This is a genomic window from Caulobacter sp. GW821-FHT10A10, from assembly GCF_059415745.1.
Genome location: NZ_JBWKNV010000010.1, coordinates 1 through 108,311, shown reverse-complemented (window position 1 = coordinate 108,311; position 108,311 = coordinate 1). Strand labels below are relative to the sequence as shown.

Genomic DNA, 108,311 nt, shown 5'->3' with positions numbered 1-108,311 from the left:
CTGTCCTATCCGGTGTTCGTCCTGATCAGCACCGTGGTGGCGATGCTGGTCATCCTGCTCTTCGTGGTGCCGACCCTGACGCCGCTGGTCGAAACCTCCAACGGACCGCCGCCCGTGGTGCTCGGGGCGCTGATCTGGGCCAGTGCGGGGTTGCAGGCGGCCGGGCCGTTCCTGGCGGCCGGGCTGGGCGTCGCGGCCGTGGTCCTGCTGGCGCTCGTTCGCGCGGGCCTGCTGGCCGGACCCTTTGACCGCCTGCTGATGAACGGACCGACCCGCCTGCTGGCGCGACCGCTGGTCTACGGACGCTTCGCGATCGGTCTGGGCGGCATGCTGGCGGCTGGCGCGCCGATGTCGGATGCTTTGCGGCTGGCGGTGCGCGGCGTGGGCTCGGCCGCGGCGCGGGAACGCCTGGCCGGGGTGGCGCCGCTTGTGCGCCAGGGCGTGGCCTTGTCGTCGGCCCTGGAGCGTACGTCGGGTTTTCCCGCCGCCGTCGCCCGCCTGGCCGCCGTGGGTGAAGCCTCGGGCGCACTTGGGGCGATGCTGGCTCGTGGCGGACGCCTCGAGGAAGAGGCGGCCATGCGACGCATCGAAGCGATCGGACGCATTGCTGGGCCGGTGCTGATCGTCCTGCTGGGCGGGATGGTTGGTCTGCTGATGGCGGGCCTACTGTCGGGTGTGACCGAACTTGGTGAGGCGGCCTTGCGGTAGGGTCGTTCCCTGGAACCCTTCGTGCTCACGATGGACCCCTTGCGGCTACGCCGCAGGCGGTGAGCGACAATGCAGGCGGCTCGTCGACATCCGAAATGACCCGCTGGCCGTGCATTTCAAAACATATCAATCGCCATCAAGCTTTGCTGTATTGACGCTATCTCGCCTAATTCATTATCCCCAGTTGTGTGTGGCGCTCATGCGCGCTGGGGGCGGCTATGTATTGCAGTTTGGGGCGCGCGGTCAGCGCGGCCGTATTGGCGTCCGTGGTGGTGGCTGGCCAAGCCGCCGCTCAGCAATCGGTCTCATATCAGTATGACGAGCTTGGCCGCGTTATCGCGGTCACCTACAGCGGCGGCTCCAACGTCGCCTATGCTTATGACGCCGCCGGCAACCGCACCCAGCAGACCTCGGTTTCCAGCAGCCCGGCCCCGACGGTCGCAGCCGTCTCGGCCTCGGTCGCCTACAACACCACCACCCAAGTCGCCCTGGCGCCGTCGGGCAACTACACCGGCCTCGCGGTCGTCACCAGTCCCAGCCACGGCGCCGCGACGATCTCCGGAACCACGGCGACCTACACGCCCACCAGCGGCTACACCGGCGCTGATAGCTTCACCTATACGGCCACCGGCGCGGGCGGCACGAGCGCGCCGGCGACAGTCAGTCTGACCGTTTCGGCGCCGGCCGCGCCGACGGCAGCGGCGGTGTCGGTCACGATCGCCTACAACACGGCCAAATCGTTCAGCTTGTCGCCGGGCGGGACCTATACCAGCCTGGCCAAAGCGACGAACCCCAGCCATGGGACGGCGACGATCAGCGGCGCGACGGCGACCTATACACCCACGAGCGGCTATTCGGGCGCCGACAGCTTCACCTACACGGCCACCGGTCCTGGCGGCACTAGCGCGGCGGCGACCGTGTCGATCACCGTCGAGCCGTCCGGCGACGACGACGGCTGCACCACCAATCCGACGACTGGCGTGACGACATGCGCCTAGCGCCGCCGTCCCGCGCTGATGTCCGTCCCGTGTCTTTGCTCCCGCATCCCATGAAGCCCATGCCCTTCGCTCGTCTGCGTGCCCGCCTTGCTCAAACCTTGGCGCTTGGCGTCGCAATTGCCGGCCTAGCGGCGGGAACCGCTGTCGCCCGCCAGGAGTCGATCCCCTCGATCAGCATCGACAGCGCCCCGATGCTGTCGCCGCAGGACGCCCTGGCCTCGAGCGCCTACGCCACGTTCACGGCCGGCGCGGCCGCGCCGCGCTCTGAACGGGTCAAGGTGCTGGCCAAGTCGTTCGCCGGCAGTGCGGCGCCGCTGGTCGAGATCGACAACTACCTGCGCACAAGTATCGAGGTGGTCCCGCAATTTGGCCTCAAGCAAGGGGCGTCAGGCGCGGCGCTCAATCGCAAGGGCACGCCCTTCGACATCGCCATGCTGATGGTGGAGTTGGTGCGCGAGAACGGCTGGGAGGCGCGCTATCGGCTGGGGACGGTTGATCTGTCGCCGGTCCAGGCGGCCGGCTGGTTCGGGGCGGGCGACGCCAAGACCACCTGCCGAGCCCTGCGCGAGGGCGGGTTCTCAGGGCTCGTCAACGGCAGTCGCGACTGCGAAGCGTTGAGCGGCGCGGTTGCCAGCGTGCAGGTGCTGCAGGCCTGGGTCGAGGCGCGTGTCTCGCCGAGCGCGGCCTGGCAGGCCTTCGATCCGGCGTTGCGGACCGCTTCGCTCGCGCCGGCCAGCATGCCGGCGCTGTCGGCCCTGGCGCCGGTCAATGTCGCCACCCTGCTGGCGGCCGGCGGCTCCACCGGAACCGACGCGGCCACTGATCCCAGTGAGGCGCCGATCAGCAGCGCCTTGCAGACCGCGGCGATGGCGGCCTCGGCCAGCCTGCGCGCCGAAGCGTTGGCGCAGGTCAGCTCGCGCGCCCTACTGGGCCTGCCCGAGCCGGACATCGCCTATGACCGAACCTCCGGCGCGGGCTTGACAGGCCATACGGCGCTTTCCCAGCGAACTTCCGAATGGGCCGAGATCCCGCTTGAACTGCGCACCCGCTTGCGGGTGGAGGTACGCGCGTCCGGTGCGGCTGACACCGCTGCGGCCATCCTCGACTGGAGTGGCGACGCCACGGGGATCGGTGAGACCGGCCTGCTGGTCCTGGACCTGCAGTCGTCGGGCTCGAACGCGACGAGCGGGACCTCTGTGTCGCCTGAGGAGCTGCGCACCGCCGAAGGGCGGCTGTTGCTGGCCAATGCGAGCAACACGGACGGCCAAGCGCAGGTTGTCCGCCTGAGCGTCAACCACCCCTATGCCGCGCTTAGCGGCGCGCTGCACGACCAGACGACCTCGCACGCGGTGTCGCTCTACACGCCGATCGGCGTCAGTTTTGGGCTCGGCGCCGGCGGGTTCGATGCCGTATCGGCACAAGAGGCGCGGTTTTCGACGGACATCCACCGTCAAAAGCAGATTTACAATTTCGCGAACGGCACGTTGCAGACGCCCGCCTATCAAGAGCAGTGGCTAAGTTGCCTTGCTAAATACATTCAAGATATAGGCGCAAGCCAAGCTATTTATAGGATGGAGGAGGACGACGAAATTCTTGGATACATGCTGATCAGCGATGGTGGGCGTGTTAACATGGAGTTTGATTGGTGCCTGAATTCATTATTTAATCAAAATGCGGACGCCGATCTTCAGAATGCCACCGTTTCGGCGCAACTCCCCACCATGCAGCGCTTCACTGCCCGTTGGCATGCGGGGCTGAACGCGATCGCGGCGACCTATGGCAAGGCGGCCGGCGGGCAGGCCCTGGTCCACCACTCGGTCGGGGTGCTGCGGGTCAATCGCCGCTTCAGCCAATCGTCCTCGCCGTTCGATGACACCTTCGTGGCCGATATGCAGGTCGAGGCTTCGCTTGCCGGCGGGACCAGCACCGCGTCACGGCAAGCCTTCGCGATGGGCTTTGGCCTGGCGGCGACGACCTTGGAAGGGGCGATCACCCAGCAGATCGGCGATGCGCCGGTGGCGACCTCGCCAGGCGCCGTCTATGCCGGGTACGTCCGCTCCAGCGACAGCAGCAAGCAGCTCCTGCGCCTGACCCCGACCAACGTTGCTCAGCAGGCGGCGCTGCTGCAGGACACCCCGGCCCTGGTGGGCGAGATTGCGGAGGTCTGGACGACGTTCGCGCCCAAGCGCAATGCAACTGGTCTTTCCGAGTTCAACGTCCAAGCCAAGCCTGGGACGAGCAACTCCATCGCGCTCAACAGCCCCAAGGGGCGGGCGGCGTTCATGCTCGCCTATGCGATCGATGGGGATCGGATTTCGGTCGCGCCGCTGATCACCATGGGTGATGGCTTGATCAAGGGCTCGTCGCTGAAGCTGCCGACCATCGCAGCCTATACGCCCTCGACCGAGGAAGCGCTCGGCGCCAAGTACGATCCGGCACGTTCGTTCGGTTCGGTCGATCCGGTCAGCGGCGAATTCTCCGCCGAGGTCACGGACCTTGCCATCGGTCGCGGCGAGGAGCCGTTCGGTTTGTCCCTCAAGCGTAGCTACACCTCGTCTGACACCAGCGGGGCACAGCCGCTGGGCTGGGGCTGGACGCATAGCCACGAAATCCAGGCCAGGATCACCTCGGACCTGACCGGGGCCCTAGGCGAGAAATCGCCGCGCGCCGCGCCGGCGACCTTGGCGGCCGCTAGCGCCACCATCGCGCTGCTGGAAGCCGAGGTCTCGCCGCGATCGATCTCGGCGGCGCTGCTGGTGCAGAACTGGTGGGGCGAGCAGCTCTACGACAACGCCGTCAATGTCACGCGCGGCAGCGGCTCGGCGAGTTTTTCGCGTCTTCCGGACGGGAGCTATCTGGCGCCCTGGGGCTCGCCGCTGGAACTGACCGTGACGGGGGCGGCGGCCCTCTGCCGCCAGGTCGACACTCCGATGCTGCTGCCCGGCGGTTATTCCGACAACGCGGGCTTTGAGTATCGCGACACCTTCCTGGCCTATGACGGGACCTGCCCGACCGGCGCGACCACGCTGCGCGCGGGCGCAGGGGCTGTGGCGATGAGCCTGAAGCATCGCGACGACGGCTCGCTTGAGCAGTTCAATCTGGGCCGGGCCTCTTACGCCTATGGTTCGCCCGACGTCAGCAATGCGCCGACCCTGTTCCCCGACGGCATCGCCACCGCCGAACAGGGCGTGCGGCGCGGCAAGAGCGTGGTTTCCTGGCCGCTGGCCGGTCAGGCCTGGCCCGACGGCCGCAGTCTGACCTACGCCTATGACGCCAGCTACGGCACGCTGACCAGTGTCAGCGCCTCGACGGGCTATCGCCTCGACTTCACCTACGGCGCGCCTGATGCGCTGTTCTCCTGCGCGGCGACCTCGGCGCCCACCATCGCCGACAAGCACTCGAGGCTGACGCGGGTGGCCGACAATACCGGCCGGGGCGTGGACTATTACTACCCCCTGTCGTCCTGCGGGGCCTTTGGCCTGGGCTCGGTGTCCGACGTCGAGCAGAAGGTGACGACCTATCGCCTGGGCGCGAGCGTCAACGTCGCCGCCGCCGACTTCTGGGGGGCGGTCTCGACCAGCGGCCTGCAGTTGCAGGGCGTGACCCTGCCGGGCCAATCGAGCGAATTCACCTCCATCGGCTATCGAGGCATCGGCGGGGTGGCGCAACTGTCCAAGGCCAGTGGCGGCGTGTTCGACTACGCGGTGGCGGGCGGGGTCAGCGCCACGCGCCGCCCTGACGGTGGACGCTCGCTGCAGGCCCAGGCGCCGTTCGGCGGCGGCTGGGCCCTGGATCCGGCGGCCGGCGCGGTTTCGACCTCACGGGCTAACGCCCTGGGCGCGACCTTGGAAAGCGCCCTGACCGACGTGGCGTCGGGCTACGTGCTCTCCCGCTCGGCCTCGACCTATGATCGCCTGGGTCGCCAGACCCGATCCGAGGAGATCGCCGCCCAGCACAGCATCGTCGGCACGACCTTCTCGGAGGCCTCGCTGGTCACCCAGACGGCCTATGGCGATGCAGCCTGGCCGTTCTCTGCGACCAGCGTCACCGATCCGCGCGGCGCGGTCGAGACCACGGCCTATCATGCGACCTTCGGCAAGCCGGTCAGCGTCGCCGGGCCACTCGGGGCCCTGCAGACCATCACCTATGGAACCTCTGGGGCCAGCGCTGGCCTGCCGACCGAGGCACGCCAAAAGATCTCCAGCACTCAGGACCAGGTGACCACCTTCGCCTGGACGGCGACGGGCGCGCTGGGGAGCCTGACGCTGGATCCGCAAGGCGTGAACGCCACGACGACGCTCGCCTATAACACCCTGGGCGACGTCACCTCGATCGCCGGCCCGCTGGGTAACGGCGATGTCAGCTACTATACCTGGACGCCGTCACGGAAGCTGAGCCGGCAGGTCTCGCCGCCGGCCAACACCGGCAAGTTCCCGACCCTGCAGGTCGCCTATACCGACGATGGCGAGGTTAGCTCGGTCCGCAAGGGCGTGGCCACCGACACCCAGGGCGGCGGCTTCGCGCTTTCGGCCGAGACCGCCTATGTCTACGACGCGGGCCGCCGGCGCATCCGCACGACCAGTCCCGCCGGCGTGACCGAGGCCAGCTACGATGGCTTGGACCGGGTGGTCTGCGCGGCGGTTCGGATGAACCCGGCGACCTATGCTGGTCTCACCGGCCAGGCTTGCAGCCTGACGACGGCCGGGAGCTATGGCGCGGACCGCGTCACCCAGACCCTCTACGACCTGGCCGGCCGCAAGACGTCGGTTATCGAAGCCTTGGGCACGGCGCGCCAGCGCACTTTCGAGACCTACGGCTACGAGGCCGACGGCAAGCCGCGCTGGGTGGAGGACGCCAACGGCAACCGCACCACCTACACCTACGGCGCCTTCCGTCGCCTGGTGCAGCAGAACTACCCGTCGACCACTCGCGGGGCTCACGCCTCCAGCACGACGGATCTCGAGCAATACAGCTACGATCCGAATGGCAACCGCATCGGCTGGCGCCTGCGCGACGGGTCGATCATCGACTATGCCTATGACGCCTTCAACCGGATGACCGGCAAGAGCGGGGCCAAGGTTCCCGGCGTCACCTACGCCTACGACCTGGCCGGCCGCCCGACGGCGACGTTGTTCTCGGCCAGCGGATCCGGGGTGACCTACGGCTACGACACCGCCGGACGGCAGGTGACCGAGACGACCTTTGGCCGCACGGTGACCTACGGCTATGACAAGACGGGCAACCAGACGCGGCTGACTTGGCCGGACGGCCAATACATCGTCAACACGGTCGATGCGGCTAGCCGGCTGAAATCGGTGGCGCTGACCACCAACAGTCCGTTCCTGACCTACGGCTTCGACGATTTGGGGCGGCGAACCTCGGGCGTGTTCTGGAACGGTGCGTCGACGAGTTGGGGCTTTGATACGGCCGACCGTTTGACCAGTCTGGCCCACGACCTGCCCGGAACCGGTCAGGACGTGACGTTCGGCTTTGGTTACAATCCGGCCGGCCAGACGGTGAGCCAGACGGTTTCCAACAGCGCTTATGTCTGGGCCGCGCCCAGCACGAGCCTGGCGGCCACGGCCGATGGCCTCAACCGCGACGCGGCGATCGTGGCGATCGGCGGCGGCGACTGCGGGGTTTCGAGCAAGGGCTATGACTGCAACGGCAACATCACCAACGATGGGGCTGGCCGCACGTTCGGGTACGATGGTGAGAACCGGCTGACCAAAATGACCGGGCCGGCCAGCGCCAGCCTGGAATACGACCCCCTGGGACGACTGTCCAAGAGCACGATCAACGGGACCGTCACCCAGTTTCTCTATGCCGGTGACAAACTGGTGGCCGAGTACGACGGTTCAGGGGCGATGCTACGGCGCTACGCGCCTAGCTATAGCGTCGACGAGGCGGTCCTTTGGTGGGAGGGGGCGGGAAACAACGACCCGCGCACACTGCACGCCGACCGCCAGGGCTCGGTGATCGCCGCGGCGACCCCGAGTTCGGCCACGGTCTATACCTACGGTCCATACGGCGAGCCGGGCGACAACTGGGGGACGGGCAGCCGCTTCCGCTACACGGGCCAGATCGCTCTGCCGGAGCTGAAGCTCTATCACTACAAGGCCCGGGCCTATGATCCGGCGCGGGGCTGGTTCCTACAAACTGACCCCATCGGCTATGAGGACGACCTCAACCTCTATGCCTATGTAGGCGGGGATCCGCTGAACAACAGCGATCCGAGTGGTGAGTGTAAAAAGTCAAGCCGCATTTGTGAATACATTGTGCGAGCGGCGCACGTGCCTGCCAATATGATTATGCATGCTGCGTATGAGGTTCGGGATACTGCGATTTCTTTCAGTCGTCTCGTGTCCGGTAGGGGCACGATGGATGATTTCAACACGGTTTCGCGCAATGCCGCCCTCACCTACGGAGGGATCGCGGCCGAAGCAGCAATAGCGGAGGCAACCACCGTAGATGCCTTGATTGTCTGGGCACCGAAGCGCGGTTGGACGGTTGGCGATGACGTCTATACTCTCACAGCTAGCGGCAGGGTCCCGTCTTGGTCCACGGTGCGCCGTCGCTTTTGGAAAAATGAGGCGGCAAGCGCGACTGCAGTTGAAAGATACGGCGCGGAAAATGTCAGCAGAATGCGTTCCGGCAGAGCTCCGCAACGGTATAATCCAGACAAGCACGATCTGGAATCAATGGAGCTTAGTCACGAGCCCGTGCCGGCCCGGGATGGGGGGCGGGAATTTGTACCTCGATGGCCTCAGGATCATGCCGCTAGAGATCCTTACAGGCGGCCAGGATATTGAAATATGACACTTGCCTTACAGTTCCAAGCAGCGCGAACCAATTGCATTGATATTGGCGGTGTTGAGGTTTTCAGTCTCTACGAGATTGATCTCTATGGAGTTTTGGTGATTCAGGTTAACATAGAATCTTTTGACGAAAATCTGGATCAAGGGATTCGCCTAAAAGCGAGTGCGGGGGAGGTGGAAATTAACGGCGAATCGATGAGGGAGGCTGAAATATGGACAAGTACGGCACCGTCTAAGTTTGAAATAAGAGTAAAATCTTCCGCACAAAAAGGTATTCTCAAAATTTGGAATTGCTGGAAGGTCAATGGTGTAACTCAGGCCTGGGTTGGCAATGCAGGTATGGTGGTTAACGCATCGGGGCGACTAATTTTGTTCAATTGTAGTCCGGGTGTCGGGGAGTTTTTGCCTGCCCGCTTGAGGTTCAGCATGTTACTTGAGCGGGTAGAGTAGTATTGGCTAAAGCTGTTTTGGATGACTGAATTTGATTGGCCGCTCGTGATGTTGACGCGGTTCCTATGTCTCATCCATAATGAGAGCGTTTGATTGTTTTGCGTTGCGGTCTGGTTGAGTTGTGAAGGGGTGCGCGGGGCCATGCTTGCCCTGTGTTCAAGCGTTTTCTGTACCGGCCCGAGGTCATACATTATGCGGTGTGACTCTATTTCCGCTTTACGCTGAGTTTCCGGGATGTCGAGGAGCTGCTGGCCCAGGGGGGGGGGAGCTATGAGGCCGTCCGCTGCTAAACGATCAAGTTCAAGCCTTAGATCGCCAGAAATCTCAAGCGCCAGCTTCCGGTGCCATAATCGCGTTGGCTTCTGAACAAAATGGTCTGTAAGGTCGACAAGGTCTGTAAGGTCGACAAGGTCGACCGCAGGCCTATGTAATTGTGACCTGCCGTCGATAATCAAGGCGAGATTCTGAGCTTAGCCACGCAGCGCCGCCGCGCACGGCCGCCGCATTGAAGCTGCTCAAGCGCGTGCAGCGCAACCAATCCGTCTAGCCGATGTTGATTACCACCGCCGGCCTGGGTTTCTAAACGGCCGCGCTGTGGTAACTCACTTGCTTGACTTCTATCGTCTCGGTCGATTGCGCGAAAAGAACCGCGCCGAAAATTCGCACCGGCCGATCCTAAGGCGTGAGCGTATTCAGTTCCTGAGCTTAAGCTCAGCTCCACATTGCGCGAGTTTCGAAATGAAGCTCTGCAAGTCTGGAGCGCGGCGGTCGCGGCCTGACCGGCGGCCCCATATGCAGGGGCTGCGTTCACCCAGATTAACCTGATGGTCCCGACGGCGCTGCCCCAAGCCCGCTAGAAAGTGGGGCCGTAAATGGGGCCAAGCAAAGTGCGCGTGGAATTTTCAAGAAAATACAAAGACTTTCAGAAGGCAGTGGCGGTGAGAGAGGGATTCGAACCCTCGATAGAGTTTCCCCTATACACGCGTTCCAGGCGTGCGCCTTCAACCACTCGGCCACCTCACCAGCGCACTTCGAGTCGGGGGTGGTTGAGACCCCCGGCGCGGGAAGGGGCGCAATATACTCAGGCAGCGACTCGTAGCAAGCGCCGTTACGGGGTGAAAACAGGCCTGCGACGACTTATATCGGGCCTCGAGAAACTCCCGCCTCCGAAAGGCCCCGTCCCATGCTGTTCAAGAAGCTCCTCGAGATGCCGACCGTCGACACCGCCCTGCCGGGTCGCGAGGCCGCCATCCCGACCGCCGACGTCCATTTCATCAACGGCCACCCGCTGAAGGGCCCCTATCCGGATGGCCTGGAGACGGCGGTGTTCGCCATGGGCTGCTTCTGGGGCGTCGAGCGGGTGTTCTGGCAGGTCCCGGGCGTCTACGTGACCGCCGCCGGCTACGCCGCGGGCATCACCCCGAACCCGACCTATGAGGAGGTCTGCTCGGGCCGCACCGGGCACACGGAAGTCGTGCTGGTGGTGTTCGACCCCAAGGCCGTCACCTACGAGACCCTGCTGAAGACCTTCTGGGAGAACCACGACCCCACCCAGGGCATGCGCCAGGGCGGCGACATCGGCACCCAGTACCGCTCGGGGATCTACCCCACCAACGACGCCCAGGCCGCCGCGGCCGTGGCGTCGAAGGAAGCCTATCAGGAAGCCCTGTCGGCCAAGGGTCTGGGCGCGATCACCACCGAGATCGCCGCCGCCGGTCCGTTCTACTTCGCCGAGGACTATCACCAGCAGTACCTGGCCAAGAACCCGGGCGGCTACTGCGGCATCGGCGGCACCGGCGTGACCTGCCCGATCGGCGTGGGCGTCGAGGCCTGATGAGCCCGGAGGCCTTCCACAAGGCGGCCATGGCGCTGCCCTCGGCGACCATGACCGTCCAGTGGGGCGACGACCAGGTCTACAAGGTCGGCGGCAAGATGTTCGCCGTCATCGGGACCGGCGTCACCCACGGCGGCGGCGCCTCGTTCAAGGTCTCGGACGTCGCCTTCGAGGTGCTGACCGAGACCGGTCGAGCGATCCCCGCGCCTTATCTGGCTCGGGCCAAGTGGGTGAAGCTGGAGGACCTGGGCTCGTTCGACGACGCCGAGGTGGCCGATTGGCTGAAGGCGGCCCACGCGCTGATCGCGGCCAAGCTGACGAAGAAGGCCCGGGCGGAGCTGGGGTTTTAGCTCCTGGAACCTCCCCGTGTGGGGGAGGTGATCGCGAAGCGATCGGTGGGGGGAGTGACAGCGAAATCTGCCAAGCGCGGTTGAAGCTGAAAACGTCCCCCCACCGGCCTTCGGCCGCCTCCCCCAGAGGGGGAGGACCCTTTCCTAAATCCGGTCCTCCGGCGGATCGCCCGCCAGACCCCGCATGTGCGGCCCGTGCACCACCGGCTGGCGCTCGAGGATCTGGCGCACCTTGCGCACCGCCACCGAGGCGCGGCTGCGGCGCTGGCGCCAGACCAGCAGCACCAGGGCCCCGAGGCTTGCGGCCAGGAAGGCGTAGGGACCCAGCAGCCAGGCCGCCGCCGCCAGGGCGAAATAGTAGCCGCGCACACCGGCGTTGAAGGCCGACAGGGCCGGGTTGAGGATGCCGCCGGCGGCCTCGGCGTATTCGGCCAGCACGGACGGCGAGGCCCACATCGGCGTCGCGCCGATCGCGGCCAGGCAGTAGTTCATCTGGCGCAGCGCCCAGATGAAGTCGAGCAGCCCCCGGGCCAGGGTGAACAGCACCAGGCCCAGCTTGACCTGGAACATCCAGGGCGCGGTCTTTTCCAGCACCTGAAGGCCCTCGACGCTCTTCAGCGCCGCGTCGCCGCCGAACAGCACGCCGGCCGCCGCCGCGATCAGGATCAGGTTCGACGAGGCGAAGAAGCTGGCCGAGTTGATGGCGTGGCCCAGCAGCTGGCCGTCCAGCAGGGCGACCTCGCGCACCGCCATCTCGGTCATCCACCGGCGGCGGATCACCGTCATGTCGGTGTTGATCAGGTTCTTGCCCTGTCCCAGGCGCCGCAGCAGCGGCTCGTAGAACAGCCAGGCGAAGACGAAGAGGCTGAGGGCCAGGATGTCGAGAATCGGCATGGGCAACGCTGTTGGGGAAACGGGAGTCGACGACAGGGGATATCGGGGCGAGCGCCGGGGTCAATCCTCGGCGATGAGACTATGTCTTGCGGTGTCACGCAGCAGGATCGAGACCACCAGCCCCACGGTCATGATCGCGGCGACATAGAGGTAGAAGCCGCTCTCGATATGAGCGTGCTTGAAGGCCAGGGCGACCATCTCCGCCGTGCCGCCGAACAGCACGTTGGCCACGGCGTAGGGCAGGGCGACGCCAAGCGCGCGTACATGGGCGGGGAACAGCTCGGCCTTCACCACGGCGCTGATGGCGGTATAGGCCGACTGGAAGGTCATGCCGGCGACGATCAGGCTGAGGGCGACCGGCACGGAGTCGGTGGCGGCGATGCCGCTCATGATCGGCCAGATGGTCAGGGCCCCGCCGGCGAAGGCGGCGATCAGCATCGGCTTGCGGCCCAACCGGTCCGACAGCCAGCCCGACAGCGGCTGCAACAGCATGAAGACGATCATGCTGATGGCGCTGATCTCTGATGCTTGCGCCTTGTCGAACCCGGCCGTGTTGACCAGGAACTTCTGCATGTAGGTGGTGTACACGTAGAAGGTCAGCGAGCCGCCGGCGGTCAGGCCCATGATCATCAGGGTCTCGCGCGGGTGGCGGCGCATCAGCGGCGCGATCAGGGTGGCGAAGAAGCCGACCAGGAAGACGCCCGCCAGCACCTGCGGGACGAGGCCGGGCGCGGCCAGGATCCAGCCGCCGGCCGCCAGGGTCAGGCCGAAGAACAGCAGGGCGATGTTGCGCTGGGCGGCGCCGATGCTTTCCGCCGGCTTGTCGGCGGTCTTGAACGAGACGCTCTCGTCCAGGCCCCGCCGGATCCAGAACACCACGACGGCCAGGGCCGCGCCGATCACGAACGGGATGCGCCAGCCCCAGGCGGCTAGGTCCTCCTTGGCCAGGGTCCGTTGCAGCACGATCAGCACCGCCAGGGCGATCAGCTGGCCGGCGATCAGGGTCACGTAGTGGAAGCTGGACCAGAAGCCGCGATGCCGCTTGCCGGCCATCTCGCTCATATAGGTGGCGCTGGCCCCGTACTCGCCGCCGACCGACAGACCTTGCAGCACGCGGGCGACCAGCAGCACGGCCGGCGCGAACAGACCGATGGTCGCGAAGTCCGGCGTCAGGGCGATGATCAGGGCGCCGGCGCACATCAGCGACACCGACACCGACAGCGCCGCGCGCCGTCCGGCCCGGTCGGCGTAGTGGCCCATCAGCCAGGCGCCGACGGGACGCGCCACGAACCCCAGGAAGAACACCGCCGCCGCTTGCAGCAGCTGAACGGTCTGGTCGCCCTTGGGGAAGAAGTGCGGCGCGAAATAGAGGGTGAAGGCGGCGTAGGCGAACCAGTCGTACCATTCGACCAGATTGCCGGCCGAGCCGCCGAGGATCGCCCGCGCACGGGCCGAGGCGCTCAGCGAGGGCGCAGGCTGTTCCTGCGGCGCGACGGCGTCGGTCATCCTTGGCTTCCCCCAGTCGGCCTCCTTCCCTGGTTGGGGGCCGTTGAGAGGGACCTTAGGCGAAGACGCCGCCGCGCTCCAAGCGGGCTTTGAGAGGCGTCAGATCCTGCCGATGAGCACCAGGATGATGATGATCACCAGCACGAGGCCCAGACCGCCGCTGGGGAAATAGCCCCACGAGCGGCTGTGGCCCCAGGTGGGCAGGGCGCCGATCAGCGCCAGGATCAGGATGATGATGAGGATCGTGCCGAGCATTCGGGTCTCCCAGATGGCCGGGCGATCCGCGTTCGGAACGCCTCGGTTTCGGGGGAGGGAATGCAACCCGTGCGGCGACGGTTCCGCCTTGGGGTTCCGCCCTGGCTTGGGCGGTCAGCCGCCGGCGGCGTCCTCGGGCTTGCGCAGGCCGTTGGCCCACAGGGCCCCGATCACCGCGCCCTTGACGCGCGGCAGCAGCAGCAGGGTCAGGCCGGCCAGCGGCAGGATGGTCAGCGGCGCAACCAGCCACGGCGAGGCCTGCCAGATGAACGGGAACAGCAGCAGCGGGGCTACGAACAGGTGGCCGATGATCAGGATCGTGAAATAGGCCGGGCCGTCGTCGGCCGGATAGGCGGCCAGGTGATGGCCGCAGACCTCGCAATCGAACTCGACCTTCAGATAGCGTGAATAGAGCCGCCCCTCGCCGCAGTTGGGGCAACGGTGGCGGACGCCTCGCTTCATTCCGGTCAGGACGCTGGGGACGGGTCGGTCGGTCATGGCGTCCATATGGCTCCGGCGCCGCTTTGTGCAAATAGCACTTTCGGTCGCATGTGCGCTTTGGAAGCAGATATTGCGCCCTTGAATGGGCGATCTCCGAAAGAGTTCATCCTCCGCGTTCATCGCGCGCGGATGAACTGTTCGGCAGGGTTAATGAAACGCCGCTTCCGGTTAAGCTTGATATGGTGAACGATGTCGCTGGAGTTTACTTGCCGCGACGATGGCAAAACTGGCGCGTCATTGCGGCCAGTATGTGGCGCGCGTCGCCCGAGGCGGCGCGCGCCGGATCTGCTGCTGTGAGCGGAGCCTAGTGCTTGGCGTCGCTGGCGGCGCCGGTGACGGCGCGGCCGGCGGCCGAGACGTCACGGCCCACGCCTTCGACGGTGTTGCAGGCCGAGACCAGCAGGGCGGCCGCGGCGGCGGCCAGGACGACGAACTTGCGCATGGGAAATCTCATGGTGGGAGGGCGCGCGGAGCTTAACCGCCCCGCGCGCGGCTTCAAGGTCGAGTTTCCGACGGAGGGATCAGCGCCGAAAGATCAGCGCCAAACAATCAGCGAATGCGGCGGATCGAGCTGACGCGGTCGTTCATCTCGCCCGAGAACAGGCTGATGTCCGACGAGATCCGCCAGCAGCGGCCGCGATAGTTGATGTCGTCGCACAGCTCCCATTCGCCGCGGCCCACCCGGATGGCGGAGGCGCGGTCGTTGAAGCCGAAGGCGCCCAGGTCGGCGATGTCGCCGTCGACGTTGACGGCGCGACCCCGGTAGCCGGCGTCCTCGAACAGCACGGCCTGGCCGCGTCCGCCGCCCCCGGGACCGCCAGGACCGCCAGGACCACCCGCGCCGCCGAAGCACACCAGGCGGCCGTTCTGGTTGGTCATGTCGCCACGGCATTCGGCGCTGGCGCTGGTCCAGTTCCAGCGGCCGCGATCGTCGCGGCACTGGGCGGTGAGCTCACGGCCGCGAACCGAGGCGTCGCGGCAGCTTTCCAGGTACGAGCCGCGCGGCAGGGTGCCGGGGCGGCCGCTGCCCGACAGGCAGGTCAGGCGGCCGTTCTGGTTGGTCATGTCGCCGCGGCAGTCGGCGCTGGCGGTGCTCCACACCCATTGGCCGCGGTTGTCGCGGCACTGGGCGCTGATCTCGCCGCGGCGCACCTGCACGTCGCGGCAGCTGTCCTGGTAGGAGCCGCGCGGCGTGTCGGGACGGCCGTAGCCGCGGTCCTGGGCGGCGGCCGGGGCGGCCACGGCGGCGAGGGCGCCGGCGGCGGCGATGAGGGCGAGGGCGGCGCGCATGGCGAAGTCTCCCGGTTCTGGCGGCCTTTCGCCGCCCGTTGTTCGTTGAGGCCAAGCTAGCCGCAACCGCCGTGAACGCCACCTGAATGGCGCCCATCCTGGGTTTTCATGTCCGAAAATTCACGTGGCGGGGCTTTTCGCGGCGCCTTGAGAAGGCCGCGCTTGATGGCCATTGTCGAGCTCATGCGCGCGCTCCTTCCCGCCCTTCCGATCCTGGCCCCGATCCTGGCTGTCGTCGCTTCCTCGGGGACCGCTCTCGCCCAGTCGGCCCAGCGGCCCGAGCCGACGCCGGTCTCGCCGGTGACGGTGATGCCGCCGACCCTGCCGCCGAAGGTGACCGCCACCTGGCCGGCGGCCGGCGAGGCCGTGGCCCCGGGCGTCCTGGTGCTGAAGGTCGCCTTCGACCAGAAGATGACGCCGTTGGCCTGGAACTACGGGCCGGGCGCCGGCGGCGAGCGGCCCGAATGCGTGCGCGCCCCGCGCCTGCTCAACGACGGCAAGACCTTCGTGCTGCTGTGCCGCACCAAGCCCGGCAAGAGCTATGCGATCAGCTTCAACGCCGTGCGCGAGGGCGGTTTCGCCAACGAGGCCGAGAACCCGGCCCTGACCGCCCAGCTGGCCTTCACCACCAATACCGCCACCTCGGTCTACACCCTGAAGACGGCGATGAAGGCGGCCGGGCTGAAGGACGACGAGGCCCCGATTCAGGAAGCGCCGCCGGTGACGCCCGCCGCGCCGTAGGCGCGGCTAGCCCTTCCAAAAGTGGCGCGCCTTGAGGCGCGGCCAAGGTTCCCCATGAGGTGCGGCCTAGCTTGCGGCTAGGGTTTTCCCTAGGCGCCGATCACGCGCTGTTTCGGAACCGTTACAAACGAGCTTGCGTTGGTTGATCGGGCAGGGGCCCTCCGACGGAGCGTAAATATGAAGACCAAGTTCGCCTATCTCGCCGCCGCCGCGACCCTTTCGCTGGCCGGCGCCGCTTATGCGCAGAGCACCGCGCAGGACACCAACACCACGGCTCCGGCCGATCCGGCCGCCGCCGCGCAGCCGCCGTCCTCGACGACCAGCACGACCTCGACCACCACCACGACCACGCCTCCGGCTGACACCTCGGCCGCCGCCGGCGCCGACGCGGCCGGCACCCCGTCCTCGGCCACGGTCTCGACCGACGTGAAGGTCGGTTCCGAGATCAAGGATCCGTCCGGCGCGGTGGTCGGCACGGTCAGCGAGCTGGCGACGGGCGCCGACGGTTCGGCCAATGTCGTGGTCAGCAGCGGCGAGAAGAAGTTCGCCCTGCCCAAGGCCAGCCTGAGCGCCGGCGCCGACGGCAGCCTCAGCACCACGGCCACCAAGGCCCAGATCGACGCCGCTCTCGCCGGCGCCGCCGCCCCCAAGTAACGGGGCCGAAGTAACAGCGTCCCTTCTTCCGAACACGCACGAGGCCCGCCCGGCATTGCCGAGCGGGCCTCACGCTGCTAGCGATGCAGCGTAAACTTAGGCGGTCTCCGCCAGTCCGCTGATATGAGGTGCGTCGGATGGCTCCGGCCAGGAAATCCAAGGGGCGCGGTTCGAGCGCGCTGTTCTGGGATCTGTTGACCTTCGACCGACTGGTGACGGGGCCGGTCATCCACCTGATCTACTGGGCGGGCCTGGGCGTCGTGGCGCTGTTCGCCTTTTCCGTCGTCGGCGCCGCCGTTGGCCTGGCGCTGAAGGAACGCGGCGTCGCCTCGCTGCTGCTGGCCTTCCCGGTGCTGATCGCCGGCATGCTGGTCGCCGCCGGTATGGTGCTGCTGTGGCGCGCCTTCTGCGAATTCTACGTCGCCGTCTTCCGCATCAGCGAGGACCTGCGCGCCCTGCGCCAGGCCAACGACGCCGACCACGCGGTGGCTACCAGCGTGCGTGGTCCGGGCGGCTGAGGCGCTGTGGCGGCCCGCTCGAGGTTTCCGCCGCATACCTAAATTTGCTTCCCTCGCCCTCGTGGCGAGGGCCCATGCCGGCAACCGCTCAGACCTATGCCGTCCTGCGAAGATCTGAGCAGCTGAACCCTGGATCCTGGGCACAAGGCCCAGGAAGGCGATCGTGAAGGTGAAGCCTGCGGGCACCTAACCCCTCCTGAACGCCTCCACCAGCGCCGCCGCGCCGGCCTTCGCCCGCCCCGCGTCGTCGAACGGCGCGGGGGCGTCCGAGGCGTTTTCCTTCTTCAGCCATGAGTCGCCGTCGCGCAGGCCCCACAGGGTGAAGGCGAAGCGTTGACGGGCGGGCAGGGCCATGAAGGCCTCGGCGGCCTCGCCGTAGGTGCGGGCCTGCCGTTGCTCCAGCTCGGCGCGGGGCAGGAACTTGTTCTGGGCGCGCACCAGCGAGACGTCCAATTCCGAGAGGTGGATCGGCAGGCCCAGGCTCGCCAGGTCCTTCATCATGGTGGTGATCTCGCCGGGCCGGATGTCGGCGGCGACGTGCATCTGGGTCCCGATGCCGGTCAGCGGCGCGCCCGAGGCCAGCAGGCGCTCGGCCAGCTTCAGGAACGTCGCCCGCTTCCGGGGCATGTATTCGAGATTGTAGTCGTTCAGCAGCAGCGTCGCGCCGGGGTCGGCCTCGCGCGCCGTGCGGAAGGCCAGGGCGATGTGCTCGAAGTCGCCCAGGCGTTTCGACCACAGGCTGGTGCGCCAGCCGTCGCCGTCTTCCGCGACCGCCTCGTTGACCACGTCCCAGCCGACCACCTTGCCGCGATAGCGCCCGGCCACGGCCAGGATGTAGTTGCGATAGGCCTGCTCGAAGCTGACCCGGTTCTCGTCCAGCCGCTCGAAGGCCTCCGGCGCCTGGGCGTACCAGACCAGCACGTGACCCAGCAGGGCCATGCCGCTCTCGGCAGCGAAGGCGGCGATCTTGTCGGGGGCGTCGAAGCGGAATGAGCCGTCCGGCTGGACGATGTATTCCATCTTCATCTGCCACTCGGGCGTCAGCTGGCTGACCTGGCGGCGCAGGAGGCTGGCGAGGGCCGGATCATCGAGGTGCAGGGCCTGCACCGAGGAGCCGATCCGGAACGGCGCGACGCTCTTCAGCGGCGGCAGGTTGGCCGGAACCGGCTGGCCCTGCGCCGTCTGCCCGCAGGCGGCCAGCGCCAAGCTGGAGCCGAGCACGGCGCGGCGTGAGACGTCGGACATGGCGGCGGGCTCCCTGGCGATCGGCGCGAGGAAAGCACGGGGAGGTTTGGGAAGGGTGAAAACAAAATCCCTCTCCCCTTGCGGGAGAGGGTGGCCTCCCGGAGGGAGGTCGGGTGAGGGGTCTCTCAAAACTTCGCGGAGAGGCCTTTCGACCCCTCATCCGTCATCCTTCGGATGACACCTTCTCCCGCAAGGGGAGAAGGAAGCTATCGCCCGCCCATCGCCGCGCGGCGCAGGCCCAGCTCGTCCAGCGCGGCCATTTCCATCTTGCCGACCTTCTTGGCCAGGGCGGCCTTGGCGGCGTCGGCGACGTGCTCGTATTTCTTGAGGTTCTCGAAGGCCACCGACAGCGCGTCGCGGGCGCCGGTTTCCTCGATCTTGATCTGGTCGATTTCCAGCATCGCCTCGGCGCGGCGCACCTGCACGCCCTTGCGGTAGCCGATCATGTACCAGCCGGCCGACGCGTCGCCCTCGGCGCGCTTGATCTCGGCCTCGGCCTCGGCGTCCATCATCACCACCCGCATCTCGGCGGCTTCGCGGCGATCGACCACCTCGGAGAGGCGCTTCTGCAGCGTCTCGACCTCGTGGTTCGAGATGCGGATCAGGGAGGCGGCCCACTTGGTCATGTCGGGTTACTCGGTACGAAGCGTCTAAGCGGCGCTTTGGAGAATCTGGCCGAGGAAGTTGAACGAATCGTCAAGACTCGTAGCTTCGTCGGGGTTCTGGCTGAGAAAAGCCTCGACCGCCGGATTGAGCTGGATGGCGCGGTCGACCGTGGGGTCGGCGCCAGCGCGGTAGGCCCCGATCTTGATCAGCTCTTCCATGTTGGAATAGGCCGACAGCACCTGGCGGGCGGATTTGACGATGTCGCGCTCGTGCGGCAGCTGGCAGCCCGGCATGGTCCGGCTGATCGATTTGAGCACGTTGATGGCCGGGAAGCGGCCGCGCTCGGCGATCGAGCGCTCCATGACGATGTGGCCGTCGAGAATACCGCGCGCGGCGTCGGCGATCGGCTCGTTGTGGTCGTCGCCGTCCACCAGCACGGTGAACAGGGCGGTGATCGGCGCGGCCGTCGTGCCGTCGGCGCGGATCGGCCCCGGGCCCGCCCGCTCGAGCAGCTTGGGCAGTTCGGTGAAGACGGTGGGCGTATAGCCCTTGGTGGTCGGCGGCTCGCCGGCGGCCAGGCCGATCTCGCGCTGGGCCATGGCGAAGCGGGTCACCGAGTCCATCAGGCAGAGGACCTCTTGATCCTGGTCGCGCAGGAACTCGGCGATGGCCAGGGTCATGTAGGCGGCCTGGCGGCGGGTCAGGGCCGGCTCGTCCGAGGTGGCGACCACGACGATGGCGCGGCGCAGGCCTTCCTCGCCGAGGGTCTCCTCGATGAACTCGCGCACCTCGCGGCCCCGTTCGCCGATCAGGCCGACGACGACGGCGTCGCAGGTGGCTTCTTTCGCCAGCATCGACAGCAGCACCGACTTGCCGACGCCCGAACCGGCGAAGATGCCCAGGCGCTGGCCGCGGCAGGTGGTGGTGAAGACGTTCATCGAGCGCACGCCCAGGTCCAGGCGCTCGCCCACCCGGCCGCGGGCGTGGGCCGGCGGCGGCGGGGTCTTCAGCGGATAGGGAACCTCGCCTTGCGGCAGGGGGCCGAGACCGTCGATCGGCTCGCCGAAGGCGTTGATGATGCGGCCCAGCCAGGCCTTGGTCGGGCGCACCACGGCGCCTTCCGGCATGATCTTGATCTCGGCGCCGGGGGCCACGCCCTCGACGGGGCCGAAGGGCATCAGAAGGGCGCGGGTTTCGCGGAAGCCGACGACCTCGGCCGGCAGGGTCGGCAGGTTCAGGCGCTCGATCTCGACGCGCGCGCCGACGGCCAGACGGGTCAGCCCGCCCCGCGCCTCGATCAGCAGACCGTTCACGGCGGCGACCCGCCCGAAGATGGTCAGGGGATCAAGACGTTCGACGGCGGCGATGAGACTGCGCAAGACGGCTCCTGGAAGCGACCCGCGCAGACTCGGCCATCATGGTTAATCGGGCATGAAATTCAGCGTTCTCCGACGCCCAGTTGGGTGGCGAAGAATGTCGCAACCCGGGCGTTGAAATCGGCGTGGAAAGCGGCCCGATCGAAGCCCGGAGCGCTTGTGCACAAGGGGCTGGGCAGGCGTTGGGCCGCCTGCGGACCGCAGGGGACCAGGAAGTCGAAATGTCGCGCCCCTGCGACGACGCGGTAGTCGTGGGCGCGGGGCAGGGCGCGGTGCACGGCCTGCGCATAGTCCGGATCGGGCAGGATCTCGTCGTCGCCGGCCTTCCACAGCTGAACCGGCTGGGTGACGCCCTTCAGGCCCTGGTGGCCGAAGGTGAAGCCCAGCGCCGGGGCGGCCGAGACCACGGCGCGGATGCGGGCGTCGTGGGTCCAGGTCGGCGACAGCGTGCTGGCCGGCAGCGGCTTTCCGGCGCTCAGGCGGCAGTCGTAGTTGGTCGGATGCTTAAGGCAGTGCCCGGGGAAGGTCGCCGCCAGGCGCGGCTCGCCGCCGGCCGCCGCCAGCACCGTGAAGCCGCCCGACGAGAAGCCGAAGGCCCCGACCTTGCTCGCGTCGAGCCTCGCGTGCATCGGCGAGGCGTCCAGCATGTAGCCGATCAGGACGGACAGCTGGCGCGGGCGCTCGGTCATCTCCAGGGCGCGGCTCTGGTCGCGATAGTTGTCGCCGGTGTGGGTCAGGGCGGCGACGACGAAGCCCTTCCTGACCAGGGCGGCGGCGGTGTCGTAGTGGCCGCCGAACCAGCCGCCGTTACCGTGCGACATGACCACCAGCGGCAGGCGCTCGCCGGCCACCGGGGCGCCCTTGGCGACGGGCAGGCTCTCCATGCCGCCGATCGGGCCGGTCTCGGCCGCGTCGGTCGGATACCAGATGCCGACCTCGATCGGCGCACCGGCCGGGTCGGGCGCTTCGACACGCATGAAGCCGACGTGAGGCCCAGTGGGAGGTTCTGCGGCGTGAGCCGCGCCGGCGATGGCCAGGGCGGCGAGCAGGGGGATCAGGCGAAGGGGCGACATGGAAGGCTCCGGTTGACGATGACCCTCCGATGCGGCCGGAACCCTTGTGCCGTCACGCCTCATGCGTGAACGGGCGAACGGGTTCGCGAAGCGGCGAACGGCGCTATAGATCGGGCATGACCGGCCCGCGCCCCCTGCTCGGAACCGCCCGCGAATGGGCGATCGACCTTTCCGTCGCCACGGCGATGGGGGCGTTCCTGGGCATGGTCGGGCCCTTCGGCAGCTACTTCAACGGCCCGTTCCTCGTGCGCGCGATCTATTGGATCGGCTGTTTCTGGGCCGGGACCCTAATCTTCGGCCTGCTGATCCGGCTGGCGGCCGCGGCGGCCCTGCGGGCGAAGGTCCCGGCGCCGATCCTGGTGGGCGCGGCGATCCTGGTCGGCAGCGCCCTGCAGGCGGCGGTGGTCGCCCCGGCGGCGACCGGGCTGTGGCCGTTCCTGAACAAGCTGTCGCCGCTGGACTGGTACGGCCAGTGCCTGGCCTTCTCCGGGCCGCTCGCCGTGGGCTTCACCCTTCTGCGGGCCAGGCTGGCCGCCCAGCGCGCCGCGCCGCTGGTCGTCGACGGACCGACCGCGCCGCCGCCGCCCGCGCCCATCCCCGCCGCCAGCGTCCTCTATCTGAAGATGGAGGATCACTATGTCCGCGTGCGCACCGAGACCGGCTCGCGACTCGAGGCCGGACCCATGGCGCGGGTGCTGGCGAATCTCTCCGGACTCGACGGCCTGCAGGTGCATCGCTCGTGGTGGGTGGCCCGGCGGGCGGTGGTCGGGGTCGAGCGCGACGGCCGCAACCTTCGTTTGAGGCTGGCCGACGGCGAGGCCGCGCCCATCGCGCGGGCCTCGGTGGCCCGTCTGCGCGCCGCCGGCTGGCTGGCCGAGGAAGACGCCGCCGCGACCGGGTGACGCGGATATCTCCTGGCCACGCTTGATTGCGCACGCGAGGGGCGAAAAAACATCCCCGGAATTCTCGCGACAGAACGCCGCAATCTCGCCGCAAGTAAGAACGTGGGCTTGCACGTTATTAACGCGACCGTAGTGCGCGAGCCCCTGTTAACCCTTGGGTTTGCTGCGATTTTAAGGGCTTGCGGCAGCGCTTGAAATGGGGCTGCGACCAATGTGCGCAACGGATTTCCGACCGCTTGCACCCGATTCGCAAATCATATTAACCATTTCGCCAGACGACGCGTTCACCATTAACCAGTCTTAAATTAACTGTCCGCCAGACTGGGGGACGGGTTTCATCGGCGGCTTGCCCGCCACTGTCGAATTAAGCGCCGCCGATTGGCGGGGAGGGTTCCATGCGGGTACTGCTGATTGAGGACGACAGCGCCACCGCGCAGACGATCGAGCTGATGCTGAAGTCGGAAGGCTTCAACGTCTACACGACCGACCTGGGCGAAGAAGGCGTCGATCTGGGCAAGATCTACGACTACGACCTGATCCTGCTCGACCTGAACCTGCCGGACATGAGCGGCATCGACGTGCTGCGCACCCTGCGCGTGGCCAAGGTCAACACGCCGATCATGATCCTGTCGGGCACGGCCGAGATCGACACGAAGGTGAAGACCTTCGCCGGCGGCGCCGACGACTACATGACCAAGCCCTTCCACAAGGACGAGATGATCGCCCGCATCCACGCGGTGGTCCGTCGTTCGAAGGGTCACGCCCAGTCGGTCATCAAGACGGGCGACATCATCGTCAACCTGGACGCCAAGACGGTGGAAGTGAACGGCAACCGCGTTCACCTGACCGGCAAGGAATACCAGATGCTGGAGCTGCTCTCCCTGCGCAAGGGCACGACCCTGACCAAGGAGATGTTCCTGAACCACCTGTACGGCGGCATGGACGAGCCGGAACTGAAGATCATCGACGTCTTCATCTGCAAGCTGCGCAAGAAGCTGGCGGCCTCCGCTCAAGGCAAGCACCACATCGAAACCGTCTGGGGCCGCGGCTACGTGCTGCGCGACCCGAACGAGCAGATCAACGCCGCCTAAATTTCGCCCGCGCGAAACCCAAGATTCGACAGAAGGCGCCCGCTGCTTGCAGCGGGCGTTTTTCTTTGCGTTTCAAGGGATTAACCATGTCCGTGACAAAACGTCCGAACCACCGGATAGTCCTTGCCCGGAAGCGCGCGGGCCGTCATGTTCCGGCGCGACGATTGCTGGGGGGCTTCCCGGCCGTGTCGTTTTCGTACAAACGCGGCATCTGTACCGAACGGGGGACCGATGCAGGAATTTGATCCGCGACGCCCGACCATGCGTCTCGCGCCGCGGCTTTTCACCGCCGTCGCCGGCCTGGCCGCCCTGGCCCTGGGCTGGAAGCTGACGGCGGGGGACCAGCCCTCGACCGTGGTCGCCGCCCATGCGCCGCTCGACGCGGCCGCCATGGTGGCGTTGCAGCATGTCGCCTTCGCCCAGGCCGAGGCCCAGCCCGGCTTCGACCGTCCCGAGACCGTTCCCGTCAAGGTCAAGCCCGGCGAGACCCTGCAGGGCGCCGTCGAGCGCGCCGGCGTCGGCGCCGACGAGGCCCAACAGGTGGTCAGCACGCTGCAAAGCGCCATGGACACCGTCAACATCAAGGCCGGCATGGCCTTCGAGGCGGCCATCGCCCGCCGTCGCGACAACGATCGCGGCCCGGCCCGCCTGGTCGGCCTGTCGATGCGCACCAGCCCGTCCTCGACCGTCACCGTCTCGCGCACCTTCGACGGCGCCCTGAAGCTGCGCGAGATCGAGGAAGAGGTCCGCGACGAGACCAAGGTCTCGTGCGGGGCCATGAACGGCTCGTTCTACGAGAGCGTGGCGGCCGTCGGCGGCAGCCCGGCCGTGGTCAGCCAGGCCGCCAAGCTGTTCTCGCACAAGATCGACTTCTCGCGCGACATCAAGGACGGCGACCCGTTCTGCCTGGTGTTCGACCGCAAGGTCACCGAGAGCGGCCGCACCATCGAGGCCGGCGACCTGGAATACGCCGAGGTCAAGGGCCAGCGCTTCTACGCCTTCGAGCGCGGCGGCAAGACCCAGTTCTTCGACGAGACCGGCAAGAACATCAAAGGCTTCCTGCTGCGCACCCCGGTCGACGGGGCCCGCATCACCTCGACCTTCGGCATGCGCCGCCACCCGGTGCTGGGCTACAACCGCGGCCACAAGGGCATCGACTTCGGCGCCGGCACCGGCACGCCGATCCTGGCGGCCGGCGACGGCGTGGTGCTGGAGGCCCGTCGCTGGTCGGGCTACGGCAACTGGCTGCGCATCCGCCACTCGGGCCAGTGGGACACCGGCTACGGCCACATCTCGCGCTACGCCAAGGGCATCCGTCCGGGCGTCCACGTGCAGCAGGGCCAGGTGGTGGCCTATGTCGGCTCGACGGGCCTGGCGACCGGTCCGCACCTTCACTACGAAGTCTGGCTGAACGGCCAGCGCATCAACCCGATCGGCGCCAAAGTGCCCCAGGGCACGGTGCTGTCGGGCAGCGAGCTGGCGGCCTTCAAGGCCAAGCGCGCCCGCCTCGACACCCTGCTGGCCCAGGCCGGCCGCGCCGACGGCAATTACGCCCAGGCCGTGGTCCCGACCTCAGGCAAGGACAACGGCCGCCTGGCCCTGGCCGAACTGAAGGCCGGCGGCGACGGCCGGCTGCGCTGACAGAAGCCCTCTCTCTGTGAGAGAGGGAGGGGCCCACGCCAAAGGCGTGGGAGGGTGAGAGGTAACAAACTCACCGAATTGAGCGCGGTCTTTGGCCCGTGCTTCGCAGCGACGTCGAACGCCTTTTCTCAAAGTCTGGGGACTATCCGGCCAAGGGTGAAACCTCTCACCCTCCCACCGCTGCGCGGCGGGCCCCTCCCTCTCTCTATGAGAGAGGGATCGTGTGAAGCCGCGCCGCTCCGCCCATCAGCGGGTCGCTGACCGAGTCCTTGCCCGTCTCCACCCGGCCCGCCGCGCGGCGGCGCCAGGATGGGGCGTCGGCGCAGGTCGCGGCGAGGTCGTACCAGCCCCGGTCTATCGGCCATCTCACCGTCTTCGTCGCGCCCGGCGCCAGGCCTACGCGCCAGGGCTTGCCGGGCAGGCCATCGGCGGCCTCGACCAGCACCGTGCGGGGACGATCCCCGGTGTTGCTCGCCGTCACGCTCACCGAGCGTCCGTCGGCCGCTTCCCGGGTCCGCAGCTCCAGCCCGTCGGCCGGATCGCCCGCGAAGCCGCGATGGAAGCCGTTCGGACCCAGCAGCCACAGGTCGTAGGGACCCGCCGGCCAGGCGTCCTCCAGCCGTCCGCCGGCGCCCAGGGTGTAGCGGCGCGAGGGCTGGTCCAGTCGCAGGCGGTCATAAACGTGCAGCACCGCGCCGGCCGCGCCGGGATTGGTCAGCACCAGGCCGGCGGCGCCGTCGCGGATCGCGATCTCGACCTCCAGCCGGTAGGGCAGGGCGCGGGAGGGCCGCAAGCCCGTCTCCTGAATCGGCGTCGAGGGCGTCGCCGGCGTCGGCGGGATGGTCGTCTGCTTCAGGGTGGCGGCCAGCCGGGCCGTCCGCGCCGTCTCCGGCAGCGGCGCCTGCGGTCGCGTGTTGGGGGTCTTGAAGTCGAAGCACGAGGTCAGGTCGCCGCACACCGCCCGCCGCCAGGGCGAGATGTTGGGCTCGGCCACGCCGAACCGCGCCTCCAGGAAGCGGATCACCGAGCCGTGGTCGAAGACCTGGCTGTTGACGAAGCCGCCCCGGCTCCACGGCGAGATCACGTACATCGGCACGCGCGGCCCCAGGCCGTAGGGCCGGCCCATCAGGTGGTCGCGCTCGGCCTTGGCCTCGGTCGGGTTGCGCACCAGGTGGTATTCCCCGGCCGTGTCGATGGTCGAGCCGCCCAGCACGGCGCCGTCGGCGGTCTTCGACGGCGGGGCTGGCGGCGGGACGTGGTCGAAGAAGCCGTCGTTCTCGTCGAACATCACCAGCAGCACGGTCCGCGCCCAGACCTTGGGATCGGCGGTCAGGGCCTCGATCACCCGGGCGGTGTAGTCGGCGCCCTGGGCCGGGCTGGACGGTCCCGGATGCTCGGAATCGGCGGCCGGAGCGATGATCCACGACACCGACGGCAAGCGGCCGCCGACCACGTCGTCGCGCAGCCCGTCCAGATGCCAGGTGGTCAGGGCCAGGTCTTTCAGCCGCGCGTCCGACCCCGGCGCCCCGGCGCGGGCGTCGCGATAGGCCTTGAACCCGGCCAGCGGGTTGTCGGTGAAGTTGTCGGCCATGTCCTGGTAGATGCGCCAGCTGACCCCCGCCTCGAGCAGGCGTTCGGGATAGGTGGTCCAGCGATAGGGATCGGCCGCCCCGCCCTTGTCGGCGAAGTCGTCGTGCGAGTTGGAGATCGACGGCCCACCGGCGCGGCCCAGGCCGTCGTTGGTTCCGGTCCACAGGAACAGGCGGTTGGTGTTGGTGCCGGTCTGGGTCGAGCAGTGATAGGCGTCGCAGAGGGTGAAAGCGTCGGCCAGGGCGTGCTGGAACGGGATGTCGGCGCGTTCGTAGAAGCCCATCGAGTGCGGATGCTTGGCGACCGGCCAGCGGTCCATGCGGCCCTCGTCCCAGGCGTCCTGGGCGTCGGCCCAGCTGTGCGGCGTGCCCTCCACCCGCATGTGGGCGAAGGTCTGGGTGGTGTTCAGCGCGAAGGGGGCGATGACGTCCGGGCCGCCGTCCTGGCCGTAGGCCTGCTGGAAGACCGAGCCGTCCTTGCGCCCCCTGGCGTCGCGCACCGGCACGGGAAAGCGGTCGCCGAAACCGCGAACCCCGCCCATCGTCCCGAAGTAGTGATCGAAGCTGCGGTTCTCCTGCATCAGGATCACCACGTGCCGTACGTCCTGGATCGTGCCCTTGCGGACCTCGGCGTCGATCGCGGCCGCCTTGGCCAAGGTCGAGGCGAGGGCCGAGGGCAGGGCGGCGACGCCGGCCGCGCCCAGCAGCAGGCCGCGACGATCGATGACGGACAAGGGCGGCCCTCCTGATGGAAGCGTCGCGATAGCACGCGCCGCTTGGCGGTCTCGTGACAGTCGGGCGGGCGGTTGAAGCGGCGCGGCGAGAAGCCTAGAAGCTGGGCGCAGTTCGTGATCGCCGCCCCGCTTGCCGTGGGGCGGCGATGCTTTTTTCGACAAGGCCCGTTCCGTGACGTCCCCCCGTACCGACCTCGACCGCACCAGCCTTTATCGGGACAAGCGCTTCGTCATCGGCATGGCGGTGCTGTGCTGCCTGCTGTGGGGCAGCGCCTTTCCGGCGGTGAAGGCCGGCTACGCCCTGCTGCACGTGGCCAAGACCGACACGGCGACCCAGATGCTGTTCGCCGGCTGGCGGTTCGTGGCGGCCGGATCGATCCTGCTGGTGCTGGCCGCCCTGTCGCGGAAATCCCTGGTTCCGCCGCGCGACCAGATCGCCAAGGTCGCCATGCTGGGCGTCGGCCAGACTACCCTGCAGTACGTGTTCTTCTACATCGGCCTGGCCCATGCGACCGGCGTGAAGTCGTCGATCATGAACTCCACCGGCGCCTTCTTTGGCGTGATCCTGGCCCACTTCCTGTTCCGCAACGACCGCCTGACCCCGCGCAAGGCGCTGGGCTGCCTGCTGGGCTTCATGGGCGTGCTGGCGGTGAACCTCGGCGGAAAGGGCTTCGACTTCGAGTTCACCCTGCTGGGCGAGGGCTTCGTGGTCATCGCCGCCTTCGTGCTGGCGGCCGCCTCGATCTGGGGCAAGTCGATCTCGCAGAAGATGGACGCCATGGTCATGACCGGCTGGCAGCTGGCGATCGGCGGCGCGGTGCTGCTGGCCATCGGTTTCGTGTTCGGCGGCCGGCTGGAAGGCTTCGACATCCGCTCCCTGGCCCTGCTGGCCTACATGGCCGGCCTGTCGGCGGCCGCCTTCGCCCTGTGGAGCCTGCTGCTCAAGCACAACCCGGTGGGCATGCTGGCGGTGTTCAACTTCCTGATCCCGGTGTTCGGGGTGCTGCTGTCGGCCCTGTTCCTGCACGAGCCGGTGCTGGCCTGGAAGAACGCCGCCGCCCTGGCCCTGGTGTGTGGCGGGATCTGGCTGGTGACGCGCAAGGGGCGGCGGAAGACGGCCTGAAGACCCCTCTCTCTTTGAGAGAGGGAGGGGCCCGCCGCGAAGCGGTGGGAGGGTGAGAGGTTTCACCGCTGGCCGGGAAACCTCGAAACCCCTATGCCCTAACGCCTCAAGCTGGCCCTGCGGACTGAGAGTCCCGATCGTCGCGCCTAAATCGGACAGGGTGAAACCTCTCACCCTCCCATGGCTGCGCCATGGGCCCCTCTCTCTCTCTCAGAGAGGGATAACTTTAGTCGAACACGATCACCGATCGCGCCAGCTCGCCGCGCTTCAGCTCCTCGAAGGCGTCGTTGACGTCTTCCAGCCTGATGCGGCGGGCGATCAGCTCGTCCAGCTTCAGCTTGCCGTTCATGTAGAAGTCGACGAAGCGCGGCATGTCGACCGGGAAGCGGTTGGAGCCCATGTAGCTGCCCTGGATCTTCTTCTCGCCGAGGAAGTCGGGGCCGTGAAGCTCGATCATGGTGCCGACCGGGATCATGCCGATGATGTTGGCCGTGCCGCCCCGGCGCAGCATCTTGAACGACTGCTCGGCGGTGACCTTCAGGCCGATGGCCTCGAAGCTGTGGTGCACGCCGCCGCTGGTCAGCTCCTGTACCTGCTTGACCACGTCGCCGTCGTTGGCGTCGATCACGTCCGTGGCCCCAAAAGTGCGGGCCAGGGCCAGCTTCGAGGGCTGGCGGTCGATGGCGATGATGCGGCCGGCGCCGGCGATGGCCGCGCCGTTGATCGTCGCCAGGCCCACCCCGCCGCAGCCGATCACGGCCACGGTCTCGCCCGGCTGGACCTTGGACGTATGGATCACGGCGCCGATGCCGGTGGTCACCGAGCAGCCGATCAGGGCGGCGCGGTCGAACGGCATGTCCTTGCGGATGGCGACGCACGCATGCTCGTGCACCAGCATCAGTTCGGCGAAGGACGACAGGTTCAGGAACTGGGCCATCGGCCCGCGGCCCCCGTTCAGGTCTTCCTTGAACAGGCGCGGCTCGCCGCCCTTGGGCCGCTTGGTCTCCGAGCTGGTGCACAGGCTCATGTGGCCGGTGAGGCAGACCTCGCAGTGGCCGCAATAGACCGACAGGCAGGTGATGACGTGGTCGCCGACCTTGACCGTGCGCACCTCGTCGCCGATCGCCTCGACGATCCCGGCGCTCTCGTGGCCCAGCACGGCGGGCAGGGGATGGGGGTAGGAGCCTTCGACGAAGTGCAGGTCGGAGTGGCAGACGCCCGCGGCCTTGGTGCGGATCAGGACCTCGCGCGGGCCCGGCTTGCCGATGGCCACGTCCTCGATGACGAGGGGCTTGCCCACCTCGCGCAGCACCGCCGCCTTCATCCGCTCGTCTCCCGTCTTATGGTTGCGGAGACCCTAGCCCCGGCGGAGGGGCGAGCGGAAGAGGCTATCGAAACATTTGTTTGAAGTTGGTTCTGGAATCCTTCTCCCCTTGCGGGAGAAGGTGTCGACGAAGTCGACGGATGAGGGGTCTCTCAAATCTTGCCGCCTCGCCCAGACGATCCGCTGTCGCGGCGTCGAAGGTCGTGCGACCCCTCACCCGACCTCCCTGCGGGAGGCCACCCTCTCCCGCAGGGGAGAGGGATCAGGAAGAGGCCCTACGCCGCCAGGTCGATCGGGCGCTCGGGCAGGATGGCGTCGACGGTCAGCAGCACCACCATGGTGGTGTCGGTGGTGATCACGGCCGAGACCAGGGCCGAGGCCTCGTCGCCGACCGACGGCGGCGGGCTGATCTGGCTGGCTTCGACGATGAAGCTGTCGCACACCGCGTCGACCAGCAGGCCGGCGACGTCGCGGCCGTTCTCGACGACGATGATCACCTGGCGCGGTCCGTCCTGGGCCGGACCCTTGCCGAGGCGGGCCGACAGGTCGATGACCGGCATCACCTGGCCGCGCAGGTTGATGACGCCGCGCACGTGTGGCGGGGCGTCGGGCAGCGGGGTGGGGGGCGTGACGCCGCGGATCTCGCGAACCGTGCCGACCGGCACGCAGTAGGTCTGGGCGCCCACTTCGAACGACAGAACCTGCAGGGCTTCGCCGGGGGTGTAGGCCGTGTTGTTGTTCGACATCGCTTCGTCCGCCTTCGTCGCGTCGACGGCCTTCTGGCCGCGTTCGGAAGCCATGATCGCGCGGAAAGGTGAACAAAAAAGGCGTTCCGGCGCCGCTGGCCGCGTGGCGGGCCTGCGACGAAATGGCCCACCTCGGCGCCATCCCGTCAGGCGGTCGCTCCCTGACAGCCGCGTTCAGGTGAGGTTCAGGCGCGGGGGATCAGGCTTGGGACAAGCTTTTTCGAAGGAGGCCGACATGGCTTTCAAGCCGCTCAAGACCGTCGGAGGCGTGGCAGCCGGCCTCGCCGCCCTGACCATGATCGCCGCCAGCACCCAGGCCTCGGCCGACGACTGGCGCCGTCACCGCAACCACGGCCGCGACAGCGGCGACGTGGCCGCCGCCGCCGTGATCGGCGGCATCGTGGGCCTGGCGATCGGCTCGTCGATCAACAACGACCGCCCGCGCTATCGCCGCCCGGCCTACGGCTATGGCTACGATTATCCGCCGCCCCCGCCGCCGCGCTATTACGGCTACGGCTATGACGACGGTCCGCGCTATCGCCGAGACGACTGCTGGACCACCCGCGAATACGACCGTCGCAGCGGTTCGGTCTACGAACGCACCGTCTGCCGTTAAGGCCAGATGCGCAGCCCCGGCGCCGTCCCTCGGCGCCGGGGCTTGCCATTGAGAACAAAAAATGAACATTGTGGCCGTCCCCGCTGTCCAGGAGGCCTCCGCCATGTCCGCCGCCGTCACCATTCCCGACCGCCAGGAAGTGGCCTTGAGCGTGCTGCTCGGCGCCTGGCGCACCCTGCGCGCCGCCGGCTTCGAGGAGGCCGAGGTCCAGGCCCTGTTCGACCAGATCGCCGACCGTCCCCAGGACGTCGCCCGCCGCCTGCGCGCGATGGTCAACGGGCTGGGCTAGGTTTCTCGCGCGGCGCGCATCCGGCCCGCGATCGCCTTCGTAACTACGCGCATGGCGACGGTCCGCCCTTCCGGGCCGTCCAGCCGCGCGCCCGCCGGATCCGTCCCCCGCCAGGAGGCGGGCGAGCCGGGGTTCCTTCCGCCTCTTCCCCCCCGTTGGAGGCGGAAGGGCCTTGGGGGGGGGAGCCTACGGCGGGCTTGACCGTTCAGCCCCCATGGACGCCGTCTCCCTGCAATACATCCTGCCCGTTCTGGGCGCCCTGGCGGCTGGCGGCGCGGTGGGGTTCGAGCGCGAGTACCGCTCGCGCCCGGCGGGCCTGCGCACCCACATGCTGGTCTGCCTGGCCTCGGCCCTCCTGATGCTGGCGGCCGTGCATCAGCTGAAATGGATGGGCGATACGCCCCTGGAGACGGTGCGCATCGATCCCGTCCGCATGGCCCACGGCGTGCTGACCGGCGTCGGCTTTCTCTGCGGCGGGGTGATCTTCCAGCAGGGGGTGTCGGTGCACGGCCTGACCACGGCGGCCTCGCTGTGGATCACCGCGGCGCTGGGCATGCTGTTCGGCATGGCGCTCTACGACTTGGCCATCGCCGGGACCGTGCTCAGCGTCGTGGTGCTCAGCGCCGCCCGCTGGCTCGACCGCCGCATGCCGCAGAAGAACTACGCCGAGATCGCCGTGCGCTTCCGCCGCGACGCCCTGGTCGATGAGGGCGAGCTGCGCGGCCTGCTGGCCGGCTACGAGCTGGAAGGGGGCCGCATCAACCAGCGTCTGATCGAGGGCGGGACGCTGTTCGAACTGTCCGGCCCGTTCTCCGGCAAGGGCGCGTTGAGGCTCGGCGAGCTGGCCCGCCACCTGGAGGGCGACGAACGCGTCGTCGAATTCGACATCCTGCCCAGAAAGGACTGAACCGCGCTCGCCGACGACTTCCCGCGTCACGTGCATGCGCTATGATCCCGGCATGGCGCTTCGTCTGCACATCGACACCGACTGCGGCGTGGACGACGCCCTGGCCCTGGCGCTGCTGGCGCGGGCCCGCGACGCCGTCGAGGTGGGCAGCGTCTCGGCCGTGTTCGGCAACACCTATGTCGACCAGGCCGCCGCCAATGCGCGCGGGGTGTTGCGTCTCGCCGGCTGTCCGGCCGAGGTCTATATCGGCGCCGGCGCGGGCCTGGCCCGGCGGCGGGTCGAGCGGATGCGGCCGGCCCACGGCCCCGACGGCCTGAACGGCGCGGGCTTCTCCCAGCGCTGGAAGCTGCCCGAACTTGATCGCGGCCATGGGGTCAGCCTGTTGGCCTTCCTGGCGCGCCGGCGGGTGAAGGGCCTGTTCCTGGGGCCGCTGACCAACCTGGCCCTGGGCCTGCTGGACGATCCGGCCGCCTTCCGGAACTGGTCGCCGACCATCATGGCCGGAGCTTTCTCCGTGCAGGGCAAGGCCGCCGGCGGCGCCGACTTCAACAGCTGGAGCGATCCCGAGGCCCTGGCCCGGATCCTGGAGGCCGGCGTCAAGCCGCGCCTCGTGCCGCTGGACGTCACCAGCCTGGTGACCATAACCGCCGCCGACCTCGACAGCGGCGCGCGCTGCTGCGGCAGTCCGCTGTCGGCGCGCTTGACCCGCGCGGCCGGCCCCTACATCGCCTTCCACCAGAAGGCCTGGGGCGCGGAAGGCTGCCACCCCCACGACGCCGTCGCCGCCGCCAGCCTGGTTTCCCCCGAAGCCTTCGCCTTCGAGCCTGCCCGCCTGCGCGTGATCCTCGACGGCGACCGCCAAGGCCGCATCGAGCGCGTCGACGGCGAGCCCAACGCCGAGGTCTGCGTGTCGGTGGACGCGCCTGCCGTGCGGGCGCTGATCCTCAAGGCCCTGTTCGGCTGGGTGGAGATGGCGGGGGCCTAGCGGGCGCTCGCGATCAGGGCCTTGTCCAGCGGCCGCGCCGGCTCGCTCTTCAACACCACCGAGGTCGTCACCGGCCCGAAGCGGCCGATGGAGTCGACGATCACCGCCAGGTCGCCCGGCGCGGCGACCAGCGCCTTCAGCACGAAGCAGTCGTCGCCGGTGACGCGGTGGACCTCGACGATCTGCGGCAGGCGGGCGAACTGGTCGAGACAGGCGCGGATGTGCTCGTGCGTGGTCTTCAGGCGGATGAAGGCGCTCATCACCAGGCCCAGGGCCTGCGGGTCAATGCGCGCGCCATAGCCGGTGATGACGGCGCGCTCCTCCAGTCGCCGCACCCGCTCCGACATGGCTGGCTGCGACAGCCCGATCCGGCGGCCGAGGTCGGACAGCGAGGCGCGGCCGTCGGCCTGCAGGGCCTCGAGAATGGCCAGGTCCTTGGCGTCCAACGCTGCGCTCATCGGAAAATCGTTCCTCGGCCTTGAAGTCATCGGCAGGATCGCGCCTTTGCCGATGACTTGCCATGCCCTTTCGCGCGTCCATGCGCCAGTCTGCGCCGATCGCCCTTGGAGACCGCCGGATGCGCCTGATCGGAATGCTGGATTCGCCCTATGTGCGGCGGGTGGCCGTGTCTCTGGAGCTGCTGGGCCTGCCCTATGAACACGAGCCCGTGTCGGTGTTCCGCGACTACGACGCCTTCGCGGCCGTCAATCCGGTGGTCAAGGCGCCGACCCTGGTCACCGACGAGGGCGTGGCGCTGATGGACTCGACCCTGATCCTGCAGCACCTGGAGCGCCTGGCGCCGGCCAGGCGCAGCCTGGAGCCCGCCGCCCAGACCGACCAGATCCGCTCGCTGCGCATCGTCGGCCTGGCCCTGGCCGCCTGCGAGAAGACCGTCCAGCTGGTCTACGAGTTCAACTTGCGTCCGGCGGAGAAACAGCACGCCCCGTGGATCAACCGCGTGCGCGGCCAACTGGCTCATGCCTGGCGCTTGGTGGAGGCCGAGATAGCTCCGGAGGGCTGGTGCTTCGGCGAGCGGCCGATGCAGGCCGACGTCACCGCCGCCGTGGCTTGGAGTTTCGCGCGCGACATCCTGTCGGAGACCGCCGACCCGGACGCCTGCCCAAGGCTGGCCGCGCTGTCGGCGCGGGCGGAAGAAACCGAGGCCTTCAGGGCCGCGCCGATGCACTAGGGGGCAAGCCCTCCCCCGTAAAATCCCCGCGAAAGCGGGGACCCAGGTGTTTTATCGTCGAGCGCTGCGGGTTGTAGAGAAAGCCTGGGCCCCCGCTTTCGCGGGGGTTTTACGGATGGAAGAACGAGATCACTTCCCGCCCGCGTAGTCCTTGACCAGCGCGTAGAGGAAGTCCCGGCCGTCATAGAGCGACTTCACGCGCATGCGCTCGTTCAGGCCGTGCACGCCGTCGCCGTCCGAATTGCCGAACAGGCCGCTGACGCCGTAGGTCGGGATGCCGGCGGCGTTGGTGTGCACGCCGTCGGTGGCGCCGGTCAGCAGGATCGGCACGATCGGCACGCCGGGCCACAGCTTGGCGGCTTCCTTCTGGATCGGACCCATGATGGCTGGGGTCAGGGCCGGCGGCGGCGAGGCGGGCTTGGCCTCGTGGGCCAGGGTGACGGCGACGGCCGGATCGGCGGCCAGTTCGGTCAGCTTGGCCTTGACCTCGTCGACTGGCGTGCCGGGCAGGATGCGGCAGTTGACGTTGGCCGTGGCGCGCTGGGGCAGGGCGTTGGGCGCGTGGCCGGCGCTGACCATGGTGGCGACGCAGGTGGTGCGCAGCATCGAGTTCCAGCCGGCGTCCCTGGTGATCACCTTCAGCGCCTCGGGATCGGCGACATCGGCCACCAGGGCCTTCATCGCCGCGGCCTGCTCGGCCGGCACGCGCCCCTGCATCTGGGTGAAGTAGCCGCGCGTGGCGTCGTTGAAGCGGGTCGGGAACTGATAGGCGCCGATGCGGTCCAGCGCCGCCGACAGCTGGTAGATGGCGTTGGCCGGCACAGGCCGGCTGGAGTGGCCGCCGGGGTTGGTCACGGTCAGGGTGAAGTCCTGATAGACCTTCTCGCCGGCCTGCACCTCGAGCACCACGGCCTTGCCGGTCTCGTCCAGCATGCCGTCGGCGCCCTCGTTCAGCGCGAACTCGGCGTCGACGAGGGGGCGGTGGTTCTTCACCAGGTCCTCGATGCCGTTATAGCCCTCGCTCTCCTCGCCGCAGGTCAGGGCCATCTTGATGTCGCGCTTGGGCTTGAAGCCGCTCTGCTTCAGGCGGACCAGGGTGTCGGCCCAGATGGCGGCCTGAGCCTTGTCGTCCGACGTGCCGCGTCCGTAGAAGTAGCCGTTCTCCTCGACCAGGGTGAACGGGTCACGCGTCCAGTCCTCGCGCTTGGCCTCGACCACGTCGATGTGGGCCAGCAGCAGGATCGGCTTGGACTTCGCATCGCTCCCGCGCAGCACGGCGACCAGGCTGCCTTCGCGCGGATGCTTGGGCTCGACCACCACCTGCACGTCCGCGTCGGCGTAGCCGGCCGCCTTCAGGCGCGCGCCCATGGCCTCGGCGGCGGCGGTGCAGCTGCCCTTGGAAAGCGTGGTGTCGATCTCGACCAGCTCCTTGTAGAGCGCCCGGAAGGCGCTCTGGTCGGGGCGGGGCGTGACCTGCGGACCAGGCGTCGGCTGGGCGTTGGCCAGGACGGGCAGGGCGGCGAGGGCCGCGGTGGTGGCGAAAAGGGCCTTCAGGCGCATGGTCCGACCTTCAAGTGTCGCAAAACGTGGCCGGAACAGGAGCGGGCTTCGCGTCCGCGCGCAAGCCACATGCGCGAAAACCGGGGCCTGGCGTTAACCCGTGCTTAAGGATGACGCGGCTTTTCCTGGCGACAGGAACCGGCGACACTGCGAGAACACATGATGAACGCGAATCGCCCTCTGCGCATCCTCGGCCTCGATCCTGGCCTCCGCCGAACCGGCTGGGGCGTGATCGGCGTGGCCGGCTCGCGCATCACCCATATCGCCCACGGCGTCATCGTTCCCGACGAGAAGGCCGCCTTCTCCGACCGCCTGCTGACCCTGTTCGAAGGCGTCTGCGCGGTGATCGACCAGCACGCCCCCGACGAGGCGGCGGTGGAAGAGACCTTCGTCAACACCAACGCCCAGTCGACGCTGAAGCTGGGCCACGCCCGCGCGGCCTCGATGATCGCGCCGGCCCGCGCCGGGCTGCTTGTGGCCGAATATTCCGCGCCCGTGGTCAAGAAGGCGGTGGTGGGCACCGGCGCGGCCGACAAGGCCCAGGTCGCCTTCATGATCGCCCGCCTGCTGCCGACCGCCGGCTCGCCGACGGCCGACGCCGCCGACGCGCTCGCCGTCGCCATCGCCCACGCCCACGCCCGCACCGCCCGGAGGGTTGCATGATTGGTCGCCTGCGCGGCGCCGTCGCCGAGGTCGGCGAGGAAGAGGCCCTGATCGACGTCATGGGCGTCGGCTACATCGTCCGCTGCGGCCAACGCACCCTTCAGCGCCTGCCGGCCCTGGGCGAGGAGACCCTCGTCCATGTCGAGAGCCAGTGGAGCGAGAACCAGGGCCTGCGGCTCTACGGCTTTCTCACCCGCGACGACCGCCGCGCCTTCGTGCTGCTGCAGGCGATCCAGGGCGTCGGCCCCAAGGCCGCCATGGCCGTGCTCGACGTGCTGTCGCCGGCCGAACTGGCTTCCGCGGTCGCGCGCGAGGACAAGGCCGCCGTCGGCCGCGCCAACGGTGTGGGTCCCAAGCTCGCCCTGCGCATCGTCACAGAGCTTAAGGGCAAGCCGATCACCGACGGGCCGGTGTTGGTAGCGGCCCCCGGGATCGAACCGCCGAGCGGTGGCAAATCCCCCGCCAAGCCCGCCGCCACCGGCGACGCCGTCGCCGCCCTGATGGGCCTGGGCGTCGCCGAGGTGAACGCCCGCCGCGTGGTCGAGGCCGCCGCGGCCAAGCTGGGGGATGAGGCCAGCGTGCAGGCGCTGATCAAGGCCGGCTTGCAGGAGCTGGGAAGGTGAGGGCGTCTCAAAGCCCTTCCCCCTTGATGGGGGAAGGGTTGGGATGGGGGTGGTGCGGCGTTGGCCGTCTTCGCCATCTCCAGTCGAACCGCCCTAGTCACCCCCATCCCCGACCCTTCCCCCATCAAGGGGGAAGGGGGAAGATCCAGCCATGACCCGCATCATCTCCGGCGAAGCCCAGCACGGCGAGCAGATCCCCGGCGCGACCGACCGCGCCCTGCGGCCCCAGACCCTGGCCGAGTTCGTCGGCCAGGAGCAGGCCAAGGCCAATCTGCGGATCTTCATCGAGGCGGCCAAGGGCCGGGGCGAGTCGCTCGACCACGTGCTGCTGTTCGGCCCGCCGGGCCTGGGCAAGACCACCCTGGCCCAGATCGTCGCCCGCGAGCTGGGCGTGAACTTCCGCGCCACCTCCGGCCCGGTGCTCAACAAGCCCGGCGACCTGGCGGCGATCCTGACCAATCTCGAGCCTAACGACGTCCTGTTCATTGACGAGATCCACCGGCTGTCGTCCAACGTCGAGGAGATCCTCTATCCGGCGATGGAGGACCATGTGCTCGACCTGGTGATCGGGGAGGGGCCGTCGGCTCGGTCGATCCGCATCGACCTGGCGCCGTTCACGCTGGTCGCCGCGACGACCCGGGCGGGCATGCTGGCCACGCCGCTTCGGGATCGTTTCGGCATTCCGGTGCGACTGGAGTTCTACACCCCGCGCGAGCTGCGCCACGTGCTGCTGCATGCCGCCCGCAAGATGGGCGCGCCGCTGTCGGAGGACGGCGCCGACGAGATCGCCAAGCGCGCCCGCGGCACCCCCCGCGTCGCCGGCCGCCTGCTGCGCCGGGTGCGCGACTTCGCCACCGCCGACGGCGCCGAGGTCATCGACCGCAAGGCCGCGGGAATGGCCCTGGCGAGGCTTGAGGTCGACGAGAGCGGCCTCGACAGCCTCGACCGCCGCTATCTGCGGGCCATGATCGAGCACTATGGCGGCGGTCCGGTGGGCGTGGAGACCATCGCCTACGCCATCGCCGAGGCCCGCGACGCCGTGGAAGACGTGATCGAGCCCTACCTGATGCAGCAGGGCTTCATCCAGCGCACCCCGCGCGGCCGCATGGCCTGCGGCAAGGCCTATCTGCACCTCGGCCTCACCCCGCCCACCGCCCCGCCGTCGGCGGCGCAGGGCGGGCTGTTCGGGGATGAATAGAGCCTAGTCGGGTTGGCGCATTCCATGGCGAATGCGCAGGATGATCACGGCGTCTTCGGTCGTTCGGTAGCGGATCAGATAGGGATGGATCACCGCCAGTTCGCGCAATCCTCTCGCGATCGGCCGGCCGCGTTCGGGATTGGCGTCGAGGCTGCTTGCCGCCGCTTGCAGGCGCTGGGCGAGCCGCGCGGCCGCCGAGGCGTTGAAGGACGCCACATAGGTGAAGATGCTGTCGAGGTTGTCGACGGCTTCAGCCGTCCAGACGACACGCGGCATCAGTCGCCGGGTTTGGGTTTGGGCGTCGGCGCGCCATCCGCCCAGGACGCCAGCCAGCGGCTGACCGCCTCGTGGCTGATCAGCCGTCCGGCGGCGACGTCGGCCTCGGCCCGCGCGTCGGCGGCGGCCTCCGCCTCGTCGTCGATCTCATCGAACAGGGACGGCTCGATTTTCATTCCGCCAGCCTATCACTACAACGGCCTTGGCCCAACCGCGTCGGACGCGCCATGATCAAGCCGTCGCCTGCGCTATCGGCCGAGGCTTACGGCGGGGCGGACCGCAATAGGGTGATGTTCGGGGATGAGTAAGAGTTCTGGCGCGGTCGCTTGGCGCTTCCGCGCGCCGTTCCCGCCGCAGGCTGTGCGTGAGCGTCTGGCGGCCAGCGTCGGGGGGGCGGAAGAGACCCGGATCGGAATGGTGCTTGGTCAAGTCGGCCTGGACTGGGCCAGGATCTATCATTTCCAGGGCCAGGGATACGCGCCGATCCCGCTGCGGATCGATTGGGTCGCCGACGGTGATGGAACGCTGCTGACCTGCCGGATGCGATCGCCAAGCAAGCGTTTCCCTCGGTTGCTGAGCATCGGCCTGGCGCTCATGGCCGCCCTGTCGGCCTGGTTGGTGTTCGGCCCGATGGCGGCGGCGGCCGGCGGCCTGACCGTCGTCCATGTGATCCTGTTCGTTCTGTGGTGCCTGTTCCTGGGCGGCTGGGGGCTCTATGCGGCGGTCTTCTCCAACTACGCCTATCGCGACGAGCGCCTGCTCCTGATCGCCCACGCCCAGCAGGCGCTGAAGGGCGGGGCGGTGGAAGAGGCGGCGGCGTGATCTTCGACGGGCGCTCTCGCACGATCGGCGAGACCCGCTACAAGAGGGGACGATGAGTCAGAAACCCGAACCCACCGCCGGCGTCTTCGTCGGGACCGAGCACCAGCTGCCGGTCCGCATCTATTACGAGGACACCGATTTCTCGGGGATCGTCTATCACGCCAACTACCTGCGCTACTTCGAGCGCGGGCGCAGCGACTTCTTCCGGATGATCGGGGTGTCGCACACCGAGCTGGCGGCCATCGACACGGCCTTCGCCATCACCCGCATGGAGATCGACTTCAAGCGCGCCGCGCGGGTCGACGACGCCCTGGTGGTGCACACGGTGTGGAACCGGATCAAGGGCGTGCGCCTTCTGGCTCGGCAATGGATCACTCGGGGGGAGGACCTGGTCTGCGCCGCCAATGTCGAGGCCGTCTGCATCACGCTGGACGGCCGCCCCCGCAAGCCCTCGGCCGAGATGACCGCCAAGGTGACCCCCTGGCTCGCGCCGGAAGAAGGCTGACGGCGCCCGCTCGGCAAATGCAGATCGCCGATCGTCGAAAAATGGGCCGTCCGTAGCGACGTCATAGTTTCAACATTGCGCCGCTTCATGCAGTAAGGCGCTGACCAATCACTTCTAGACTGACGCAGGATCCCGCATGGACGCCGCCGCCAGCGCGCAAAGCTTCTCCTTCATCACGCTGTTCATGAACGCCGACTGGGTGGTCAAGCTGGTGATGATCGGGCTGATCCTGGCCTCGCTGGGTTCCTGGGCCGTCATTCTCGACAAGCTGTTCCGCTTTTCCGCCCTCAACCGCGCCGCCGACCGCTTCGAGGAGCAGGTCGGTTCGGGCCGCTCGCTGGAGGACGTCGCTGGCGAGGCCGGATCGAACCCGCGCCACGCCCTGCCGCGCATGCTGCAGGCGGCGCTGAAGGAATGGCGCGAGGCCAAAGCCAAGGGCGTGCAGAGCGAGGGCCAGGTGGCCCTGCTGAGCCAGCGCATCGACCGCGTGCTCGACACCCAGATCGCCCGCGAGAGCGCCAAGGCCGAGGAAGGCCTGGGGAGCCTCGCCATCGTCGCCACCGCCTCGCCGTTCGTCGGCCTGTTCGGCACGGTCTGGGGCATCATGCACGCCTTCCAGAGCATCGCCGCGGCCAAGAACACCTCGCTGACCGTGGTCGCCCCGTCGATCGCCGAAGCCCTGTTCGCCACCGCCATCGGCCTGATCGCCGCCATCCCGGCCTACATCGCCTACAACAAGTTCTCGACCGACGCGGGCAAGTACGCCGGCCGCCTGGAGAACTTCGCCGACGACCTGTCCACCGCCATCCAGCGTCGCCTGAGCGAGCGGGTCTGATCCATGGCGATGTCTTCGAACGACGCCTTCGCCACCTCGGGCGGCGGCCGGGGCCGCCGTCGCCGCCGGCGCGGCAAGGGGGCCCTGTCCGAGATCAACGTCACCCCGCTGGTCGACGTGATGCTGGTGCTGCTGATCATCTTCATGATCAGCGCCCCGCTGCTGACCTCGGGCGTCGAGCTCGAACTGCCCAAGACCGAGGCCGGCGCGCTGAAGAACGAGCAGGAGCCGATCACCGTGTCGGTCCGCCACGACGGCGCGGTGTTCATCGGCGAAGACCAGGCCCCGTTCGCCGACTTCGCCAGCGTGGTCACGGCCAAGGCCGGCGACGCCACCGACAAGCCGATCTATGTCCGCGCCGACGGCAAGGCGCCCTACGAGGTGGTCGCCCAGGTGATGGCCGCCCTGTCGAAGGCCGGCTTCACCAAGATCAACCTGCTCACCGACACCGGCGGACCCGACTCGGGCGCCGCGCCGCGGGACGCGCAGCCCTCCGGCGGCGACGACCTGCGTCCGGCGCAATAGGGAACCCCGACGGCTGATGCGCGAGGAACGCAACAACCTGTCGCCGGCGCTGATCGGCTCCGTCGTCCTCCACGGCCTCGTGGTGGCGGCGGTGATGATCGGCTGGCCGTGGAAGACCTCCAAGCCGATCGTCATCGGCGAGAGCGTGCCCGTGACCATCGTCACCGAGGGGCCCACCAACGTGCGCCCGGCCATCGAGGACCCGGTCGAGCAGTTGGCCGAGACCGTCGAGCCGGTTCCCGACGCCACGCCCGAGCCGCCGGCACCGACGCCCGCGCCGACGCCCCAGCCCGCGCCGCCCAAGCCGCAGCCGGCCCCCACGCCCAAGCCGCAGCCGACGCCGCCCAAGCCGGTCCCCAGCCCCGCGCCCAAGCCGCCCCAGCCGCAGCCCAAGCCGACGCCGCAGAAGCCGACCCCGGCCAAGGCCGAGCCCGACTTCTTCTCGTCGCTGGAAAAGTCGCTGTCGAAGACGACCAAGCCGGCCGGCAAGCCGAACTCGTCGGCCCAGCAGGGCCAGACCAACCGTCCCGAGACCGCCGCCCAGGCCCGTCCGGGCGCCGGCGAGATGACCGCCCTGCAGTCGGCGGCCCTCAACGGCATGAAGGACGAGATCCAGCGGCGCTGGAACCCCAACTGCGAGGTCGTGGGCGGCGGAACTATGCAGATCAGGTTGAACTTCAAGCTGCTACCCAACGGCCGAATCGCCGGTTCCGTGACTGCCAGCGGGGCCGAGAACTCGAGCGACGCCATCGTGCGCACCGAGGCCGAACGGGCGATCCGCGCCGTCTACCAGTCGGCGCCGTTCGAGGGATTGGCCCCGCAATACTACAACGGCACGACACTCAACCTGAACTTCAAGGCGCGCGACGCCTGCGCCGCGCGTTAGACGTCGAACGACGCCGAAGAGACGAGATGGAAGGAAGCCCGACGATGACCCAGCGCAAGCATCGCCTCGCCATGCCGCTCCTGGCCATGAGCCTGGCCCTGGCCGGCTTCGCCGCGACCGCCGCCCTGCCGGGCGTCGCCGCCGCCCAGATCGAGATCGACATCGACAAGGGCGCGGTCAAGCCGATGCCGGTGGCCATCCCGGCCTTCGCCGGCGCGGCGCGCGGGGCCGACATCGCCCAGGTCATCAGCGGCAATCTCGAGCGCTCGGGCCTGTTCCAGCCGCTCAACGTGGGCGGCGTGACCGACAAGCTGGCCGACGTGAACGTCCAGCCGCGCTTCCCCGACTGGCAGACCACCGGCGCCCAGGCCCTGATCAACGGCCAGGTGACGGTCGGCGCCGACGGTTCGCTGCGCGTCGACTTCCGCCTGTGGGACACCTTCAGCCAGCAGCAGCTGCTGGGCCTGCAGTTCACCTCGACGGCCGAGAACTGGCGCCGCGTGGCCCACAAGATCAGCGACGCGGTCTATGAGCGCCTGACCGGCGAGAAGGGCTATTTCGACACCCGCGTCGCCTTTGTCGCCGAGAGCGGCCCCAAGCTCGCCCGGGTCAAGCGCCTGGGCATCATGGACCAGGACGGCGCCAACCCGCAGTACATCACCGACGGCTCGTCGATCGTGATGACCCCGCGCTTCTCGGCCACCAGCCAGGAACTGACCTACATGGCCCTGCGGCCGACGGGGTCGAGCATCTACCTGCTGAACCTGCAGACCAACCGCCAGGAAACGGTCGGCCGCTTCCCCGGCATGGTGTTCGCCCCGCGCTTCTCGCCCGACGGCAAGAAGGTGGCCTTCTCGGTCGAGAAGGGCGGCAACAGCGACATCTACGTGCTCGACCTGCGCACCCGCCAGTCGACCCGCATCACCACCGACCCGGCCATCGACACCTCGCCGTCGTTCTCGCCGGACGGCACGAAGATCGTCTTCAACTCCGACCGCGGCGGCCAGGCCCAGCTCTACGTGATGAACGCCGACGGCTCGGGCGTGCGCCGCATCTCCTACGGCGGCGGTCGCTACACCACCCCGGTGTGGAGCCCGCGCGGCGACTACATCGCCTTCACCAAGCAGACCGGCGGCCAGTTCCATATCGGCGTGATGAAGACCGACGGCGGCGACGAGCGCCTGCTGACCACCAGCTATCTGGACGAGGGCCCGACCTGGGCGCCCAACGGCCGGGTGCTGATGTTCTTCCGCGAGGGCAGCGCCGGCAATCCGCGTCTCTGGACCGTCGACATCACCGGCCGAATCCTGCGTCCGGCCGCCTATCCGGGCGCGGCGTCGGACCCCGCCTGGTCGCCGCTTCTGGACTGATTTCGCCCTCTGGCGCTGGAGAAACGCGAAGGTTTCGCAACTTTCCACAGGCCCGGCGCGTTGGAGCGTGGCTGTTCATCCGCCATTCACCCGATAGGTGAAACGAGGTGGAACGGCATCACACTGACGCCATTGTGAGGTCCAGGGAACGTTTTTGCGGGGCGGAGCAAGAGCAGCGCCGGTAAGAGTTTTGAACCCAGGCCGTACCTAGACTTGAGGAGATACTGGATGAGCTTCGACACCAAGGGCGCCGCCCGACTGGCGCTGATCGGCCTGGCCGTGGCCTCGCTGGCCGCCTGTTCGTCGCGCCCGAAGCCGACGGGTCCGGTCGAGCCGACGCCGCCGGCCCAGCCGCAGGCGCCGCAGCAGCCCTACACGCCGCCGGCCCCGGTTCCGGATCCGACCCCGCAGGGTCCGCTGCCGGGCACCATCCAGGACTTCGTCGTCAACGTCGGCGACCGCGTCTATTTCGACACCGACGAATATTCGGTCCGCGCCGACGCCCAGCCGGTCCTGGCCGGTCAGGCCCAGTGGCTGAACCGCTACCAGTCGGTCCGCGTCCGCATCGAAGGCAACGCCGACGAACGCGGCACCCGCGAATACAACCTGGCCCTGGGCGCCCGTCGCGCCAACGCCATCCGCGAGTTCCTGATCGGCCAGGGCGTCGCCGCCTCGCGCATCGAGACGATCTCGTTCGGCAAGGAGCGTCCGCTGGATCCGGGTACGGACGAAAACGCCTGGGCCAAGAACCGTAACGGCCGCACCGCCATCACCGACGGCGCGCGCTAAGCCTCTCGGCTGACCGATCGAAGGCCCTTCTCCGCACGCCGGGGGAGGGCCTTCTTTCCGTCTGGTCCCAACTATTCCGGCCGCACTTTTGTCCGCAACCAGGGCATAATCGTCGACATGAAGCTGAAATCCGCGCTCCTCGCCTCCGTCTTGCCCGTCGCCCTGGCCATCGCCGCCGCCGCGCCGGCCCTGGCCCAGACGCCGATGCCCGATCCGCTGGACGACCGTTCGGCCAAGCGCATCGAGAAGATGGAGAAGGTCGTTCGCGAACTGCGGGCGATCGTCTTCCAGGGGCGCGACACCGGCAAGCCGGTGGTCGTCCAGACCGCCGAGACCGACGCCCAGATCGCCGCGCTCAACGACCGCATCACCGACCTGGAACAGACGATCCAGCGGATGAACGGCCAGAACGAGACCCTGACCCACGACATCGACGTGGCCCGTCGCGCCTCGGATGGCCAGAAGGCCCGCGCCGACCAGCTGGAACAGCGCCTGGCCGCGCTGGAAGGCAAGATCACCACGCTGGAGACCGCCGCCGCCACGGCCGCCGCGGCCCAGATCCCGCCGCCGCCTCCGCCGCCTCCGGCCGATCCGGCGACCGCCTTCAAGCAGGCCCGCCAGCTGCTGCTGGACGGCGACTACACCGGCGCCGAAAACGCCTTCGGCGGCTTCGTGGCCAGCTATCCCGATGACGCCAAGGCCCCCGAAGCCCGCTACTGGCTGGGCGAAACCCAGTTCGTGCGCGAAGCCTATGGCGACGCGGCCGGCTCCTATCTGGGCGCCGTGCGCGGCTGGCCGCAGACCAGCTGGGCGCCCAACGCCGTGCTGAAGCTGTCGCGCTCGCTGATCGCGCTGAAGAAGCCGGCCGACGCCTGCCGCACGCTGGACGAACTGACCAAGCGCTATCCGAAGGCCCCGGCCGACGTGGTCAGCAAGGCCAAGAGCACCCGCGTCCAGGCCAAGTGCGCGGCCTGACCGGCCAGCGCGACCTTTCCAGCGTCTTCGCCGCCGTCCTGGAGCGGCGTCTGCGGCCGGGGGCGACCACGCCCCTGGCCGTCGGCTTTTCAGGCGGCAGCGACAGCCTGGCCCTGCTGCGGCTGACGCTCGACTGGGCCGCCTTGCATGGTCGGCCGGTGCTGGCCCTGACCGTCGATCACGGTCTCAATGCCGCCAGTCAGGCCTGGACCGCCGACGCCCTGGCCAAGGCCAAAGCCCTGGGAGCGGACGCCCGCGCCCTGCACTGGATCGGCGACAAGCCCTCGACGGGCCTGCCCGCCGCCGCCCGCGCCGCCCGCCACGCCCTTCTCGCGAAAGCCGCCCGCGAGGCCGGGGCCAGGGCCCTGCTGCTGGGCCACACCGCCGACGACCGGGCCGAGGCCGCGCGCATGCGGGCCGAGGGCTCGACCACGCCCGATCCGCGCCCCTGGGCGCCGTCGCCGGTCTGGCCGGAGGGGCGGGGCGTCTTCCTGCTGCGGCCGCTGCTCGACCTCCGCCGCCAGGCCCTGCGCGCCTTCCTGGCCGAGCGCGGCGAGACCTGGCTGGAGGATCCCGCCAACGCCGATCCCCGCTTCGCCCGCTCCCGCGCCCGCGCCGCCCTGGCCGGCGAGGCGGGCGCGCCGCCGGCCCCGGCCGAAGACCTTCCCGAACCGATTCAGGTCGAGGGCGAACACGCCCTGCGCCTGCCGCGCGGGGCGTCGGCCGCCCAGGTCGCCGCCGCCTGCCTCTGCGCCGCCGGTTCCACGACGCCGCCGCGTGGCGATCGCCTGGCGCGGCTGGTCGAGCGGCTGGCGCGGGGCGAGACCTTCACGGCCACCCTGGCCGGCGCCCGCATCGTCGCCGACGAGGCCGGCGTTCTCTTCGTCCGCGAGGCCGGCGAGGCCAGGCGAGGGGGGCTGGAGAGCCTTTCTCTGGCCGCCGGCGAGACCGCCGTCTGGGACGGCCGCTACCTCGTCACGGCGCGCGAGCCGGTGACGATCCGCGCGCTGGGCGGTCTTTCGGCCCGTCTGCCGGTCTCCGAACGCCTAGTTCTGAAGAATTTTCCGGCCGCCGTCCGAGCGGTGCTGCCGGCGGCGCTCGACGCCTCGGGACAGGCCTCTAGCCCGATCCTTGCAAGGAATCCCGCGTTCGGTGCGAGCGTGCTGATCCGGGAAAGGTTCGAAGCCGCGTGCGGCTTCATCGATCAAGAACCCGCGACCTGATATCGCGCGCGTGGCGAAACGCCGTCAGTCGTCCTATCTTGGGTCGACGAGCGATAGCTTTGGGAAGACGACGCGTATGAATCTGAGGAACGTGGGCATCTGGCTGGCCATCGTGTTCGTCCTGATCATGGCTTGGACCGTGATGCGACAGGGCAACCCGGTGCATCGCGAAGGCGGCGCCAGCTATTCGCAGCTGCTGAAGAACATCGATAACGGCCAGGTCAAGAAGGCCGAGATCAATGGCCAGCAGGTCAAGGTCACGGCCGCCGACGGCAAGACGGTCTATGTCGTCAACGCGCCGTCGAACAACGAGGACCTGATCAAGCGGCTGGAGGCGCGCAACGCCGACATCCAGATCCAGGACCCGAACAAGTTCAACGTGCTCGGCCTGTTCCTGAACATGCTGCCGATCCTGCTGCTGATCGGCGTGTGGATCTTCTTCATGCGCCAGATGCAGGGCGGCACCAAGGGCGCCATGGGCTTCGGCAAGTCCAAGGCCCGCCTGCTGACCGAGAACAAGAACCGCGTGCTGTTCGACGACGTCGCCGGCGTGGACGAGGCCAAGGAAGAGCTGCAGGAGGTCGTCGACTTCCTGAAGGATCCGGCCAAGTTCCAGCGTCTGGGCGGCAAGATCCCGAAGGGCGCCCTGCTGGTCGGCCCTCCGGGTACGGGTAAAACCCTGATCGCCCGCGCCGTGGCGGGTGAAGCCGGCGTGCCGTTCTTCACCATTTCCGGTTCGGACTTCGTCGAGATGTTCGTCGGCGTCGGCGCCAGCCGCGTGCGCGACATGTTCGAGCAGGCCAAGAAGAACGCGCCCTGCATCATCTTCATCGACGAAATCGACGCTGTCGGTCGCCACCGCGGCGCCGGCCTGGGCGGCGGCAACGACGAGCGCGAGCAGACCCTCAACCAGCTGCTGGTCGAGATGGACGGCTTCGAGGCCAACGAAGGCATCATCCTGATCGCCGCCACCAACCGTCCCGACGTTCTGGACCCGGCCCTGCTGCGTCCGGGCCGCTTCGACCGCCAGGTCGTGGTCCCGAACCCGGACGTCGCCGGTCGCGAGAAGATCCTGCGCGTGCACATGAAGAACGTGCCGCTGGCCGCCGACGTCGACGTCAAGACCCTGGCTCGCGGCACCCCCGGCTTCTCGGGCGCGGACCTGGCCAACCTGGTCAACGAAGGCGCCCTGACCGCCGCGCGCAAGAACCGCCGCATGGTCACCATGCACGACTTCGAGCACGCCAAGGACAAGGTCATGATGGGCGCCGAGCGCCGCTCGATGGCCATGAGCGAGGACGAGAAGAAGCTGACGGCCTATCACGAGGGCGGCCACGCCCTGGTGGCCCTGAACGTCCCGGTCGCCGACCCGGTCCACAAGGCCACCATCGTGCCGCGCGGCCGCGCCCTGGGCATGGTCATGCAGCTGCCGGAAGGCGACCGCTACTCGATGAGCTACGACATGATGACCTCGCGTCTGGCCATCATGATGGCCGGCCGCGTGGCGGAAGAGCTGATCTTCGGCAAGGAGAAGATCACCTCGGGCGCGTCGAGCGACATCAGCGCGGCCACCAACCTGGCCCGCAACATGGTCACCCGCTGGGGCTTCTCCGACGACCTGGGCACCGTGGCCTACGGCGACAACCAGGAAGAGGTGTTCCTGGGTCACTCGGTGGCGCGCACCCAGAACGTCTCGCCCGACACCATGGTCAAGATCGACGCCGAGGTCCGTCGCCTGGTGAAGGGCGGCGAGGACGACGCCCGCCGGATCCTGACCGAGAAGCTGGAAGACCTGCATTCGGTCGCCAAGGCCCTGCTGGAGTTCGAGACCCTGAGCGGCGACGAGATCATCGGCGTCACCAAGGGCGTCGCGCCCGTCCGTGAAGAGGCCGAGGAGAAGAAGCCGACGGGTCCCGTCGCCTCGGTGCCGGTCTCGCCCACGGGCGTCACCGCCTAAGGCGCGAACGAACTTTTTGAGACCGCGAAAGCCGGATCCGCTCGTCGGGTCCGGCTTTTGTTTTGCTCCACCGGTCGTCCACGGCTTCCTTGCGGCCCCGTTCTGGTCTTCCCGGGCGAGGGGGTGGTACAGCTTCCCTTCGGAGTTGAAACGCAAGGGAACGCGCATGAAGACGTCGATGCTGGGCCTGATGGCCGGAGCCCTGGTCGCGACCGCCCCTCTCCTCATCCCTGGAGCGGCTTTCGCGGCGCCCGGCGACATCCATGTCGACGGCATGACCGGCCCCGAGGTCGCCAAGTGGCTGCAGGACGCCGGCTACAAGGCCGAGCTGACCAAGGACGACACCGGCGACCCGATGATCAAGAGCGCCGCCGGCGGCGTGAACTTCACAGTCTATTTCTACGACTGCACCGCCAAGCCGCGCTGCAAGGCCCTGCAGTTCGCCGCCAGCTTCGACCTGAAGCAGCCGATGTCGGCGGCCAAGATCAACGAGTGGAACCGCCAGAACCGCTATCTGAAGGCCTATATCGACGACGAAGGCGACCCCTACGTCCAGTACGACGTCAACATCAACGCCGGCCGCACCACGGCCGTGCTCGACGACGACTTCGGCGTCTGGACCTCGATGATCGACGACTTCACCACCTTTATCGGTTGGTGACGACGACGACCCACGGGTCTAAACCCACGCCCATGATCCATGCCGTCCCGCGCGTCATGGGCGTGGTCAACGTCACGCCCGACAGCTTCTCGGACGGCGGCCGGTTCTTCGATCCCGCCGCCGCCCTGTCCCACGCCCGCCGGCTGATCGACGACGGCGCGACCATCCTCGACATCGGCGGCGAGAGCACCCGTCCGGGCGCGGACCCGGTGTCGGAGGCCGAGGAGATCGCCCGGGTCGTGCCGCTGATCCGCGCCATCCGCGCCGAGAGCGACGCGGCCATCTCGATCGACACCATGAAGCCCGGCGTGGCCCGCGCGGCCGTCGCCGCCGGGGCCGACATCTGGAACGACGTCGCGGCCCTGCGCTTCGCCCCCGACGCCCCCGAGGTCGCCGCCGAGCTGGGCTGCGAGGTGATCCTCATGCACATGCGCGGCGAGCCGGGCACGATGCAGGACGAGCCGCGCTATGACGACGTCGTCGCCGAGGTCGAGGCCTTCCTGCTGGCCCGCGCCCTGACCGCCATGGCCGCCGGCGTCGAGCGCGAGAAGATCTGGCTCGATCCCGGGATCGGCTTTGGCAAGACGCCGGCCCACAATCTGGCTTTGCTGGCCGCCCTGCCGCGCCTGGTGGCCCTGGGCTATCCGGTGCTGCTGGGCGCCAGCCGCAAGCGCTTCATCGCCGCCATCGACCCCTGCGCCCAGGACGCCCGCGACCGCCTGGGCGGCTCGCTCGCCGTCCACCTGCACGGCGCCGACTGCGGGGTCGAGGCCGTCCGCGTCCACGACGTCCGCGAGATGAGCCAGGCCCTGGCGGTGTGGAAGGCGATCGTCGCGGCGGGCTGACCCCCTCCGGCCCTCCGGGCCACCTCCCCCAGAGGGGGAGGATCTACGGCCCAGATGCTCCCCCTCTGGGGGAGCTGTCGCGAAGCGACTGAGGGGGTCCTACGCTCGCGCCAACTCCGGCCGTTCCGGCAAGGTCTCGGGCGTCCGCACGTTCCACGCCAGCCCCAGCCGCTCCAGCAGGCGGATCAGAGCGAAGCCCCAGTCGGCCTGGCCGGGATAGAGGCCGATGCGGGCCGAGCCGGGCCAGGCGTGGTGGTTGTTGTGCCAGGCCTCGCCCATGGTCGGGATCGCCGCCCAGGGCACGTCGTGGGCCTGCACGCCCGAGGTCTCGACCAGCCAGCTCTGCGGCCCGGTGCGATGGGCCAGGCGCCCGACGTACCAGTGGCCGGTCACCGACACGCAGACCCGCGCCGCCACGCCCCACAGCAGCCACGGCCAGCCGCCCAGGGCGAACAGGACAAGCGCGACGGGAACCTGCTGCAGCATCCAGGTGCGCTCCAGGAAGCGGTAGAACCTGTCGCCGGCGATGCGGGGCGGGATCTCCTGGCGCGGCGGCGTGTCCAGCACCAGCAGGCCGTGCAGGTTCCAGGCGTAGTCGGTCCAGAAGCCGGCGCGGTTGGAGAGGTAGGGGTGGCAGACCGCCTGCCGCTGGCCCCAGTCGCGCAGGTCGTGGGCGGCGATCATGCTCAGCGGCCCGCTCATGCCCACCAGGGTTCCCAGCCACATCATCAGGTAGTCGAGCCAGCGCGGGCTCTCGAAGCTGCCGTGGATCAGCCGCCGGTGAAAGCCGACCGAATGGCCGACCAGCAGGGTGGCGCCGGTGGTCAGCACGAAGACGGCCAGGGCGCTCCAACTGAAGAAGAACGGCGCGGCCAGGGTCCCGGCCAGCATCGCGCCCTGCCACAGCGAGGTCGCCGGCGCCCAGACCACGCGACCGGCGGCCGCGTCGCCGCCCGCGTCCGGCGCGATGGAATGGACGGCGTAGGGGTCGTCGTGATGGTCGCTCATCGCGGGGCGTCCTTGCCATAAGCCACGCGCGCCATGATCCAGCCGACGACCGCGCCTATGGCGGCCAGCCAGGTCGCGGCGAACCAGGGCCAGCGTCCGTCCTGCGGCACAAAGGACGTCGACAGGCCGGCCACGACGGCGAAGACCAGGACCGCGCCGAGGATCGCTCCGGCCTGGGGCGAGCGGATCTTGAGAACGTGGAGCAGAGCCCAGAAGGGCGCGCCGACGACCAGTAACCCGCCTAGCCAGACGATCAGGGCGAACGGCGCCGCCATCAGCCCCACGTTCAGGGCCGCACCGAGGCCGGCGAGCTCGCGGGAAAGCAGGGCGGGGATCAAGCCGATCGCGATCAGGGTCGCGCCGGTGAGCGCCGCGCCGGTCAGGCCGCCGATGAACAGGGCGCTGATGAAACGGGCGGGGGCGGGTTCGGAAGGCCGCACGAGGAAGTTCCTTTTTGAATAAGCTATTCCTTAAATACCTTATTGCTAATTTGCAAGCGATTAGCGAAGCGCTTAAATACCCTCCTATGCAGCGTGTTTTCGAAGCCCTGTCGTCGACGGTCCGGCGCAAGATCCTGGCCTATCTGGCCCATGCCGACCTGACGGCGGGCGAGATCGCCTCGCGCTTTTCGATCTCCAAGCCGGCGGTGTCGCAGCACCTGTCGATCCTGGAGGCCGCGGGCCTGGTCAGCAGCGAGAAGCGCGGCCAGTTCGTGCACTACAGCCTGGTGCGCGACAGCCTGGTCAACACGCTGAACGACTTCGTCCAGGAGGTCTGTCCGGTCGCCAAGCCGCTGCGGGCCGAGAGCGCCCGGCTGAAGGCCGACCGCGACGGCGAGTGATCGGCAACGAAGGTCGGCCAGCCGACGTTATAGGGGCGTGGAACCTTCGCTTTCGGGGAGCTTGCCGATGATCCGCCCGCTGTTCGTCGCCGGCCTGGCCGTGCTGGCCCTGGCCGCCTGCGAGAGGAAGACGCAGGCGCCCAAGCCCGCGCCGACGCCCGATGGTCTGGCCCAGAGCCCCGCGCCGGCGACCCCGGCCGCCCCGGCGGTCAAGGAGATCGTCTACGCCTGCGCCGACGGCCAGGCGCTGAAGGCCCGCTATCCCGACGACAAGACCGCCGTCGTCGACTACGGCGGCAAGACCCGCACCCTCACCGTCGCCATGTCGGCCAGCGGCGCCCGCTATGTGGGCGACGGCCTGCAATGGTGGACCAAGGGCATGACCGACGGCCTGGTCTCCGAACTCAAGCCCGGCGAAGACGTCGCCAGCGGCAAGCCGGTCGAGTGCCTTGCGCCGTCCGAGGCGGGGTAGGTCAGGGAAAACCCTCTCTCTTTGAGAGAGGGAGGGGCCCACGCCAAAGGCGTGGGAGGGTGAGAGGTAACAAACTCACTGAATGAAGCGCGGTCGTTCGACCTCGCGGTTTGCACATGTGGCTATTGGACGGCGGCGGGGGGAGGCTTGTCGGAACGCGTTGGGATTCGCCGGCCAGCGGTGAAACCTCTCACCCTCCCACCGCTTCGCGGCGGGCCCCTCCCTCTCTCTAGGAGAGAGGGACTTCAAAGCAGCGTCCCTTGCTTGGGCTCCGCCTCAACCACCTCCACCGCATGCCCCCTCCGGCGAAGCTCCGTCTCGGCGCTGAAGCGCAGATCGCGGTCGCGGTCCTTGGCCAGGACCAGCAGGGCCTCGCCGTCGAGCTGGTCCCAGGCCTTGCCGCGATGGAGGCCGGTCGGCACGCGGGGCAGTAGGCCGGGCTCGGCGCTCCAGGCCAGCAACTGCTCCAGCGAGGCGGCGTTGAGCATGTCGCGCAGGTGATGGGCGGTGACATAGGCGTCGGGTAGGGCGCGGTGCGCGGGCAGGCCCAGCTGGTTGACCAGGCCCTGCGGCATGCGCTGGTAGCGCAGCATCTGGTTGGAGAAGCTCTGAAGGTGCGGCCACAGGCGCAGGGCGCATTTCCAGGTGCAGATCCACGGCGCGGCCCCGGCCAGCTTGGGCGTGCAGTAGCGCTGCTCGAACGAGGCCCGGTGCGCCGCCAGGGCCGCCACGCCGCCGTCGGGCCGCAGCACCTCGGGCGCGGCGTCCTTCCAGAACGGCGCGCCGGCGACCTCGGCGTCGAGGATGTGGTGCACGGCCATGGTCTCGGGCGAGATCGGACGGCCGGGATTGATCAATTGAGAGCCGCGAGCCGCGTCATCGACGCGCCACTGGCCGTCGGCGTCCTGCGCCACGTCCTGCCAGCCGATCTCGCAGACGTCGTGGGGGCCGTTCCCGGCGGTCTCCAGGTCGATGACGCGGACGCGCTGCATGAAGCCAATATGGCCCCCGGTCGCCGCCGCGCCAAACGGCGCGGTCCCAAATCTGTCAGCTGACGCGCAGGAAGGCCCGGCCGGCGGCGAAGTCGCCCACTTCCACATAGGCCCGGCGCACGGTCTCGCCGCCGTCGCGACCCTGGATCACGAACTCGACCGTGATCGCCTCGCGCGGGTCGAGCCGGGCGATGACGTCGCCGGCCTCGCGCGGGAAGCGGAAGCTCATGCCGGTCTTGGCGCCGGTCGGCAGCAGGGTGGGGGCGGGCACGGGATCGCGGGTCTCGGCCCCGAACACCCGGCTGGCGACGCGCGGGGCGGCGTTGTCGGCCAGGCCGCCGCCGTTGCGGGCCTTCAGGTACGGTCCCTGGGTGCGGGTCGGATCGCGCATCACCAGCCGCGCGGCGTAGGGGCGCGCCCCGTCGGCGAAGGTCGCCACGGCCAGCAGTTCGATGTTACGGCCGGCCAGGCCGAACACCAGCCGGTCGCCGCCGAAGCTCGCCGGCTGCGACAGCCGCCAGAACGGAATGGTCGCCGAGCTGGCCCGATCGGCCACCCATGTGGCGCGGTCGCCCGGATAGTTCATCCGCTGCAGCAGGGCGTAGCCCTCGAAGGCCTTGCGCACCCGGCCGGCGGCCGTGCCCAGGTCCTTGGAATTGCAGGGCACGGAGGCGGCCTTGGCGTGGGCGCGCTGCTGCACGCCGTCCAGTTGCTCGCTGCTGGCGCCGGCGCGCAGGGCCGCGCCCCGGGCCTGGGCCTTGCCGGCGTCCAGCGCGCCCGACAGCGACGGGCTGAACAGGCCGCAGCGGGCGCCGGCGGCGCTCATCAGGCTGCGTTCGTAGAAAAGGTCGGAGGGCGTGGCGGCCGCCGTCTGGGCGGCGCACAGGGACGCGAGGGCGAACACGGTCGCCATCGAGCGCCGCTTGCGCGCGCCGGCAGTCTTCTTGGTGGCCATTTTCTCGTATTCTGCGAGAGAGGATGTTCGGGCGGACCTTAACCGCCCCTGGTTGCGGTTCGGTTAGCGATGCTTCTTTCGACGGATCTATGGGTGGGCGCGCTGATCCGCCGCGCCGAGCTGGGCGGCGCCTTCGCCATGGTGGCCCGCAAGGGCGACGTCCGGGCCGGCGCCGTGCTGGTCAAGGTCGTCGACCGCCGGGCCGGAACCGTGCGGCTCTACAGCGAGGCCACCCGCGGCGACGGCGAGCGGGTGTGGATGCAGCCGGTGCGCTCGGACTTCGAACCCGACCTCGACGCCTATGCCGAACGCGCCGCGCGCATCGATCCCGACGTCTGGGTGGTCGAGATCGAGGACCGCGAGGGCCGTCACTTCCTGACCGAGCCGGTCGAGGCCTGAGTCGATAGTCAGGAGCTCGAGGCCCCTAAATCCGTCTCTCCCCGCGAAGGCGGGGATCCAAGCTGACGTTCAGCGAAGGACGCGGCGGTGGATCACCCGCAGACTCGGCTGGATCCCCGCCTTCGCGGGGATGCTCGGTGAAAATGCGCCAGGTGTTCTGAATGTCGGTCCGGCCGGAGCGGTCAGTCGCCGGCGAACGAAGTTCTCTGCAACGATCCACAGCATTAACCTTGCCGCTAAACCAGACCGAAAGTCCGGCGCGGCAGGATGTCGCAGGTCTCTAAGCAGCCCCCGCAAGCCGCCCATGCTCTTTTTGATGAACGACGTCGTGCTCAGCCTGGACGCCGCCGAACTGTCGCCGCCGATGACGCGCGACCGTTTCGCGGCCCTGTCGCTGAACTTCGTCGCCGAGCTGGGCAAGGAGCTCTACGCCCAGGAGCCGCTGCTGCATCACAAGCAGGTGGAGAAGGCCAAGCGCCTGGCCGCCCTGGTGATCGCCAAGGCGCCGGAGATCAACGCGGCCCTGTTCATCGCCCCGGCCCGGGGCTGCCTGATCGAGCAGGTGCAGGTGCGCTACGCCCAGATCGGCATCGAGGTGATGGGCGCGCTTCACCAGCGTCAGAAGGCCGGCCAACTGACCAATCTCGAAGCCGACCGCCAGGTCTGGCGTCGGCTGGCCGCCTGACGGGCGGGTCGGGCTGCTAGATCAGCAGGCCGGCCAGCAGGTTCAGGGCGAGGGCGAGAACCACCAGTCCCGCCAGGACCGTGCCAAGGCAGAGCGTGCTTTGCCCCAGGGAGCGGTGACGGATGTGGCGGCGAGGGTCTTCGGCCAGGGCCATGTCGGTTCCTCCGTCGCCCCGACGGCTCTCGGGGGCCGAACGTCGGCGACGCGAGCAGCATGACTCCAATCCCATAACGTGCACAGGGTTTTTTGCGTCGCCGGCCGTTCGCGCGCTGGAGACGACTTGTCAGGCGCCGGCCTTCTCCGCCATATCCACGTGGGGTTGCGGTTGGGGGACTACAGTGGCTTTCCGTGAGTTCTTGCTCGCCGGCGTGGCGGGCGCGCTGGCTATTGGCCTTTGCGCGGCGCCGGCCGTGGCGCAGGATCAGGCCGCGGCGGCGGCCGCCGCCAAACCGGCGCCGAGCGCCGATGCGCCCGGCCGCTGGCTGCGGGCCGAGAGCGAGCATTTCATCGTCTATTCCGATCGCGGCGAGCCGACGCTGCGCAGCTACGTCACCATGCTGGAGGACTTCGACGGGGTCCTGCGCGTGCTGCAGAACCGCACGACCGCCGAGACCCCGCGCAAGCTGCCGGTCTATCTGGTGAGCAACATCAACCAGCTGCGGCGCGCCTATCCCGACGCCGACGAGCGGTTGGGCGGCGTCTATTTCAACGCGCTGAACGACATCTTCGCCATCGCCATCCGGGCCGATCGTGGAGCCGCCTCGAACGGCAGCGACGACGTGGTGCTGCACGAGTACGTGCACCACTTCATGATGCAGTACTTCCCCAACGGCTATCCCGGCTGGATGATCGAGGGGCTGGCCGAGTACTACATGACCGCCGACCTCCAGCCCAAGAAGGTGCTGGTCGGCAGCGCCAACGCCGGCCGGGGCTATTCGCTCTACAACGAGCGCTGGCTGCCGATGGAGGACATGCTGAGCAAGGAGCCCGGCGAGCTGCGCTCCGACGATATGGCGACCTTCTACGCCCAGGCCTGGCTGCTGACCCACTACGTCTGGACCGACAAGCAGCGGTGGACCAAGCTCCAGGACTACCTGGCCGCCATCCGGGCGGGCGGGGACCCCGTCGCCAGCTGGACCAAGGCCTTTGGCGAGGACCCCAAGACCCTGGAACGTAATCTGCGGACCTATATGCGCCGGCCGCTGATGGGGGTGGCGATCACCCGCACCCCGCCGCCGCCGCCGCAGATCACCTTCAGCCGCATGCCGGCGGGCGCCGACGACCTGATCCTCGAGGCCCAACTGCTCAAGCGCGGGGTCAGCGACGAGCAGGGCGCGGTGCTGCTGAAGAAGGTGCGCGAGCTGGCCGCCAAGCGTCCTGGCGAGTTCTACAGCCGCCTGGTCCTGGCCCGCGCCGAATGCGACCTAGGCGACCGCGCGGCCGGCGAGAAGATCCTCAAGACCCTGCTGGACGAGCGGCCGACCGACCTGGAGGCCCTGCAGGTCGTGGCCTACAGCCGCCTGGCCGCCGCCCGCAACGCCGACTACGACGACGCCAAGGCGATCTACGCCGAGGCGGCCAAGTATCTGGGCCGGGCCCACAAGATCGACGGCGACAACTATCTGACGCTCTACGGCTACGCCGAGGCGCGGTCGTTCGACCGCGATCCGTCGCAGAACACGCTGAACGTCGTCTTCCGCGCCGCCGAGATCGCTCCGCAGAGCCCGACGATCCGGATGAACGCCGCCAGCCTGTTCACGCGCGCGGGCCAGTATGGCGTGGCGCGCGACATGCTGACCCCGATCGCGGCCAACCCGCACGGCGGCGGCGCGGCGAAGATGGCGGCCAACATGCTCAAGGAGCTGGAGGGCAAGGCCGACAGGCCGCCTCCGCCGCCGCCGCCCGCCCAGGCCGCGGCCCCGACGCCCGCGCCGGCCTCGGCCAAGCCGCCGGCCAGGACCTCCGGCGGCGGCGCGTCGAAGGGGCCGGCCAAGAGCGGGGCCAAGCCCGCCGGCTGAGACCGGCGGCTTCCGGTTCCCGACCCGGAAAAGGTGACAAGGACGCGCGGGGGCGGTAGTTCCGCCGGATGAGCACCTCTCCCGCCGCTGAAGCCGCCCGTCGGCGCACCTTCGCCATCATCAGCCACCCCGACGCCGGCAAGACGACGCTGACGGAAAACCTGCTGCTGGCCGGCGGGGCGATCCGCGCGGCCGGCGCGGTGCGGGCGCGCGGCCAGGCGCGGCGCACCCAGTCGGACTGGATGAAGATCGAGCGCGAGCGCGGGATCTCGGTCTCGGCGTCGGTGATGACGTTCGATCACGACGGCCTGATGTTCAACCTGCTGGACACCCCGGGCCACGAGGACTTCTCGGAAGACACCTACCGCACCCTCACCGCCGCCGACGCCGCGGTCATGGTGCTGGACGCCGCCAAGGGCATCGAGCCCCAGACGCTGAAGCTGTTCGAGGTGTGCCGCCTGCGCGACATCCCGATCATCACCTTTATCAACAAGATGGACCGCGAGGCCCAGGACCCGTTCGAGCTGCTCGACGAAGTCTCGTCCAAGCTGGCCCTCGATCCCGCGCCGCTCTACTGGCCGGCCGGTTCGGGCGGTCGCTTCAAGGGCATGCTCGACCTGCGCAGCCAGCAGTTCCTGCCCTACGCCAAGAAGAGCTCGACCGACGAGGAGGGCCACCCCGACGCCGTCGCCTTCAACGGCAACGCCATCGTCCAGTACCTCGAGCCCGACGAGCGCGCCGAGCTGGAGGACAACGCCATGCTGGTCACCGAGGCCGGCAAGCCGTTCGACGTGCAGTCGTTCCTGGAAGGCCACATGACGCCGGTGTTCTTCGGCTCGGCCCTGCGCCACTTCGGCGTCGACCAGCTGCTGGCCGGCATCGGCGCCTACGCCCCCGCGCCCAAGCCGGCCAAGGCCAGCAAGGCCGGGGCCGAGACCCATGTCGCCCCCGGCGATGGCGAGGTCTCGGGCTTCGTCTTCAAGGTCCAGGCCAACATGGACCCCAATCACCGCGACCGGATCGCCTTCCTGCGCCTGACCAGCGGCCGCTTCACCCGCGGCATGAAGCTGAAGGCCCAGAACACCGGCAAGGCCATGAGCGTCAACGCGCCGATCATGTTCTTCGCGTCCGACCGCGAACTGGCCGAAGACGCCTTCGCCGGCGACGTCATCGGCATCCCCAACCACGGCGTCCTGCGCGTCGGCGACAGCCTGTCGGAGACCGGCGCCCTGCGCTTCGCCGGCCTGCCCAACTTCGCCCCGGAAATCCTGCGCCGCGTGCGCGTCAAGGATCCGCTGAAGGCCAAGCACCTGAAGAAGGCGCTGGAAGGCCTGGCCGAGGAAGGCGTCACCCAGCTGTTCCGGCCGATGATCGGGTCCGACTTCATCGTCGGCGCCGTCGGCCAGCTGCAGTTCGAGGTCATGGCCGACCGCCTGGCCAACGAGTACCAGCTGGACGTGATCTTCGAGAACAGCCCCTACGCCGAGGCCCGCTGGCTGGTCGGCGAGCGCGCCGACGTCGAGGACTTCGAGAACAAGCACAAGTCGGCCATGGGCCGCGACATCGACGACCAGCCGGTGTTCCTCGGCAAGAGCGGCTGGGAGATCAACTACGTCGCCGAGCGTTACCCGAAGGTCAGGTTCGAGCGGACGAAGGAACGGGGTTAGTCTCGGCGCTAGCCGTGCTCAGGGCAGCGACCGTTCACCTTCACGCGTCCGCAGACGATGCAGGTGGTCGCGCCCTGCGGGCCGCCAAGGCGCTGCACGAAGAACTGCCGCAGGCGCGCAAGGCCGGTGAGCCGCGGCGCCACGATCTTCGGGGCGTCGACGGGATTTGCCTGCGGTTCCGGCACGGACGCTTGATCCGAAACCGCGTTGCGGGGCGGGGCGTCTTGCGAGGCGAGGGACGGCTTCTGGTCTTGCTGGTCGCTCATGGCGTTGCGTTCCCTGGTTAGTCGTCTACGCGGTAGAAGCCGATCAATGAGGTTTTCGCCGTCGGATAGGCGGCCTCGCTGACCCCGTCGCTCTGGTTGCCGCCCAGCACCATGAACTTGCCGGTCCGAGCGCCGGCGGCGTTGGTCTGCCAGCGCGTGAAGAAACCGACGTGGCCGTCTGCCTCGTTGCGTTTGAAGACGGCGAGGTCGCCAGGGCGCGGATCCGACGTCCGGGCCTGGTTGCGATAGCCGACGTAGTCGCGCGCACGGGCCGTTCTTTCGGTGGGCCGACCGGCGGCGTAGAGGCAGAAGCTGACGAAGGCCGCGCACCAAGGCGTTTCGTCGCCCTTCGCCGGCAGAGTTTGGGTCATCGAAAACAGGCCGGTGATCAGCGGATTTCCCCGCTTGGACCATTCTCGATTGTAGGGCTCGCCCTGGATATTGCGCTCCTTGATGTTCTGGAAGTAGCGGGCGACGTCCAGGTGATGGTCGTATTTTCCCGCGCCCAGCAGCAGGCGGACCGCGACGGCGATCTCGTCATGCAGGGGTGAACCCGTGCCGATCGCGGCATTGCGATGATCGTGCTCCGGATCGAACTGCGGTCCGATGAAATCGGCGAAGATCGAGTCCGCCGGCGGCGTGGACTGCGGCTGCGCGGCGACCGTGGACGCCACGGCGCCGGTCGCGAGGGCTGGAGCGGCGAAGAGGCCGCGGCGGGACAAGGTCATGAACCACTCCTTTGGGGAGACCAGCAGGCGGTGACTTGCACCGGACCCTCATGGCGAACGATCGGCCTGCGGCCGGGGGTTATGCGACAGGAGATTGCGACCCGACCCTCGTCAGTCGTGCAGTCGCCGGGCGCGGCGCCTTCGATCGCGATACGCGGCGCCAGGGCGCCGCGTCGCCGAATGGCGCTGGCCGAAACGATCTCGGGGCCGTCCACCAGACGCACGTCCGGATCTTCCGCGCTCAGCGGGTTGTCGCCGCATACCAGGCCCTCGGCGTCGACGGCCGAAGGGCGCAGTTCGGCGTCCAGCCAGCGGGCGACCTCGGGCCAGGAAAGGTCGGTATAAAGCGTGTAGCGGGCGCCGGCCCGCAGGCAGGCTTCGGGGTCGCTGCCGGAGCCGGCGACCAAGAAGGCCACGGCGGCGACACCGACGACCTGGCCGTTGCGGAAGGCCAGCAGCGGCGCGCCGGAGTCGCCGCCGCAGGCCGTTGTTGAGTGGCCGCGAGGATCAAGTACGGGGAGCGGGCTGTAGGCCGCGCAGACCGCTTCCGGCGGCGCATGTAGGCCGCAATCGGTCTTGCCCGCACGGATGGTCTGCATAGCGGCCTGGCCGATCCCAGGGAGGTATTCCTGATTGCCGCCCGTAGGCTGGTTTTCGAGATCGAGGCTGGTGGGGGGCGTTTCGGCGAGCAGGCCATAGCCGACCTGCACCATGCGCGGGTCGATCCCTGCGCGGGGCAACGGGCGCGCCGAAGGTGTCCGGTCCAGGGTGATGATCGCCAGGTCGAAAACCGAACGGCGACGCAAACCCACGCTGTCGTCGTCGGCCTGGTAGCGGGGATGGACGACGGCGGGGGCCGAAGCCTCGAAGAAGCCCGAACTCGGCAGATAGACGCTGATCCGAAGCTCGGACAGCGTTTTCGAGCAGGCGGCGGCGTCCGGTCCGTAGTCGGCGGTATAGGGCCTGCCGCAGACGCAGTGGGCGGCTGTGAGCACCTGACGCGGGGCGACCAGCGCGCCGCTGCACATCTCGATGTCACCGTTCGGATAGTTGATGGCGATCGAACCCGCGGCGGGGGCCAGGCTGGTGGTCCGGTAAAGGGACAGCGCCTCGCCGGCGAACTCTCTCGCCACCATGCGAGGCTGAGCCAGCCAGTCCGCCTGTACGGTGTCGACCGCGAGCCGATCGGACCCGGCCGCCGATGTCGCCGCGGCGAGGGCGAACACCCCCAACGCAAATCGAGCCAGATGGCTGAGCCTGCGGCGCTTGGCGTTACTCTCCAATGGGAACGCGCGCATCGGGCTGTCCGTCTGGTGAAGCTACAGCTTCACCATTAACCATGACGGACGTGCGGAAAAGAATGTTTCTCCCTTTGCGTGTATTTCCGCGGCGAGTTCTATGATCGAGAGCCTGAAGGCGGATCGTCCGGTCACCCCTTCTTCACCCCATAATCCCGCGCCATCTGCCGATAGAGCTCCATGAAGGCGTTGGCGTCGTAGCGGCCGCCGTGCTCGGTCTTTTCGGGTTCGGGCGGCGGGGCGCCGGCGATGTGGGCGCCGGGGGCCTCGGCGGCGTTGATGCCCTGCGACAGCAGGTTGGGGCGCGGGCCCTCGCCGGCGTTGTGGCCGTCCTGGTCGAAGATCGCCTCCTGGTGCCGGGTCGGCTCCCAGATGAACGTGCCCCAGCCGCGCTGGCCGGGCGCGTCGAACACCAGGTCGTTCACGTAGCGCTTCCGGCTGGAATATTCGGCCACGTAGAAGCCGTGGTCGCGATAGCGCTCGCAAAAGCGCTTGAAGGTGTTGGCCCAGTCTCCCTCGGCCGCCTGCTGGTAGCAGGAGAAGCCGACGGCGTCGAAGCGCACGCCGCGTGAGAGCAGGCTGTCGGTCCAGTGGCTGATGATGGTCCAGTGGCGACCCAGATGGTTGTGCAGGCTGGTCTTGACGCCCGGAACCGTCTCGCGCGAGGCGTCCAGGCCCGCGCTCAGCAGTCTGGCCAGCTTGTCGAAGCCGCCGGCGTCGGGAACGTTCAGGTGCACCGCGTCGGTGGCCGGGTTGCCGGTCGGGACGGGCAGGGGCACGCGGCCGTCGGGCCACAGCATGCCGAAGGTGATCTCGTTGCCGATCACCACCATGTCGGGCCTGGCGCCGGCCTTGGTCAGGGCGCTCAGCACCGTGCGGGTGTGGTCGCCGACGGCCTTGACCAGGGCGTCGAACGGCAGCTCGGTCCAGGCGGCGGGTTTCACCTGCTTCTGCGGATCGGCCCAGTTGTCGCTGTAGTGGAAGCTGATCGTCAGGTGCATGCCTGCGGCCTTGATCCGCTTGGCCATCGCCACGGTCTGGCCAAGGCCGGCCCAGGGATCGGTCTTGCGGGTCTTGGAGTAGCCGTTCTCGGGATTGACGAAGATGCGGATCTTGATGGCGTTGAAGCCGGCGTCGCCCAGGATCGCCAGGATGTCGCGCTTCTGGCCGCCCGCGTAGAACACCGCCCCGTCGGCTTCGTCCTGCGGGATCCAGGTGATGTCGGCGCCCAGCAGGAACGGGCCGGGGCGAGCGCCGGGCTGCGTGGCGGCGAAAGCCCGAGGCGCGGCCGACAGCAGGGGCAGGGCGGTCAGGCCGGCGGCGAAGGCGCGACGGTCGAGGGTCATGGCGTCTGCTCCCTTGGACCGCGCGCTGCACGCGATCTCATTATTTGAGATATCGTTTCAATATGTATCCTAACGGCATTGCGCGTGAAAAGTGAAGTGGCCCGCCGAAGGGAAGGGGTGGCTGGCGGTCGCCGCGACAGCCGCTATAGGAGGGACGCCTTCAACCGGAGCCGTCCCGCATGACACGCCAGCTCGCCATCGGCCTCGTGGCCCACGACGACAAGAAGGCCGAGCTGGTCGACTGGGCCCTGGCCCACGCGGCGTTCCTGGAAAAGCACGTGCTCTACGGCACCGGCACCACCGGCGGCCGCATCCTGCAGGCCCTGCCGCAGCTGCAGCTGACCCGCCTCAAGAGCGGCCCCCTGGGCGGCGACCAGCAACTGGGCGCGATGATCGCCGAGGGCCGGCTCGACATTCTGATCTTCTTCGTCGACCCGCTGTCGCCCCAACCGCACGACGTCGACGTCAAGGCCCTGATCCGCCTGGCGACCCTGGCCGACATCCCGTTCGCGTGTAATGCGGCGACCGCTACGCTGGTGGTGAAGGGGCTCGACGCCTGATCCCTCTCCCCTTGCGGGAGAGGGTGGCCCTGCGGAGCAGGGTCGGGTGAGGGGTCTCTCAGAAATCAAAACCGCATGCAGCCGTCAGGTTGGGTGAGGTGTCTCATGTTTGAGAGACCCCTCATCCGACGGCCTTCGGCCGCCACCTTCTCCCGCAAGGGGAGAAGGGTTTAACCCGGAAACTTCAGCAAGTTCGGCTTCGGGATCGCGGCCTTGAAGCTGCCGCGGCTCTTGCTCGTGTCCAAACCGAACTCGGCCCAGGCGGCCAGGAACCCGCTCGCCGGCGCGCTGGCCGCCAGCGGGACGAGGTTCAGCACCGGGCGGGCGGCGACCAGGGCGCGGGCGGCGGCCCAGGCTTCGGGCTCGGCTGTGGCATAGGCGCCGTCGCTGGCGACCAGTTCACCGGCCAGGGCGGGATCGGCGAAGCGCAGGGTGACGGCCGCATCGGCCGGCAGGTCCGACAGGCTGGTCAGCGCCTCGATCAGCGCCGTGAGACTCATCTTCGCCAGGCTGGTGCGGCGCTCGCCGCCGGCCGCTCCCTTGATCGCCGCCGCGCCCGACTCGCCGTCCTGCCGGCGGACGAACGCCCAGCCGCCATAGCCGGGATCCTGCTTGCAGAGGGCGGCGGTCCAGAGGGTCACGGAAGGGCTGGTCATGGACGCTTCCTAGCGTTTTGCGCCTCGATCCGCCACTCCGCCCGGTAACGACCCTGAACAAAGTGTAAACAAGGCCCTAAATCTTATAGTTAACGTCATTTTTACTTCAGTGAACGAAGTTATAATTCGTGCGACCGCACCGCCTGCTGGTTGTGGATCGATCAAGCAAAAAGCGTGCCAAAATGGGTCAAAAACCCAGATTTCCGGGCCGCGACGGCGATCAAAGTTAATGTGATCTGAATATTCATGGTTAACGGCGGATTCATACCTGTTAACCCCTTGTTAAGAGCGTTGGCTCCGGTTTTGCTGATATCGCGTTAAATCCATCTCGGGCGTGCCGAGGTGGGACGATCCGGCTGCGGAGTGCGCGAGCGATGTTCGAATTCGTTGGACGGGACCTGAAGCGGTTGCTGGGCGTCGACGGCCAGGGCCGCGTGTCCCATGCCGCCGCCCACCGCGAAGGGCTGACCGGCGGCGACACCGCGCTGCTGGAACTGATGGACCTGCGCCTGCTGACCAACGAGGCCCGCGCCGCCGACGTGGCGGCCGGCCGCATCGGCTGCAAGGATCGCGCGGTGCGCCTGCTGGAGGCCGCCGTGGTCTGGCGCGAAGTGGCCCGCCGCACCGGCGACGCGGCGGCTTTACGTAAAGGCGCGGCCCAGGCCGAGGCCGCCGCCCGGCTGGGCGAGACCGAGCGCAAGCCCGAACTGACCGCCGCCGCCCGCTGCGAGCAGGCGGTGCTGGCCATGCTGGGCGCCGAACTGTTCGGCGACGAGGGCCTGCACGCGGCCGCCGGCTCCACGCTTTCCCTGGCCAAGTCGGCCCACGGCCCGCACGCGCCGCTGGCCGCGGCCCTGATGGCCGCCGTCGACGGCCGCATGGCCCTGTCCGAAAACGATATCGACCGCGCCCTGGCGTCGGCCCAGGCCTTCGAGGCCCCGCTGGAAGTGTTGGCGAGCGATCGCGGCGCCAAGGCCGGCGGCGGTCGCCTGCAACTGGCCGACCAGCGCGCCGCCCGCATCGACCTGCTGCTGGCCTGCGCCGTGCGCCTGAAGGACCGCTCGCTGGTCGAGGTGGCCCTGGCCGAGGCCCGCGTCGCTGTCGCCGCCCTCGATCCCGATTTCGAACCCCTGACCTGGTCGCGCCTGGAGCTGCTGCGCGCCGAGGCTCTGACGCGCCTGGGCGATTTCGACGGCGAGCTTTCCCGGATCGCCGACGGCGTCGAGGCCGCCACCCAGGCGCTGGAGCCGCTCGACCCCGGCCATAGCCCGCTGGACTGGGCCCGCGCCCAGGCCGGTCTGGGCGAGGCCCTGCAGATGATGGGCGAGGCCACCACCTCGGACCGCTGCTTCGAGCAGGCCGTCACCTGCTACGACCGCGCCACCCACATCGTGAAGGTCCAGCCGGCCCTGTCCCTGCGCGCCGCCGTCGCCAACAACCGCGCCCTGAGCCTGGCCCGCTGCGCCGAGCTGACGGCGGACCTGGCGGTGCTCGACGCCGCCGAGATGGCCTTCAAGGCCGAGCTTTCCGCCCACCCGGGCGCGCGCGATCCGGCCGGCTGGGCCGTGGCCCAGATGAATCTGGCCCGTCTCTATGAAGCGCGGGTCGAGATCACCGGTCGCGACGACGGCCGTCTCGACCGGGCGGCCACCGCCCTTGCGGTCGCGTTCGACGTCTTCGCCGAGCTTGGCCTGCGGTCGCTGACCGATCTGGCGGCCCAGGGGTTGCAACGGCTCAAGCAGGCGAACGCCGCCTGACCCAAAATGACACCGGAGCCTCCAGGCACCCCCTGGTGATCTCCGCAAGATAATAGGGATGATACAGTGATCGCTTCGTTCGTTCTCGCCGCCGCCGTGACCGCCGCCGCTCCGTCCGCCTCGGCCGAGCCGCAGGCCCGTGTCGTCCAGGTGGCGCAACCGCGCGAAGCGGTGGCCCTGCTTTCCTGCATGGTCAAGAACAACGGCGGCCTGACGGCTTGCAGCGTTCAGGCCGAGAGCCCCAATGATCTCGGTGTTGGCGACGCCGCCCTGCAGATGGCCTCGCAGATCCAGGTCGACCTGCTGGGCCCGGACGGCAAGAGCCGCGCCGGTTCGTTCATCGACGTGCCGATCCGCATCCGCATCCGCTGAATTTAAGCGCGAGTCCGTTTCTGGACTCGCGCGAACGCGTGGCCGGGCCTAAAGCTCGGCCATGGCCTTCAAGCGCGCCTTTCCCTGGATCGTCACGGTCGCCGTCATGGCGGCCACCCTCGCCGTCGCCGGTGGGCTGACGCTCCGCCGCGACCGCGCCGAAGCCGCCCGCTCCGCCGCCGCCTCGCCGGACGTCACGGTGTCTCAAGCCGAAGACGATCGCGCCTACGCCCGGCAGCTGCGCGAGAACCTCGACCAGGGCCGGGACGAGGAGGCTGGGCGCATCAAGGCCAGTCCCGATTTCGCCCGGCGCGAGGGCGACACCCTGTTCCTGCGCATCGGCGGCCGCGACGTCGCCGCCTTCACCGACGCCGGCTATTGCGACGGCTTCGATCAGTGCAGCCGCTGGCGGTTCTCGGGCGTGCTCGACCTGGGCGGCCGGCGCTATCCCTATCTCGGCTTCATGCATGGCGAGGGCGACGAGATGGCCATGCTAGTGGATGCTCGGGGCGAGTTGATCGGCCTGGGCGAGGGGGCGCCCGTCGCCTCGCCCGACGGCCGCTGGCTGGTGGTCGGCGACTATGGCGATTTCGGCGGCGGCCTGTCGGTGTTCAAGGCCGGGGAGGACAGGCTGACCTTCGTGGCCGACAGCGACGCCCGCTGCCGTCCGGACCGCTGGCTGGCGGCCGAGCGGTTCGCGCTGACCTGCGAGTCCGATGACGGCCTGGGAGAACGGTCGGCGGTCCTCGTCGTCGGCGCGCCCGGACGGATCGAGGCGGAGGGCCGCGCGGCCCAGCCTCTCTTCCGCATCACGCCCCAGGGGCTGCGCGAAGGCGAGTCCGCGCCCGAGGCCGAAGAGGACTACTTCCCGACCAAGGGCTATCGCCGCCTGGCCCCCTGAGCCGTCGCTATTTCGCCATCCCGGACTTCTGCAGGGTCTTGTAGGCCTTGATGACCCGCTGGAGCTTGTGCTCGGCGCTGCGGTCGCCGCCGTTCATGTCGGGGTGGCAGCGCTTGAGCAGGTCCTTGTAGCGGGCGCGGATGGCCGCGGCGTCGGCGTCGACGTCCAGGTCCATGTCGGCCAGGGCCTGGCGCTCCAGCTTGCCGACGGCGCGGCCGGCGGCGGCCGATTCGGCCTTGCGTTGCTGGGCGCGGAACAGGCCGAACGGGTCGGCCATGTTGCGGGCGTCGCGAGCGGCGGCCGCGGCGGCCTCGCGCGAGCCGGCGTCGGCCTTCATGCTCCAGGTCGGCCGGCCGCCGGTGACCTTCTCACGCTCCTGCTCGGCGCGGATCTGGCCCTCGTTCATGCCGGCGTAGAAGTTCCAGCTCTTGTTGTACTCGGCCGCGTGCTGCTGGCAGAAATGGTAGTACTGGCCCGGCAGGTCGCGGCTTTTGGGCGCCTTGGCCTCGGCCGCGCGCAGGCAGTCGGCATGCTCGCACCGGCGCTGACCGGGCTTCAGCCGGTTGACGTCGTCGGCGCGCGGACCCTCCTCCTCGCCCGGCTTGGGCGGGCGGACGCGGATGTCGAAGAACTTGGGGCGGTATTCGAACGCACGGCTCATGGCGCTTAGAGTAAGCCCAGGCTATTTCCGTTCAAGGATTGACATGCCGGAGATCACCAATGGGCGCCGTCTCTGACGCCATCGAAGCCAAGTTGACCACCGCTTTTTCGCCCACCCGGCTCGAGGTCGTGGACGACAGCGAGCGCCATCGGGGCCATGGCGGCCACCGCGAGGGCGGCGAGAGCCACTTCAACCTGACGATCGAGGCGCAAGCCTTCGCCGGCAAGGGCCGCGTGGCCCGCCAGCGGCTGATTTTCCAGGCCCTGGCCGAGGAGATGGCCGGTCCCGTGCACGCCCTGTCGATCGTCGCCCTGGCGCCCGGCGAAAGCTGAGCCGGATGTCTCGGTTTGCACTTGCATAAGCGGGCCGCGACTGATTGCCTCGGTTCCCGGCGCGATCCTGCCGGGATCCGAGGGATGGCATGAGCGCCGCTAAATTTTCTTCCGAAATCCAGGCTTCCGACGAAGCGGCCATCGCCGCCGCGCTGCCGGCCTATCTGGCGCGGTCCTACGCCCGCTATTCGAACTTCACCGTCGCCAGCGCCGTCGTCGATGATTTGGGCGGGGTGCATTTCGGCGTCAATGTCGAGAACGCCGCCTATCCGTCGGGCACCTGCGCCGAGCAGACGGCGATCGGGGCCATGGTCACGGCCGGCGGCCGCCGCATCGAGCGCGTCTACATCGCCGCCGGCTCCGACGCCGTCGTCCAACCCTGCGGCGCCTGCCGCCAGCGCATCGGCGAGTTCGCCGTGAAGACCTGCGAGATCGTCTCGGTGCAGGGCGGGGCGGCCACGAAGCGCACGCCGTTCTGGAGTCTGCTGCCCGAGGCGTTCGGGCCGGGGGATCTGGAATAGCCCGTTAGGAACCTCCCCCTTTGGGGGAGGCGGCCGAAGGCCGGCGGGGGGACGTTTTCAGCTGCCGCAGGCCTTGGCGGGCTTCGCAGTCACGCCCCCCACCGATCGCTGCGCGATCGCCTCCCCCAGAGGGGGAGGTTCGCTGATCAGGCGATGATGTCCGGCGTCACCTGGTCTTCCAGGCGCACGATCTCGTCCTTCAGGGCCAGCTTGCGGCGCTTGAGGCGGGCGATCTGCAGCATGTCGGGCTGGGGGCGCTCTTCCAGGGCCGTGACGGCGTCCGACAGGTCCTGGTGCTCCTCGCGCAGGATCGCCAGGCGGCGCTCGATGGCGATGGAGGTTTCTTCCGAAGGATCGTCATCGTTCATGGACGTTCCCCCACTCTGAGCACTGGTCCGAAGGCGGTGATAGATAGCAAAGCCTGACGGGCGGTAAAGGTCGGAGCGCGCCGCGCCCCCATTTCAGGCCAAAGCATCGGCCAGCCGCGCCAAAGCCGCGTCCTGCGGCGGCTCGCCGGTGGCCCGGGCCGCCGCCAACAGGGCGCCGTAGACGTCGGCCGTGGCCCCCACGGGGCCGCAGATCGCCTCCAGGCTTTCCATCAAGAGCTTCTCGCCGGCCAGTTCGGCCGCCTTGACCTGGTCGCGGAAGGTCTCCCGGGCCGGATCGGCCACGTCGGGACGCTCGGGCTTCAACGCCCGGCGCACACCGCGCAGGGGCGCGCCGATCTCGACGTCCCAGGCGCGGACCAGGGCCGCGGCGCGGGCCAGGTCCGCGGGCCGTCCCTCCAGCGCCGTCCAAGCCGCCCACAGCAGGAACGGCACGTTCTGGCCGTGCGCGTCCTGCAGGTGCAGGCAGGCGACTGCGACAGGCTGTCGCGCATAGACGGAAAGCGCCCAGTCCCAGAACCGCATGGCCGTTAATTTTCGTCCGTTTCGTTGACCGAACCGCCGATCGGAGGAAGGTCCTCGCCCCAGCGCTTCACCGGCCCCCAGGTCAGGCCGAAGAGGTCGAGCGCCCGGCCCACCGACTGGTCGACCATCTCCTCGATCGAGATGGGCTTGGCGTAGAACGCCGGCACCGGCGGGGCGATCGCCGCGCCCATTTCGGCAAGGCGCGTCAGGGTGCGCAGGTGGCCCAGGTGCAGCGGGCTCTCGCGCACCATCAGCACCAGCGGCCGGCGCTCCTTCAGGGTCACGTCGGCGGCGCGGGTCAGCAGGGAAGAGGTTACGCCGGTGGAGATCTCGCTCATCGTCCGCACCGAGCAGGGGGCGACGATCATGCCCAGGGTGCGGTAGGAGCCCGAGGCGATCGAGGCCCCGACGTCGCCGATCCGGTGCACGACGTCGGCCGTCTCGGCGGCCTGGGCCACCGAAAGACCGGTCTCCTGGGTCAGGGTCAGGGCCGCCGACTTGCTCATCACCAGATGGCTCTCGACGCCCAGTTCGCGGCAGGCGGCCAGGGCGCGCAGGCCGTAGAGCGCCCCCGAGGCGCCGGAGATTCCGATCACCAGGCGGGGCTTGAAACCACGGGTGGAGGCGGGGGCGGCGGCGTCCGTCATGGTGAATTTTCGTCCGTCACGGGAGGAAGCGTCGCCACGTCAAGCGCCGCCGATTGCAATCATATGTGATCTGACAGTCCGGACCAGCGGGTGTTCACTCCCTCGGTCAACAGCCCAAAAGGAGGCCGAGCCCATGGCCATCGAATCCCGTATCCGCGAGCTGGGGTCCCGTCACGAGAACCTCGACCGCACGATCCAGGAGGAGACCAGTCGACCGGGTAGCGACGCCACCAGGCTTCGAGAGCTGAAGCGGCAGAAGCTCAGGCTCAAGGAGGAGATAGAGGGACTTCGAGCGAGGCTCCACTAGCTTTCCAAGCAAGGAAAAGGCCCATCCGAGCGTCGGATGGGCCTTTTTGCTGTCCGGTTTTCCCGTCCTCGCGGACAGGAGAGGGATCAGTCCTCGTCGTCTTCGTCGTCGACATTGCCCTTGAACGAGCCGAACACGTCCTCGGCCTTCGGCTCGGCGCGGGCGGCGCGGATGTCGCGCTCTTCCTGCTCTTCCTCGGAGATGTAGGCCGTTTCGGTCGCCGGACGCAGGGTCGGGTCCTCGGCGACGATGCCCTTCTTGGCGTCGTCCTTGGCCTTCTTCTCGGCCGCCTTCTTGACGAGGGCGTCGAGTTCCAGCTGGCCGACCAAGCCCAGGGTCACCGGATCGACCGGCTTGATGTTGGCCGCGTTCCAGTGAGTGCGGTTGCGCACCTGCTCGATGGTGGCCTTGGTCGTGCCGAGGATCTTCGAGATCTGGGCGTCGGTCACTTCCGGGTGGTGGCGGATGAACCAGGCGATGGCGTCCGGACGGTCCTGGCGACGCGACACCGGGGTGTAGCGCGGGGCCTTCTTCTGCGGCTTCAGCAGCTCGGCGTGACGGCTCACCTGGGCCTTCATGCGGTACTGCGGGGCGCGCTGGGCCTTGTCCAGCTCCTCGCGGGTCAGCTGGCCGTTGCCGATCGGATCGGCGCCGCGGATGTCGCGCGCCACTTCGCCGTCGGCGATGCCGCGAACTTCCAGCGGGTGCAGGCCGCAGAAGTCGGCGATCTGCTCGAAGCTCAGCGAGGTGTTGTCCACGAGCCAGACGGCGGTCGCCTTGGGCATCAGAATGTCGGACATGCGGTCCTCCAGAAATGACGGCGCCCGACCTTTCGGCCGGGCGGGGTTGTTCAACGAGAGCTATAATCCGGTTCTCCCGGAAAGGGAACGGGGATCGATGCGGCTCGCGACAGGGCTGTTATGCGCCGCATTGATCGCGATGCGTGCATTCTGCTAACCTCGCCGAAAAGGCGAAAGCGGGAGGCGCGCCATGGCCCTGAAGGACAGTGACGCTTTCTACGACTCCATCCGCGGTTCCAAGATGCTGGGGCCGTCCCTGAGCCAGACCGAGGTGGCCGGCTGCGACGCCATCCTCACCGCGCTGGGCGCCCACGGCTGGGGCGCGGCCTGGACCGCCTACGGCCTGGCCACCGCCTATCACGAGACCGCCCAGACCATGCAGCCGATCGACGAGCAGGGCGGCGACGCCTATTTCCGCCGGCTCTACGACGTCGAGGGGATCAATCCCAAGCGCGCCAAGGCCAACGGCAACACCGCGCCCGGCGACGGCGTGCGCTATCACGGCCGGGGCTATGTGCAGCTGACCTGGAAGAACAACTACGTCCGCGCCGCCAAGGAGCTGGACGAGCCGATCGACCAGCAGCCGACCCTGGCCAAGCGTCCGGATCTCGCCGCCGCGATCATGGCGCTGGGCATGGAGGAGGGTTGGTTCACGGCCAAGGGGCTGGGCCGCTACATCGACAAGGCCGCCGGCTCGGCCACCCAGAAGGCCTACGGCCTGGCGCGCTACGTCATCAACGGCAACGACAAGGCCGCCCAGATCGCCGGCTACGCCGCCACCTTCGAAAAGGCCCTGAAGGCCGGCGCCTGGAACTGAGTGGGGAGGGGGCTCACCAGGCTCCGTCGTCGAAGCGCATCACCTTCAGCGTGTCGCCGGCCTTGGTTATGTATATGTATTCACTGGCGAAAGCAGTGGGGTATTCGACTTCGTAGGTGATGGCGCAGGTGGTGCGACCGTTGAGCCTGTAGAGCGAGCTTTTTGTGACTTTCCGTTGAAAATTGCTCTTCAATCTCTCTGCGGTTGATTTTTTATACTTCAACGCGTTTTCGCTGTATTCAACATAGATGGGGTTGCCGCCCACTTTCTTGCGGCGGTCGGAAAAGTATTTTTTGAATTCTGGCAGGTTCCGCATCGGTCGATATTCGGATCGAACGAAGCGGAAGGCGTCATCGAATTTTCCGCGATCGAAATAGTATAGAAACTGGTTCGACGTGTTGAAAAACTCGGCAGTGCAGGATTGAGTGTTGTTCTGCGCTATGGAATTGACCGGGGTGGTCAAAAGGATGGCCGTGGCGCAAAGTGCGATCAGGGATTTGGCTTTGCATCCCATGATTCCATCTCCAGCCCGATCGGAGTGCATGTCGTGGTCGTGATACTCTCGATTGTCGCTCTTTGCATGTGGTTTCTGCTGCCTCTGCTGCCGAGCATTCTGATCTACCGGCTGTTTCCCAAGTCGCCCGTGCGGGCGACGGGGGTCCTGGCGGGCATAACCTTCAACGCCGGCGGGGCCTTCGCCGCCTACCTGATCCTGTTCGCCGTCGCCGCGCCCTTCATCGTCGACCTGAACGACCGCATCGACCGTTCCCGCTCGCAGTTCTGGACGATCAACGCGACGGTGCAGCTGGACGGCGCCAACATCGAGGACTACGGCGGCGACACCTTCGCGGTCCTGCGTCCCGACGTCGTGGACTTCACCGAGGGCAACCTGGAAATCGCGGTGCGCAAGGACGAGCGCGGCATGTTCCCACGCATCACCATCGTCGTCGGCTGCAACGGCGACCGGGCCTGCATCGCCGCGCCGCGCGAAGGCGCCTACTACAAGACCATCAACCTCAACAGCGCCGACCTGAAGATGAAGGAACTGCCGGGCGGGCGCCTCCAGCTGGTCGACACGGTGCGCCTGGTCAAGCGCGTCCCCCGCGCCGCGCCGCCTCCGCCGCCGAACTAGCGGGACGGGGCTCCGCGTATTCCCACTCCCGTAAAATCCCCGCGAAAGCGGGGACCCAGGCTTTTTCTTCTGAAACGTGCCGTCGCAGGTCAAAGCCCTTCCCCCTCGATGGGGGAAGGGTTGGGATGGGGGTGACGCGCTGCGGTTCCGCCTGCACGGCCTCATCAAACCCGACCGCAGCAACCACCCCCAACCCCGGCCCTCCCCCCCCCATCGAGGGGGAAGGGAGAAGAAGGGCTAATGGGGATAGAGCGCGCTGGATCCCCGACGATCTCGCCGCAAATCCCAACCAATCCAACCCCTTGCAACTTTCTCAGCGCCTTGGATCAGACGCGCTCAAACCACCCGCATAATCACTGGGTCTCGCCGCACCGAAGGGGCGCGCGGCCAGCGACCATGCGGCGGCGGGATGCGATCGAGCGGGACTGGGTCGGATTGGGAAGATCCGTCGTGTCCGGGGACCTGGCGCTGGCCAGGCCCGCCCGCCGTCGGCTTGGACGAGGATTACAGAGCGCCCCTCTCCTCGTCGCCGCCCGACAGGGAAACCTCGAAGGCGGTCCTGGTAAGGCGTTAAGAGCGCCGCCGCCCGGGAAGCCGGCAGCCAAACGACCGCGCGGAGCGTCTTGGCTTCGTCGAAACGGTATCTGTCTACACACCTCCGGGCGTCGCCCGGGGCGCTCCGCTCTCCTTCACCAGCTCAGCGCGATCGCGCGTGAGATCGCCAACCCGTTCCCTCTCCCGCAAGGGGACAAGGATCAGGGAACCAGCACCACCTTGCCCACGTGCTCGCCGGCTTCCAGGTGCGCATGGGCCTTGGCCGCCTCGGCCAGGGGGAAGGTGGCGTCGACGATGGGCTTGAGCTTGCCGGCCGCGATCCACGGCCAGACGGTGCGCTCGACCTCGGCGGCCAGGCGGGCCTTCTCGTCGGCGGGGCGGGGGCGCAGGGTCGAGCCGGTGATCACCGCCCGCTTCTGCATCACCTTCATCACCGGGACCTCCAGCGTCCCGCCGGCCAGGGCGGCGATGTAGACGATGCGGCCGCCGGTCTTCAGGGCGTCGAGGTTCTTGTCGAAATAGGCGGCCCCGACCATGTCGAGCACCACATCGACCCCGCCGGCGCTCTTGGCGACTTCGGCGAAGTCCTCGGTCTTGGCGTCGACGGCCAGGTCGGCGCCGAGTTCGAGCGCCTTGGCCTTCTTGTCGGCCCCGCGACCTGTGGCGATGACGATCGCGCCGGCCGCCTTGGCCATGGCGATCGCCGTTGTCCCGATCCCGGACGTCCCACCATGAATCAAAATGGTCTCGCCAGGCTTCAGCGCGCCATGTTCGAACACATTGGCGAAGACGGTGAAGACCGTCTCGGGCAGGGCCGCGGCGTGAATGAAATCAAAGCCTTCCGGTACGGGCAGGGCCTGGCGGGCGTCGACCACGGCGTACTCTGCATACCCCCCGCCGCCCAGCAGGGCGCAGACCTTGTCGCCGACCTTCCAGCGTCCGGCGGCGACTTCGACCTCGCCGGCGACCTCCAGGCCCAGCGTCGTCGGCGCGCCGGGCGGCGGCGGATAGAACCCCAGGCGCTGCAACAGGTCCGGACGATTGACGCCCGCCGCGCGCACCCGGATCAGGATCTCGCCCGGCCCTGGAACGGGACGTTCCGCCTGCGTGGGGCGAAGGGCGTCGGCCGCCCCCTTGCCGCCTTCGATCTCGATCGCGGTCATGGTCTGGGACATGCTGGCGGCTCCGTCGCGCTTGCGTCGCGCCCTAGGTAGGCGTCTGATGGTCGATCGGAAAGGGAGGATGGCCGATGATGGAAGAGCCGGTCGAGCCGCGCGCGTTCCGCGGCGACGCGTTGAACACGGCCGCGCACGAGGATCTGGAGATCTACGGCGTGCGCGAACTGGAGGAGCGGATCGAGGCCCTCGAGGCCGAAATCGCCCGCACCAAAGCCCAGCTCAGCAAGAAGAAAGCCGGACGCGCCGCGGCCGATGCGCTGTTTGGTCGCCTCGACTAACGAATGGTTTACGCTACCCGTGGACCCTGAGGCGCGTCCGTCGGTCACAGTGAGTCGGGGCGGTCGCGAAACGGGACGTTAAGACTTGGCACGGGGGTTGCAGTCGGCCTCCTCAAGCGAGACGTCCTCGCGGCCTTAGAGGCATTGAGTAGACATGACCGATCCGAACGCGTCCACGGCCCCCTGGCGGGCGGGAGTCATCCAGGACTTCGCGCGCTCCGAACTGTTCGACCGCACCTTCGACGAGGGCATGCTGCTGGTCGAGGAGACCGCGGCCTATCTCGACGGGGCCGGCCGTCATGACAGCAAGATCCTGTCGCGCAACGCCGCCCTGGCCTACGCCAGCGAAAGCATGCGCCTGACCACCCGGCTGATGCAGGTGGCCTCGTGGCTGCTGGTGCAGCGCGCGGTCAAGGAAGGCGAGATGGCCCCCGAGGCCGCCTGCGCCGAGAACTACCGCCTCGCCGTCGAGGCCGTCGAGCAGGCCGCCGCGATCGAAGACCTGCCGTTCGGCCTGGTGAACCTGCTGCAGCGCTCCGAGCGCCTGTACGAGCGGGTCCGTCACCTGGACCGCCGCATGTACGTCGAAGCCGCCGCCGTCGATGAGGCCCCGCGCCCCGTCCAGGCCCAGTTCGACCGCCTGACCGCCGCCTTCGGCGTCGCCTGATCCCCGTTCAAACCGACTTCAAAGCGGGGTAGGACAGGCGCGTGACCCAAGCGCCTTCCCCCGATTCCGCCATTCCCGCCGGACCCTTCCTGGGCCGCGTCCTCATCCTGGCCGGATCCGATTCCGGCGGCGGGGCGGGCGTCCAGGCCGACATCAAGACCGTCACCGCCCTTGGCGGCTACGCGGCCACGGCGATCACCGCCATCACCGTGCAGAACACCCTGGGCGTCACTGGCGTCCATCCGCTCCCGCTCGATGTGATCGAGGCCCAGGCCCGCGCCGTGCTCGACGACATCGGCGCCGACGCCTTCAAGACCGGCATGCTGGGCGATGTCGGCGTGGTCGAGACCGTCGCCCGCGTCCTGGCCAGCGCCCCGCACGTCCCCGCCGTCGTCGACCCGGTGATGATCGCCAAGGGCGGTGCGCCGTTGCTGGCGGATCGCGCGATCGACGCGGTCAAGGCGCTGATGATCCCGCGCGCCACGCTGCTGACCCCCAACGCCCCCGAGGCTTCGGCCCTGACCGGCCTGCCGGTCGAGACCATCGACGACCAGCGCCGCGCCGGCGAGGCCCTGCTGGAGCTCGGCGCCCACGCCGTCCTGATGAAGGGCGGTCACGTCTCTGGCGAGCGGGTCGTGGACCTGTTGATCACCCGCCAGGGCGAGACCAGCTTCGAGGGCGAGCGGATCGACACCCGCCACACCCACGGCACCGGCTGCACCCTGGCCAGCGCCGTCGCCACCGGCCTGTCGCAGGGTCTGCCGCTGACGCAGGCCGTCGCCCGGGCCTGGAACTACGTCCACGAGGCCATGCTGCGCGCCCCTGGCCTCGGCAAGGGCCACGGCCCGCTCGACCACGCCTGGCCGGTGCGCCGATGAGCGATCTGCAAGCTCGCCTGGTCGAGATCGTCCGCGCCACGCCGACGACCATGCAGGTGCTGCGCACCGTGCGGGATCTGGATCTTCCCGACTGGATGATCTTCTCCGGCGCCATCTACCAGCCGGTGTTCAACAGCCTGACCGGCCGGCCGCTGGACTACGGCATCAAGGACTACGACGTCGCCTATCACGACGACAGCGACACCTCCTACGAGGCCGAGGACGTCGTGATCCAGCGCGTCGCCGCCGCCTTCGAGCCGCCGCTGCGCGAACTGGTCGAGGTGCGCAACCAGGCCCGCGTGCACCTGTGGTTCGAAAAGAAGTTCGGCGCCGACGAACCCTATCCGGCCCTGCGCTCCAGCGCCGAGGCCCTGGAGCGGTTCGTGGCCACGGCCTTCTGCGTCGGCGTGCGGCTGGAGGCGGACGACGCTTTGCGCGTCTGGGCGCCGTTCGGCCTGGACGACCTCTTTGCCATGCGCCTGCGGCCCAACCCGCTGCGGGTGAAGGGCGCGGGCGGCTGGGCGCGCACCACCGGCTCGGCCAAGGCCCGCTGGCCGGAGATCAGCGTCGAGGGCTGACCGCTCTGGACGGCGTCGCCGCACCGCTCTACGGAAATTGATAGCGCTATCATTTTCGTGAGCGACCCCATGGCCCTGCCGCGCCGCACCCTGTTCAAAGGCCTCCTGGCGGGCGCCGCCGCCGCGCCTGTCCTGGCCGCACAAACCGCCGAGGCCAAGCCTGTCGCTAAGCCCCCGACCTGGGGCAAGGGTCCCGACGGTCGCCGCACGGCCGATCTGGGCGACGGGACCTATCTGAACCCGATCATCGCCGGCGATCACCCCGACCCGACGATCCTCAAGGACGGCGACGTCTACTACATGACGTTCTCGTCGTTCCTGGCCTATCCGGGCCTGGTGATCTGGAAGTCGACGGACCTGGTGAACTGGACCCCGGTCGGCCCGGCGCTGCGCAAGCCGCTCGGCACGATCTGGGCGGTGGACCTGGTCAAGCACGACGGCCGCTACTTCATCTACATCCCGGCCGACCCGACGGGGCAGGGCTGGTCGATCTTCGCCATCTGGGCCGACAGCATCGAGGGGCCGTGGAGCGATCCGGTCGATCTGAAGATCAGCGGCTGCATCGATCCCGGCCATGTCGTGGGCGAGGACGGCAAGCGCTACCTGTTCGTCAACGGCGTGCGCAGGATCCGCCTGACCGACGACGGCCTGGCCACCGACGGCCAACTGGAGAAGGCCTACGACCCCTGGCGCTATCCCGACGACTGGATCGTCGAGAACTTCGCGCCCGAAGGCCCCAAGCTGCTGCGCCACAACGGCTGGTTCTACCTGATCACCGCCGTCGGCGGCACGGCCGGGCCGGTGACCGGCCACATGGTCATCGCCGCCCGCTCGCGTTCGGTGAACGGGCCGTGGGAGCACTGCCCGCACAATCCGCTGGTGCGCACCCGAAGCGAGGCCGAGCCCTGGTGGTCGCGCGGCCACGCCAGCCTAGTCGAGGGACCGGCCGGCGACTGGTGGATGGTCTATCACGCCTATGAGAACGGTTTTCGCACCCTGGGTCGCCAGACCCTGCTGGAGCCGATCGAATGGACCGCCGACGGCTGGTTCAAGCCCCTGGGCGGCGACCTCTCCAAGCCGATCCGCAAGCCGCGCGGCGGCAAGGCCGGACCGTCGGGCTTTTCCCTGTCGGACGACTTCTCGGCCGACCGCTTCGGCCTGCAGTGGGCCTTCCACGATCCCAAACCGGGCGAGGGCGAGCGCGCGACCTTCGAGACCAAGGCCCTGCGCCTGAAGGGCTCGGGAACCTCGCCGATCGACAGCGCGCCCCTGACCTGCATCGTCGGCGACCGTTCGTACGAGGCCGAGATCTCGCTGGACCTGATCGGCGAGGCCGAAGCGGGGATCCTGCTGTTCTACAATCACAAGGCTTTCGTCGGCCTGGGCGTCACCCCGACGGCGCTGAAGACCTTCCAGTATTCCGAGGAACTGGCCTGGGCGCGGATCAAGCACGAGACCCGCAGCGTCCGCCTGAAGGTGCGCAACGACGAGCACGTCGTCACGTACTGGTACTCCTACGACGACGGCGCGACCTGGACCCGCCACGGCACCCGCATGGAGGTCTCGGGTCTGCACCACAACGTGTTCGGCGGCTTCATCAGCCTGAAGGTCGGGATCTATGCGGCGGGTGCGGGCGAGGTGCGGCTGCGCAATTTCGTCTATCGCGCCGGCCTGCCGAAGACGGTGGAAAGCGCCTGACGTCTCGCATGGGAGTATTGTCATGATGACAATACTCCTTTTGCTTCATGGATCATTGCCCGTTACCGCTTGAGCCTCGCGCAAGAGGAGGCTCGGTTGCGGATCGCGGTTCTGACGTTCGATGGCTACAACGAGTTGGACTCGTTCATCGCCGCGGCGATCCTCAATCGCATGAAGGCCAAGGGCTGGGCGGCTTACATCACCTCGCCGACGCCGGAGGTCACGTCGCTGAACGGGGTGACGGTGCAGCGCCAGCAGCCCCTAGAATTCGCCGCCGAGGCCGACGCCGTGCTGATCGGCAGCGGCTCGAAGACCCGCGAGATCGCCGCCGACGCCGACCTGCTGTCGCGGCTGAAGCTTGATCCCTCGCGCCAGCTGATCGGCGCACAGTGCTCGGGGACCTTGCTGCTGGCCAAGCTCGGCCTGGTCGGCGACCTGCCGGCCTGCACCGATCTTACGACCAAGCCCTGGGTGATCGAGGCCGGCGTCCAAGTGCTGGACGCGCCGTTCGTCGCTCACGGCAATGTCGCCACCGCCGGCGGCTGCCTGGCCTCGCAGTATCTGGCCGCCTGGACGATCGCGCGGCTGGCGGGCCTGGCCGAGGCCGAGGAAGCCATCCGCTACGTCGCGCCGGTGGGCGAGAAGGACGTCTACGCCGTCCGCGCCTTGGCGGCGATCACGCCCTTCCTGCCGGCCGGCCAGGCCGCCGCCTGATTTTCGGGAGAAGCCCCATGCGCCAATGGACCATCGACGCCTTCGCGTCCGCCCCCTTCAAGGGCAACCCGGCCTGCGTGGTCGAGCCGTTCGACCGCTGGCCGAGCGACGCCTGGATGCAGGCCCTGGCGGCCGAGAACAACCAGGCCGAGACGGCCTTCCTGCTGAAGACCGCCGATCCCGCCCGCTACGGCCTGCGCTGGTTCACCCCGGCCAGGGAGGCTCCGCTGTGCGGTCACGCCACCTTGGCTTCAGCCCACGCCCTGTTCGCCGAACTGGGCGCGGACGTCGAGGTGCTGGCCTTCGACACCCTGTCGGGCGAGCTGCGGGTGCGGCGCGATGGCGAGCGGTTGGAGATGGATTTTCCGGCCAATCCGCCGCGCCGGGTCGCGATCCCGGCGGGTCTGGCCGAGGCTCTGGGCGCGCCGGTGGTCGAGGCCTGGGCCGGGGCCTATCTGGTGGCGGTGGTGGAGGACGAGGCGGCCGTGCGGCGGCTGGAGCCTGACTTCGCGGCCCTCAACCGCGTCGAAAGCGAGGCGACCGACGGCAAGGGCCAGGTCATCGCCGTCGCCCTTGCCGATGCGGGCCGGCCCTACGCGGTGGTCAGCCGCTTCTTCGCACCGGCGGCCGGCATTCCCGAGGATCCGACCACGGGTTCGGCCCACTGCATCCTGATGCCGCTCTATGGCGACAAGCTGGGAGCGACGGCGCTGGAGTTCCACCAGGCCTATCCGGGCCGGGGCGGGGACCTGTCATGCGAAAGCCGCGGCGCGCGCGTGATCCTGCGCGGCCGCGGCCTTACGGTGGTGGAAAGCCGGCTCCGGGTGGAGCCGACCTTCTAGTAGCTGTTACCAGCGACCGCGATGGTCGTTGCGGTCGCCGCGGCCGTAGCCTTGGCCGTAGTCGCGGTCATGACGCTCGTAGCGGATCTGGGCGCTGACGCGGTCCAGGCGGCGGTCGAGGTCGGCGCGCTCCCAGCCGTTCAGGCCGCCGGCGCGGTAGCGGTATTCGAGGCGGGCCACTTCACGCAGTTCGCCGTGCAGACGGCGGGCTTCCTGGCGGTTCAGGTCGCCGCTGCGCACGCCGCGGTCGATCCGCTGCTCGAGCTGCGCCTGGCGCTGGTTGATGGGCTGGGCCATGGCCGCGGCGGGGAGGGTGGCGGCCGCCAGGGTCGAGACCGCAACGATCGGGAGAATGATCTTCTTCATCGGTTCGGTTCCTTCTCAATCTGCTCCGCCGTCCTTGTCGGCGGCGTTGAGGAGAAGAGACCACGTCCCGCCTGAAGCGGTTCTGAGCCCGTCGTTATGTTGGGTTCATCTACCTGAAGGCGTAGCGGAGCGATGCGAAGCCGATTTGGATCGCGGAAGGACCCCACTCCACCGAGTATCCCCGCCTACGCGGGGATGCGCGGAGTTTTAATCGGCTCCTAAGTTGGACCCTAAGCCGCGGCCGCCATGCGCGCCGCGGCGGCCACGGCGTCCTCGATGGCGGCGTAGAGCTTGGTGACCTCGATCGGTTTGGCCACGTGGCCGTCCATGCCGGCGGCCAGATAGCCCTCGACCTGGTGGACCAGGGCGTTGGCGGTGACCGCCACGATCGGGGTGCGCGGACGGCCCTCGGCGGCTTCCAGCGAACGGATGGTGCGGGCGGCCTCGACGCCGTCCATCACCGGCATGTGGATGTCCATAAGGATCACGTCGTGCCCGCCGGCGCGCCAGGCCTCGACGCAGGCCGCGCCGTCGGCGACCAGCGCCACCTCGGCACCCAGAGGGGCCAGGACGGCGGCGATGACCTTCTGGTTGGTCAGGTTGTCGTCGGCGGCCAGCACGCGCAGGCGGCGGCCGGCGGCGGCGTCGGACGGCTCGTCGACCGGAGCGGCCTGGGCGATCTCGCCCTCGCCGCGCGGCATGGCCACGACGACGGTGAAGGTCGAACCCTGGCCTTCGCGGCTCTGCACGTGGATGCCCCCGCCCATGACGGCGGCCAGCTCGCGGCAGATCGACAGGCCCAGGCCCGAGCCGCCGAAGCGGCGGGTGGTCGAGCTGTCGGCCTGGACGAACTTGTCGAACAGGCGCGGCAGGATGTCGGCGGCGATGCCGATGCCGGTGTCGGTGACGTCGATGCGCAGGCCCGAGCCGTCCTCGGCCGAGGCGAAGCGGACCGAGACCGCGCCTTCCAGCGTGAACTTCAGGGCGTTGGACACCAGGTTGTTGAGGATCTGGCGCAGGCGATCCACGTCGCCGTGCCAGCCGCCCAGGGCCTCGGGGGCGACCATGACGCCGAAGTCCAGGCCCTTGTCGCGGGCCTGGTCGACGAAGGTCTCGCGCAGCGAGGAGGCGAGGGCGGAAAGGTCGAAGTCGCGCTCGACCAGCTCCAGGCGGCCGGCCTCGATCTTCGACAGGTCGAGCACGTCGTTGAGCACGGCCAGCAGCAGGCCGCCCGACTCGCGGATCACCGACAGGCGCTCGCGCTGCTTGGACGACAGGTCGTCCATGGCCATCACTTCGGTCATGGCCAGCACGCCGTTCAGGGGCGTGCGGATCTCATGGCTCATATTGGCCAGGAAGTGCGACTTCAGCACGTTGGCGGCGTTGGCGTCGTCGCGGGCCTTGACCAGTTCGCCCATGGCCGAGCGCAGGTCGTGGTCGTTGGCCTCGAGGCGGGCCACCAGGTGGTTGAAGCTGTCGGTCAGGCTGTGGAAGACGTCGTCGTCGCTGGCCTGCTGGACGGGGCTGTAGCGGCCGCCCTGGGCCATGTCGTGCATGGCGTCCGACAGCCGCTGCATCGGCTTGGTCATCCGCCGGGCCAGGCTGTTGGCCAGAAGGATGGCCAGGCCGGCGGCGCCGAAGAAGAGAGCGCCGGTCAGGGCGAGGTCGCGGGCCAGGATCTCGACCAGACTCGGCTGGCGCGCCACCAGCGACAGTTCGCCGACCTTGCGGCCCGACAGGGTCACCGGACGGGTCAGGGTCTCGACATTGTCTTCGTTCTCGACGCCGATGCGGGCCACGACCTGGCCCGAGACGTCGGTGAGGCGGGCGCCGGCCACGTGCGGGGCCTTGATGACGGCGTCGAGGGCGCGGCTGGCGCCGGCGGCGTTGTGGTCGGCGAGAGAGGAGGCGGCGCCAGCGGCGACCATCTCGGCCAGGACGCGGTGGTTCTCGCGGGCTTCCTGGCGGGCGACGCTCCACTGCTGGAGCATGAAGCACAGGCATGCGGCCGTAAGGGCGGCGATCGTCGTGCCCAGCGCAACGCCGGCGATTCGCGCCTGTAGAGGCGCGTGAGCCGAAGTTTCGGAGATGTGCCTCGTATCGTCCATGGGCCTTCCGGCAGGTCAAACACGGGCATTTTGCCGGCAGGTTCCTAACGCTTCGCTTCCAGCCCCAGGTGCAGTCGCGACAAAACAACGCTAGGGCGCATTTTCGATTGCGGCGACATTAATGATTCGTTTACCTTTTGACTCGGTTCTCTGGAGGAGTCGGGTACGTGGAAAAAGTGTTTGTTGCTCAACGTGTCGCCAACAAGTTGTTCGCGACCGAAAACGCCGTCGATGCGGCGATGGTGAACGCCGCCGAACTGATGTCGGACATGCTGAAGGCCCGTAAGGACCTTGGTCTGTCGGCCGTCGTCGGCGACAAGGCCAGCGCGAAGCTGGTCGAGGCCCTGGCCGCGCTGGGAGAAGCCCGCAGCGCCATGGTCGGCATGCACAACGAGCTCAGCGAAGTGAAACTCCGCGTGGGTATCCGCACCAAGCTCGCGGGTGTGGAAGTCAAGGAAGACAACGTCACGACCACCGGTCAGAAGTCGACGGACCTGCGCGGCGTCGCCTGACGGCGAAGTTGCAAGACTTTAACTTAGCAAGGCCCCTAATTTGCGTTAGGGGCCTTGCGCATGTTTGGAAACCTCATCGCCGTCGTCATATGGGGCGCGATCATCGCGCTGGCGGCGCTCGCGTGGGCGAAGGGTGGTAAGGCCGAACGGCTGGCCGCCCTGGCGGTGGTGATCGGCAGCGTCGGCGTTTCGGCCATCCACCTGCTGCTGCCGCCGGCGATCCAGCCGGTGATTCTGCTGATCGACGACGCGGCCCTGGCGGTGGTGTTCCTGCTGCTGGCCATGCGTTTCGTCAGCGCCTGGCTGGGCGTGGCGATGTTGCTGCAGGCGGTGCAGTTCAGCCTGCACGCCTATTACCTCGTGGCCGAGAAGGCGCACGACAACCTCTACAAGATGGTCAACAACATCAACACGATCGGGGTGCTGGCCTGCATCCTGCTGGGCACGATCCTGGCCTGGCGCCGAAAGGCGCGTTCTGCAAAATAATTGCCGAGCGCGGACGATCGGTCGCGCCCAGCGGAATAAAATTCCAGAAAATGGCTCTTGCCTTCCGATCGAAAACGGGGTTTTTCGCCGGCGGGCCACGCCCCCCCAACGGGGCGCAGTCCATCTGTAAGGATGGGAGACATCGCCATGACTACCCTCGCCAAGCCGGCAATCCGTCCGGCTCGCCCCGAGTTCTCTTCCGGCCCCTGCGCCAAGCGCCCCGGCTGGTCCCCCGAAAATCTGAGGAACGCGGTCCTGGGCCGCTCGCACCGCTCCAAGCTGGGCAAGGCGCGCCTGAAGGCCGCCATCGACCAGACGCGCGACGTGCTCGAAGTGCCCGCCGACTTCCTGATCGGCATCGTCCCCGGTTCGGACACCGGCGCCGTCGAGATGGCGATGTGGTCGATGCTGGGCGCCCGCCCCGTGCAACTCCTGGCCTTCGAGTCCTTCGGCAAGGACTGGGTCACGGACGTCACCAAGCAACTGAAGCTGCCCGACGTCGAGGTGCTGAGCGCCCCGTACGGCGAGCTGCCCGACACCGCCAAGGTCGATCCGGCCAAGGATCTGGTCTTCACCTGGAACGGCACGACCTCGGGCGTGCGCGTGCCCAACGCCGACTTCATCTCGGCCGACCGTGAAGGCATCACCATCTGCGACGCCACCAGCGCCGCCTTCGCTCAGGACCTGGACTGGACCAAGCTCGATGTCGTGACCTTCTCCTGGCAGAAGGCGCTGGGCGGCGAGGGCGCGCACGGGATCCTGATCCTGTCGCCGCGCGCCGTGGCCCGCCTGGAAAGCTACGTGCCGGCCTGGCCGATGCCGAAGCTGTTCCGCATGACCAAGAACGGCAAGGTCACGCTCGACCTGTTCGAGGGCGCGACGATCAACACCCCGTCGATGCTGTGCGTGGAAGACGCCCTGGACGCCCTGCAATGGGGCGCCTCGATCGGCGGCCTGCAGGCCATGCAGGGCCGCGCCGACCAGAACCTCAAGGTGCTGGCCGACTGGGTCGAGAAGACCGCCTGGGTCGACTTCCTGGCCGCTTCGCCGGAAATCCGCTCCAACACCTCGGTGTGCCTGAAGGTGGTCGACGCCGAGATCGCCGCCCTGCCGGCCGACGCTCAGGCCGACTTCGCCAAGAAGCTGGCCAGCCTGCTCGAGAAGGAGGGCGCGGCCCTCGACATCGGCGGCTACCGCGACGCTCCGGCCGGCCTGCGCATCTGGTGCGGCGCCACGGTCGAGGCCTCGGATCTCGAAGCCCTGACCCCGTGGCTCGACTGGGCCTTCTCGGAAACCAAGGCGGCGGTCCTGCAAGCGGCCTGACGCTGGTGTTCGCCGACCCCCTCACGCAGCGCCTGACCGATTTCGTGATCGGCCTCGGCATCGACGTGAGGGTGGGCGAGCTGCCCGACGACACCTTCCTGCCGGGTCTGGACATCCGGTTCGGTGGGTTGGTGGTCGACGAGCGGCGCCTGGCCCATCCCGGCGACATCCTGCACGAAGCCGGCCACATCGCCGTCACCGAGCCCGAAAGCCGCCAGGCCGAACGGCTCGAGCCCACCGACGGCGAGGAAATGGCCACGCTGGCCTGGTCCTGGGCGGCCCTGACCCATCTGGGTCTGGATCCCGCCGTGGTCTTCCATCCGGAAGGCTACAAGGGCGAGGCGGCCTGGCTGGCCGAGACCTTCGCGTCGGGCGGCGCCATCGGCGTGCCGCTGCTCCAGTACTACGGCCTCTGCGTCGAGCCCCGCCTGGCGGCCGAACGCGGCGTCCCTCCCTTCCCGCACATGCTGCGCTGGCTCCGCTGAGCGCGGCTTTCAAGACAGACATCGCGGCCCGACCGGCCGCCACCGATCAAGGAACTCAGCCCATGGCTCCTCGCGTCCTCATCGCCGACAAGCTTTCCCCCGCCGCCGTCGACATCTTCAAGAACCGCGGCGTCGACTTCGACATCAAGGTCGGCCTGTCCAAGGACGAGCTGATCGCCGTCATCGGCGACTATGACGGCATCGCCATCCGCTCGGGCGCCAAGCTCGACAAGGATGTGATCGCCGCCGCCAACAAGCTGCAGGTCATCGCCCGCGCCGGCATCGGCGTCGACAACGTCGACATCCCGGCCGCCACCGCCAAGGGCGTGGTGGTGATGAACACCCCGTTCGGCAACTCGATCACCACGGCCGAGCACGCCATCGCCATGATGTTCGCCCTGGCCCGCCAACTGCCGGCCGCCGACGCCAGCACCCAGGCCGGCAAGTGGGAAAAGAACCGCTTCATGGGCGTGGAGCTCTACGCCAAGACCCTGGGCCTGATCGGCGCCGGCAACATCGGCGGCATCGTCGCCGACCGCGCCCTGGGCCTGAAGATGAAGGTCGTCGCCTACGACCCCTTCCTGTCGCCCGAGCGTGCGATTGAAATGGGCGTCGAGAAGGTCGAGCTGGAAGAGCTGCTGGCCCGCGCCGACGTCATCACCCTGCACACCCCGCTGACCGACAAGACCCGCAACATCCTGTCGGCCGAGAACCTGGCCAAGACCAAGAAGGGCGTGCTGATCGTCAACTGCGCCCGCGGCGGCCTGGTCGACGAAGTCGCCCTGCGCAAGCTGCTGGACGACGGCCACGTGGGCGGCGCCGCCTTCGACGTGTTCGTCACCGAGCCGGCCAAGGAAAACCCGCTGTTCGGTTCGGACAAGGTGGTGGCCACCCCGCACTTGGGCGCCTCGACCTCGGAAGCCCAGGAAAACGTGGCCCTGCAGGTGGCCGAGCAGGTCAGCGACTACCTGCTGACCGGCGCCGTCACCAACGCCCTGAACAGCCCCTCGGTCAGCGCCGAGGAAGCCCCGAAGCTGAAGCCGTTCGTGGCCCTGGCCGAGAAGATCGGCGCCCTGGCCGGCCAGATGGTCGACTTCGGCATCAAGGCCATCGACATCGCTTTCGAAGGTGAAGTCGCCGCCCTGAACGTCAAGCCGCTGACCTCGGCGGCTCTCGCCGGCGTGCTGAAGCCGATGCTGGCCGAGATCAACATGGTCTCGGCGCCCGCCGTGGCCAAGGAGCGCGGCATCACCGTCTCCGAGAGCCGCCAGGAAAAGAGCCCGACCTACGACTCGCTGCTGCGCGTGACCATCACCACCGAGAAGGGCAAGCGCGCCTTCGCCGGCACGGTGATCGCCGGCGCCCCGCGCGTCATCGAGGTCAAGGGCATGGAGCTGGACGCGGGCTTCTCGCCGGCCATGCTCTACATCAACAACCTCGACAAGCCGGGCTTCATCGGCGCGCTGGGCATGCTGCTGGGCGAAGCGGGCGTGAACATCGCCACCTTCAACCTGGGCCGCGTCTCGGCCGACGAGGACGCCATCGCCCTCGTGGGCGTCGACCAGGCTCCGAGCGAAGAGCTGCTGGCCAAGATCCAGGCCTTGCCGCACGTGAAGGAAGCCCGCGCGCTGACCTTCTAAGGGTGAATTGGCGGTGGATGGGGCTCTTTCCGTCCACCGCTCTTTTCCTGCCTTCCTGGGCCTTGTGCCCAGGATCCATCGTTCAGCCGCTCAGACCTCGACCAGGCGGTCGAGGTCTGAGCTGTTTTTGGCACGGACCCTCGCCACAGGGGCGGGGGAGGCGGTTGCAAGTAGACGGGACGGTTGCGCCACGCGGATGCAGATCGCGTGCAGAGCCCGACAAGAATAGGCGGACAGGCGTCGCCGCCATTTTCAAGCCCCAGGTGAGCGGCTAGGGCAGGGCTCGCGTCTCTCCAGGAGCCCTGATGTCCCGCAGCTTCAAGCGCAAGATCAACTGGCTGGCCTTCGCCGTGTTCGTGGCGGCCGCCGCCTACGCCTTCTGGAAGGCGGTCACGCCCGGCGACGACAGCGTCGGGCTGATCCCGTGGGACAAGGCCAAGCACTTCATCGTCTTCTACGTCCTGGCCGTGCTGGGGTGCCTGGCCATGCCCAAGAGCCGGCTGTGGCGGATCGGGGCGGTGCTGGTGGCGTTCGGCGCGCTGATCGAGATCGTGCAGCACTTCGTGGGCCGCGACATGTCGTTCGGCGACCTGATCGCCGACTTCTGCGGGGTGTCGGCGGCCTATGCCTACAGCGTGGTGGGCGTGATCCGTCGCAAGCTGCCGGCCGGCCGAGCTTGACCGTCTCCAAAGGGGCGCTCACCACTGCGGCGTGAAACCGTTTCCGCCGCTCAAGACCGATTCCGACGACATGCTGCACCTGGACGCCCTTCGGGCGCTGGGGGCGGTGCTGATCGTCGTCTTCCACTTCAACCGGTTCATCAACATCGACGGCCGCTGGCAGGCGGTGGACGACACGGTCAAGAGCTTCAGCCTGCTCGTCGACCTGTTCTTCGTCATCTCCGGCTACGTGATCAGCGCCGTCTACACGGGCCGGATCCGCACCGTGTCGGACTTCCGCTGGTTCCTGCAGAAGCGGGTGGCGCGGCTGATGCCGCTGCACTGGCTGACCCTGGGCGTGTTCATCGTCATCGCCATCGCCGGCGTGCTGGGACTGGTCAACGACCGCGACCCCAGCCGCTACGACCCGGCCTGCGTCGTGCCCAACCTGCTGAACCTGCAGGCCTTCGGCATCTGCCGGGCCCAGACCTTCAACTTCGTCAGCTGGTCGATCAGCGCCGAGTGGGCGATGTACCTGATCCTGCCGGTGCTGCTGTGGCTGGCGGGACGGGGGACGGCGTGGCTGACCCTGGCGACGGCAGTGATCCTGGCGGCGCTGTTCGCCGTTCCGCTGTTCGTTCCCGCCGCCAACCAGCCCTTCCACATGTGGACCGCCGACTTCGGGATCGCCCGCGCCGCGCCGGGCTTCATGATCGGCATGATCGCCTACGACATCCGCGGATGGCTGAGCCGGCTACCGGGCGCGCGGTGGTGGTTCTTCGGGTCGTGCGTCGCCTTCGTGGCCGGTGCGGCCGTGCAGCTGGACCGGAGCATCCTGCTGTTCGTCTGCTACGCCGTCGGCCTGCTTGGCGTGGCGGCCGACAATGCGCCGGCCAAGCCCGGTCCCGTGGTGCGCTGGCTGGCCCCGTGGGGGCAGCTTTCCTACTCGGTCTACATGCTCCACCCGATCGTGCTGAAGATCGCCCTGAACTGGGTGGGGCTTGGCATGCTGCACCTGACCGGCGACGTCATGCGTCTGTGGTGCCTGGCCTGGGGCCTGGCGCTGATCCCGGTGAGCTATGCGTCGCTGATGTATTTCGAGAAGCCGGCGCGGGACGCGATCGCAAGGTGGGGGAAGGCCGCTCCCAAGAAACCTCTCCCATAGGGAGAGGGAGGGGCCCGCCGCGCAGCGGTGGGAGGGTGAGGGGTTACACCCTTAAACGCCTTACCCCCTCATCCTCCCACCGCTGCGCGGCGGGCCCCTCCTTCTCCCCATGGGAGAAGGGTTGGGAGGTGGGAGAAGGTCAGTTCTTCGAAACGTGATCCACGAACGCCGGCAGCTCCGCGATCGAGGCCAGCTCGACATACCGGTCATGCCCGACCGGCGCTTCGGCCGCCTCATGCGCCCAGACCAGCGGGTAGGGGATCAGGGCCCCCCAGGCCCCGGCCTCGAGCGCCGGCAGGATGTCGGACCGCATCGAGTTGCCGGCCATCAGCGCCTGGTGCGCGCCCGTGCCGTAGCGCTCGAACACCCGGCGATAGGTGCCCGCGTCCTTCTCCGAAACGATCTCGACGGCCGCGAACAGATCGCCCAGCCCGGAGGCGGCCAGCTTCTGCTCCTGGTGCAGCAGGTCGCCCTTGGTGATCAGGATCAGGCGGTAGCGCTTGGAAAGCTCGGCCAGGGCCTTCTCGACGCCGGGCAGGGGCTCGACCGGCTCGGTCAGCATCTCGCGGCCTACGGCCAGGATCTCGCGGATCACCCGGGTGGAGACCGCGCCGTCCGTCAGGTCCAGCGCGGTCTCGATCATCGACAGGGTGAAGCCCTTGGCCCCGTAGCCGTAGACCCGAAGGTTCTTCTTCTCGGTCACGGCCAGCTGGGCGTTGATCCGCTCCTCGTCGCCGAACTCCGACAGCAGTTCGACGAACCGCTTGTGAGAGAGGCGAAACAGCGTCTCGCAGTGCCAGAGGGTGTCGTCGGCGTCGACGCCGACCGTAGTGATGAGGCTCATGCCTCCTGATCTACATCACCCCAGGGTTCGCTTGTAGAGGTCCAGCAGGTTGGCCCAGGCCGTTTCGGCGGCGGTCTCGTTGTAGACTTGGCTGCCTTTGACCGTCCAACCGTGGGCGGCGCCGGCGAAGACCTCGACCTTGGCCGGGCGCTTGGCTTCGGCGAAGGCAGCCTTCAGCTTGTCCTTGGTCTCCGGCTCCTTCTGGTCGTCGTTGTCGGCGATCTCGATCAGGAACTCGGCGTGGGTCTTGGGGATCAGCAGGTGCGGGCTGGTCGGCTGGTCGGTGACCAGGCCCCCGCCGTGGAAGCTGGCGACGGCGGCGATGCGGCCTGGCGCGGCGGCGGCCGTGCGGAAGGCCAGCGGACCGCCCATGCAGTAGCCCTGCACGCCGATCTTCTTGCCCTTGTCCGTCTCCTTCTGGGCGTCGAGGAAGGCGACATAGGCCAGGGCGTCCTTGTCGGTGCCCTCGGGCGTCACGGTGGCGCGCAGCGGCGTGATCTTGGCGCGGTCGTCGGGGTTGGCGAAGTTGAACGTTCCCTCGACCACCGGCGCCTTCTTGACCCGGTAATAGAGGTTGGGGACCAGCACGACATAGCCCTGGGCGGCCAGGCGGCGGCCCATGTCGCGGAACACCGGGCGCAGGCTCATCACATCGGGCCAGATCAGCACGGCGGGCCATTTGCCCTTGCCGGCCGGCTTGAACAGGGCCGCGTCGGCCTCGCCGTCGGGCGTCTTGATGACGACGTCGGTCTCCACGACCTTGTCGTCCGCGCGGGCGGCGGTGGCGACCAGGCCGCCGGCCGCGGCCGTCATCAGGCCGAAGGCGCGGCGCGAGACGCGCGGGTCATGGACAAGGCCTTGGTGGATGTCGTCGTCGCACATCGAACGGGCTCCTTCGCAACTGAGAGGCGCCCGCACGGTGCACGACCTGAGCCCGAAGGCAATCAGTCGGACCCGTTTAAGTTCAGAAGCTGAGGATTACGAATAGGGCGCCGCTGGCGACGATGCCGGCGCTCAGCACCAGGCCGAGGGCCTGACCCGCCAGGCTCTGACCGGGGAGGCGCGACCAGGCGATCTTCGACGCGCGCGGGGCGGCGACGGTGCGATCGTGGACGGCGACGGTCATGGCTCTGGTCTCCTCGTTTACGCCCAAGCTTGTGGGGCCTGACGAGTTAACGACCGTGAACCGCCGAACGATCCAGGCATGCGACCGATTGAACCAGGGTGCGCCTAATGGGTCACACCATGCCCGCTCGGCCAGTCGTCCAGGGGCGGGCGCGGGGGCGGTTTGGCGCAGACGGCGTGGGCCTTGTTGACCCGCCGCAGCGAGGCGGGAAAGCGGTGCAGCTTGCTGTCGGGTCGGATCGGCCGGGGGGCCAGGTCGCCCTCGCAATTGGGACAGACGCCCTGGAATCGGCTGTCGGCGCAGTCGATGCAGAAGGTGCATTCGAAGGTGCAGATGCGGGCCTCTCCGCTCTGGGGCGGCAGGTCGCGGTCGCAGCACTCGCAATTGGGGCGCAGTTCGAGCATGGGCCGTCCTCCCGTGTTCTTATGCGTTGAAGCCCCGCACCATAAGGGCTTGAGGGCTGCGCGCGCGAGGGGGCGTCTTCGTCGATCACGGTAATGTGGCGAGCGACGGGAAAACGCGTGATCCAGGGGGTTGACCCCCCCTCCCAAGGTCCCTAAACACGCCGCCGTTTGCGCAGGCGGGCGGGGTTCTCCCCGGCCCGCCTTTTTGCGAAAATGACCATGCGTTCTGGAGGCGCTTCTCGAGATGTCCCAAGACCTTCTCCCCGGCGTTACTGGCGTTCTGGTTCTGGCTGACGGCACGGTGCTGCAAGGCGTCGGCTGCGGCGCGGTCGGCGATGCGGTCGGCGAGGTGTGCTTCAACACCGCCATGACCGGTTACCAGGAAATCCTGACCGACCCGTCCTACATGGCCCAGATCGTGGCCTTCACCTTCCCGCACGTCGGCAATGTCGGCACCAACAGCGAAGACGTCGAGCAGGTCACCGGCGTGGCCGAGACGGCCGCCCGCGGCGCGATCTTCCGCGACGTCCCGACCGATCCGGCCAACTGGCGCGCCAACAGCGACTTCGACGGCTGGATGCAGCGCCGCGGCGTCGTCGGCCTGGCCGGCGTCGACACCCGCGCCCTGACCCGCAAGATCCGCGAGACGGGCATGCCGCACGGCGTCATCGCCCACTCGCCCGAAGGCAAGTTCGACCTCGACGCCCTGAAGGCCAAGGCCCGCGACTGGTCGGGCGTGGTCGGCCTCGATTTGGCCAAGGACGCCTCCACCACCCAGACCTTCACCTGGGACGAGGGCCTGTGGTCGTGGCCGGAAGGCTACGCCAAGCTCGACAAGCCCAAGTACGAAGTGGTCGTCATCGACTACGGCGTGAAGCGCAACATCCTGCGCTCGCTGGCTCACGTGGGCGCCCGCGCCACGGTCGTTCCGGCCAGCACCTCGGCCGAAGAGATTCTTGCCCGCAACCCGGACGGCGTGCTGCTGAGCAACGGTCCGGGCGACCCGGCCGCGACCGGCGAATACGCCGTGCCGGAAATCCAGAAGCTGGTCGCCAGCGGCAAGCCGGTGTTCGGCATCTGCCTCGGCCACCAGATGCTGGCCCTGGCCCTGGGCGCCAAGACCGTGAAGATGGAACAGGGCCACCACGGCGCCAACCACCCGGTCAAGGATCTGACCACGGGCAAGGTCGAGATCGTGTCGATGAACCACGGCTTCACCGTGGACAGCGAAAGCCTGCCCGAGCCGGTGCAGGAGACCCACGTCTCGCTGTTCGACGGCACCAACGCCGGCATCGCCCTGAAGGACAAGCCGGTGTTCAGCGTCCAGCACCACCCGGAAGCCTCGCCCGGCCCGACCGACAGCCTCTACATCTTCGATCGCTTCGCCGATCTGATGGCCAAGGCGAAATAGGACGAAACGCCCCGCCGCAAGGCGGGGCGTTTTTCGTTTCCGGTCCTGTCACGAAACCATCGCCCAGGGTTCACGCACGGCCTTCGCGGCCCGTGTTAACGTTTTCGCCGTTCCCCAATTCCCGCGAGGACGGCATGACGGCCTATGAACGCATCGGCGGCGAGGCCGCCGCCCAGTCGGTGATCGCCGACTTCTTCGCCCGCGCCCAGGCCGACGAGCGCCTGAAGGACCTGTTCGGCGGTGAGATCGCCCCCGGCGCCCGCGCCTTCGTCGCCGCCGCCCTCGATCCCGACGCGGCCGAAGCCCGCGGCGACCAGGACCTGGCCTTCGTCTGGCTGGGCGCCAACAGCCTGGAGGACGACGAGCTCGACCTGGTCATCGGCCACCTGGCCGCGGGCCTGGAAGCCGCCGGCGTCGACGACGAAACCATCGCCGACGTCGCCGACCAGATCGAGATCTTGCGCGACGAGTCGCTCGGTCCCGACGAGGACGAGTTCGACGACGAGGACGGCGACGAAGAGGGCGAGGTCGCGGCGTAGGCCTGATCCTTCTCCCCTTGCGGGAGAAGGTGTCGGCGAAGCCGACGGATGAGGGGTCTCTCAAACATCAGACACCTCGCCCGGCCTGACCGCTGCACGCGGCTTTGGGGTTTGAGAGACCCCTCACCCGACCTCCCTCCGGGAGGCCACCCTCTCCCGCAAGGGGAGAGGGGACCTAAGTCCCGAACTGCGTGAACGGGACCTTGTTGAACAGCTCACGCTCGCCGCCCCGCGGGTCGTCGGCCATGCGGGAGGTGTCGTCGAACACCAGGGTCTGGCGGCGGGGCAGGGTGTAGGGCTCCCACTTGGGGATGGCCGCGCAGTTGGGATCGCCGGTGCGGGCGAAGGCGACGAAGGCGTCCATCATGGTGTTGGACATCGCCTCGCTGCGCGGGCCGGTCCCGACGATCGAGCCCTTGGCGTCCAGCGTGCCGAAGACCAGGCCGATGTCGATGGTGTGGGGCGCGCCCCAGACGCCGCCGTCCTTCGGCGACTTCCAGTCGACCTGGTAGACCCACGCCGGCGCAGCGGTGACCGCGCGGGCCTCGGCCTGCAGGATCGCCGCCTTCCAAGAGCGGCCGGCGGTCGAGGCGGCGAAATAGACGTCGGACGGCGAATAGTCCGGGTACATCTTGCGATAGGCCGCCACCACCGCAGCCGGGTCGATGTCGATGCGGGCGTTGAACTGGCCGGGCAGCTTCTCGATCACCTGCTCCCAGGTCATGTCGAACACCTTGCGGTCCCAGCCGGCGAAGCCGCGCGTCTCGTCATGGGTGTTGCCGCAGATCAGCGGCACGTCGAGGCCCAGCGGCGAGGCGTCGGGGAAGAACGGGTGGCGGGTCAGCGACCGCTCGTCGAGCACGGGGCCCATATAGACGCCGCCGGAGCCGGCCACCGGGTCGATGGCCTTCAGGCCGTTCAGCAACTGGTCGGCGGGCAGGGCGCGCAAGGCGGCCAGGTCGTTGATCCCCAGCTTCTCCAGGAACAGCTTGGCCCGCTTGGTGGCGTTGAACGGGCCGCCGGCGGTGACCTGCTGGCCGCTCATGGTCACGGCGCGATGGAACAGGCCCTTGGCGGCCGGCATGGCCAGCAGGGTGGCGATCTTGGCCCCGCCGCCCGATTGGCCGAACAGCATCACCCGGTCCGGATCGCCGCCGAACTGCGCGATGTTGTCCCGCACCCATTGCAGGGCCAGGACGAGGTCGAGCTGGCCGACATTGCCGCTGTCGGCGACGCTGGGGTCGTCGAACAGGCGGGCGAGATACAGATACCCGAAGGCGTTCAGGCGGTGATTGACCGTCACCACCACCACGTCGCCGCGCTTGGCCAGCTTCGTTCCCTCGTACCAGGGGCTGCCGCCGGAGCCGCCGTTGTAGGCGCCGCCGTGGATGTAGAACATCACCGGCCGCTTGCCGCCGTCGGCGAGGCCGATCTTGCCGGCTTTTGCCGGCGTCCAGACGTTGAGGAACAGGCAGTCTTCCGAGAGGGTCTCGCCGTCCTCGCCCTTGCCGGTCTGCATCGAGGCTGCGCCATAGGCCAGGGCGTCGGCGACGCCGGTCCAGGGCAGGGGCTTGCTGGGCGGGGAAAAGCGGTTGGCCCCGCCGGTGTCGGCGCCGTAGCGCAGGCCCTTGAACACGTGAACGCCGTCGGCCGTGGTCGCGCCCCGCACCTTGCCGGCGGCGGTGGTCACGATCGGCGAGCGGGCGGGGCTGGAGGGCTTGGCGTGAGCCGGAAGGGCGCTGGCGGCGGCCGCCGCTCCGGCGGTCAGCAGCAGGCTGCGACGATCCATCTTGGTCTTCTCCCGGTGCTTCTGACGAGCTTGCCGCAAGGGCTAGCACGAAACATGACACCGGTAGCAAGTCATTTTGCACAAGGAGACCCTCTCCCGTGGGGAGAGGGAGGGACCCGCCGCGAAGCGGTGGGAGGGTGAGGGTGTACGTCGTTGGCCGTCGTGCCGGCACGCCGTCTTCAGTCCCTAACCCCTCACCCTTCCAGGCTCCGCCTGGGCCCCTCCCTCTCCCTCTGGGATAGGGGAAGATTCCTCCCCCCGCGCCGTCAGCCAGTACATCACCGGCGTCGCCACCCGCGACAGCACGGTCGAGGTCACGAGGCCCCCGATGATGGCGATGGCCAGGGGCGAGTAGAGGCCCGAGCGTTCGAGGGCCAGGGGCATGAGCCCGCCGATCGCCGTGGCCGAGGTCAGCAGCACGGGCAGGAAACGCACCTCGCCGGCCTTCTCGATGGCGTCGTGCAGGTTCATGCCCTCGCGGCGCAGCTGTTCGGTGAAGTCGACCAGCAGGATCGAGTTCTTGATCTCGATGCCGATGAGGGCGATCAGGCCGATCGTGGCGGTGAACGACAGCGAGTTGCCGGTCAGCCAAAGGGCCGCGATCGCCCCGAAGATCCCGAACGGGATGATGCCGGCCACGACCAGGGCGGTCTTGAACTTGCGGAACTCCAGCACCAGCACCGCCAGGATCCCGAACACGGCGACCATCACCGCAGCGCCCAAGCCGGCGAAGCTTTCCGACTGAGCCTCGGCCTGGCCACCTAGCGACAGGGCGTAGCCGGGGGGCATGGGCAGCTCCTTCTGCAGCCGCGCCAGTACGTCCTTGGTGACGTTGTCGGTCAGGTAGCCGGTGCGGACGAAGGCGGTGACCGTCACCGTCCGCTCGCGGTCGAAGCGATCGATGCGGGCGGGGCTGGATTTCAGGTTCGGCGCGGCGATCGCCGACAACGGCGTCGCCTCGCCGTCGGCGGTGGGCACGTAGACGCCGGACAGGGCCGAGAGGGCGTTGCGGTCGGCGCCGTCCACGGCTTCCATCGGCAGGCGCACCTTGACCGCGTAGTCGTCGCCGTCTGCGTCGCGGAAGCGGGCGGTTTCCTCGCCGGAGAGGGCCAGACGGGCCACGCGGCGGGCCGCGCCGGCCGGCACGCCCAGGGCGGCGGCCTTGGCCTCGTCGACGCCGAGGTCGAGGTCGGTGCGGTCCAGGCGCACGGGATTGCCGACGTCGCGCGTGCCCGGCGTGCTCTTCAGGATGGCTTCGGCGCGGGCGGCAAGGGCCTTCAGCACGCCGAGATCGCGGCCAGTGATGCGTACGGCGACGGGCGCTTCGATCGGCGGGCCGTTCTCGAACACCTCGACGCTGATCCGCGCGCCGGGATAGCGGGCGAAGTCGGCGCGCAGACGGTCGAGCAGGGCCTCGCTCTTGCCCGGTTCCCAGGCCTTGAGGCTGGCGAACATCTCGGCGTAGGTGACCGCGCTTTCGCGCTGGGACTGGTTGTAGAACACCTGCGGATTGCCGCGCCCCAGGTTGGCGGCGCGCCAGACGATGTCGGGCTCGTGCGACAGGCGCTGGTCGACATAGCGCAGGGCCGCGTCGGTGCGGGCCAGGGACGAGCCGTCGGGCGTGACCACCCGCACTAGGAACTGCGGGGTCTCGGCGGCGGGGAACAGGCTGGAGCCGGCCGCCTTCAGCATCGGCACGGCCGTGGCGCAGAGGGCCAGCATGATCGCCAGGGCCAGCCAGGGCCGGGCCAGCGCCCGATGCAGGACCGGTCGATAGACGGTGTGGATCACGCCGTTGACCGCCTGGAGCAGGCGGTTGCCCTCGGGATCGGAATGCTTGTCGAGCACCCGGCTGGCCAGGAACGGGATGATGGTCAGCGACACGAAGAGCGAGGCGCCCACCGTGCACAGCACCGTCACCGGCAGCGAGCGGATATAGGCGCCCGAGCCGGCCGGCAGGGCCATCAGCGGCAGGAAGGCCAGCATCAGGGTGGCGGTGCAGCCGATCACCGCCAGGGCGATCTGGCCCGAGCCGTTGATCGCCGCCGAGGTGCGCTCCTCGCCCTCGCGGATCCGGCGGGCGATGTTCTCGGTGATGACGATGCTGTCGTCGACCAGCAGGCCGAGCGCCAGCACGAAGCCGGCGATGGTCAGCTGGTTGAGGGTGAAGCCGAAGGCCTGGATCAGCGACAGGCCGATCAGCAGGGAAAGCGGGATCGACACCATCACCACCAGGCCCGCACGCGGCCCGAGAGGCAGCAGGGTGATCAGCACCAAAACCAGGGCCACGGCGAAGTCGCGGAACAGGTTCTTCAGGCGGTGGTCGACATTGTGGGCCTGGACGAAGCCGCGCTCCAGCTTCACCCCGGCCGGCAGCACCTTCTCGTAGTCGTCCAGCACCTTCTCGACCGACTTGGTGATGCGGCCGACGTCCTGGCCGTCCTTCTGGGTCACGGCGACGAAGACGGCGCGCTTGCCGTCGAAGCGGGTCAGGTGCGTCGGCTCTTCCTGGGCCCAGGCGACGTCGGCGACGTCGCGCACCCGCACGACCTGGCCGTCGAGCGAGCGGACGGGGGTGTTCCTGACGGTGTCCAGCGAGCGGAAGGCCCCGCCGGACTTGACGTTGAAGCGGCGGCCGCCGGCCTGGACCGCGCCGATCGGCGCCTCGATCCCGGCCGACTTCAGGGCGTCGGCGACAGCCGAGGCGGGGAGTTTCAGGGCGGCCAGCCGCGCGAGGTCCAGCGACACCCGCACTTCGGATGCCGGGGCGCCGTAGTAGCGGGTCTGGCGCACGCCGGAGACGCGGTCGAGCCGTTCGGACAGACGGTCGGCGACCTTCTCCAGGCGGCGCATGGGCAGGCTGTCGCTGACCAGGGCCACCTGGACGATGGCGACCTCGGTGGTGCGCACCCGCTCGATGTCCAGCCGTTGCAGGCCCGCGGGCAGGCTGCCGCGAATGGCGTTCACCTCGCGCACCACCTGGTCGAACTTCCGCTCGGGATCGACGTCCCAGGTGAAGAAGACGCGGACGATCGCCGCGCCGTCGAGGCTGGTGCTCTCGACCTTGTCGATGCTGTCCAGGCCATAGACCGCCGTCTCGATCGGATCGGCGACCAACTGCTCCATCTCGGCCGGCTCGGCCCCGGGCAGGACGGCGCGGATCAGCACGATCGGGATCGGGAAGTGCGGGTCCTCGGACCGGGGCACGGTCATCAGGGCGTTGACGCCCAGCATCACCAGCAGGCCGAAGGCGACGATGGTGAACTGCCAGCGCCGGACCGCGAAGGCGGCGAGGTTGAGGTTCATCGTGCAGCGACCTTGGCCAAGGCCCGGGGATCGACGACGCTGACCTTCTCGCCGTCGGAGACGAAGCCGGCGCCGGCCGTGATCACCCGGCTGCCGACGGGCAGGCCGGCGACCAGGGCGTCGTCTCCGTCGAAGCCGCCGAACCGCACCGGCGTGCGACGGGCGGTGGCTCCGTCGAGGCGAAGGACGGCGGCCTTGTCGCCGGAGGCCTCCAGCAGGGCCTCGGCCGGGATGCGGGCGAATTCGGCGCGGGCGGAGGCGTCGGCGGCCGGGGCGCTGAGCCGGGCCGAGGCGATCTGGCCGCTCTTCAGTTCGGGGCGGGCCTGGACCTCGATCTCGACCGTCACCGCGCCGGTGCGGGCGTCGGCGGCCTGGCCCAGGCGCGTGACGACGCCGGTCAGGGTCTGGCCGGGCAGGGCGTCGGCGGTGATGGCGGCGCTGGAGCCGACCCTGACCCGCGTGGCGTCACGGGCGGGCAGGGGCAGGCGCAGGACGAGCGGGCTGGAAAGATCAGCGACGGTCAGCACCGTCTGGCCGGCCGCCACGACCTCGCCGGCCTGGGCGGTGCGGGCCAGGACGACGCCGGAGACTGGCGAGGCCAGCCGCGCCCAGCGCCTATCGAAGGCCGCGCCGGCGTTGGCCGCCTGGGCCGCCTTCAGCGCGCTTTCGGCGTCGTCCAGCCGGGCCTTGGCGACGTAGCCCGAGGCGTAGAGCTTGCGGGCCCGCTCGGCGTCGCGGCGGGCGCGTTCCAGGTCGGCGCTGGCCTGGGTCTGGCGGGCGTCGACCCCGGCAGGATCGATGCTGGCCAGGGTCTGGCCGGCGCCGATGCTGTCGCCGGCCTCGACCGTCACGCGAGTCAGCACGCCGGGGATGCGGAACGACAGCGCCATTTCGCGACGGCGTTCCAAGGTTCCGGAAGCGGTCAGGTCGGAGGCCGCGCCGGGAGCGCCGACGCTGACGGCCTCGACCGCCGGCGGCGGGGCGGCCTCGGGCACGGCCGCCTTGCCGCCGCAGGCCGCCAAAGCGAGAGCCGAGACCGTCGCCAGCGCCGTGAGCAGGACGACGCCTCCGTATCCAGCACGCGCCCCGTCCATGCTATCGCCCCTATCATCGATCGGTGATAAGTAATCACTGATCGATTATTGTGGGTTGTCAAGCCGGCCCCGCTGCGGAAAGGAGGGACGATGACCGCGCCGAAGATCCGTTCCCCCCGAAAACCCAAGGGACAGGGCGCCGAACGACGCGAGGAGATCCTGGACGCGGCCCTGCGGCTGTTCAGCGAGAAGGGTCTGCACGCGGTCTCGACCCGCCAGATCGCCGAGGCCACGGGCGTCTCGCAGCCGGCCCTCTACGCCTATTTCGCCACCAAGGACGACATCACCGCCGAGCTGTGCGTGCGGGCCTTCGCCACCTTGGTCGAGCGGATGGAAGAGGCGCGGGCCAGTTTCACGCCCACGGCCGAATGTTTCGAACGGGCGTTGCGGGTCTATGTCGATTTCGGCCTGCAGGAGCCCGACGCCTATCGCGTGGCCTTCATGGTCGAGAAGGGCCTGGACGGGTCCTACAAGGAGCGGGTCGGCGACCGGCCGATGATGGCCGGCATCGGGGCCTTCCAGCGTTTCGCCGAAATCGTGGGCGAGATGCGCAATGCGGGCCTGACCCATGACGACGACGTCCAGCGCATGACCCAGACCCTGTGGGCGGGGCTGCACGGCCTGGTTTCGCTGCTGATCGCCCGCGCCGACTTCCCATGGGTGGAGCGCGAGGTGCTGATCGCCTGCCACATCGCCCTGCTGCGGCGGGGGACCTTGAAAGACGTCCCCTAAAGACGCGCGTTGAACTGAGGCGGGCGCGGGCCTACATCGGCGGGCTCCCGAACTCTCCCGACGAAAGACGCCTCGATGGCCAAGCTGCAGCCCCTGGAAACCTTCTCCCTGCAGGAAACCGAAGACGGCTACCGCCTGCTGGTCTCGGCCGTCGGCGGCGACGCCATCTACGTGTCGATCACCTCCGAGCAGATGGACGAGATCATCGACAGCCTCGACACCGCCCTGACGGGCGACGACGACGCGCCGGTCAACGAGGACATCTACGACGTCGACTGACTTCCTTCTCCCCTTGCGGGAGAAGGTGTCGGCGAAGCCGACGGATGAGGGGTCTCTCAGACCTTTGACGCCGCACCCGGTCTGACCGCCATCGCGGCGGACAGAGCTTTAGACCCCTCACCCGACTCGCTTCGCGGGCCACCCTCTCCCGCAAGGGGAGAGGGATCAGGCCGCCGCCCTCGCATTGGTCGGCCGGTAGGCGGCCGCGTCGGTCGTGAACTCGGCGTGGCCGTAGCGCTTGAGCAGAGCGTGCATCCTGCGCACCAGGGCCGCGTCGGCCAGATGGCGGACCACCGGCGTCTTGCCGGCCAGGTCGAAGGCCTTCATCTGCAGGGTGACCAGCAGGGCCACGACGATGAACACCGCCTCGTCGACCGGCCCCACCTCGATGCCCATGCTCGCCGCGCGCTTGCGGTCGCCGCGCAGGAAGTGGCGCAGGAAGAAGGCCTTGGCGAAGCGGCGCTCGATGCGGTCGTGCAGGCGGTTGGCCGGGCTCTCGTCGGGCGGCAGATAGGCGTCGAGGGTGGCGCGGATCAGCGCGCCGCAGGTCTCGTCGTCGAAGCCTCGGCGCAGGGTGCTGTCGCGGGCGGTCATCATCCGCACCACGCCCTCGGGCGTGTCGGCCAGCAGGTCCTCCGGCAGGCCCAGCAGAAAGCAACGGTAGCGGGCCAGCTCGACCTTGGCCCGTTCGGCGGGCGTGAACTGGCGGCGGCCCTTGCGCAGCATCTGGAACGACATCAGGAAGATCGGGATCAGGCCGGCCGGCATCTGGTCGACCTGCGGGATCGGCACGCCGTAGACCGCGCTGTCCCAGCGGCCCGAGCGCAGGGCGTTGAAGCGCACCATCGAGTGCATCAGCCGCACCATGGCGGCGGCCTTGAAGCCCTCGCCGCCCGGCTCCAGCGCGCCCGGCAGGATGGTGGTGGTGAAGAAGGCGGCCGTCTCGTTGACCCGCTTGGCGGCCGTTTCGGCGCCCAAGGTTCCGGTCAGGGCCATCGGCAGGGCCGAATACTTGTTGAGGAAGGTGGCCACGAAGGCCCCGCGCACGGCGAAGGGGCCAAGGTGCGCGGCGGCGTTGCGGTCGAGCCGCTGGCCCTCGCGCACCAGGTCCATGTCGATCCAGTCGGGCGTGGCCCGCATCTCGGCGATGAAGGCGGCCAGTTCCGGCGGCGCGTCAGGCACGGCCTCGATCCCGCGCTCGCAGGCCGCGACCAGCATGTCGATCAGCTTGCGAAAGCCGTACTGGGGAATGAGGGCGGCATAGGCGTCGGCGACGATGTCGCCCAGCATGGTGTAGGCCCGCACGCGGTCGAGATCGTCCTGGGTGACGGAAACGCCCAGCGGGTTGCGATCGCGGGCGACGGCGAGGCCGGGGTCCTCGGTGAAGCGCTCGGGCGTCAGGTCGAAATCGATCTGGCCGTAGAAGCCCGGCAGCAGGGTCTTCTGCGAGGCGACGCGGGCGCGGACGTCTTCGATGGGACGGATCATCTGGGCTCCTTCCGATCCGCCGCGAGGGACGGACCTGTTCTCGGTCTCAAGCGTATGTAAGCATTGCTCATGTTCCTACTCGCCTTGTCTTCGGGCGGGGCGAGGGCGTCGGGAGGCTTCGCAAGTGGCTGAAAAACAACGCAGAGCGCCGAGCCAGGGGCGCGCCCAGGCCACGGTGGACGCCATTCTCGACGCGGCCTTTCAGCTTCTGGAGAGCGGCGGGCCCGAGCGCCTGACCACCAATCACGTGGCCGAACGGGCGGGGGTCAGCGTCGGCACGGTCTATCAGTACTTCGCCGACAAGCAGGACATACTGGCGGCCCTGGCCCAGCGGCGAACTAGCGCCGTGCGCGACGCGATCGCACAGACCCTGATCGAGCGGCCGGACCTGGGTAGCGTGCGGCCGATCGTGCGGGCGCTGATGAACGGCTTCGAGGGCTCGCCGGCCACGCGCCAAGCGCTGCTGGGGGCCATGTTCCATCGCGGCGACGCGGTGCTGGAAGAGCATCACCAGGCGTTCCTGGCCTCGATCGCCGGCAAGGCCCGACTGCAGATCGACCTGACCCCGGAGTCGGCCTTCGTCCTCACCCACGCCGCCGTCGGCCTGCTGCGCGCGGCGGCCGCCGAACCGGGTCTGGCGCTGGATCCGCAGGCCCTGGAGGACGAGCTGGTGCGGCTGATGGAGGCTTATATCTCGGCGCTGGTGGCTCTCCGAAGATCCTCCCCCTGAAGGGGGAGGTGGCCCGGAGGGTCGGAGGGGGAAGTCCCTGCTGGCGTTCGCTAGCCCAGACCTCAGCAATCACATCCCCCTCCGTCGGCTTCGCCGACACCTCCCCCTTCAGGGGGAGGGTCTTGGGCGACTTGCCATCCCGGCCATCAGAGCCCAGACGAAGGCGTCGTCGGCATGGCGACTCGTCAAAGGGCCTGGCGATGAATTCCGATCTCGACACCGACGCGGCCGCCGCGCGGGCGCTGTTCCAATCGCTGGAAGGCATGGAGGGCCTGTCGCGCCCCGAGCCCGCGCCCGCCGCCAAGGCCAGCGAGCGGTTCCCCGGCCAGGCGGCGCTGATCAAGCTCTATCCCGGCGTGCTGGTGGCCGGGACTATCGCCCTGGCCTCGACCTGGCTCGCCCAGCATTACGGCGCGCCGGTGATGCTGTTCTCGCTGCTGCTGGGGATGACCTTCCATTTCCTGCACGAGGAGGGGCGCTGCGTTCCGGGCATCGAGTTCTCGTCCAAGGCCATACTGCGGTTCGGCGTCGCCCTGCTGGGGGCGCGGATCACGGCGGGGCAGATCCTGAGCCTGGGCCTCACCCCGATCGTCACGGTGATCGTGGCGGTCGTCTCGACGATCCTGTTGGGGGCGTTCCTGTCCAAGCGCATGGGCCTGCGGCAGGGCTTCGGCGTGCTGTCGGGCGGGGCGGTCGGCATCTGCGGGGCCTCGGCGGCCCTGGCCATCGCGTCCGTCCTGCCGCGCGACAAGGATGGCGAGCGCGACACGATCCTGACGGTGGTGGTGGTCACGGCCCTGTCGACTATCGCCATGATCACCTATCCGCTGCTGACGGCGGCCCTGCATCTGGACCAGACCAAGGCCGGGGTGTTCCTGGGCGGCACCATCCACGACGTCGCCCAGGTGGTCGGGGCCGGCTACATGATCTCGCCGCATACCGGCGACGTGGCGACCTATGTGAAGCTGCTGCGCGTCTCGATGCTGCTGCCGGTGGTGTTCACGATCGCCTTCCTGGCGGCGCGGATGCTGCCGGGCGGCGGGACGGGCGCCAAGCCGCAACTGCCGCTGTTCCTGGCGGCCTTCGCGGCGCTGGTGGCGGTGAACAGCCTGGGCTGGCTGCCGAAGGTCGCGGTCGACGGCGCGGCGGAGATCAGCCGTTGGTGCCTGGTCACGGCGATCGCGGGCCTGGGCATGAAGACCTCGTTCAAGGACGTGATGACCGCCGGCTGGCGGCCCGTGGCGCTGATGGTCGTGGAGACGGCCTGGATCGCCGGGGTGGTGCTGGTGGCGGTGGAGTTCTTTTTGTGACCCTCCCCCTGAAGGGGGAGGTGGCCCGGAGGGCCGGAGGGGGAAGTCCCTTCTGATGTTGAGGTGGTTGCTGGCTGAGCAGTCACTTCCCCTCAGTCGCTTTGCGACAGCTCCCCCTTCGGGGGGAGCATCTATCGCACCGCCACCACCGTCCCCCGCGCCAGGGCCTGGGCCACGACCGGCGCGAGGTTGGCCGCGATCACCCTTGCGCCTTCCGCATTGGGGTGGATGCCGTCGTTCTGCATGTAGCGGCGCGAGCCGCCGATGCCGGCCAGGAGGTTGGGCAGCAGCGGCGTGGAGAAGTCGCGGGCGAGGTCGGTGTAGACGGCGTTGAAGCGGCGGGCGTAGTCGGCGCCGAGCAGGGCCGGGGCGTTGACGCCGGCCAGGACGGCGGGAATGCGCCGCTCGCGCAGGCGGGTGAGGATGGCGCGCAGGTTGGCCCGGGTGGCCTCGGGGCGCAGCCCTTGCAGCAGGTCGTTGCCGCCCAGGGCCACGACGCAGAGGGCGGTGTCGTTGCCCAGAGCGCCTTCGAGGCGAGCCAGACCCCCGGCGCTGGTGTCGCCGTTGCGGCCGGCCGCGCGGACCTGGACGCTCACGCCGCGCGCGGCCAGGGCCGCCTGGAGACGGGCCGGCATCGCCTCGCCGGGACGCACGCCAAGGCCGGCGGTGATCGAGTCGCCCAGCACGGTGACGACCGGCGGGCGCGGCGGGGCGGCCACGCGGGGCGCCGCCAGGACCGAGCTGGCGGGGAGGGCGAAGAGGCCGGCCAAGATCTCGCGCCGGCCGGGTATGTGAGCGTCAGCGAACTTCATGCTTCTTAGTTGGGGAGACTTTCTGTCCGGGTTGAGGCGCGGGTGCCCCCTGATCGAGAGGTTGTGATCCTTCTTGAGGCAGGCTTGAGATCGGCACGCCGGGCAGGGGCGGCTCGCCCGTCCATTCCCAGTGCCAGGGCTCGAACACGTAGTTGACGAAGCCGAAGCGGCCGGCGTTGACCACCAGCCAGCGATAGACGTCCGACCGGGCCATGAAGCGGCGGTTGTCGTCGGCGCTGGAGTCGGGGCCGTAGCCGGGGGCGGCGGCGACGAAGAGGTCGACGGCCAGGCCCGTGCGGTGGGCCGAGCAGATGGTGCGGCTGACGCCCTGGCAGTTGTTGTCGCGGGCGCAGCGGGCGGCGTCGGCGGCCGGGTCGCGGAAGCTGGAGAAGATGGTCAGCACGCGCGGGTCGCGGGCCGAGACCACGCCGTCCTTGCGGGCGGCCTCGACCATCCGGCGATAGGCGTCGAGCGCGCCGGGCCGCAGATAGGCCGGCTTGCTTCCATAGACCTCGTCGGAGCGCGCGGCAGAGAGACCCGAGAGGGCGGGGGCGTTGGGGCATTCGCCGCGGGCGTTGATGGCCGCGAAGGGGCGGGCCAGGGTCCAGCGGGTCTTCATGACGTCGAAGGTCGCCGCATCGAGCACGCCGGTGGGCGTCAGGCGGTGGGCCGCCTGCCAGCCGGCCAGGGCGCCGGCGAAACGGGTCGTGCCAGGGCCGCAGGCGGTAGCCAGTTCGGCGCCGATGCGCGGGGCGTAGATCGTCCAGCCGACCTCCTGCCGGCCGAACGGCGCCCAGCTCATGGTGTTGAGGCTGTCGGCGTTGGCCTGGGCCGCGCCGGGCGGGGCGGAAGCCTCGCAGGTCTCGTCCAGCGGCAGGGGCGCGAGCGGCGCGGCGGGCGGATCGTTGGAGGGCACGTATTGCGGGGCGGCCGTGATCGGCTCGTCGGCGCCGTCGCCGGTCGGGGTCTGCGGGGGCGGCGGAGCGTCGGTCGGCCACAGCAGCCAGGCCCCGCCTCCCACGCAGCCGGCCAGCAGCAGGACGAGCAGGATCGCGCCCAGTCGCCGGCCGCGCCGCCGTTCCCTCGTCCCCCGTCGCCATCGAGCCGCCAAGCGCACCGCCTCCGGAACTTCGCCATGGCTCAAGGCTTGAGACCTGCAAGACGTTCCTCGTGCGTGGAGTATGCGATGCCTTCGACCCTTCGTCTCGCGGCCCTGCTGGCCGGATGCGTCCTGGCGGCGGCCTGCTCGCGCGGGGAGCGGAAGGCCGAGGCGCCGCCGCCCGCGACGGCCCAGGCCCCTTCGTCGCCGAAGGCCGTCCCGGCCGACCGCTCGCCCCTGGCCCAGGCCGTCGAGGCGGCCGGCCCGCAGACCGCGCCGCCGGCCGATCCGTCGATGATCGCGCCGTCCCTCGTGCGGGTGCAGGTGCTGCTCGACCGGGCCCGCTTCTCGCCGGGATCGATCGACGGGGTGACCGGCACGAACCTGAGGCTGGCCATCGAGGCCTTCCAGCAGGCGCAGGGTCTCACGGTCGATGGCGAGGTGACGCCCGACCTGTGGAAGGCGCTGATCGAGGCCGACGGCGGCCAGGTGCTGACCGACTACGTGATCACGCAGGCGGACGCGGACGGGCCGTACGCCAAGACGATCCCCAAGGACGACTACGAGGCGATGGCCAGGCTGCCGGCGCTTGCCTACACCAGCCCGCTGGAGGCCCTGGCCGAGCGCTTCCACATGGACGAGGCGCTGCTGCAGGCCCTCAATCCCGGCGCCGACTTCGGCAAGGCCGGGACCCGCATCGCCGTGGCGGCCCTGGGGCCGAGCGAACTCCCGGCCAAGGTGACGCGGATCGACATCGACAAGGGGATCGGCCAGGTGCGGGCCTATGACGGCCAGGACAACCTGCTGGCGGTCTATCCGGCCACGGTGGGCAGCACCGAGCGTCCGGCCCCCAGCGGCGAGTGGGCGGTGCGCACCGTGGCGCCGCGCCCGACCTACACCTACGACCCCTCGCGCCTGACCTTCGGCAAGCCCAAGGGCAAGCTGACCATCAAGGCCGGGCCGAACAATCCGGTCGGCTCGACCTGGATCGACCTGACCAAGGACACCTACGGCATCCACGGCACGCCCGATCCGAAACTGGTCAACAAGCGCGCCTCGCACGGCTGCGTGCGCCTGACCAACTGGGACGCGCAGCAGTTGGGGGCGGCGGTGGAGAAGGGGGCCAAGGTGCGGTTCCTGGGCGAGGAGGCGAGGGGGGAATAGGGCATCTCTTGCGGGAAGGCCGCGGCCCCGAGGAACCTCCCCTTGTGGGGGAGGCGATCGCGCAGCGATCGGTGGGGGGAGGCGATGGGATATCGTCCGACGCCTAGAAAGCTGAAAACGGCCCCCCACCGGCCTTCGGCCGCCTCCCCCACAGGGGGAGGTTCCTTGAGCGCATGACCTCTCGATCTCACGCGGTGAAACCGCTGAGTTGTCGAAGGAGAGCGGAGCGCCCGGGCCACGCCCGGAGGTGCTGTTGTGTGTACCGTTTCGACGAAGCCAAGACGCTCCGCGCGGTCGTTTGGCTGCCGGCTTCCCGGGCGGCGGCGCTCTTAACGCC

115 protein-coding genes and 1 tRNA gene (1 of these 116 running past the window's edge) are annotated in these 108,311 nt (G+C 68.8%); 69 read left to right on the top strand and 47 right to left on the bottom strand.

Going from position 1 to position 108,311, the window contains the following annotated elements; genetic code table 11:
* The 4 genes from AC07NS_RS23545 to AC07NS_RS23530 form a co-directional block, all read left to right on the top strand.
* Positions 1–708, top strand: the 3' portion of a protein-coding gene (locus AC07NS_RS23545) for a type II secretion system F family protein (RefSeq protein ID WP_494607216.1). The gene continues 513 nt to the left of window position 1, outside the view; the window shows 708 of its 1,221 coding nt (coding positions 514–1,221); its start codon lies off the left edge, out of view; its stop codon occupies positions 706–708.
* Positions 709–980: 272 nt separating this feature from the next.
* Positions 981–1,706, top strand: a complete 726-nt coding sequence (locus tag AC07NS_RS23540; protein ID WP_494607214.1) for an Ig-like domain-containing protein — start codon at positions 981–983, stop codon at positions 1,704–1,706.
* 59 nt (positions 1,707–1,765) lie between these two features.
* Positions 1,766–8,518 (top strand): RHS repeat-associated core domain-containing protein, encoded by a 6,753-nt coding sequence (locus AC07NS_RS23535; RefSeq protein WP_494607212.1) that lies wholly within the window; start codon positions 1,766–1,768, stop codon positions 8,516–8,518.
* Positions 8,519–8,521: 3 nt separating this feature from the next.
* Positions 8,522–8,974, top strand: coding sequence for a hypothetical protein (locus tag AC07NS_RS23530; protein WP_494607210.1), 453 nt, complete (start codon positions 8,522–8,524; stop codon positions 8,972–8,974).
* Between the two features lie 933 nt (positions 8,975–9,907).
* On the opposite strand, the gene AC07NS_RS23525 is transcribed toward AC07NS_RS23530, so the two are convergent.
* Positions 9,908–9,997: transfer RNA gene (locus AC07NS_RS23525), tRNA-Ser, on the bottom strand.
* Positions 9,998–10,157: 160 nt separating this feature from the next.
* On the opposite strand from AC07NS_RS23525, the gene msrA reads away from it, so the two are divergent.
* Together msrA and AC07NS_RS23515 are read left to right on the top strand one after the other, a co-directional pair.
* Positions 10,158–10,808 (top strand): peptide-methionine (S)-S-oxide reductase MsrA, encoded by a 651-nt coding sequence (gene msrA / locus AC07NS_RS23520; protein ID WP_494607208.1) that lies wholly within the window; start codon positions 10,158–10,160, stop codon positions 10,806–10,808.
* Positions 10,808–11,158: an MmcQ/YjbR family DNA-binding protein gene (locus AC07NS_RS23515; RefSeq protein ID WP_494607206.1), complete on the top strand. Its 351-nt coding sequence runs from the start codon at positions 10,808–10,810 to the stop codon at positions 11,156–11,158. Before msrA ends, AC07NS_RS23515 begins: the two co-directional genes overlap by 1 nt.
* A 144-nt stretch (positions 11,159–11,302) precedes the next feature.
* Here AC07NS_RS23515 and AC07NS_RS23510 read toward each other — a convergent pair whose 3' ends face one another.
* The 6 genes from AC07NS_RS23510 to AC07NS_RS23485 form a co-directional block, all read right to left on the bottom strand.
* Positions 11,303–12,052, bottom strand: coding sequence for a DUF599 domain-containing protein (locus tag AC07NS_RS23510; protein WP_494607204.1), 750 nt, complete (start codon positions 12,050–12,052; stop codon positions 11,303–11,305).
* 60 nt (positions 12,053–12,112) lie between these two features.
* Positions 12,113–13,558, bottom strand: coding sequence for an MFS transporter (locus AC07NS_RS23505; protein WP_494607202.1), 1,446 nt, complete (start codon positions 13,556–13,558; stop codon positions 12,113–12,115).
* A 99-nt stretch (positions 13,559–13,657) separates the two neighbouring features.
* A complete protein-coding gene (locus AC07NS_RS23500) occupies positions 13,658–13,813 on the bottom strand; it encodes a DUF3309 family protein (RefSeq protein WP_058347217.1) in 156 nt (51 codons plus the stop codon).
* Positions 13,814–13,927: 114 nt separating this feature from the next.
* Positions 13,928–14,320, bottom strand: a complete 393-nt coding sequence (locus tag AC07NS_RS23495; protein WP_110118488.1) for a DUF983 domain-containing protein — start codon at positions 14,318–14,320, stop codon at positions 13,928–13,930.
* 298 nt (positions 14,321–14,618) lie between these two features.
* The gene (locus tag AC07NS_RS23490; protein WP_487289039.1) at positions 14,619–14,756 is read right to left on the bottom strand and encodes an entericidin A/B family lipoprotein; all 138 of its coding nucleotides are present in this window, start codon (positions 14,754–14,756) and stop codon (positions 14,619–14,621) included.
* Positions 14,757–14,863: 107 nt separating this feature from the next.
* Positions 14,864–15,604, bottom strand: a complete 741-nt coding sequence (locus tag AC07NS_RS23485) for a beta/gamma crystallin-related protein (RefSeq protein ID WP_494607199.1) — start codon at positions 15,602–15,604, stop codon at positions 14,864–14,866.
* A 183-nt stretch (positions 15,605–15,787) separates the two neighbouring features.
* Between AC07NS_RS23485 and AC07NS_RS23480 the strand changes: the two genes are divergently transcribed.
* The 3 genes from AC07NS_RS23480 to AC07NS_RS23470 all read left to right on the top strand — a co-directional run bounded on the left by AC07NS_RS23480 (position 15,788) and on the right by AC07NS_RS23470 (position 17,517).
* The gene (locus tag AC07NS_RS23480; RefSeq protein ID WP_494607197.1) at positions 15,788–16,345 is read left to right on the top strand and encodes a hypothetical protein; all 558 of its coding nucleotides are present in this window, start codon (positions 15,788–15,790) and stop codon (positions 16,343–16,345) included.
* A 177-nt stretch (positions 16,346–16,522) separates the two neighbouring features.
* On the top strand, positions 16,523–16,999 hold the full coding sequence (locus AC07NS_RS23475; RefSeq protein WP_494607195.1) for a hypothetical protein: 477 nt from the start codon (positions 16,523–16,525) through the stop codon (positions 16,997–16,999).
* Between the two features lie 137 nt (positions 17,000–17,136).
* Positions 17,137–17,517: a DUF4282 domain-containing protein gene (locus tag AC07NS_RS23470; RefSeq protein WP_494607193.1), complete on the top strand. Its 381-nt coding sequence runs from the start codon at positions 17,137–17,139 to the stop codon at positions 17,515–17,517.
* Between the two features lie 186 nt (positions 17,518–17,703).
* Here AC07NS_RS23470 and AC07NS_RS23465 read toward each other — a convergent pair whose 3' ends face one another.
* The 4 genes from AC07NS_RS23465 to AC07NS_RS23450 all read right to left on the bottom strand — a co-directional run bounded on the left by AC07NS_RS23465 (position 17,704) and on the right by AC07NS_RS23450 (position 21,817).
* Entirely contained in the window at positions 17,704–18,762 is a 1,059-nt protein-coding gene (locus tag AC07NS_RS23465) for an endo-1,4-beta-xylanase (RefSeq protein WP_494607191.1), read from the bottom strand.
* 206 nt (positions 18,763–18,968) lie between these two features.
* Positions 18,969–19,388, bottom strand: a complete 420-nt coding sequence (locus tag AC07NS_RS23460; protein ID WP_487289046.1) for a flagellar export protein FliJ — start codon at positions 19,386–19,388, stop codon at positions 18,969–18,971.
* Between the two features lie 24 nt (positions 19,389–19,412).
* On the bottom strand, positions 19,413–20,747 hold the full coding sequence (gene fliI / locus AC07NS_RS23455) for a flagellar protein export ATPase FliI (protein WP_110118481.1): 1,335 nt from the start codon (positions 20,745–20,747) through the stop codon (positions 19,413–19,415).
* 59 nt (positions 20,748–20,806) lie between these two features.
* Positions 20,807–21,817 carry an alpha/beta hydrolase family protein gene (locus AC07NS_RS23450; RefSeq protein ID WP_494607189.1) on the bottom strand — a complete coding sequence of 337 codons (1,011 nt, stop codon included), beginning with the start codon at positions 21,815–21,817 and terminating at the stop codon, positions 20,807–20,809.
* 116 nt (positions 21,818–21,933) lie between these two features.
* Between AC07NS_RS23450 and AC07NS_RS23445 the strand changes: the two genes are divergently transcribed.
* From AC07NS_RS23445 to AC07NS_RS23435, 3 genes are all read left to right on the top strand, one after another.
* Positions 21,934–22,719, top strand: a complete 786-nt coding sequence (locus AC07NS_RS23445) for a LytTR family DNA-binding domain-containing protein (RefSeq protein WP_494607187.1) — start codon at positions 21,934–21,936, stop codon at positions 22,717–22,719.
* 395 nt (positions 22,720–23,114) lie between these two features.
* Entirely contained in the window at positions 23,115–23,810 is a 696-nt protein-coding gene (gene ctrA / locus AC07NS_RS23440) for a response regulator transcription factor CtrA (RefSeq protein ID WP_110118475.1), read from the top strand.
* A gap of 231 nt (positions 23,811–24,041) precedes the next feature.
* Positions 24,042–25,451: a M23 family metallopeptidase gene (locus AC07NS_RS23435; RefSeq protein ID WP_492856546.1), complete on the top strand. Its 1,410-nt coding sequence runs from the start codon at positions 24,042–24,044 to the stop codon at positions 25,449–25,451.
* A gap of 205 nt (positions 25,452–25,656) precedes the next feature.
* Here the strand turns inward: AC07NS_RS23435 and AC07NS_RS23430 are convergent, their stop codons facing one another.
* On the bottom strand, positions 25,657–27,774 hold the full coding sequence (locus AC07NS_RS23430; RefSeq protein WP_494607184.1) for a phosphocholine-specific phospholipase C: 2,118 nt from the start codon (positions 27,772–27,774) through the stop codon (positions 25,657–25,659).
* Positions 27,775–28,012: 238 nt separating this feature from the next.
* Here AC07NS_RS23430 and AC07NS_RS23425 point away from each other — a divergent pair, with 238 nt between their 5' ends.
* Entirely contained in the window at positions 28,013–28,897 is an 885-nt protein-coding gene (locus tag AC07NS_RS23425; RefSeq protein ID WP_494607419.1) for a DMT family transporter, read from the top strand.
* A 226-nt stretch (positions 28,898–29,123) separates the two neighbouring features.
* On the opposite strand, the gene AC07NS_RS23420 is transcribed toward AC07NS_RS23425, so the two are convergent.
* On the bottom strand, positions 29,124–30,221 hold the full coding sequence (locus tag AC07NS_RS23420) for a Zn-dependent alcohol dehydrogenase (RefSeq protein ID WP_494607182.1): 1,098 nt from the start codon (positions 30,219–30,221) through the stop codon (positions 29,124–29,126).
* Between the two features lie 275 nt (positions 30,222–30,496).
* Entirely contained in the window at positions 30,497–30,967 is a 471-nt protein-coding gene (locus tag AC07NS_RS23415) for a chemotaxis protein CheW (protein WP_494607417.1), read from the bottom strand.
* Between the two features lie 235 nt (positions 30,968–31,202).
* On the opposite strand from AC07NS_RS23415, the gene AC07NS_RS23410 reads away from it, so the two are divergent.
* The 4 genes from AC07NS_RS23410 to AC07NS_RS23395 all read left to right on the top strand — a co-directional run bounded on the left by AC07NS_RS23410 (position 31,203) and on the right by AC07NS_RS23395 (position 33,764).
* A complete protein-coding gene (locus tag AC07NS_RS23410; protein WP_487289054.1) occupies positions 31,203–31,583 on the top strand; it encodes a hypothetical protein in 381 nt (126 codons plus the stop codon).
* Positions 31,584–31,686: 103 nt separating this feature from the next.
* Positions 31,687–31,872 (top strand): hypothetical protein, encoded by a 186-nt coding sequence (locus AC07NS_RS23405; protein ID WP_146218110.1) that lies wholly within the window; start codon positions 31,687–31,689, stop codon positions 31,870–31,872.
* Between the two features lie 214 nt (positions 31,873–32,086).
* Positions 32,087–32,779, top strand: coding sequence for an MgtC/SapB family protein (locus AC07NS_RS23400; protein ID WP_494607180.1), 693 nt, complete (start codon positions 32,087–32,089; stop codon positions 32,777–32,779).
* Positions 32,780–32,831: 52 nt separating this feature from the next.
* Complete coding sequence (locus tag AC07NS_RS23395) at positions 32,832–33,764, top strand: nucleoside hydrolase (RefSeq protein WP_494607178.1); 933 nt, start codon at positions 32,832–32,834, stop codon at positions 33,762–33,764.
* Here AC07NS_RS23395 and AC07NS_RS23390 read toward each other — a convergent pair.
* Complete coding sequence (locus tag AC07NS_RS23390; RefSeq protein WP_494607176.1) at positions 33,761–34,222, bottom strand: Lrp/AsnC family transcriptional regulator; 462 nt, start codon at positions 34,220–34,222, stop codon at positions 33,761–33,763. The two genes, AC07NS_RS23395 and AC07NS_RS23390, sit on opposite strands and share 4 nt — an antisense overlap.
* Positions 34,223–34,341: 119 nt before the next feature.
* Here AC07NS_RS23390 and AC07NS_RS23385 point away from each other — a divergent pair, with 119 nt between their 5' ends.
* On the top strand, positions 34,342–34,953 hold the full coding sequence (locus AC07NS_RS23385; protein ID WP_494607174.1) for a glutathione S-transferase family protein: 612 nt from the start codon (positions 34,342–34,344) through the stop codon (positions 34,951–34,953).
* Positions 34,954–35,082: 129 nt separating this feature from the next.
* Here AC07NS_RS23385 and AC07NS_RS23380 read toward each other — a convergent pair whose 3' ends face one another.
* Positions 35,083–36,513, bottom strand: coding sequence for a M20/M25/M40 family metallo-hydrolase (locus tag AC07NS_RS23380; protein ID WP_494607172.1), 1,431 nt, complete (start codon positions 36,511–36,513; stop codon positions 35,083–35,085).
* 147 nt (positions 36,514–36,660) lie between these two features.
* Here AC07NS_RS23380 and ruvC point away from each other — a divergent pair, with 147 nt between their 5' ends.
* The 3 genes from ruvC to ruvB all read left to right on the top strand — a co-directional run bounded on the left by ruvC (position 36,661) and on the right by ruvB (position 38,997).
* On the top strand, positions 36,661–37,176 hold the full coding sequence (gene ruvC, locus AC07NS_RS23375; RefSeq protein WP_199228340.1) for a crossover junction endodeoxyribonuclease RuvC: 516 nt from the start codon (positions 36,661–36,663) through the stop codon (positions 37,174–37,176).
* Entirely contained in the window at positions 37,173–37,799 is a 627-nt protein-coding gene (ruvA, locus tag AC07NS_RS23370) for a Holliday junction branch migration protein RuvA (RefSeq protein WP_494607171.1), read from the top strand. The genes ruvC and ruvA overlap by 4 nt, the downstream gene beginning before the upstream one ends.
* Before the next feature lie 151 nt (positions 37,800–37,950).
* The gene (gene ruvB, locus AC07NS_RS23365) at positions 37,951–38,997 is read left to right on the top strand and encodes a Holliday junction branch migration DNA helicase RuvB (RefSeq protein ID WP_494607169.1); all 1,047 of its coding nucleotides are present in this window, start codon (positions 37,951–37,953) and stop codon (positions 38,995–38,997) included.
* Positions 38,998–39,000: 3 nt separating this feature from the next.
* Here ruvB and AC07NS_RS23360 read toward each other — a convergent pair whose 3' ends face one another.
* Together AC07NS_RS23360 and AC07NS_RS23355 are read right to left on the bottom strand one after the other, a co-directional pair.
* Positions 39,001–39,273: a type II toxin-antitoxin system RelE/ParE family toxin gene (locus tag AC07NS_RS23360; RefSeq protein ID WP_494607168.1), complete on the bottom strand. Its 273-nt coding sequence runs from the start codon at positions 39,271–39,273 to the stop codon at positions 39,001–39,003.
* A complete protein-coding gene (locus AC07NS_RS23355) occupies positions 39,273–39,449 on the bottom strand; it encodes a CopG family transcriptional regulator (protein WP_494607167.1) in 177 nt (58 codons plus the stop codon). The genes AC07NS_RS23360 and AC07NS_RS23355 overlap by 1 nt, the downstream gene beginning before the upstream one ends.
* A gap of 124 nt (positions 39,450–39,573) precedes the next feature.
* Between AC07NS_RS23355 and AC07NS_RS23350 the strand changes: the two genes are divergently transcribed.
* The 12 genes from AC07NS_RS23350 (at position 39,574) to folP (ending at position 50,666) form a co-directional block, all read left to right on the top strand.
* Positions 39,574–40,095: a hypothetical protein gene (locus AC07NS_RS23350; RefSeq protein ID WP_494607165.1), complete on the top strand. Its 522-nt coding sequence runs from the start codon at positions 39,574–39,576 to the stop codon at positions 40,093–40,095.
* 52 nt (positions 40,096–40,147) lie between these two features.
* Positions 40,148–40,600 (top strand): YbgC/FadM family acyl-CoA thioesterase, encoded by a 453-nt coding sequence (locus AC07NS_RS23345; protein ID WP_494607163.1) that lies wholly within the window; start codon positions 40,148–40,150, stop codon positions 40,598–40,600.
* A gap of 136 nt (positions 40,601–40,736) precedes the next feature.
* On the top strand, positions 40,737–41,435 hold the full coding sequence (tolQ, locus tag AC07NS_RS23340) for a protein TolQ (protein WP_487289065.1): 699 nt from the start codon (positions 40,737–40,739) through the stop codon (positions 41,433–41,435).
* Between the two features lie 3 nt (positions 41,436–41,438).
* Positions 41,439–41,960, top strand: a complete 522-nt coding sequence (locus AC07NS_RS23335; RefSeq protein WP_494607161.1) for an ExbD/TolR family protein — start codon at positions 41,439–41,441, stop codon at positions 41,958–41,960.
* Positions 41,961–41,976: 16 nt separating this feature from the next.
* Positions 41,977–42,846: a cell envelope integrity protein TolA gene (tolA, locus tag AC07NS_RS23330; RefSeq protein WP_494607159.1), complete on the top strand. Its 870-nt coding sequence runs from the start codon at positions 41,977–41,979 to the stop codon at positions 42,844–42,846.
* 71 nt (positions 42,847–42,917) lie between these two features.
* Entirely contained in the window at positions 42,918–44,216 is a 1,299-nt protein-coding gene (gene tolB, locus AC07NS_RS23325) for a Tol-Pal system beta propeller repeat protein TolB (protein ID WP_494607415.1), read from the top strand.
* Between the two features lie 213 nt (positions 44,217–44,429).
* Complete coding sequence (gene pal / locus AC07NS_RS23320) at positions 44,430–45,005, top strand: peptidoglycan-associated lipoprotein Pal (RefSeq protein ID WP_494607157.1); 576 nt, start codon at positions 44,430–44,432, stop codon at positions 45,003–45,005.
* Between the two features lie 117 nt (positions 45,006–45,122).
* Positions 45,123–45,980, top strand: a complete 858-nt coding sequence (gene ybgF / locus AC07NS_RS23315; protein ID WP_487289071.1) for a tol-pal system protein YbgF — start codon at positions 45,123–45,125, stop codon at positions 45,978–45,980.
* A complete protein-coding gene (gene tilS / locus AC07NS_RS23310) occupies positions 45,977–47,203 on the top strand; it encodes a tRNA lysidine(34) synthetase TilS (RefSeq protein WP_494607413.1) in 1,227 nt (408 codons plus the stop codon). The genes ybgF and tilS overlap by 4 nt, the downstream gene beginning before the upstream one ends.
* Positions 47,204–47,279: 76 nt before the next feature.
* Complete coding sequence (gene ftsH, locus AC07NS_RS23305; protein WP_494607155.1) at positions 47,280–49,160, top strand: ATP-dependent zinc metalloprotease FtsH; 1,881 nt, start codon at positions 47,280–47,282, stop codon at positions 49,158–49,160.
* Between the two features lie 166 nt (positions 49,161–49,326).
* Positions 49,327–49,821: a YbjN domain-containing protein gene (locus AC07NS_RS23300; protein ID WP_494607153.1), complete on the top strand. Its 495-nt coding sequence runs from the start codon at positions 49,327–49,329 to the stop codon at positions 49,819–49,821.
* Between the two features lie 32 nt (positions 49,822–49,853).
* Positions 49,854–50,666, top strand: coding sequence for a dihydropteroate synthase (gene folP / locus AC07NS_RS23295; RefSeq protein ID WP_494607151.1), 813 nt, complete (start codon positions 49,854–49,856; stop codon positions 50,664–50,666).
* Between the two features lie 99 nt (positions 50,667–50,765).
* On the opposite strand, the gene AC07NS_RS23290 is transcribed toward folP, so the two are convergent.
* The gene (locus AC07NS_RS23290) at positions 50,766–51,674 is read right to left on the bottom strand and encodes an acyl-CoA desaturase (protein WP_494607150.1); all 909 of its coding nucleotides are present in this window, start codon (positions 51,672–51,674) and stop codon (positions 50,766–50,768) included.
* Positions 51,671–52,114: a hypothetical protein gene (locus AC07NS_RS23285; RefSeq protein WP_494607148.1), complete on the bottom strand. Its 444-nt coding sequence runs from the start codon at positions 52,112–52,114 to the stop codon at positions 51,671–51,673. Before AC07NS_RS23285 ends, AC07NS_RS23290 begins: the two co-directional genes overlap by 4 nt.
* Before the next feature lie 86 nt (positions 52,115–52,200).
* Here AC07NS_RS23285 and AC07NS_RS23280 point away from each other — a divergent pair, with 86 nt between their 5' ends.
* On the top strand, positions 52,201–52,515 hold the full coding sequence (locus AC07NS_RS23280; protein WP_487289080.1) for a metalloregulator ArsR/SmtB family transcription factor: 315 nt from the start codon (positions 52,201–52,203) through the stop codon (positions 52,513–52,515).
* 67 nt (positions 52,516–52,582) lie between these two features.
* Positions 52,583–52,987 (top strand): MliC family protein, encoded by a 405-nt coding sequence (locus AC07NS_RS23275; RefSeq protein WP_494607146.1) that lies wholly within the window; start codon positions 52,583–52,585, stop codon positions 52,985–52,987.
* Positions 52,988–53,232: 245 nt separating this feature from the next.
* On the opposite strand, the gene AC07NS_RS23270 is transcribed toward AC07NS_RS23275, so the two are convergent.
* The gene (locus tag AC07NS_RS23270; RefSeq protein ID WP_494607144.1) at positions 53,233–53,979 is read right to left on the bottom strand and encodes a DNA polymerase III subunit epsilon; all 747 of its coding nucleotides are present in this window, start codon (positions 53,977–53,979) and stop codon (positions 53,233–53,235) included.
* Positions 53,980–54,034: 55 nt separating this feature from the next.
* Positions 54,035–54,934 (bottom strand): hypothetical protein, encoded by a 900-nt coding sequence (locus tag AC07NS_RS23265; RefSeq protein ID WP_494607142.1) that lies wholly within the window; start codon positions 54,932–54,934, stop codon positions 54,035–54,037.
* Between the two features lie 69 nt (positions 54,935–55,003).
* Between AC07NS_RS23265 and AC07NS_RS23260 the strand changes: the two genes are divergently transcribed.
* Both AC07NS_RS23260 and AC07NS_RS23255 read left to right on the top strand, forming a co-directional pair.
* Positions 55,004–55,333: a DUF1491 family protein gene (locus AC07NS_RS23260; protein WP_494607140.1), complete on the top strand. Its 330-nt coding sequence runs from the start codon at positions 55,004–55,006 to the stop codon at positions 55,331–55,333.
* A 304-nt stretch (positions 55,334–55,637) separates the two neighbouring features.
* A complete protein-coding gene (locus AC07NS_RS23255; RefSeq protein WP_487289090.1) occupies positions 55,638–56,018 on the top strand; it encodes a hypothetical protein in 381 nt (126 codons plus the stop codon).
* Positions 56,019–56,034: 16 nt separating this feature from the next.
* Here AC07NS_RS23255 and AC07NS_RS23250 read toward each other — a convergent pair whose 3' ends face one another.
* Entirely contained in the window at positions 56,035–56,172 is a 138-nt protein-coding gene (locus AC07NS_RS23250; RefSeq protein WP_158285896.1) for a hypothetical protein, read from the bottom strand.
* A gap of 184 nt (positions 56,173–56,356) precedes the next feature.
* Between AC07NS_RS23250 and AC07NS_RS23245 the strand changes: the two genes are divergently transcribed.
* Both AC07NS_RS23245 and AC07NS_RS23240 read left to right on the top strand, forming a co-directional pair.
* Positions 56,357–58,036 (top strand): DUF1570 domain-containing protein, encoded by a 1,680-nt coding sequence (locus AC07NS_RS23245; RefSeq protein WP_494607138.1) that lies wholly within the window; start codon positions 56,357–56,359, stop codon positions 58,034–58,036.
* Positions 58,037–58,104: 68 nt separating this feature from the next.
* The gene (locus AC07NS_RS23240; RefSeq protein ID WP_494607136.1) at positions 58,105–59,703 is read left to right on the top strand and encodes a peptide chain release factor 3; all 1,599 of its coding nucleotides are present in this window, start codon (positions 58,105–58,107) and stop codon (positions 59,701–59,703) included.
* 8 nt (positions 59,704–59,711) lie between these two features.
* Here AC07NS_RS23240 and AC07NS_RS23235 read toward each other — a convergent pair whose 3' ends face one another.
* From AC07NS_RS23235 to AC07NS_RS23220, 4 genes are all read right to left on the bottom strand, one after another.
* On the bottom strand, positions 59,712–59,969 hold the full coding sequence (locus AC07NS_RS23235; protein WP_494607134.1) for a hypothetical protein: 258 nt from the start codon (positions 59,967–59,969) through the stop codon (positions 59,712–59,714).
* Positions 59,970–59,986: 17 nt separating this feature from the next.
* Entirely contained in the window at positions 59,987–60,697 is a 711-nt protein-coding gene (locus AC07NS_RS23230) for a TIGR02594 family protein (protein WP_494607132.1), read from the bottom strand.
* Complete coding sequence (locus tag AC07NS_RS23225; protein WP_494607130.1) at positions 60,694–61,995, bottom strand: trypsin-like serine protease; 1,302 nt, start codon at positions 61,993–61,995, stop codon at positions 60,694–60,696. Before AC07NS_RS23225 ends, AC07NS_RS23230 begins: the two co-directional genes overlap by 4 nt.
* A gap of 131 nt (positions 61,996–62,126) precedes the next feature.
* Entirely contained in the window at positions 62,127–63,341 is a 1,215-nt protein-coding gene (locus AC07NS_RS23220) for a glycosyl hydrolase 53 family protein (protein WP_494607128.1), read from the bottom strand.
* A 179-nt stretch (positions 63,342–63,520) separates the two neighbouring features.
* On the opposite strand from AC07NS_RS23220, the gene AC07NS_RS23215 reads away from it, so the two are divergent.
* Positions 63,521–63,901, top strand: a complete 381-nt coding sequence (locus tag AC07NS_RS23215; RefSeq protein WP_494607126.1) for a methylglyoxal synthase — start codon at positions 63,521–63,523, stop codon at positions 63,899–63,901.
* A gap of 170 nt (positions 63,902–64,071) precedes the next feature.
* Here AC07NS_RS23215 and AC07NS_RS23210 read toward each other — a convergent pair whose 3' ends face one another.
* The gene (locus tag AC07NS_RS23210; protein ID WP_494607124.1) at positions 64,072–64,557 is read right to left on the bottom strand and encodes a ribonuclease H family protein; all 486 of its coding nucleotides are present in this window, start codon (positions 64,555–64,557) and stop codon (positions 64,072–64,074) included.
* 374 nt (positions 64,558–64,931) lie between these two features.
* On the opposite strand from AC07NS_RS23210, the gene AC07NS_RS23205 reads away from it, so the two are divergent.
* The 3 genes from AC07NS_RS23205 (at position 64,932) to AC07NS_RS23195 (ending at position 67,587) form a co-directional block, all read left to right on the top strand.
* Positions 64,932–66,314 (top strand): hypothetical protein, encoded by a 1,383-nt coding sequence (locus AC07NS_RS23205; protein ID WP_494607122.1) that lies wholly within the window; start codon positions 64,932–64,934, stop codon positions 66,312–66,314.
* A gap of 66 nt (positions 66,315–66,380) precedes the next feature.
* Entirely contained in the window at positions 66,381–66,686 is a 306-nt protein-coding gene (locus AC07NS_RS23200) for a hypothetical protein (RefSeq protein WP_110121324.1), read from the top strand.
* 61 nt (positions 66,687–66,747) lie between these two features.
* Entirely contained in the window at positions 66,748–67,587 is an 840-nt protein-coding gene (locus AC07NS_RS23195) for a hypothetical protein (RefSeq protein WP_494607121.1), read from the top strand.
* A 7-nt stretch (positions 67,588–67,594) separates the two neighbouring features.
* On the opposite strand, the gene AC07NS_RS23190 is transcribed toward AC07NS_RS23195, so the two are convergent.
* On the bottom strand, positions 67,595–68,248 hold the full coding sequence (locus tag AC07NS_RS23190) for a J domain-containing protein (protein ID WP_494607118.1): 654 nt from the start codon (positions 68,246–68,248) through the stop codon (positions 67,595–67,597).
* Between the two features lie 59 nt (positions 68,249–68,307).
* Between AC07NS_RS23190 and AC07NS_RS23185 the strand changes: the two genes are divergently transcribed.
* Positions 68,308–68,580: a BolA family protein gene (locus tag AC07NS_RS23185; RefSeq protein WP_494607116.1), complete on the top strand. Its 273-nt coding sequence runs from the start codon at positions 68,308–68,310 to the stop codon at positions 68,578–68,580.
* A gap of 89 nt (positions 68,581–68,669) precedes the next feature.
* Positions 68,670–69,101, top strand: coding sequence for a cytidine deaminase (cdd, locus tag AC07NS_RS23180; protein WP_494607114.1), 432 nt, complete (start codon positions 68,670–68,672; stop codon positions 69,099–69,101).
* A 146-nt stretch (positions 69,102–69,247) separates the two neighbouring features.
* On the opposite strand, the gene AC07NS_RS23175 is transcribed toward cdd, so the two are convergent.
* The 3 genes from AC07NS_RS23175 to AC07NS_RS23165 all read right to left on the bottom strand — a co-directional run bounded on the left by AC07NS_RS23175 (position 69,248) and on the right by AC07NS_RS23165 (position 70,659).
* Positions 69,248–69,469, bottom strand: a complete 222-nt coding sequence (locus tag AC07NS_RS23175; RefSeq protein WP_494607112.1) for a YdcH family protein — start codon at positions 69,467–69,469, stop codon at positions 69,248–69,250.
* A 93-nt stretch (positions 69,470–69,562) separates the two neighbouring features.
* Positions 69,563–70,012 carry a TIGR02444 family protein gene (locus AC07NS_RS23170; protein WP_494607110.1) on the bottom strand — a complete coding sequence of 150 codons (450 nt, stop codon included), beginning with the start codon at positions 70,010–70,012 and terminating at the stop codon, positions 69,563–69,565.
* Positions 70,013–70,017: 5 nt separating this feature from the next.
* Positions 70,018–70,659, bottom strand: coding sequence for a UbiX family flavin prenyltransferase (locus AC07NS_RS23165; RefSeq protein WP_494607108.1), 642 nt, complete (start codon positions 70,657–70,659; stop codon positions 70,018–70,020).
* Positions 70,660–70,792: 133 nt separating this feature from the next.
* On the opposite strand from AC07NS_RS23165, the gene AC07NS_RS23160 reads away from it, so the two are divergent.
* The gene (locus AC07NS_RS23160; protein WP_110117944.1) at positions 70,793–70,966 is read left to right on the top strand and encodes a YdcH family protein; all 174 of its coding nucleotides are present in this window, start codon (positions 70,793–70,795) and stop codon (positions 70,964–70,966) included.
* Positions 70,967–71,052: 86 nt separating this feature from the next.
* Here AC07NS_RS23160 and AC07NS_RS23155 read toward each other — a convergent pair whose 3' ends face one another.
* Positions 71,053–71,766 carry a DUF1013 domain-containing protein gene (locus tag AC07NS_RS23155; RefSeq protein ID WP_494607106.1) on the bottom strand — a complete coding sequence of 238 codons (714 nt, stop codon included), beginning with the start codon at positions 71,764–71,766 and terminating at the stop codon, positions 71,053–71,055.
* 190 nt (positions 71,767–71,956) lie between these two features.
* On the opposite strand from AC07NS_RS23155, the gene AC07NS_RS23150 reads away from it, so the two are divergent.
* Entirely contained in the window at positions 71,957–72,583 is a 627-nt protein-coding gene (locus tag AC07NS_RS23150; RefSeq protein ID WP_494607104.1) for a hypothetical protein, read from the top strand.
* A gap of 13 nt (positions 72,584–72,596) precedes the next feature.
* Here AC07NS_RS23150 and AC07NS_RS23145 read toward each other — a convergent pair whose 3' ends face one another.
* Entirely contained in the window at positions 72,597–73,097 is a 501-nt protein-coding gene (locus tag AC07NS_RS23145; protein WP_494607102.1) for a hypothetical protein, read from the bottom strand.
* A 66-nt stretch (positions 73,098–73,163) separates the two neighbouring features.
* Here AC07NS_RS23145 and AC07NS_RS23140 point away from each other — a divergent pair, with 66 nt between their 5' ends.
* On the top strand, positions 73,164–73,715 hold the full coding sequence (locus tag AC07NS_RS23140) for a hypothetical protein (RefSeq protein ID WP_494607100.1): 552 nt from the start codon (positions 73,164–73,166) through the stop codon (positions 73,713–73,715).
* Positions 73,716–74,470: 755 nt separating this feature from the next.
* Here AC07NS_RS23140 and AC07NS_RS23135 read toward each other — a convergent pair.
* The gene (locus tag AC07NS_RS23135) at positions 74,471–75,445 is read right to left on the bottom strand and encodes an NAD(P)H-quinone oxidoreductase (RefSeq protein ID WP_494607099.1); all 975 of its coding nucleotides are present in this window, start codon (positions 75,443–75,445) and stop codon (positions 74,471–74,473) included.
* A 74-nt stretch (positions 75,446–75,519) separates the two neighbouring features.
* Here AC07NS_RS23135 and AC07NS_RS23130 point away from each other — a divergent pair, with 74 nt between their 5' ends.
* The 7 genes from AC07NS_RS23130 to AC07NS_RS23100 all read left to right on the top strand — a co-directional run bounded on the left by AC07NS_RS23130 (position 75,520) and on the right by AC07NS_RS23100 (position 81,103).
* Positions 75,520–75,726, top strand: a complete 207-nt coding sequence (locus tag AC07NS_RS23130; RefSeq protein ID WP_110121621.1) for a DUF1192 domain-containing protein — start codon at positions 75,520–75,522, stop codon at positions 75,724–75,726.
* A 154-nt stretch (positions 75,727–75,880) separates the two neighbouring features.
* A complete protein-coding gene (rcdA, locus tag AC07NS_RS23125; RefSeq protein WP_494607097.1) occupies positions 75,881–76,393 on the top strand; it encodes a protease adaptor protein RcdA in 513 nt (170 codons plus the stop codon).
* An 89-nt stretch (positions 76,394–76,482) separates the two neighbouring features.
* A complete protein-coding gene (gene thiD / locus AC07NS_RS23120) occupies positions 76,483–77,271 on the top strand; it encodes a bifunctional hydroxymethylpyrimidine kinase/phosphomethylpyrimidine kinase (protein WP_494607411.1) in 789 nt (262 codons plus the stop codon).
* Positions 77,268–77,849 (top strand): nucleotidyltransferase family protein, encoded by a 582-nt coding sequence (locus tag AC07NS_RS23115; protein ID WP_494607095.1) that lies wholly within the window; start codon positions 77,268–77,270, stop codon positions 77,847–77,849. Before thiD ends, AC07NS_RS23115 begins: the two co-directional genes overlap by 4 nt.
* Before the next feature lie 69 nt (positions 77,850–77,918).
* Positions 77,919–79,547, top strand: coding sequence for a family 43 glycosylhydrolase (locus AC07NS_RS23110; protein WP_494607409.1), 1,629 nt, complete (start codon positions 77,919–77,921; stop codon positions 79,545–79,547).
* A 96-nt stretch (positions 79,548–79,643) separates the two neighbouring features.
* Entirely contained in the window at positions 79,644–80,261 is a 618-nt protein-coding gene (locus tag AC07NS_RS23105; RefSeq protein ID WP_494607093.1) for a DJ-1/PfpI family protein, read from the top strand.
* 17 nt (positions 80,262–80,278) lie between these two features.
* Positions 80,279–81,103 carry a PhzF family phenazine biosynthesis protein gene (locus AC07NS_RS23100; protein ID WP_494607091.1) on the top strand — a complete coding sequence of 275 codons (825 nt, stop codon included), beginning with the start codon at positions 80,279–80,281 and terminating at the stop codon, positions 81,101–81,103.
* A gap of 6 nt (positions 81,104–81,109) precedes the next feature.
* Here the strand turns inward: AC07NS_RS23100 and AC07NS_RS23095 are convergent, their stop codons facing one another.
* Positions 81,110–81,469, bottom strand: coding sequence for a hypothetical protein (locus AC07NS_RS23095; protein WP_494607089.1), 360 nt, complete (start codon positions 81,467–81,469; stop codon positions 81,110–81,112).
* A gap of 230 nt (positions 81,470–81,699) precedes the next feature.
* Entirely contained in the window at positions 81,700–83,577 is a 1,878-nt protein-coding gene (locus tag AC07NS_RS23090) for an ATP-binding protein (protein WP_494607087.1), read from the bottom strand.
* A 206-nt stretch (positions 83,578–83,783) separates the two neighbouring features.
* On the opposite strand from AC07NS_RS23090, the gene AC07NS_RS23085 reads away from it, so the two are divergent.
* From AC07NS_RS23085 to AC07NS_RS23055, 7 genes are all read left to right on the top strand, one after another.
* Positions 83,784–84,089 carry a hypothetical protein gene (locus tag AC07NS_RS23085; protein ID WP_494607086.1) on the top strand — a complete coding sequence of 102 codons (306 nt, stop codon included), beginning with the start codon at positions 83,784–83,786 and terminating at the stop codon, positions 84,087–84,089.
* Between the two features lie 60 nt (positions 84,090–84,149).
* A complete protein-coding gene (locus AC07NS_RS23080) occupies positions 84,150–84,575 on the top strand; it encodes a hypothetical protein (RefSeq protein WP_487289129.1) in 426 nt (141 codons plus the stop codon).
* Positions 84,576–84,722: 147 nt separating this feature from the next.
* Entirely contained in the window at positions 84,723–85,898 is a 1,176-nt protein-coding gene (locus AC07NS_RS23075) for a phosphoserine transaminase (RefSeq protein ID WP_494607084.1), read from the top strand.
* 5 nt (positions 85,899–85,903) lie between these two features.
* Positions 85,904–86,383, top strand: a complete 480-nt coding sequence (locus AC07NS_RS23070; protein WP_494607082.1) for a hypothetical protein — start codon at positions 85,904–85,906, stop codon at positions 86,381–86,383.
* A 62-nt stretch (positions 86,384–86,445) separates the two neighbouring features.
* The gene (gene serA / locus AC07NS_RS23065) at positions 86,446–88,023 is read left to right on the top strand and encodes a phosphoglycerate dehydrogenase (protein WP_494607080.1); all 1,578 of its coding nucleotides are present in this window, start codon (positions 86,446–86,448) and stop codon (positions 88,021–88,023) included.
* 305 nt (positions 88,024–88,328) lie between these two features.
* Positions 88,329–88,703, top strand: a complete 375-nt coding sequence (locus AC07NS_RS23060) for a VanZ family protein (RefSeq protein ID WP_494607078.1) — start codon at positions 88,329–88,331, stop codon at positions 88,701–88,703.
* 31 nt (positions 88,704–88,734) lie between these two features.
* A complete protein-coding gene (locus tag AC07NS_RS23055) occupies positions 88,735–89,847 on the top strand; it encodes an acyltransferase family protein (protein ID WP_494607076.1) in 1,113 nt (370 codons plus the stop codon).
* Between the two features lie 139 nt (positions 89,848–89,986).
* Here AC07NS_RS23055 and AC07NS_RS23050 read toward each other — a convergent pair whose 3' ends face one another.
* The 4 genes from AC07NS_RS23050 to AC07NS_RS23035 all read right to left on the bottom strand — a co-directional run bounded on the left by AC07NS_RS23050 (position 89,987) and on the right by AC07NS_RS23035 (position 92,221).
* Positions 89,987–90,691, bottom strand: coding sequence for an HAD family hydrolase (locus AC07NS_RS23050; protein ID WP_494607074.1), 705 nt, complete (start codon positions 90,689–90,691; stop codon positions 89,987–89,989).
* Positions 90,692–90,706: 15 nt separating this feature from the next.
* Positions 90,707–91,573, bottom strand: coding sequence for a dienelactone hydrolase family protein (locus AC07NS_RS23045; RefSeq protein ID WP_494607072.1), 867 nt, complete (start codon positions 91,571–91,573; stop codon positions 90,707–90,709).
* Between the two features lie 82 nt (positions 91,574–91,655).
* On the bottom strand, positions 91,656–91,817 hold the full coding sequence (locus AC07NS_RS23040) for a hypothetical protein (RefSeq protein WP_487289136.1): 162 nt from the start codon (positions 91,815–91,817) through the stop codon (positions 91,656–91,658).
* Positions 91,818–91,921: 104 nt separating this feature from the next.
* Positions 91,922–92,221, bottom strand: a complete 300-nt coding sequence (locus AC07NS_RS23035) for a DUF1272 domain-containing protein (protein ID WP_494607070.1) — start codon at positions 92,219–92,221, stop codon at positions 91,922–91,924.
* A 244-nt stretch (positions 92,222–92,465) separates the two neighbouring features.
* On the opposite strand from AC07NS_RS23035, the gene carA reads away from it, so the two are divergent.
* A complete protein-coding gene (carA, locus tag AC07NS_RS23030; RefSeq protein ID WP_494607068.1) occupies positions 92,466–93,632 on the top strand; it encodes a glutamine-hydrolyzing carbamoyl-phosphate synthase small subunit in 1,167 nt (388 codons plus the stop codon).
* Between the two features lie 134 nt (positions 93,633–93,766).
* Positions 93,767–94,171 (top strand): globin domain-containing protein, encoded by a 405-nt coding sequence (locus AC07NS_RS23025; protein WP_494607066.1) that lies wholly within the window; start codon positions 93,767–93,769, stop codon positions 94,169–94,171.
* 175 nt (positions 94,172–94,346) lie between these two features.
* Here the strand turns inward: AC07NS_RS23025 and AC07NS_RS23020 are convergent, their stop codons facing one another.
* The 3 genes from AC07NS_RS23020 to AC07NS_RS23010 all read right to left on the bottom strand — a co-directional run bounded on the left by AC07NS_RS23020 (position 94,347) and on the right by AC07NS_RS23010 (position 100,360).
* Positions 94,347–95,960 carry a carboxylesterase/lipase family protein gene (locus AC07NS_RS23020; protein WP_494607064.1) on the bottom strand — a complete coding sequence of 538 codons (1,614 nt, stop codon included), beginning with the start codon at positions 95,958–95,960 and terminating at the stop codon, positions 94,347–94,349.
* A gap of 186 nt (positions 95,961–96,146) precedes the next feature.
* Positions 96,147–99,266 carry an efflux RND transporter permease subunit gene (locus AC07NS_RS23015; protein WP_494607062.1) on the bottom strand — a complete coding sequence of 1,040 codons (3,120 nt, stop codon included), beginning with the start codon at positions 99,264–99,266 and terminating at the stop codon, positions 96,147–96,149.
* Entirely contained in the window at positions 99,263–100,360 is a 1,098-nt protein-coding gene (locus tag AC07NS_RS23010; RefSeq protein WP_494607060.1) for an efflux RND transporter periplasmic adaptor subunit, read from the bottom strand. The genes AC07NS_RS23015 and AC07NS_RS23010 overlap by 4 nt, the downstream gene beginning before the upstream one ends.
* A 90-nt stretch (positions 100,361–100,450) precedes the next feature.
* On the opposite strand from AC07NS_RS23010, the gene AC07NS_RS23005 reads away from it, so the two are divergent.
* On the top strand, positions 100,451–101,092 hold the full coding sequence (locus tag AC07NS_RS23005; protein ID WP_494607058.1) for a TetR/AcrR family transcriptional regulator: 642 nt from the start codon (positions 100,451–100,453) through the stop codon (positions 101,090–101,092).
* Positions 101,093–101,167: 75 nt separating this feature from the next.
* Positions 101,168–101,371: a hypothetical protein gene (locus AC07NS_RS23000; RefSeq protein WP_494607056.1), complete on the top strand. Its 204-nt coding sequence runs from the start codon at positions 101,168–101,170 to the stop codon at positions 101,369–101,371.
* Positions 101,372–101,536: 165 nt separating this feature from the next.
* Here AC07NS_RS23000 and AC07NS_RS22995 read toward each other — a convergent pair whose 3' ends face one another.
* Complete coding sequence (locus AC07NS_RS22995; RefSeq protein ID WP_494607054.1) at positions 101,537–102,859, bottom strand: oxygenase MpaB family protein; 1,323 nt, start codon at positions 102,857–102,859, stop codon at positions 101,537–101,539.
* Between the two features lie 124 nt (positions 102,860–102,983).
* Between AC07NS_RS22995 and AC07NS_RS22990 the strand changes: the two genes are divergently transcribed.
* Both AC07NS_RS22990 and AC07NS_RS22985 read left to right on the top strand, forming a co-directional pair.
* The gene (locus tag AC07NS_RS22990) at positions 102,984–103,589 is read left to right on the top strand and encodes a TetR/AcrR family transcriptional regulator (protein WP_494607052.1); all 606 of its coding nucleotides are present in this window, start codon (positions 102,984–102,986) and stop codon (positions 103,587–103,589) included.
* Between the two features lie 200 nt (positions 103,590–103,789).
* Positions 103,790–104,899 (top strand): YeiH family protein, encoded by a 1,110-nt coding sequence (locus tag AC07NS_RS22985; RefSeq protein WP_494607050.1) that lies wholly within the window; start codon positions 103,790–103,792, stop codon positions 104,897–104,899.
* Positions 104,900–105,030: 131 nt separating this feature from the next.
* Here AC07NS_RS22985 and AC07NS_RS22980 read toward each other — a convergent pair whose 3' ends face one another.
* Both AC07NS_RS22980 and AC07NS_RS22975 read right to left on the bottom strand, forming a co-directional pair.
* The gene (locus AC07NS_RS22980) at positions 105,031–105,711 is read right to left on the bottom strand and encodes an arylesterase (RefSeq protein WP_494607048.1); all 681 of its coding nucleotides are present in this window, start codon (positions 105,709–105,711) and stop codon (positions 105,031–105,033) included.
* Positions 105,698–106,822 carry a D-alanyl-D-alanine carboxypeptidase family protein gene (locus AC07NS_RS22975; protein ID WP_494607046.1) on the bottom strand — a complete coding sequence of 375 codons (1,125 nt, stop codon included), beginning with the start codon at positions 106,820–106,822 and terminating at the stop codon, positions 105,698–105,700. The genes AC07NS_RS22980 and AC07NS_RS22975 overlap by 14 nt, the downstream gene beginning before the upstream one ends.
* 75 nt (positions 106,823–106,897) lie before the next feature.
* Between AC07NS_RS22975 and AC07NS_RS22970 the strand changes: the two genes are divergently transcribed.
* Positions 106,898–107,974: a L,D-transpeptidase family protein gene (locus AC07NS_RS22970; protein WP_494607044.1), complete on the top strand. Its 1,077-nt coding sequence runs from the start codon at positions 106,898–106,900 to the stop codon at positions 107,972–107,974.
* The last annotated feature ends 337 nt before the right edge of the window (positions 107,975–108,311 follow it).

Coding starts and splice junctions, on each gene's coding strand:
- AC07NS_RS23535 (WP_494607212.1), top strand. CDS start 1,766: ATGCCCTTCGCTCGTCTGCGTGCCCGCCTTGCTCAAACCTTGGCGCTT.
- AC07NS_RS23530 (WP_494607210.1), top strand. CDS start 8,522: ATGACACTTGCCTTACAGTTCCAAGCAGCGCGAACCAATTGCATTGAT.
- msrA (WP_494607208.1), top strand. CDS start 10,158: ATGCTGTTCAAGAAGCTCCTCGAGATGCCGACCGTCGACACCGCCCTG.
- AC07NS_RS23515 (WP_494607206.1), top strand. CDS start 10,808: ATGAGCCCGGAGGCCTTCCACAAGGCGGCCATGGCGCTGCCCTCGGCG.
- AC07NS_RS23510 (WP_494607204.1), bottom strand. CDS start 12,052: ATGCCGATTCTCGACATCCTGGCCCTCAGCCTCTTCGTCTTCGCCTGG.
- AC07NS_RS23505 (WP_494607202.1), bottom strand. CDS start 13,558: ATGACCGACGCCGTCGCGCCGCAGGAACAGCCTGCGCCCTCGCTGAGC.
- AC07NS_RS23500 (WP_058347217.1), bottom strand. CDS start 13,813: ATGCTCGGCACGATCCTCATCATCATCCTGATCCTGGCGCTGATCGGC.
- AC07NS_RS23495 (WP_110118488.1), bottom strand. CDS start 14,320: ATGGACGCCATGACCGACCGACCCGTCCCCAGCGTCCTGACCGGAATG.
- AC07NS_RS23490 (WP_487289039.1), bottom strand. CDS start 14,756: ATGCGCAAGTTCGTCGTCCTGGCCGCCGCCGCGGCCGCCCTGCTGGTC.
- AC07NS_RS23485 (WP_494607199.1), bottom strand. CDS start 15,604: ATGCGCGCCGCCCTCGCCCTCATCGCCGCCGCCGGCGCCCTCGCCGCC.
- AC07NS_RS23480 (WP_494607197.1), top strand. CDS start 15,788: ATGCGCGCGCTCCTTCCCGCCCTTCCGATCCTGGCCCCGATCCTGGCT.
- AC07NS_RS23475 (WP_494607195.1), top strand. CDS start 16,523: ATGAAGACCAAGTTCGCCTATCTCGCCGCCGCCGCGACCCTTTCGCTG.
- AC07NS_RS23470 (WP_494607193.1), top strand. CDS start 17,137: ATGGCTCCGGCCAGGAAATCCAAGGGGCGCGGTTCGAGCGCGCTGTTC.
- AC07NS_RS23465 (WP_494607191.1), bottom strand. CDS start 18,762: ATGTCCGACGTCTCACGCCGCGCCGTGCTCGGCTCCAGCTTGGCGCTG.
- AC07NS_RS23460 (WP_487289046.1), bottom strand. CDS start 19,388: ATGACCAAGTGGGCCGCCTCCCTGATCCGCATCTCGAACCACGAGGTC.
- AC07NS_RS23450 (WP_494607189.1), bottom strand. CDS start 21,817: ATGTCGCCCCTTCGCCTGATCCCCCTGCTCGCCGCCCTGGCCATCGCC.
- AC07NS_RS23445 (WP_494607187.1), top strand. CDS start 21,934: ATGACCGGCCCGCGCCCCCTGCTCGGAACCGCCCGCGAATGGGCGATC.
- ctrA (WP_110118475.1), top strand. CDS start 23,115: ATGCGGGTACTGCTGATTGAGGACGACAGCGCCACCGCGCAGACGATC.
- AC07NS_RS23435 (WP_492856546.1), top strand. CDS start 24,042: ATGCAGGAATTTGATCCGCGACGCCCGACCATGCGTCTCGCGCCGCGG.
- AC07NS_RS23425 (WP_494607419.1), top strand. CDS start 28,013: ATGGCGGTGCTGTGCTGCCTGCTGTGGGGCAGCGCCTTTCCGGCGGTG.
- AC07NS_RS23420 (WP_494607182.1), bottom strand. CDS start 30,221: ATGAAGGCGGCGGTGCTGCGCGAGGTGGGCAAGCCCCTCGTCATCGAG.
- AC07NS_RS23415 (WP_494607417.1), bottom strand. CDS start 30,967: ATGTCGAACAACAACACGGCCTACACCCCCGGCGAAGCCCTGCAGGTT.
- AC07NS_RS23410 (WP_487289054.1), top strand. CDS start 31,203: ATGGCTTTCAAGCCGCTCAAGACCGTCGGAGGCGTGGCAGCCGGCCTC.
- AC07NS_RS23405 (WP_146218110.1), top strand. CDS start 31,687: ATGTCCGCCGCCGTCACCATTCCCGACCGCCAGGAAGTGGCCTTGAGC.
- AC07NS_RS23400 (WP_494607180.1), top strand. CDS start 32,087: ATGGACGCCGTCTCCCTGCAATACATCCTGCCCGTTCTGGGCGCCCTG.
- AC07NS_RS23395 (WP_494607178.1), top strand. CDS start 32,832: ATGGCGCTTCGTCTGCACATCGACACCGACTGCGGCGTGGACGACGCC.
- AC07NS_RS23390 (WP_494607176.1), bottom strand. CDS start 34,222: ATGAGCGCAGCGTTGGACGCCAAGGACCTGGCCATTCTCGAGGCCCTG.
- AC07NS_RS23385 (WP_494607174.1), top strand. CDS start 34,342: ATGCGCCTGATCGGAATGCTGGATTCGCCCTATGTGCGGCGGGTGGCC.
- AC07NS_RS23380 (WP_494607172.1), bottom strand. CDS start 36,513: ATGCGCCTGAAGGCCCTTTTCGCCACCACCGCGGCCCTCGCCGCCCTG.
- ruvA (WP_494607171.1), top strand. CDS start 37,173: ATGATTGGTCGCCTGCGCGGCGCCGTCGCCGAGGTCGGCGAGGAAGAG.
- ruvB (WP_494607169.1), top strand. CDS start 37,951: ATGACCCGCATCATCTCCGGCGAAGCCCAGCACGGCGAGCAGATCCCC.
- AC07NS_RS23360 (WP_494607168.1), bottom strand. CDS start 39,273: ATGCCGCGTGTCGTCTGGACGGCTGAAGCCGTCGACAACCTCGACAGC.
- AC07NS_RS23355 (WP_494607167.1), bottom strand. CDS start 39,449: ATGAAAATCGAGCCGTCCCTGTTCGATGAGATCGACGACGAGGCGGAG.
- AC07NS_RS23350 (WP_494607165.1), top strand. CDS start 39,574: ATGAGTAAGAGTTCTGGCGCGGTCGCTTGGCGCTTCCGCGCGCCGTTC.
- AC07NS_RS23345 (WP_494607163.1), top strand. CDS start 40,148: ATGAGTCAGAAACCCGAACCCACCGCCGGCGTCTTCGTCGGGACCGAG.
- tolQ (WP_487289065.1), top strand. CDS start 40,737: ATGGACGCCGCCGCCAGCGCGCAAAGCTTCTCCTTCATCACGCTGTTC.
- AC07NS_RS23335 (WP_494607161.1), top strand. CDS start 41,439: ATGGCGATGTCTTCGAACGACGCCTTCGCCACCTCGGGCGGCGGCCGG.
- tolA (WP_494607159.1), top strand. CDS start 41,977: ATGCGCGAGGAACGCAACAACCTGTCGCCGGCGCTGATCGGCTCCGTC.
- tolB (WP_494607415.1), top strand. CDS start 42,918: ATGCCGCTCCTGGCCATGAGCCTGGCCCTGGCCGGCTTCGCCGCGACC.
- ybgF (WP_487289071.1), top strand. CDS start 45,123: ATGAAGCTGAAATCCGCGCTCCTCGCCTCCGTCTTGCCCGTCGCCCTG.
- ftsH (WP_494607155.1), top strand. CDS start 47,280: ATGAATCTGAGGAACGTGGGCATCTGGCTGGCCATCGTGTTCGTCCTG.
- AC07NS_RS23300 (WP_494607153.1), top strand. CDS start 49,327: ATGAAGACGTCGATGCTGGGCCTGATGGCCGGAGCCCTGGTCGCGACC.
- folP (WP_494607151.1), top strand. CDS start 49,854: ATGATCCATGCCGTCCCGCGCGTCATGGGCGTGGTCAACGTCACGCCC.
- AC07NS_RS23290 (WP_494607150.1), bottom strand. CDS start 51,674: ATGAGCGACCATCACGACGACCCCTACGCCGTCCATTCCATCGCGCCG.
- AC07NS_RS23280 (WP_487289080.1), top strand. CDS start 52,201: ATGCAGCGTGTTTTCGAAGCCCTGTCGTCGACGGTCCGGCGCAAGATC.
- AC07NS_RS23275 (WP_494607146.1), top strand. CDS start 52,583: ATGATCCGCCCGCTGTTCGTCGCCGGCCTGGCCGTGCTGGCCCTGGCC.
- AC07NS_RS23270 (WP_494607144.1), bottom strand. CDS start 53,979: ATGCAGCGCGTCCGCGTCATCGACCTGGAGACCGCCGGGAACGGCCCC.
- AC07NS_RS23265 (WP_494607142.1), bottom strand. CDS start 54,934: ATGGCCACCAAGAAGACTGCCGGCGCGCGCAAGCGGCGCTCGATGGCG.
- AC07NS_RS23260 (WP_494607140.1), top strand. CDS start 55,004: ATGCTTCTTTCGACGGATCTATGGGTGGGCGCGCTGATCCGCCGCGCC.
- AC07NS_RS23255 (WP_487289090.1), top strand. CDS start 55,638: ATGCTCTTTTTGATGAACGACGTCGTGCTCAGCCTGGACGCCGCCGAA.
- AC07NS_RS23250 (WP_158285896.1), bottom strand. CDS start 56,172: ATGGCCCTGGCCGAAGACCCTCGCCGCCACATCCGTCACCGCTCCCTG.
- AC07NS_RS23240 (WP_494607136.1), top strand. CDS start 58,105: ATGAGCACCTCTCCCGCCGCTGAAGCCGCCCGTCGGCGCACCTTCGCC.
- AC07NS_RS23235 (WP_494607134.1), bottom strand. CDS start 59,969: ATGAGCGACCAGCAAGACCAGAAGCCGTCCCTCGCCTCGCAAGACGCC.
- AC07NS_RS23230 (WP_494607132.1), bottom strand. CDS start 60,697: ATGACCTTGTCCCGCCGCGGCCTCTTCGCCGCTCCAGCCCTCGCGACC.
- AC07NS_RS23225 (WP_494607130.1), bottom strand. CDS start 61,995: ATGCGCGCGTTCCCATTGGAGAGTAACGCCAAGCGCCGCAGGCTCAGC.
- AC07NS_RS23220 (WP_494607128.1), bottom strand. CDS start 63,341: ATGACCCTCGACCGTCGCGCCTTCGCCGCCGGCCTGACCGCCCTGCCC.
- AC07NS_RS23215 (WP_494607126.1), top strand. CDS start 63,521: ATGACACGCCAGCTCGCCATCGGCCTCGTGGCCCACGACGACAAGAAG.
- AC07NS_RS23210 (WP_494607124.1), bottom strand. CDS start 64,557: ATGACCAGCCCTTCCGTGACCCTCTGGACCGCCGCCCTCTGCAAGCAG.
- AC07NS_RS23205 (WP_494607122.1), top strand. CDS start 64,932: ATGTTCGAATTCGTTGGACGGGACCTGAAGCGGTTGCTGGGCGTCGAC.
- AC07NS_RS23195 (WP_494607121.1), top strand. CDS start 66,748: ATGGCCTTCAAGCGCGCCTTTCCCTGGATCGTCACGGTCGCCGTCATG.
- AC07NS_RS23190 (WP_494607118.1), bottom strand. CDS start 68,248: ATGAGCCGTGCGTTCGAATACCGCCCCAAGTTCTTCGACATCCGCGTC.
- AC07NS_RS23185 (WP_494607116.1), top strand. CDS start 68,308: ATGGGCGCCGTCTCTGACGCCATCGAAGCCAAGTTGACCACCGCTTTT.
- cdd (WP_494607114.1), top strand. CDS start 68,670: ATGAGCGCCGCTAAATTTTCTTCCGAAATCCAGGCTTCCGACGAAGCG.
- AC07NS_RS23175 (WP_494607112.1), bottom strand. CDS start 69,469: ATGAACGATGACGATCCTTCGGAAGAAACCTCCATCGCCATCGAGCGC.
- AC07NS_RS23170 (WP_494607110.1), bottom strand. CDS start 70,012: ATGCGGTTCTGGGACTGGGCGCTTTCCGTCTATGCGCGACAGCCTGTC.
- AC07NS_RS23165 (WP_494607108.1), bottom strand. CDS start 70,659: ATGACGGACGCCGCCGCCCCCGCCTCCACCCGTGGTTTCAAGCCCCGC.
- AC07NS_RS23160 (WP_110117944.1), top strand. CDS start 70,793: ATGGCCATCGAATCCCGTATCCGCGAGCTGGGGTCCCGTCACGAGAAC.
- AC07NS_RS23155 (WP_494607106.1), bottom strand. CDS start 71,766: ATGTCCGACATTCTGATGCCCAAGGCGACCGCCGTCTGGCTCGTGGAC.
- AC07NS_RS23150 (WP_494607104.1), top strand. CDS start 71,957: ATGGCCCTGAAGGACAGTGACGCTTTCTACGACTCCATCCGCGGTTCC.
- AC07NS_RS23145 (WP_494607102.1), bottom strand. CDS start 73,097: ATGGGATGCAAAGCCAAATCCCTGATCGCACTTTGCGCCACGGCCATC.
- AC07NS_RS23140 (WP_494607100.1), top strand. CDS start 73,164: ATGTGGTTTCTGCTGCCTCTGCTGCCGAGCATTCTGATCTACCGGCTG.
- AC07NS_RS23135 (WP_494607099.1), bottom strand. CDS start 75,445: ATGTCCCAGACCATGACCGCGATCGAGATCGAAGGCGGCAAGGGGGCG.
- AC07NS_RS23130 (WP_110121621.1), top strand. CDS start 75,520: ATGATGGAAGAGCCGGTCGAGCCGCGCGCGTTCCGCGGCGACGCGTTG.
- rcdA (WP_494607097.1), top strand. CDS start 75,881: ATGACCGATCCGAACGCGTCCACGGCCCCCTGGCGGGCGGGAGTCATC.
- AC07NS_RS23115 (WP_494607095.1), top strand. CDS start 77,268: ATGAGCGATCTGCAAGCTCGCCTGGTCGAGATCGTCCGCGCCACGCCG.
- AC07NS_RS23110 (WP_494607409.1), top strand. CDS start 77,919: ATGGCCCTGCCGCGCCGCACCCTGTTCAAAGGCCTCCTGGCGGGCGCC.
- AC07NS_RS23100 (WP_494607091.1), top strand. CDS start 80,279: ATGCGCCAATGGACCATCGACGCCTTCGCGTCCGCCCCCTTCAAGGGC.
- AC07NS_RS23095 (WP_494607089.1), bottom strand. CDS start 81,469: ATGAAGAAGATCATTCTCCCGATCGTTGCGGTCTCGACCCTGGCGGCC.
- AC07NS_RS23090 (WP_494607087.1), bottom strand. CDS start 83,577: ATGGACGATACGAGGCACATCTCCGAAACTTCGGCTCACGCGCCTCTA.
- AC07NS_RS23080 (WP_487289129.1), top strand. CDS start 84,150: ATGTTTGGAAACCTCATCGCCGTCGTCATATGGGGCGCGATCATCGCG.
- AC07NS_RS23075 (WP_494607084.1), top strand. CDS start 84,723: ATGACTACCCTCGCCAAGCCGGCAATCCGTCCGGCTCGCCCCGAGTTC.
- serA (WP_494607080.1), top strand. CDS start 86,446: ATGGCTCCTCGCGTCCTCATCGCCGACAAGCTTTCCCCCGCCGCCGTC.
- AC07NS_RS23060 (WP_494607078.1), top strand. CDS start 88,329: ATGTCCCGCAGCTTCAAGCGCAAGATCAACTGGCTGGCCTTCGCCGTG.
- AC07NS_RS23050 (WP_494607074.1), bottom strand. CDS start 90,691: ATGAGCCTCATCACTACGGTCGGCGTCGACGCCGACGACACCCTCTGG.
- AC07NS_RS23045 (WP_494607072.1), bottom strand. CDS start 91,573: ATGTGCGACGACGACATCCACCAAGGCCTTGTCCATGACCCGCGCGTC.
- AC07NS_RS23040 (WP_487289136.1), bottom strand. CDS start 91,817: ATGACCGTCGCCGTCCACGATCGCACCGTCGCCGCCCCGCGCGCGTCG.
- AC07NS_RS23035 (WP_494607070.1), bottom strand. CDS start 92,221: ATGCTCGAACTGCGCCCCAATTGCGAGTGCTGCGACCGCGACCTGCCG.
- carA (WP_494607068.1), top strand. CDS start 92,466: ATGTCCCAAGACCTTCTCCCCGGCGTTACTGGCGTTCTGGTTCTGGCT.
- AC07NS_RS23025 (WP_494607066.1), top strand. CDS start 93,767: ATGACGGCCTATGAACGCATCGGCGGCGAGGCCGCCGCCCAGTCGGTG.
- AC07NS_RS23020 (WP_494607064.1), bottom strand. CDS start 95,960: ATGGATCGTCGCAGCCTGCTGCTGACCGCCGGAGCGGCGGCCGCCGCC.
- AC07NS_RS23015 (WP_494607062.1), bottom strand. CDS start 99,266: ATGAACCTCAACCTCGCCGCCTTCGCGGTCCGGCGCTGGCAGTTCACC.
- AC07NS_RS23010 (WP_494607060.1), bottom strand. CDS start 100,360: ATGGACGGGGCGCGTGCTGGATACGGAGGCGTCGTCCTGCTCACGGCG.
- AC07NS_RS23005 (WP_494607058.1), top strand. CDS start 100,451: ATGACCGCGCCGAAGATCCGTTCCCCCCGAAAACCCAAGGGACAGGGC.
- AC07NS_RS23000 (WP_494607056.1), top strand. CDS start 101,168: ATGGCCAAGCTGCAGCCCCTGGAAACCTTCTCCCTGCAGGAAACCGAA.
- AC07NS_RS22995 (WP_494607054.1), bottom strand. CDS start 102,859: ATGATCCGTCCCATCGAAGACGTCCGCGCCCGCGTCGCCTCGCAGAAG.
- AC07NS_RS22985 (WP_494607050.1), top strand. CDS start 103,790: ATGAATTCCGATCTCGACACCGACGCGGCCGCCGCGCGGGCGCTGTTC.
- AC07NS_RS22980 (WP_494607048.1), bottom strand. CDS start 105,711: ATGAAGTTCGCTGACGCTCACATACCCGGCCGGCGCGAGATCTTGGCC.
- AC07NS_RS22970 (WP_494607044.1), top strand. CDS start 106,898: ATGCCTTCGACCCTTCGTCTCGCGGCCCTGCTGGCCGGATGCGTCCTG.